Source organism: Pseudomonas zhanjiangensis, assembly GCF_041027545.1.
Lineage (GTDB): Bacteria > Pseudomonadota > Gammaproteobacteria > Pseudomonadales > Pseudomonadaceae > Aquipseudomonas > Aquipseudomonas zhanjiangensis.
Genome location: NZ_JBFTEG010000006.1, coordinates 109,999 through 224,023 on the forward strand (window position 1 = coordinate 109,999; position 114,025 = coordinate 224,023).

Here is a 114,025-nt window from a genome sequence, read left to right on the forward strand (position 1 = left end):
TACCAACAAGAGCAATTCCGGTTTGATCGAGCGGGTCTGTGGATCCACGTAAGCAGGCTGCACTGACGCCTGGGACTCCGGGTCAGCCACAGCATCATGGAGATTGGTCAGGTTACCGAGGATTTCTTCGGTGCGGCGCACGATAAATACCGGCTGCCCCCGCCATTCGGCAACCATCTGCTGGCCCGGCTCGATCTTGCTGACGTTCACCTTCACAGGTGCACCGGCAGCCTTGGCCTTGGCACTAGGGAACCATGACCCCACGAACGGGACCGCGGCACCCACCGCTCCTGCAGCACCCACCACTGAGGTGGCTGCCACCAAGAAGCGACGCCGGCCTGCATTCACGCCGTCATTGCTCATTCAGTCGTCTCCCATCGGCTTTGTGGCCTGTTTGGTCAGGCCTCTACTAAATAAAATTCGAGTGCGGCAAAAAAATTCGCCAAATGGTAAAGAAAAGCCCCATTTCTGACAAGGCAATTACCCTTGGCAAAGTGCCTGAACACCTTGCAGGACGCGGCTTTCAAGGCTGCGGCATGGTGTCGCAGACGACCCCGACGCCCATAAAAAACGCCCAGCTCCGTAAGGAAACTGGGCGCTTTTGAACGCAGGTAGCGAATTAACGCTTGGAGTACTGCGGACGCTTACGCGCCTTGCGCAGACCAACCTTCTTACGTTCCACTTCACGGGCATCGCGAGTGACGAAGCCGGCCTTGCGCAGTGCCGGGCGCAGGGTTTCGTCGTACTCCATCAGCGCGCGAGTGATGCCATGCCGGATTGCACCCGCCTGACCACTCACACCGCCACCAGCGACGGTGACATAAATATCGAACTTCTCGACGGTCTCGGTCAGCTCCAGCGGCTGGCGAACTACCATGCGGGCAGTTTCACGACCGAAGAAGGTGTCCAGAGTGCGATTGTTGATGGAGATCTTGCCAGTGCCCGCACGCAGGAAAACGCGAGCGGTTGCAGTCTTGCGACGGCCAGTGCCGTAATTTTGAGTCGCCGACATAATGAACTATTCCGTTAAATCTTCAGTTCTTGGGGCTGCTGAGCAGTGTGCGGGTGAACAGCACCCTTGTACACTTTCAGCTTACGGTACATGTCGCGACCCAGCGGGTTCTTCGGCAGCATGCCTTTTACCGCGGTCTCGATCACACGTTCAGGCGCCTTATCGATCAGCTTGTCGAAGCTGATCGACTTGATGCCGCCCGGAAAACCGGAGTGAGAGTAGTACATCTTGTCAGTGGTCTTGGCGCCGGTTACACGCACCTGCTCGGCATTGATCACGACGATGTAGTCGCCGGTATCAACGTGCGGAGTGTACTCAGGCTTGTGCTTGCCACGCAGACGGCTCGCGATTTCGGTGGCCAGACGACCCAGGGTCTGACCAGCAGCGTCGACGACAAACCAGTCGCGCTTTACTGTTTCCGGTTTAGCAGTAAAAGTTTTCATTCTTTATAGCCTCAGGGGCCGCCCTGATAAATAAGACGGCGGATCTTACTGAATAGTGCGTACTTTGACAAGTCAAAGGCAGCCGAAAACAGACGCTATCGGGGGCTCGGGTCAGCGCGTCCGTAGTACGGCAAGATTCTTCGGCAAGCGGCGCATCACTTCCACTGCAGAAAGAGGGTGGCAATTATGCCGATTGCGAAAATAAATTCAACCTGCTTGTATGGCCGTTTTCGCAACAGGAGCGCGCGCAATGGATTTTCGCCAACTCGGCCGAACCGACCTCAGGGTCAGCACACTCTGCCTCGGCAGCATGACCTGGGGCGAGCAGAATAGCAGCAGCGAAGCCACGGCCCAGATCGAGCGCGCCAAGGCCCATGGCGTGAACTTCATCGATACCGCCGAGATGTACCCGGTGCCGCCGCGAGGCGAGAGCTACGGCCGCACCGAGCAGTTCATCGGCGATTATTTCCGCCGGCACGGCGACCGCGCCGACTGGATCCTGGCCAGCAAGATCGCCGGCCCCGGCAACGGCATCGACTACATCCGTGACGGCCAGCTCAAGTTCAATCGCGCCCACATCGTCGCCGCCCTCGACGCCAGCCTCAAGCGCCTCAACACCGACTGGATCGACCTCTACCAACTGCACTGGCCGGAGCGCCCGACGAATTTCTTCGGCCAGCTCGGCTATCGCCACCGCGACAGTGATTTCACCCCGCTGGAGGAGACCCTCGAGGCGCTCGACGAGCAGATCAAGGCCGGCAAGATCCGCCATGTCGGCCTGTCCAACGAGACGCCTTGGGGCACCATGAAGTTCCTCGAGCTGGCGCAGACGCGCGGCTGGCCCAGGATGGTGTCGATCCAGAACCCCTACAACCTGCTCAACCGCAGCTTCGAGGTCGGCCTGGCGGAAGTCGCCATTCGCGAGCAATGCGGCCTGCTGGCCTACTCCCCACTGGCGTTCGGCATGCTCTCGGGCAAGTACGAGAACGGCGCGCGCCCAGCCAACGCACGGATCAGCCTGTACAGCCGCTTCACCCGCTACACCAACCCGCAAGCCGAAGCGGCCTGCTCCCGCTATGTGGCCCTGGCCCGCGAGCATGGGCTGGATCCGGCACAGATGGCCCTGGCCTTCGTCACCAGCCAGCCATTCGTGACCAGCAACATCATCGGCGCCACCAGCCTGGAGCAACTGGAGAGCAATCTGGCCAGCAGCGAGCTGCACCTCGACGACGCGGTTCTGGCCGCTATCGAGGCCATCCACAAGGCCCAGCCTAACCCCGCCCCCTGAACCAAACAGCCCGGGATTGCCGGGCTGCTTCCATTGTCAAGACGACCGCCAAGCCTACAGCGCGCGGGCGATGATCTCCTTCATGATCTCGTTGGTGCCGGCATAGATCCGCTGCACCCGGGCGTCGGCCCAGGCGCGCGCCACCGGGTACTCCCACATGAAGCCATAGCCGCCATGCAGCTGCACGCACTCGTCGAGCACTTTGCACTGCAGGTCGGTGCCCCAGTACTTGAGCATGGCCGCGGTCGGCACATCCAGCTTGCCCTGCAGGTGCAACTCCAGGCAACGATCGACGAACACCCGGCCCACTTGGATCTCGGTAGCCATCTCGGCCAGTTTGAAGCGGGTATTCTGGAAGTCCGCCACCGCCTGACCGAACGCCTTGCGCTCGCGGGTATAGTCCAGCGTCCACTTGAGTGCGGCCTCGGCCGAGGCAAGCGCGCTGACGCCGACGGTCAGACGCTCCTGCGGCAGTTCCTGCATCAGGTAGGCGAAGCCCATGCCCGCCTGGCCAAGCAGATTCTCCCTGGGCACGCGCACATCCTGGAAGAACAGCTCGGAGGTGTCCTGGGCCTTCATCCCGACCTTCTCCAGGCGCTTGCCCTTGGCGAAACCGGGCGTGTCGGCCTCGACCAGAAACAGGCTGGTGCCCTTGGCGCCAGCCTTGGGGTCGGTCTTGGCCACGACTATCACCAGATCGGCCAGGTAACCGTTGGTGATGAAGGTCTTGGAACCATTGATCAGATACTCATCACCGTCCAGCACCGCCGTGGTTTTCACCCCCTGCAGGTCGGACCCGGCCCCCGGCTCGGTCATGGCAATCGCCGTGACCATCTCGCCGGACACCAGCCTGGGCAGGTACTTGCGTTTCAGCGCCTCGGACCCGTAGTGGAGGATATAGGGCGCAACTATGTCCGAGTGCAGCGAGAAGCCGATGCCGGTCAGGCCCAAACGCGCAATTTCCTCGATCACCACCGCGCTGTAGAGAAAGTCGGCGCCCATGCCGCCGAACTCCTCGGGGATGTGCGAGCAGAGCATCCCCGCCGCCCCCGCCTTGCGCCACAGCTGGCGATCGATGTAACCGTCCTTCTCCCACTGCGCGTGAAACGGTACAGCTTCCTGCTCGAGAAGCTTGCGCACGCTGTCGCGGAACAGTTCGTGATCGGAGCTGAAAAGCGTTCTGGGAATCATGGCGACACCTGGCTATGCGGTCGAATGGAAGTACACGCGACTCTAACCAAGCAAACGCTTGGTTGCACTGGACACAAGCGCCAAAAAATAAGACGATCCAGCCGGCCAATGACCACTTAGCCCTGACAAGAGCCGCCCATGCCCACCCAGACGCCCGAACCGCTCAAGCGTGTCAGCATCCTGGCCACCGACGGGGTATTCGCCTCCACCCTGATGCAGGCCAAGGATTTCTTCCACATGGCCAGCCTGCGCTATGGCAAGCAGCAAGGCCTGGGGCCGATACCGACCTTCGAGATCCACCTGGTCAGCCCCGACGGCCAACCCGTGCGCAGCTTCAGTGATGTGATGATCCCGGTGAACGGCCCCCTGGATGCCGCCGACGTGATCATCCTGCCTACCTTCTGGGATGATTTCGACAGCCTGCGCCGGCGCCACCCGCAGGTTCTCGACTGGCTCCAGCAACGCCACGCCGCCGGCAGCGCCATCTGCGGCGAGGCCAAGGGCGTGTTCTGGATGGCCCAGGCCGGCCTGCTCGACGGTAAGGAGGCCACCACCTACTGGCGCTTCTTCAACGAATTCGCCGAGCGCTTCCCCAAGGTTCAGCTGAACCAGGACAAACACCTGTCGGACGCCGACAATCTGTACTGCGCCGGCGGCGTGACCTCGGCCTGCGACCTGTACATCTACCTGATCGAGCGCTTCTGTGGCGCCAGCGTCGCCCAGGGCGTGGCCCGTGACATCCTCTACGAGGTGCAGCGCAGCTATACCCCGGGGCGCATCGGCTTCGGCGGGCAGAAACTGCACCACGACCTGACCATCCTGCAGATCCAGCAATGGCTGGAGGATCACTTTGCCGACAAGTTCCGCTTCGAAGACGTCGCCCGCGAGCACGGCATGAGCATTCGCAACTTCATGCGCCGCTTCCAGGGCGCCACCGGCGACAAGCCGCTGCACTACCTGCAACGACTGCGCATCGAAACCGCCAAGGGCCTGCTCAGCGCCACGCGCAAGAGCATCAAGACCATCAGCTATGAAGTCGGCTACGACGATGCCAGCTTCTTTGCCCGCCTGTTTCGCCAGCACACCGAATTGTCGCCCAACCAGTACCGCCGCCAGTTCCAGCACAAGGATAGCCAGGCCTGAGTCACACTCCCCCCGGCCGGGGCGCACAAAAAAAGCTGCCCATGGGCAGCTTTGCTATGGCGCGAAGCGCCGCTACGGCTTGTGCGGGCGCGAGAGGAACTCATGGGACTGCATTTCCAGCAGTCGGCTGAGGGTGCGCTGGAACTCGAAGGTCAAGCGACCGCCGGTGTAGAGGTCCTTGAGCTCCACCTCGGCGGAGATGATCAGCTTGACGTTGCGATCGTAGAACTCGTCCACCAGATTGATGAAGCGCCGCGCCATGTCGTCCTTGGCCACACCCATCTGCTCGACGTTGGCCACCAGCACCGCATGGAAGATCTTGCCCAGCTCGATGTAGTCATTCTGGCTACGCGGTCCGTCGCAGAGTTCGCGAAACTCGAACCAGGCCACGTCGTCGCCTACCTTGCGCGCGGTGATCGCGCGGTTCTCGATCATCAGCGCCTCGTGTTCCTGCACCGTGCAGTGCTCGGGCAGCAGGCTCTTGAAGCTCTTGTCCAGACTCTCCTCGGCCGCCGCATCCAGTGGCCAGTGGAACAGCTCGGCCTGCTCCAGGGCGCGCAGGCGGTAGTCGACGCCGCTGTCGACGTTGACGATCTCGGTGTGCTCCTTCAGCAGGGCGATGGCCGGCAGGAAGCGCGCGCGCTGCAGGCCGTCCTTGTACAGGCCGTCCGGCACTATGTTGGAGGTCGCGACCAGGCTCACGCCGTTCTTGAACAGCTCCTCGAGCAGGGTGGCGAGGATCATCGCGTCGGTGATGTCGGAAACGAAGAACTCGTCGAAGCAGATCACCCGTGCCTCGTCGGCAAAGCGCCGGGCGATGATCACCAGCGGGTTCTTCTCGCCCTTGAGGGTGCGCATCTCCTCGTGCACGCGCTTCATGAAACGATGGAAGTGCGTGCGCATCTTGCGCTCGAACGGCAGCGCGTCGAAGAAGGTGTCGACCAGGTAGGTCTTGCCGCGGCCCACCCCGCCCCAGAAATACAGGCCCTTGATCGGCCCCTGCGGCTTCCTGGCGAACAGTTTGCCGAACAACCCCGGCTTGCCCGCCTCGCCGGCCAGCAGATCCTCGTACAGGCGCTGCAGATGGCGCACCGCCGTTTCCTGGGCCGCATCATGGAAAAACTCGGGGCGTTTGAGATCGGCCTGATAGCGCTCTAGCGGTGTCATATTCGTTAGCCGGGCAAGTAAAAACGGGGCCGACACTTTAGCGACGCCCTGCCCGCTTGGCAATCGATTGCGCGCGCCCGCCGGCTCGGCGCAACCGGCACCGGCGCGCCTCGACGGCGCACCGGTATACCGGCGCGGCAGGCCTAGCCGGCCAGCTCTGCGATGGCGTCGCGCAGGCGCAGCATGGCGGCATCCAGCAGTTCCGGGTCGGCATAGGCCGGGCTGTCGGCCAGGCACTCGCCATCCAGCCAGAGGGTGAATTGATCGCCCTCGTCCTCGCGCAACTCCAGGGCGTCGGGGCCTTGGGCGATCAGGCGCTGGCTGATGGCGCCGACCGCCTTGGGATCACTGAACGGCCGCGACAGCAGCAGCTCCTCGCCATCGGCGGCGAGGAAGCGGAAGCGGAAGCTGCCATCCGGCTCGCGGAAGCTGACGAAACGGGCAGTCTTGGCCGCCTTCTTCTTGCTTTCGCCGGCCACCTTGACCTGTTCGCGGAAGGAGCGCAGACCCACCGCCTCGCGCAACTCGCCGAGGAACGGGGTGGCGATCTTGCGCGCCTTGGCCGCGCCGGCGAGGAGGATGTCCTCGAGATCGGCGGGCCTGGCGATCAGGGCCTGGTAGCGTTCACGGGCCTCGCCCAGCTCGTTGTCGAGCAGTTCGAACAGGCGCTGCTTGGCCTCGCCCCAGGCCAGGCCGGCCAGCAGCTCGGCGCGGAACTCGGCCTGCTGAGCCGGGGTGGCGAAGGCCTGATAGAGGGTGAACAGGTGCGAGTTGTCCGGGTCCTTCGGCTCACCCGGCAGCCGCGAGTCGGTGACGATGCGGGCAATGGCATCCTTGAGCTGCTTGGGGCTGCCGAACAACGCTATGGTGTTGTCGTAGCTCTTGGACATCTTGCGCCCGTCGAGGCCCGGCAGGGTCGCCACGTCCTCCTCGATGACCGCCTCGGGCAGGGTGAACAGCTCCTTGCCCTGGCCGAACAGGTGATTGAAGCGCTGAGCGATGTCGCGGGCCATCTCCACGTGCTGAATCTGATCGCGACCGACCGGCACCCTGTGCGCATTGAACATCAGGATGTCCGCCGCCATCAGCACCGGGTAGCTGAACAGGCCCATGGTCACACCGGCATCCGGGTCTTCGCCGGCCTCGACATTTTTGTCCACCGAGGCCTTGTAGGCGTGGGCGCGGTTGAGCAGGCCCTTGCCGGCGACGCAACTGAGCAGCCAGCACAGCTCGGGGATCTCCGGAATATCGGACTGGCGGTAATAGGTCGCCCTGCCCACATCCAGGCCGCAGGCCAGCCAGGTGGCGGCGATCTCCAGACGCGAGCGCTGGATGCGCAGCGGGTCGTCACACTTGATCAACGCATGGTAGTCGGCGAGGAAGTAGAAGGAGTCGACGTTGGCGTCACGGCTGGCGACGATGGCCGGGCGAATCGCCCCCGCGTAGTTGCCCAGATGGGGCGTGCCGGTGGTGGTGATGCCGGTGAGGATACGAGTGGTCATGGCTTTCGCTTATCAGACTGCAATCGGAAATCAGAGACGCGGCAGCACCAGATCCTTCAGATCGGTCAGCTTGCCGTGAAAAAAGTGCCCGCATTCTGCCACTTTCAGCAGCTCATGGGGACGCCCCAACGCCGCCGACCAGGCATAAACAGCCTGCGGATCGATCACCTCGTCGCTTTCCGGCTGGATCAGGGTCAGCGGACAACGCTGCGCCGCGGGTATCTCCTCGGTCAGCCGGGTAACCGCCGGCGCCACCATGATCAAGCGGGCCAGCTCGACGCCCTGCTGCTCCAGGCGCGCCCCCAGACCGGCGGCCACGAAGCCGCCGAAGGAGAACCCCAGCAGGGTCAGGGGCAACCGCGGGTAGCGCTCAAGCAACCAGTGCGCGACGGCCTCGGCGTCGTCGATCTCGCCGCTGTGCATGTCGTGCTCACCCTCGCTGCCACCTACGCCCCGGTAATTGAAGCGCAGGGTGGCCAGACCGGCGTCGCGTGCGCTGCGCTGCAGGGTCGAGACCACCTTGTTGAGCATGGTCCCGCCTTGCACCGGGTTGGGATGGCAAATCAGCGCCACGCCACGTGCCTCGGGCTGATCCAGAATCAGGGCTTGCAGTTGGCCACAGGGACCGGGAATGACTACGGGGGTTTCGCGGGTGAGCAACGGTGAACTCCGTGACCCCGGGCAGGGTCGACTCGTCTAGCTGACAGCCTGCGCTACACATGCATTGCATTGCGGTATACAGCGCAGGTTCCAGCCGTTAACGTAATGCAAAGCCGTTTAGAGAGGAAGGACTCGTGGAACAGACGCTCACAGCCTGGTTGCTACCAGCAGTCACCCTGGTAGCCGGTATTGCCATCGGCTTCCTGATCGCACGCCTGGCGCCGAATGCAGCCCCCAGCCGCACGCAACGCCAACTGGACGAAATGCAGGAGCGCTTCGATGCCTACCAGAGCGAGGTAGTGACCCACTTCAACACCACCGCCAGCCTGGTGAAGAAACTCACCCAGAGCTACCAGGACGTGCAGGAGCACCTCTCCGAGGGCGCCAACCGCCTGGCACTCGATGAGCTGACACGCCAGCGCCTGCTCGCCGCCCTGCAGGCCGACGAGGGCAAGGGCAGCGAGAAACGCGAGCGCCTGACTCCGCCCAAGAACAACGAGATGCCCAAGGACTATGCGCCGAAAAGCGCCGATGTACCGGGCATGCTCGACGAAAGCTATGGTTTGAAGCACAAGTAGCCAATCGAGCGCCTGCTCCGGCGCATCCACAGGCAGAAAAAAACCCGCTCATGAGCGGGTTTTTTTGTTGGCAGCCGAGCTTAGATCGCGCCGCGACTGCGCAGCAATGCCAGCACCTGCTTGACGCCCTCTTCCACCGAGACGCTCTGGGTATCGATCACCAGATCGGCATCCAGCGGCACGTCATAGGCGAAGGATTCGCCCGGGATGTTGTCGCCAGCGGCGGCATACAGGCCCTGCGGATCACGCTCACGGCAGACCTGCGGCGAAGCCTGGACGTAGACGGTGATCAGGCGTTCGCCGCCGATCAGCGCCTTGGCCTGCTCGCGCCCCTCGGCATCCGGGGCGACGAAGGCGGCCAGGGTCAGCATCCCCGCCTCGTTGAACTGCCGCGCCACATGAGCGGCACGCCGCCAGTTCTCGGTACGACCGCTGCGGTCCTGCGGCAAGCCCTTGTTCAGGTCATGACGCAGGTTCTGGCCATCGAGCACATAGACCGCTCGCCCGGCATCGAACAGCTTGCGTTCCACCGCATAGGCCAGGGTGCTCTTGCCGGCACCGGACAGGCCGCTGAACAGCACGGTGGCCGGTTGCTGGCCGAAGCGGCTGGCGCGCTCCTCGGTGGAGACGTGGGCCAGCCTGCCATGGTGGCCATCGGCATTCTGCGCACCGATCGGCTCGGCGATGATCATGCCGGCGCCGACCGTGCCATTGGTCAGGCGGTCTATGACGATGAAAGCCCCGGTGGTGCGATTGTAGTCATAGCCATCGAGGGCGATGGGCGCATCCAGGGCGATCTTGACCTTGCCGATCTCGTTGAGGTGCAGGCTGCTGGCCGCGCCCTGCTCCAGCGTGTTCACATCCACCCGGTGAGCGATGCTGGCGATCGAGCCCGGCACATAGCTGGTGGCGCGCTTGATGTCGTATTTCTTGCCGGGCAGCATCGGCTCTTCGGCCATCCACACCAGCATGGCGTCGAAGCTGTCGCGGATCTGCGGGCGATTGTCGGCATGCACCAGCATGTCGCCGCGGGACACGTCGATCTCGTCTTCCAGGGTCAGGGTGATGGCCTGACCGGGACCGGCATGCTCCAGCTCGCCCTCGTAGGTGACGATGGACTTGACCTTGCTGCCCTTGCCGGAGGGCAACACCACGACCTCGTCACCCTTGCGCACGATGCCGCTGGCCAGGGTACCGGCGAAGCCGCGGAAGTTGAGGTTGGGCCGGTTGACGTACTGCACCGGGAAACGCATGTCGTCGAAATTGCGATCGCCGGCCACCTCGACGGTCTCGAGGATCTCCATCAGCGACTGGCCCTCGTACCAGGGCGAGCGCTCGGACTTGTTGACCACGTTGTCGCCCTTGAGCGCCGACATCGGCACGAAGTGCAGGGTGGTCGGCTTGAGGTCGATACGCTCGGCGAACTTCAGGTAGTCGGCCTTGATCTGCTCGAACACGCCCTGATCGAAGTCCTTGAGGTCCATCTTGTTGACCGCGACCACGATGTGCTTGATGCCCAGCAGCGAGGTGATGAAGCTGTGCCGCTTGGTCTGGGTCTGCACGCCGTAGCGGGCGTCGACCAGGATGATCGCCAGGTCGCAGGTCGAGGCGCCGGTGGCCATGTTGCGGGTGTACTGCTCGTGGCCCGGGGTGTCGGCGATGATGAACTTGCGCTTGGCCGTGCTGAAGTAGCGGTAGGCCACGTCGATGGTGATGCCCTGCTCGCGCTCGGCCTGCAGACCGTCGACCAGCAGCGCCAGGTCGACGTCCTCGCCGGTGGTGCCGACCTTCTTCGAGTCGCGGGTGATGGCTTCCAGGTGATCCTCGTAGATCATCTTGGAGTCGTGCAGCAGGCGCCCGATCAGGGTGCTCTTACCGTCGTCGACATTGCCGCAGGTGAGGAAGCGCAACAATTCCTTGCGTTCGTGCTGGGCCAGGTAGGCGAGGATGTCCTCGCTGATCAAATCAGACTGATGACTCATGGTTCGGAATCCTTAGAAGTAGCCCTGGCGTTTTTTCTCTTCCATCGACCCGGCGGCGTCGTGGTCGATGACCCGGCCCTGGCGCTCGGAAGTGCGGGTCAGGAGCATCTCCTGGATGATTTCCGGCAGGGTCGTCGCGGTGGACTCCACCGCCCCGGTCAGCGGATAGCAGCCGAGGGTACGGAAGCGCACCATCTTCTTGGTGATCCGCGCCTTTTCCTCATCGGAGAGGTGCTCGAGAATGCGCTCGTCGTCGATCATGATCAGGGTGCCGTTCTTCTCGATCACTTCGCGCTCGGCGGCGAAGTACAGCGGCACGATCGGGATCTGCTCCAAATAGATGTACTGCCAGATGTCCAGCTCGGTCCAGTTGGACAGCGGAAACACGCGGATCGACTCGCCCTTCTTGACCTTGCCGTTATAGACGTTCCACAGCTCCGGACGCTGATTCTTCGGGTCCCAGCGATGCTTGCTGTCGCGGAAGGAGTAGACTCGCTCCTTGGCCCGGGACTTCTCCTCGTCGCGCCGGGCACCGCCGAACGCCGCGTCGAAGCCGTGCTTGTCCAGGGCCTGCTTGAGGCCCTCGGTCTTCATCACATCGGTGTGCTTGGCACTGCCGTAGGTGAACGGGTTCATGTCCTGGGCCACGCCATCGGGATTGATGTGGGTGATCAGGTCCAGGCCCATCTCCGCCACCATCTTCTCGCGGAAGCTGTACATCTCCTGAAACTTCCAGCGGGTGTCGACGTGCATCACCGGGAACGGCAGTTTGCCGGGGAAGAACGCCTTGCGTGCCAGGTGCAGCATCACGGCGGAGTCTTTGCCGATGGAATAGAGCATCACCGGGTTGTCGAATTCGGCGGCCACCTCACGAATGATGTGGATACTCTCCGCCTCCAGCTGTTTCAGGTGCGTCAGTTTATCGAGCATGGCTACTCACGGAATGCAATGTATTGGGGCCGACGGGCCGTGGACGAGGGCGCACTCTAGCACAGCACCCTCTTCTAATCAGGAGCCCAGTTAGACCAAAAAGATCTAGGTTTATGTCCGATGTTTTGTGGCCTTCTATCCCTGGCGGCCACACTGCGGGCCGTCGCAAGCGACGTCAAAAACTTCTCCCGGAAGTTTTTTTGCCCGGACCGGCCGGCTAAATCGGATTCGGGCAATCGATGAACAGGTGCTCGATGGCGAAGCGCCGGGCCAGGTAGTCACCCAGCGCCTGCACGCCATAACGCTCGGTGGCGTGGTGACCGGCGGCGATGAAGCTAATGCCGTTTTCCCGGGCGCTGTGGAAGGTCTGCTCGGAAGCCTCGCCGCTCAGGTAGAGGTCGACCCCGGCGGCGATCGCCTGATCGATATAGCCCTGGCCGCCGCCGGTGCACCAGCCGACCCGCCGGATCAGGCCCTCGCCCTCCACCAGCAGCGGCTCGCGCCCCAGCGCCTGCGCCACGCGCTCGGCGAACTCGCGCGGGCTCAGCGCGGTGTCCAGCGAGCCGACCAGCCCGACGGTGCGCGGGTTACCTGGCTCCAGTGGCCCCTCGACGGTAATACCCAGCTGACGCGCCAGCTGCACGTTGTTGCCGACCTCGGGGTGCAGATCGAGTGGCAGGTGATAGGCCAGCAGGCTGATATCGTGGGCCAACAGGGTCTTCAACCGACGCTGTTTCATGCCGGTGATGCAGGGGTTCTCGCCCTTCCAGAAATAGCCGTGATGCACCAGTAGCACATCGGCCTCGGCCGCCACGGCCGCATCCACCAGCGCCTGACTGGCCGTCACGCCGCTGACGATACGGCGCACCTGCGGCTGCCCTTCGACCTGTAGGCCATTGGGGCAGTAGTCGCTGATGGTCGCGGCATTCAGGTAACGCTGCGCTTCATCCACCAGCGTCGTCAGGGCAATGGCCATGCAGATTCCTCACCAGTTGTTGCAGGCCGCTGCACTATCGACAGGCGGCCCATTATAATGGCGCCACCTTAAGGGGCTCCCCAGCCCCCTGCAACCCTCAGGATTTGTCGATGTTCAAGGCCGCGCGATTTGTTGGCTGGCCCCTACTGGCCGGCGTACTGCTGGCACTGCTTCTCATCCAGCAGTACCCGCAATGGGTCGGCCTGCCGAACCAAGATGTCCAACTGCGCCAGGCGCCCAGCTACGCGAGCCTGCAGAACGGCCCGGTATCCTATTCCGAGGCGGTGGATACCGCCTCGCCGGCGGTGGCCAATCTCTACACCACCAAATTCGTCGACAAACCGGCCCACCCGCTGTTCGAGGACCCGCAGTTTCGCAAGTTCTTCGGCGACAACCTGCCCAAGCAGCGGCGCATGGAATCGAGCCTCGGCTCGGCGGTGCTGATGAGCCCGCAGGGCTATCTGCTGACCAACAATCACGTCACCGCGGGTGCCGACCAGATAGTCGTGGCTCTCAAGGATGGCCGCGAGACCCTGGCGCGGGTCATCGGCAGCGACCCGGAAACCGATCTGGCCGTGCTGAAGATCGACCTCGAGAACCTGCCATCGATCACCCTCGGCCGCTCCGACGACATCAAGATCGGTGACGTCGCCCTGGCCATCGGCAACCCCTTCGGCGTCGGCCAGACCGTGACCATGGGCATCATCAGCGCCACCGGGCGCAACCAGCTGGGCCTGAACACCTACGAGGACTTCATTCAGACCGATGCGGCGATCAACCCCGGCAACTCCGGCGGCGCACTGATCGACGCCCACGGCAACCTGGTCGGCATCAACACCGCGATCTTCTCCAAGTCCGGCGGTTCCCAGGGCATCGGCTTCGCCATCCCGGTCAAACTGGCCCTGGAGGTGATGCAGGCGATCATCGAGCATGGCCAGGTCATCCGCGGCTGGCTGGGCATCGAGGTACAACCGCTGACCCCGGAGCTGGCCGAATCCTTCGGCCTGGAGGGCCGCCCCGGCATCGTGGTCGCCGGCATCTACCGTGGCGGACCGGCGCAGAAAGCCGGCCTGCAACCGGGCGACCTGATCCTCAGCATCGACGGCAAGCCCGCCGGGGATGGCCGCCGCTCGATGAACCAGGTGGCCCGCACCAAGCCCGGCGAAAGCATCCGCATCGAGGTTCTGCGTGCCGGCGAGCCGCTGCAATTGACCGCCCAGATTGGCGTACGGCCGCCGGTCAGCGGCGGCTGAGCCGAGCCGCGCCAGCCTTTCAGTGGTCGCAAAAAAGCCGGCGGCGCTGTCGCGACGCCGGCGTGTCGAGCTCGGCTTCAGACCAGGCTGGACAGCCCGTCCAGTAGCGCCTGATTCTGTTCCGGCGTACCAATGCTGATGCGCAGGAACTGGGCGATGCGCGCCTGTTTGAAGTGCCGCACTATCACCCCCTGCTCGCGCAGGCGCTGGGCCAGTTCGGCCGCATCACGCTGCGGGTGGCGGGCGAAGACGAAGTTGGCGGCCGACGACAGCACCTCGAAGCCCAGCTGCTGCAAGCCTGCCACCACCGACTCGCGACTGGCGATCACCGCCTTGCGGGTCTGCTCGAAATGCTCGCGGTCCTCGAACGCCGCCGCCCCGCCGGCAATCGCCAGGCGATCCAGCGGATAGGAATTGAAGCTGTTCTTGATCCGCTCCAGCGCCTCGATCAGGTCCGGGTGGCCGACCGCAAGACCGACCCGCAGGCCGGCCAGCGAGCGTGACTTGGACAGGGTCTGGGTCACCAGCAAGTTCGGGTAGCGGTCCACCAGGGTGATGGCCGTCTCGCCGCCGAAATCGATATAGGCCTCATCCACCAGCACCACCGAATCCGTATTGGCCTGCAGCAGACGCTCGATGGCCGCCAGCGGCAGCAGGCAGCCGGTGGGCGCATTGGGATTGGGGAAGACGATGCCGCCATTGGGCCGGGCATAGTCCTCGATGCGAATCTGGAACTGCGAGTCCAGCTCGATCGCCTCGTGCGGGATGCCGTACAGGCCGCAGTAGACCGGATAGAAGCTGTAGCTGATATCCGGAAACAGCAGTGGCTGGCCGTGCTGGAACAGGCCGTGGAAGGCATGCGCCAACACCTCGTCCGAGCCGTTGCCGAGGAACACCTGATTGGCCTGCACCCCGTAGTAGTCCGCCACCGCCTGCTTGAGGCGCTCGCCGTTCGGGTCGGGGTACAGCCGCAGGCTATCGTTCAGCTCCGCCTGCATGGCGGCGATCGCCTTGGGCGATGGGCCATAGGGGTTCTCGTTGGTGTTGAGCTTGGCCAGCTTGGCCAGCTTGGGCTGCTCGCCCGGCACGTAGGGCACCAGGTCGTTGACGAAGGGGCTCCAGAACTTGCTCATCTGCCCTTCTCTCCTCGAATACGTTCGGTTTGGCGTAGGGAGGAACCCGCGCAGCGTTTTCCTCCGATCGGGTTGGCCAGGGGTGGACGCGCAGAGCGTCGTCCAGCCTGCGGCCTTCAGCTCTTGATCCGGTACTCGGCGCTGCGCGCATGAGCCGTGAGCGACTCGCCCCGGGCCAGGACCGAGGCGGCCTTGCCCAGCTCGGAGGCACCGTCGGCCGAGCAATAGATGATCGAAGAGCGCTTCTGGAAATCGTATACCCCCAGCGGCGAGGAGAAGCGCGCCGTGCCCGAAGTCGGCAGCACGTGGTTGGGCCCGGCGCAATAGTCGCCCAGGGCCTCGGCGGTGTAGCGGCCCATGAAGATCGCACCTGCATGACGGATCTGCGCCAGGTATTGCTCGGGATCGGCCACCGACAGCTCCAAGTGCTCCGGCGCGATACGGTTGGCCACCTCGATGGCCTGGGCCATGTCGGCGACCTGAATCAGCGCGCCGCGGCCTTCGACCGAGGTGCGAATGATGTCGGCGCGCTCCATGCTCGGCAGCAGGCGGGCGATGCTCTCGGCGACCCGGTCGAGGAAGGCCGCATCCGGGCTGACCAGAATCGACTGGGCGTCCTCGTCGTGCTCGGCCTGGGAGAACAGGTCCATGGCGATCCAGTCCGGATCGGTCTGGCCGTCGCAGACCACCAGGATCTCCGAGGGGCCGGCGATCATGTCGATGCCGACCTTGCCGAACACGTGGCGCTTGGCGGTGGCCACGTAGATATTGCCTGGGCCGACGATCTTGTCCACCGGCGGCACGCTCTCGGTGCCATAGGCCAGCGCGGCCACGGCCTGGGCGCCACCGATGGTGAAGACCCGGTCGACCCCGGCGATGCAGGCCGCGGCCAGGACGATCTCGTTGATCTCGCCGCGCGGCGTCGGCACCACCATCACCACCTCGGGCACGCCGGCGACCTTGGCCGGGATGGCGTTCATCAGCACCGAGGACGGGTAGGAGGCCTTGCCGCCCGGCACATAGAGGCCGGCACGATCCAGCGGGGTGACCTGCTGGCCGAGCACGGTGCCGTCGGCCTCGGTATAGCGCCAGGAGTCCTGCTTCTGCCGCTCGTGGTAACTGCGCACGCGCTCGGCGGCCAGCTCCAGGGCTTCGCGCTGGGCCGTGGTGATGCGGGTAAGGGCCAGCTCGAGGCGCTCGCGCGGCAGGATCAGCTCGGCCATGCTGGCGACTTCCAGGCCGTCGAAGCGCTGGGTGTAGTCGACCAGCGCGGCATCGCCACGACTGCGCACGGCGTCGATGATCTCCAGCACGCGCTGGTTGACGCCATCGTCCGACACGCTCTCCCAGCTCAGCAGATGATCCAGATGACGGGCGAAATCCTGGTCAGCGGCATTGAGTCGGCGGATGGCGATAGGAGCAGTCATGGCTAAGCCTCGTGTAATGGCAAATTTCAGGCGCCGCTAGAGTAGCAAGCCCACCGTGTGGGCACCTGAGAAATTTGGCTATGACACGGATAGGGCCGGATAACGCTCCTGCATTTCCGGCATTTCCGCCATCCCTGGCGGTCAGAGTGCGACGCGATGTCGCACCATGGAATCAGCTGGGGTGTCGAGACTCGACCGCTTCCCGCAGGGTATCGATCAGCGCCTGGATGCGGCCGTGCTGCATCTTCATCGAGGCCTTGTTGACGATCAGCCGCGAGCTGATGGTGGCGATCAGTTCCTGGGCTTCCAGGCCATTGGCACGCAGGGTGTTGCCGGTGTCGACCACATCGATGATCTTGTCGGCCAGGCCCACCAGCGGCGCCAGCTCCATCGAGCCATACAGCTTGATCACTTCGACCTGACGGCCCTGCTCGGCGTAGTAGCGCTTGGCGACGTTGACGAACTTGGTGGCCACCCGCAGACGCCCTTTCGGCTCGGGCGCGCCCACCGCCCCGGCGGTCATCAGCTTGCACTTGGCGATGCGCAGATCCAGCGGCTCGTACAGGCCCTGGCCACCGTACTCCATCAGCACATCCTTGCCGGCCACGCCGAGATCGGCCGCGCCATGCTCGACATAGGTCGGCACGTCGGTGGCCCGAACGATCAGCAGGCGCACATCCTCCTGGGTGGTCGGGATGATCAGCTTGCGGCTTTTATCCGGATTCTCGGTCGGCACGATGCCGGCCTCGGCGAGGAGCGGCAGGGTGTCATCGAGGATGCGACCCTTGGACAGCGCGATGGTCAGCATGAAACTGGTTTCCTTTGGAACTGGACCAGGCCAGCCCGGACGGGCTGGCTATGGATGATCAGCGTACTCGACTCAGCCCGGCACGCGACGGATCTTGGCGCCAAGGAGCTGCAGTTTCTCCTCGATGCACTCGTAGCCGCGGTCGATATGGTAGATGCGATCGATCAGGGTATCGCCCTCGGCCACCAGCGCGGCGATGACCAGGCTGGCGGACGCCCGCAGGTCGGTGGCCATGACCGGCGCGCCCTTGAGCTTTTCGCTGCCGGTGACGATGGCGGTATTGCCCTCGACCTGGATATGCGCGCCCATCCGGCTCATCTCGTAGACGTGCATGAAGCGATTCTCGAAGACCGTCTCGATGACCGTCCCGGTGCCCTCGGCGATCGCATTGAGGGCGATGAACTGCGCCTGCATGTCGGTCGGAAAGGCCGGATAAGGCGCGGTACGCAGGTTGACGGCTTTGGGCCGCTTGCCCTTCATGTCCAGCTCGATCCAGTCGCTGCCGCTGGTGACTTCCGCTCCGGCCTCCTGCAGCTTGGCCAGCACCGCTTCCAGGGTCGTCGGATCGGTGTCCTTCAACTTGACCCGACCACCGGTGGCGGCAGCCGCCACCAGGTAGGTGCCGGTCTCGATACGGTCGGGCATCACGCTGAAGCGTGCGCCGCCGAGGCGCTCGACGCCATCGATGGTGATGGTGTCGGTGCCGGCGCCCTGGATCTTCGCGCCCATGGCGATCAGGCAATTGGCCAGATCGACCACTTCCGGCTCACGGGCCGCGTTTTCCAGCACGCTACGGCCCCTGGCCAGGGTCGCGGCCATCATGATGTTCTCGGTGCCGGTGACGCTGACCGTGTCGAAGAAGAAGTGCGCACCGCGCAGGCCGCCTTCGGGCGCCTTGGCCTTGATGTAGCCGCCTTCGACATCGATGATCGCGCCCATGGCCTCCAGGCCGCGGATGTGCAGGTCGACCGGGCGCGAGCCGATGGCGCAGCCGCCAGGCAGGGCCACTTCGGCCTCACCGAAACGCGCCACCAGCGGCCCCAACACCAGGATCGAGGCGCGCATGGTCTTTACCAGCTCGTAGGGCGCGACCAGGGTCTTGATCGCCCGCGCGTCGACTTCCACGCCGAGCTTCTCGTCGATCACCGGCTCGATGCCCATGCGCCCGAACAGCTCGATCATGGTCGTGATGTCGTGCAGGTGCGGCAGGTTGCAGATGGTGATAGGCGCATCGCCCAGCAGGGTCGCGGCGAGGATCGGCAGGGCCGAGTTCTTCGCGCCGGAGATGCGAATTTCGCCGTCGAGGCGCACGCCGCCGGTAATAATCAGTTTGTCCATGACTCTCTCGATTTAGGAGCGCGCGGCCCAATCGGCACGGCTGAAGAATTTCATGCTCACCGCGTGGATGCTGCCATCGGCGATCCAGGGGTTCAGGTGAGCGTAGACCTGCTGCTGACGCTTGACGGGGCTCAACCCGGCCAGTTCGTCGCTGATCAGGTTCAGCTGGAAGTTGCAGCCTTCGCCTTCAACTTCCACCTGGGTGTTCGGCAGTTTAGCCTCCAGGAGGCTCTTCACTTCTACGGCCTGCATGCGCAACCTCGGTCGGTGCATAGATATAGGGACAGCCGAGCCGAGGCTCGCGGGCCGAGCATCATACAAAAAAGCCCCCGGCCTGCGAACCCCGCACGCCCGCCGCAGCGACCGGCGTGTCGTTCAATCTTCCAGCGGCAGGATGTCCTGCAACTCGCATACCCGGGCAATCTCCTGCATGTCCTGAGGCACGCTGCGCACGCTGAGCGTCTTGCCGGCCGCGGCGGCATCGCGCAGGAATGCCAGCAGCAGTGACAACCCCACACTGCTGGACTTCTCGACATTGGCGCAGTCGATCACGCACGCCTCGGCCTGGACCGAGGCAATCAATCGGCCACCCCGCTCACGCAGGGCCGGCGCCGTGCGATAGTCGAGCACGCCGGTCAGTGCCAGCACGCCCGGCGCCTGCTCGGCAATGCTGGCCTGGCTCACGACTGCCCCTTGGCCTGACGGGCCTTGGCTACCGTCTCGGCCCAGCTGTCGATGACCTTGTCCAGGTCGTTGCCATGGTCCTGCATGGACTGGGCGAACTGATCGCGGAACAGCTTGCCGACGTTGATACCGTTGATGATCAGGTTGCGCATCTTCCAGCCGTCGCCGTCGCTGACCATGGTGTAGGACAACGGATAGATCGTACCCTTGCCGTCCTCGATCTCCATGTTGACCGCGGTACGCCGAGGGTCCTGCTTGCCACTGGCGGGCAGGACGCGAATGCTCTGATTGTTGTACTCGAGCAGGGCATTGCCATAGAACTGCATCAGGCTGCGCTTGAAGTTCTCTTGGAACCGCTGCATCTGCGCCGGCGTGGCCTGACGCGAATAACGCACCGTCATCACCCCGCGGGAGATACCATCGACATCCACCACCGGCCCGAGGATGTCATTCAAGGCATCGTAGAAGGCCGCCGGATCATTGCGATACTGCTCCTTGTTCGCCTTCAGATCGGCAAGCAGGGTATCGGTCGTGCGCTCCACCACCTGATGAGCCGTGAGCGAAGCCGCCGCCAGCAGCGGCAGCGCGAACAGAAACAGCAGAAGACTGTTTCGCAGCGTCTTGATCATCGTAGAAACTCCCGGTTAATTGGCTGGGTCTTTATTGACCGAGTTGAGCAAAAACTTACCGATCAGGTCCTCCAGCACCAGCGAAGACTGGGTGTCGTAGATGGTGCTACCTTCGGCGAGCACCTCCTCTTCGCCGCCTACGCTGATGCCGATGTACTTCTCGCCAAGCAGACCGGCAGTCAGGATCGACGCCGTCGAGTCCAGCGGCACGTTGTCGACATCGCTGTCCAGCGCCATGGTGACCCGGCCGGTATAGCTGTCGCGATCGAGGTCGATTGCCGTGACCTTGCCGATGGTCACCCCGGCCATGGTGACCTTGGCCCGTACGGTTAGACCGGCGATATTGTTAAAGTGCGCATAAACCTGGTAAGTCCCCTCGCCACTGCCCAGGGTCAGACCGCTGACGCGCAATGCCAGCAGCAGCAGGGCCAACAACCCGGCCAGAAGGAACAGGCCAACACCTATTTCCAGTGTGCGGTTCTGCATCAGAAGTCTCCAAACATCAAAGCAGTCAAAATAAAGTCCAGCCCAAGCACGGCCAGCGAGGCATACACCACAGTCTTCGTCGTCGCCCGGCTGATGCCTTCCGACGTCGGCTCGCAGTCATAACCCTGGAACAGCGCAATCCAGGTGACGACAAAGCCGAACACGACACTCTTGATCACGCCATTGAGCACGTCTTCGCGAAATTCGACACTGTTCTGCATGTTGGCCCAGAACGAGCCCTCATAGACGCCCAGCCAGTCGACGGCGACCATGGAGCCGCCCCAGATCCCGACCACGCTGAAGATCATCGCCAGCAGCGGCATCGAGATGAACCCGGCCCAGAACCGCGGCGCCACTATGTACTTGAGCGGGTCCACGCCGATCATTTCCAGACTGGAGAGCTGCTCGGTGGATTTCATGTTGCCGATTTCCGCGGTCAGCGCCGAGCCGGCGCGCCCGGCGAACAGCAGGGCGGTGACCACCGGCCCCAGCTCACGCAACAGGGTCAGGGCCACCATCTGCCCGACCGCCTGCTCGGAACCGTAATCGGAAAGGATGTTGAACCCCTGCAGCGACAGCACCATGCCGATGAAGATACCGGAGACCACGATGATCGCCAGCGACATGACCCCCACGGCATACAACTGTTTGATCAGCAGCTGCAACGGCCTGCCGGCCCCGCCGCCGCCGACCACCGCATGCAGCAGGAAAACCCCCGAGCGCCCGAGGGTGGCGAGCACATCGATACCGGCACGACCCAACAGGCGAATCCGTTCGAGCGTCGATGTCTTGCGCATCAGCGCGCCCCCAATAGATCGTCGCGATAGTCCGACGCGTTGAAGTGAAAGGGTACCGGACCGTCCGGATTACCCTGCATGAACTGACGCACCCGTGGATCCTCCGACGCCTTCAGTTCGTCCGGCGTGCCTTGGCCCAGTATCTGGGTGTCGCCGACGATATAGATGTAGTCGGCGATGCTGGCGGTTTCCGCCAGGTCGTGGGAGACCACGATGCTGGTGATCCCCAGGGCGTCGTTGAGCAAACGAATCAGGCGCACCAGCACGCCCATGGCGATCGGATCCTGACCGACGAAGGGTTCGTCGTACATCAGGATCTGCGGATCCAGGGCAATTGCCCGGGCCAGCGCGACGCGGCGCTTCATGCCGCCGGACAGCTCATCCGGCATCAGCTCGAAGGCACCGCGCAGGCCAACCGCCTGCAACTTCATCAGGACGATGTCGCGGATCATCTCTTCCGGCAGCTGCGTATGCACGCGCAGCGGAAAGGCCACGTTCTCGAACACGTCCAGATCGGTGAACAGCGCGCCGCTCTGAAACAGCACGCCCATTTGCTTGCGCATATCGAACAACTCGCTGCGCGAGAGCCTGGGCAGATTCTGCCCATTGACCCACACCTCGCCCTGGCTCGGCCGCAACTGGGCGGCGATCAGGCGCAACAGGGTGGTCTTGCCGCAGCCGGAAGGCCCCATGATGCCGGTGACCTTGCCGCGCGCAATGCTGATATCGACGTTCTTGAAGATGAAGCGGTCGCCGCGCTGAAAACTCAGGCCTTTCAGCTCGACCGCATTCTGGTTCTCGGCGCTCATCTGGAATCCCTGCGTTAAGCTTCCCTGAAAGACGTCCGGCCTCAGGGCGAGGACACTACAATAGCCGGACCGGCCCAAAAAACGCCGCGCACTATAGCATTGCAAGATTCGCCTTCCCAAGACCGAAAACCGGCTTATTGCGCCCTACCCAGCCGCCAAAAATGCCAGCCGCAGGATTGCCAGGTGAGCAAGCGGCGCATTCCCGCTATAATCGCCGCCTTTTACTTGGTATGCCCTTTCCGACGCCATGAGCCAGCCCAGCGAATTGATCAAGTCAGCCCAGCGCACCCTGCGCCTCGAACTCGACGCGGTGGCCGAACTGCTGCCACGCATCGACGCGAACTTCGTCCGCGCCTGCGAACTCATCCTTGCCAGCAAGGGCCGCGTCGTCGTGGTCGGCATGGGCAAGTCCGGGCATATCGGCAACAAGATCGCCGCCACCCTGGCCAGCACCGGCACCACCGCCTTCTTCGTCCACCCGGCCGAGGCCAGCCACGGCGACATGGGCATGATCACCCGCGACGACGTGGTACTGGCGCTGTCCAACTCCGGTTCGACCGCGGAAATCGTCACCCTTCTGCCGCTGATCAAGCGCCTCGGCATCACCCTGATCAGCATGACCGGCAACCCCGAATCACCGCTGGCCCGCGCCGCCGAGGTCAACCTGGATGCCAGCGTGTCCCAGGAAGCCTGCCCGCTGAATCTGGCACCGACCTCCTCGACCACCGCCTCCCTGGTCCTTGGCGACGCACTGGCCATCGCCCTGCTCGAAGCCCGCGGCTTTACCGCCGAGGATTTCGCCTTCTCCCACCCTGGCGGCGCCCTCGGCCGACGCCTGCTGCTCAAGGTCGAGCACGTCATGCACACCGGAGCGCGCCTACCCAAGGTCGTCCGCGACACCTCGCTGCGCGAGGCCCTGCTGGAGATGACCCAGAAAGGCCTGGGCATGACCGTGGTGACCGAGACCGACGGCCGTCTTGCCGGCGTGTTTACCGACGGCGACCTGCGCCGCACCCTGGATCGCGGCCTGGACGTGCGTGAGGCGCGCATCGACGAGGTGATGACGATCCACGGCAAGACCGCGCGCGCGGAGATGCTCGCCGCCGAGGCACTGAAGATCATGGAAGACCACAAGATCAGCGGCCTGGTGGTGGTCGATGACGACGATCGGCCGATCGGCGCCCTGAACATGCATGACCTGCTACGCGCCGGAGTGATGTGATGACCCTCGATCTGCAGCAACGCTCCCAGGCGATCAAACTGGCGATCTTCGATGTCGACGGCGTACTGACCGACGGCAAGTTGTATTTCCTGGTCGACGGCAGCGAATTCAAGACCTTCAACACCCTCGACGGCCACGGCATCAAGATGCTCATCGCCTCCGGGGTAAGCACCGCCATCATCAGCGGGCGCACCACCCCGGTGGTCGAGCGCCGCGCCCGCAACCTCGGCATCCAGCACCTCTACCAGGGCCGCGAGGACAAGCTCGTGGTCCTCGACGAGCTGCTCGGCGAGCTCGGCCTGAGCTATGAGCAAGTCGCCTACCTCGGCGACGACCTGCCCGACCTGCCGGTGATTCGCCGCGTCGGCCTGGGCATGGCGGTGGCCAGCGCCGACAGCTTCGTTCGCCAGCACGCCCACGGCGTGACCCAGGCGCGTGGCGGCGAAGGCGCGGCCCGGGAGTTCTGCGAGCTGATCATGCGCGCCCAGGGCACCCTGGAATCCGCCCAAGCCGCCTACCTGTAGAGCCCCCTATGCTGCGCAGACTGCTCAACCCCGCCCTGTTCACCCTGGCCGCCCTGCTCCTGGCCGCGATCGGCTACTGGAACATCAGCCCCGAGAGCTTTTCCGAGCGCCCCACGCAGACCGACGCGCAGAACGCGATCGACTTCTACGTGGTGGATGCCAGAACGGTGCAGTACCAGGCCGACGGCAAGCTGCACTATGAACTCAAGACCGCCAAGGTCGAACATATCAAAGCCAGCGACATGACCCTGCTGACCCTGCCAGATCTGCGCCTGTATCGCGGCAGCGAACACCCCTGGCACGTCACCAGCGCCCGCGGCGAAGTCGCGCCGGCCGGCCAGGAGGTCGAACTGATCGATCAGGTTCGCGTAGAGCGCACCGACGCCAAGGGCCGCCCGACCATCCTGACCACCAGCCGCCTGACCGTATTCCCGGACAAGGAATATGCGCAGACCCAGCAAGCCGTTAGAATCGACGCGGCCAACGGAGTGACCACGGCACAAGGAATGAAAGCGTACTTGAATGACGGCAGGATGCTCCTGCTGTCCAACGTAAGAGGCCAGCATGAGGTTCGTTAAAACCTTCCCCCTTCTGCTCAGCTTGAGCGCCGCGCTAGGAAGCGCCTGCGCTTGGGCCCTGCCGTCCGACCGCGAGCAACCGATTCGCGTACAGGCCGACAGCGCGGAACTCGACGATCGCCAGGGCGTGGCGGTCTATCGCGGCGATGTGATCATCACCCAGGGCAGCCTGAAGATCACCGGCGACACCGTGACCATCACCCAGAATGCCCAGGGCGATATCGAGGTCTTCACCTCGATCGGCAAGCCGGCCTATTACGAACAGAAGCCAGCCGCGGACAAGCAGGTGGTCAAGGCCTACGGCCTGACCATCCAGTACTTCGCCGCCAACGAGCGCATCGTACTGATCGACCAGGCCAAGGTCATCCAGGAAGGCAACACCTTCGAAGGCGAGAAGATCGTCTATGACACCCAGCGCCAGATCGTCAATGCCGGCCGCGCCACGGGCAGCAACGTGACCACCCCGCGTCCGCGCATCGACATGGTGATCCAGCCGAAGAACAAACCAGCCGAACAGCAGGCACAGTAACGCATGGCCACTTTGAAAGCGCAGCACCTGGCCAAGAGCTACAAGGGCCGCCAGGTCGTCCGCGATGTCAGCCTGAGCATCGACAGCGGCCAGATCGTCGGCCTGCTCGGCCCCAACGGTGCGGGCAAGACCACCTGCTTCTACATGATCGTGGGCCTGGTCCAGGCCGACCAGGGTCGCGTGCTGATCGACGAGCATGACGTCAGCCACCAGCCCATGCACGGCCGCGCCCGCGCCGGGATCGGCTACCTGCCGCAGGAGGCCTCGATCTTCCGCAAGCTCAGCGTGGCCGACAACATCATGGCCATCCTCGAGACGCGCAAGGACCTGGGCCGCGCCGAGCGCCGCAAGGAACTCGAAAGCCTGCTGCAGGAATTCCACATCAGCCATATCCGCGACAACCTCGGCATGAGCCTGTCCGGGGGCGAACGGCGCCGCGTGGAAATCGCCCGCGCCCTGGCGACCGCACCGAAATTCATTCTGCTCGACGAACCCTTCGCCGGCGTCGACCCGATCTCGGTCGGCGACATCAAGCAGATCATCCACCACCTCAAAGCCAAGGGCATTGGCGTGCTGATCACCGATCACAACGTCCGCGAGACCCTGGACATCTGTGAAACGGCCTATATCGTCAATGATGGGCAACTGATCGCCGAAGGCGATGCCGCTGCCATCCTGGCCAACCAGCTGGTCAAAGAAGTGTATCTGGGGCACGAATTCCGCCTGTAAATGGCGATTTTGTCGGCCGAGCAGCAGCTGCTGCTAGGCAAACCCCTCCAGCTCAGGCATATAATTTGCTTCCTAGTGGCGCCTCGGCGCCCTGTAGTGGATTGCGCTCAGGCGCCGGTATTGAAGGTCTGCAATGAAACCATCGCTAGTCCTGAAGATGGGCCAGCAGCTGACGATGACTCCGCAGCTGCAACAGGCCATTCGTCTGCTCCAACTGTCCACCCTGGATCTGCAACAGGAAATCCAGGAGGCGTTGGAGTCCAACCCGATGCTCGAACGCCAGGAAGACGGCGAGGACTTCGACAGCTCGGACCCGCTGGCCGACGGCGCCGACAGCCCGACAACCACGCCTCAGCAAGAGGAGCCTTACCAGGACACCAGCTACCAGGAAACCACCCAGACCGTGGACAACCTGGAAGATGGCGAGTGGAACGAGCGCATTCCCAACGAGCTGCCGGTCGATACCGCCTGGGAAGACGTCTACCAGACCAGCGCCAGCAGCCTGCCGAGCAACGACGATGACGAGTGGGACTTCACCACCCGTACATCCAATGGCGAGAGCCTGCAGAGCCACCTGCTCTGGCAGCTCAACCTGGTCCCGATGTCCGACAAGGACCGACTGATCGGCGTCACCCTGATCGACTGCATCAACCAGCAGGGCTACCTGGAAGAGACGCTTGAGGAGGTGGTCGAGGCCTTCGACCCGGAACTGGACATCGAGCTGGACGAAGTGGAAGCCGTGCTGCACCGCATCCAGCAGTTCGAGCCAGCCGGTATTGCCGCCCGCGACCTGCGCGAATGCCTGCTCCTGCAACTGCGCCAGCTGCCGGCCAGCACCGCCTGGCTGAGCGAGGCCCAGCGCCTGGCCGGCGACTACCTCGACCTGCTCGGCAACCGCGACTACAACCAGCTGATGCGGCGCCTGAAGATCAAGGAAGACGAGCTGCGCCAGGTCATCGAGCTGATCCAGAGCCTCAACCCGCGTCCCGGCTCGCAGATCGAGTCGGGCGAGCCCGAATACGTGGTGCCCGACGTCATCGTGCGCAAGCACAACGACCGCTGGCTGGTCGAACTCAATCAGGACGCCATGCCGCGCCTGCGGGTCAACCCGCAATACGCCGGTTTCGTCCGCCGCGCCGACGCCAGCGCCGACAACACCTTCATGCGCAACCAGTTGCAGGAGGCGCGCTGGTTCATCAAGAGTCTGCAGAGCCGCAACGAAACCCTGATGAAGGTAGCCACCCAGATCGTCGAGCACCAGCGCGGCTTCCTCGACTACGGCGACGAGGCAATGAAGCCCCTGGTTCTGCATGACATCGCCGAAGCGGTCGGCATGCACGAGTCGACCATCTCGCGCGTCACCACGCAGAAGTTCATGCACACCCCGCGTGGCATTTACGAGTTGAAATACTTCTTCTCCAGCCACGTCAGTACCTCCGAGGGCGGCGAGTGCTCGTCGACGGCGATCCGCGCGATCATCAAGAAACTGGTCGCCGCGGAAAATGCAAAAAAGCCGTTGAGCGATAGCAAGATCGCTGGTTTACTGGAGGCACAAGGCATTCAAGTGGCCCGCCGCACAGTCGCAAAGTACCGCGAATCCCTAGGCATAGCGCCTTCCAGCGAGCGCAAGCGATTGATCTGAGGCGACACCGAACGGAAGATCGCTCGATACAGCACACAACCAACCCAGCCTCGCCCGTCCCGACCCTAGCGGCACCGTCGGATGTACAGAAGCGACAATGCCGGGTTCGCTGCCTCAGCCTCTTCCCAGCCGACGCGTTCCGGTGGCAGGTCTCAAGGCCTGTCTCTTTTACACGGCAACAAGGAGAATGCGGTATGCAAGTCAACATCAGTGGACATCAGCTGGATGTGACCGACGCCCTGCGTGACTACATCGACGAGAAACTCGGTCGATTGGAACGCCACTTCGACAAGATCACCAACGTACAAGTCATCATGGAGGTCGAGAAGCTCAAGCAGAAGATCGAAGCGACCCTGCACATCGCCGGCGGCGAAGTCGTCGCCAACGCCGAGCATGACGACATGTATGCCGCCATCGACCTACTGACCGACAAACTCGACCGTCAACTCATCAAGCACAAGGAAAAGCAGCTCGAGCGCCAGCAGGGCGCAATGGCCCGCTGAGATCGCCCCCCCTCCTATGATCCGACTTGAAAACATCCTGACCCCCGGCCGTTCCCTGGTGAACGTGCCGGGAGGCAGTAAGAAGCGTGTGCTCGAACAGATCGCCAACCTGGTGGCACGCGATCTGCCCGAGCTGGATAGCCAGGACATTTTCGAAAGCCTGATCGCCCGAGAGAAACTCGGTTCGACCGGTTTCGGCAATGGCATCGCCATTCCCCATTGCCGCTTGCCCGGTTGCAACGCACCGATCAGCGCCCTGCTGCGTCTGGACGCGGCAGTGGATTTCGACGCCATCGACGGCGCCCCGGTAGACCTGCTGTTCGTCCTGCTGGTGCCGGAGGCGGCCACCGACGAACACCTCGAACTGCTGCGCCAGATCGCCAGCATGCTCGACCGCAGCGAAGTGCGTGAACGCCTGCGCCAAGCCCAGAGCAGCGATGCCCTGTACCAGGTGGTAGTGGACGTACAGAGCGGTCACTGAGCATGCGCCTGATCATCGTCAGCGGTCGCTCGGGCTCCGGCAAAAGCACCGCCCTCGATGTTCTTGAGGATAACGGTTTCTACTGCATCGATAACCTGCCCGCCGGCCTGCTCCCGGAGCTCGCCGAGCGCGCCCTGCTGCACACCGAATTGCTGCATCCGCAGGTGGCCGTATCCATCGATGCGCGCAACCTGCCCAGCCAGCTCAAGCGTTTCCCCGAGTTGCTCGACGAAGTGCGGGCGCGGCATATCCAGTGCGACGTGATCTACCTGGATGCCGACGAGGAAACCCTGCTCAAGCGCTTTTCCGAAACCCGCCGACGCCACCCCCTGACCAACGAGCAGCGCTCGCTGGCCGAGGCCATCGCCGAGGAAAGCCAGCTGCTGGCGCCGATTACCGACCTGGCCGACCTGAAGATAGACACCACCCACCTCAATCTCTATCAGCTGCGCGATAGCCTCAAGCTGCGCCTGCTCAACCAGCCGGAGCCGGGCACGGCCTTTTTGGTCGAGTCGTTCGGCTTCAAGCGCGGCATGCCGGTGGACGCCGACCTGGTGTTCGACGTGCGCTGCCTACCCAACCCCTACTGGAAGCCGGACCTGCGCGACTACTCGGGACTGGACCAGCCGGTGATCGACTACCTCGCGGCCCAGGCCGACGTCGAAGAGATGTTCCAGGACATCCTCGCCTACCTGAAGAAATGGCTGCCGCGCTTCGCCGCCAGCAACCGCGCCTATGTCACAGTGGCGGTCGGTTGCACTGGCGGTCACCATCGCTCGGTATACTTGACCAATCGCCTCGGCGAGACCCTGAAACCGCTGCTGAAGAATGTCCAGGTTCGCCACCGCGATCTTGCCTAAGGAATTGCCGCGATGCCCACCTGCCAAGTCACCATCATCAACAAGCTGGGCCTGCATGCACGCGCCGCAGCCAAGTTTGTCGGGGTCGCCGGGCGCTTCCCCTGCCAGGTCAAGATCGGCCGCGCCCCCGAAAGCCTGGTGGACGGCAAGAGCATCATGGCGGTCATGATGCTGGCCGCCGGCAAGGGCACCCCCATCCACCTGCACACCGAAGGTGAGCAGGATCACGATGCGCTCGATGCGCTGGTCGAGCTGATCAACAACAGGTTCGACGAAGGCGAATAAGCACCGCCAGAAAAAGGGGCTGTCCGATCACGGACAGCCCCTTGGTATTGCGGCGGCGGATCAGCTACCGGCTACCGTCATCCGCTCGATCAGTACCGAGCCGGTGCGAATGTTGCTGCGCAGCTCCAGATCACGCCCTACCGCGACTATCTGCTTGAACATGTCGCGCAGGTTGCCGGCGATGGTCACCTCCTGCACCGGGAACTGGATCTCGCCGTTTTCCACCCAGTAGCCGCCGGCACCGCGTGAATAGTCGCCGGTGACCATGTTCAGCCCCTGCCCCATCAACTCGGTGACCAGCAGGCCACGGCCCATGCGCTTGATCAACGCCTGTTGATCCTCTTCGCCATGGCTGACGAACAGGTTGTGCACGCCACCGGCGTTGGCCGTGCTGGGCATGCCCAGCTTGCGCCCGGAGTAGGTGCCAAGCACGTAGGACACCAGCTCGCCGCCCTCGACGAAGGGCTTGGCGTAGGTGGCCAGGCCATCGCCGTCGAACGCCGCGCTGCCCAGGGCCCGCGGGATATGCGGGCGCTCGTCGAGGGTCAGCCACTCGGGAAACAGGCTCTGGCCCAGGGAGCCCTCGAGGAAGGACGACTTGCGGTACAGATTGCCGCCCGAGATCGCCGCGAGAAAGTGGCCGAACAGGCCGCTCGCCACCTCGGCGGCGAAGAGCACCGGCACCTCGCAGGTGGGGACCGGCCGGGCGCCCAGGCGACTGACCGAGCGCTGCGCGGCGCGCTGGCCGATGCTCGCGGCGTCCGCCAGCAGTTCACCCTGGCGATTGACGTCGTACCAGTAGTCACGCTGCATCTGGCCGTCGGCCTCGGCGATCATCACGCAGCTCAGGCTGTGGCGGGTGCTGGCATAACCGCCGACGAAGCCGTGGCTGTTGCCATACACACGACAGCCCTGGTGGGTATTGAGGGTGGTGCCATCGGCATTGCTGATCCGCGGGTCCTCGGCGAAGGCCGCGGCCTCGCAGCGCAGGGCCTGCTCGATGGCCTGCTCCGGACTGATCGCCCAGGCATGATAGAGGTCCAGGTCCGGCAGCTCGCGGGCCATCAGGGCGGCATCCGCCAGGCCCGCACAGGGGTCCTCGGAGGCGTGTCGGGCAATCGCCAGCGCCGCCGCCACGGTTTCCCGGATGGCCGCATCGCCGCTGGCCGAGGTGCTCGCCGAGCCCTTGCGCTGGCCCAGGTACAGGGTGATGCCGAAGCCCTGGTCGCGATTGAACTCGACCGTTTCCACCTCGCGCTGGCGCACCGTGGTGGACAACCCCTGCTCGACCGAAACGGCGACCTCGCAGGCCGTCGCCCCTTGCCTCCTCGCCTCGGCGACAATCTGTTCGACCTGGGCCTGCAACTGCGGCAAGGCCTCGGGGCCGACGCTATCTACTGCTCTCATAAACACTCCTGAACGATGAGCGACAAGCCCTGGCGCATTGGGCCGAACGCTTGCAGCTGGACACTTGCTGCTATCATGGCGACGTTTTCCATTGGACCGCCCCCATGTCTGAATACCTCGACGACTTCTCCGGTGAGAAGAGCAAAACCCAGGTCAAGCGCGAACTGCATGCGCTGCAGGACCTGGGGCAACGCCTGACCACCCTGAAACCCGACCTGCTGAACAAGCTACCGCTGACCGATGCCTTGCGCCGGGCCCTGGCGGAGGCGCCGAAACACACGGCCAATGCCGCCAAGAAGCGCCATGTGCAGTTCATCGGCAAGCTCATGCGCGACCAGGACATCGAAGCCATAGTGGCGCTGCTCGACCAGCTCGACGCCTCCAGCCGCCAGTACAACGAGCGCTTCCACAATCTGGAGCGCTGGCGCGACCGCCTGCTCGGCGGCAATGACGAGGTGCTCGAAGCCTTCGTCGGCGAGTACCCCGACGCCGACCGCCAGCACCTGCGCCAGTTGATCCGCCAGGCCCAGCACGAGGCGGCGCAGAACAAGCCGCCAGCCGCCTCGCGAAAGATCTTCAAGTACATCCGCGAACTGGACGAAAGCCAACGCGGCCTGCGCTGATCAGCGCAGCCGCGGGCGGGTGGGTCCCGCGACCACGCCTCTTTATGCCCCAGTCCCCCCCACGGTGATCGCGTCGATCTTCAGGGTCGGCTGACCGACGCCGACCGGCACCGACTGGCCGTCCTTGCCGCAGGTGCCGACGCCGCTGTCCAGGGCCAGGTCGTTGCCGACCATCGACACCCGGCTCATGGCCTCCGGGCCGTTGCCGATCAGGGTCGCGCCCTTGACCGGGGCGGTGATCCTGCCGTTCTCGATCAGGTAGGCCTCGCTGGTGGAAAAGACGAACTTGCCGCTGGTGATGTCGACCTGACCGCCACCGAGGTTGGCGCAGTAGATACCGCGCTTTACCGAGCGGATGATCTCCTCCGGATCGCTCTCGCCGGCCAGCATGTAGGTGTTGGTCATGCGCGGCATCGGCAGGTGCGCGTAGGATTCGCGGCGACCGTTGCCGGTGCCGGCGACGCCCATCAGGCGCGCATTCAGCTTGTCCTGCATGTAACCCCTGAGTACGCCATTCTCGATCAGGGTGGTGCACTGGGTCGGCGTGCCTTCATCGTCGACGCTGAGTGAGCCGCGTCGTTCGGCCAGGGTGCCGTCATCGACAATGGTGCAGAGGCTGGAGGCGACCTTCTCGCCGACCCGGCCACTGTAGGCCGAGCTGCCCTTGCGGTTGAAATCGCCCTCCAGGCCATGGCCGACCGCCTCGTGCAACAGCACGCCGGACCAGCCGGCGCCCATCACCACCGGCATGGTGCCGGCCGGCGCCGCAATCGCCTCGAGGTTGACCAGCGCCTGGCGCAGCGCCTCGCGGGCATAGCCCAGGGCGCGGCTTTCGCCGTGGCTGTCCTTCTGCAGAAAATAGCGGTAATCGGTACGCCCGCCGCCGCCGTGGCCACCGCGCTCGCGACGGCCGTCCTGCTCGACGATGACGCTGACGTTGAAACGCACCAGTGGACGCACGTCGCTGCTGAGTCCGCCATCGATGCTGGCTACCAGCACCCGGTCCCAGACGCCGGCCAGGCTGACGGTGACCTGCTTGATCCGCGTATCCAGGGCACGGGTGGCCTGATCGATCTCTTTGAGCAGCTCGACCTTCTGCGCCCGGTCGAGCACGTCCAGCGGATTGTCCGCCGCATACAGGGCCGTCACCGGTGCGCTGCTGAACGCCTGCACGCGACCGTGCTGGCCGGCGCGGGCGATCGAGCGGGCCGCGCCGGCCGCCTGGCTCAGGGCATCGCGGGTGATCGCATTGCTGTAGGCGAAGCCGGTCTTCTCCCCGGACTGGGCGCGCACGCCCACACCCTGATCGAGGTTGAAACTGCCCTCCTTGACGATCCCGTCCTCCAGCACCCAGGTTTCCGAAACCTGGCTCTGGAAATACAGATCGGCGGCATCGATGCCCGGACCGGCCAACTCGCCCAGCACCTCGGGCAGGTGCTCGATGAGCAGGCCGCCCGGGGCCAACAGATGCTCACTGACGGACAACAACATCTCGCTCATAACTACTCCACGCTCGGCAGCCGCGGTTCGGCCGCTGCAAAAAATCGTTTGTGCCGCGCCACCGGCATGCGCTGGCGAATCGCCGCCTGCTCGCTCGCATCGCGCTCGGCCAGCAATAGCGCCGGTCCCTGGGGGCGCTCGGCCAACAGCCGGCCCCAGGGGTCGACGATGGCGGAATGGCCGAAGGTCTGGCGCCCGCCGGGATGCTCGCCACCCTGCCCGGCCGCCAGCAGGTAGCACTGGGTCTCGATGGCGCGGGCACGCACCAGCACTTGCCAGTGCGCGGCGCCGGTCACCGCGGTGAAGGCCGCCGGCGAGCTGATCAGTTCGGCACCGGCCTCGCGCAGAGCGCCGTACAGCTCAGGAAAACGCAGGTCGTAACAGACCGTCAAACCCAACCGCCCAACGGGGGTGTCGGCCACCACCACCTGACCGCCGTGGGCGTAGTCGTCCGACTCGCGATAGCGACCGCGGCTGTCGGCGACATCCACATCGAACAGGTGCAGCTTGTCGTAGCGCGCGACCCGCTCGCCATGCTCATCGATCAGCAGCGAGCAGGCACGGGCCTTGGCCTCCGGCTGCGCATCGGGGGGCAGGGGGATGGTCCCGGCCACTATCCATAATCTGAGGTCACGGGCGGCCTGTTTCAACCAGGGCAGGATCGGCCCCTCGCCACGCGCCTCGCTGCGGCCGAGCGCGGCCAGGTCGCGGTGACCCATGGCAGCGAAGTTCTCCGGCAACACCGCCAGCCGTGCACCGCCTGCCGCGGCCTGCTCCAACAGCAGCCGGGCCTGGGCCAGGTTGGCCTGGACGTCGGCCTGGCTGACCAACTGAATCACCGCGAGAGTCATGGACTGCCCACCTCGAACGTTGCAAGAGCCCCCAGCTTACAAGCCTCGGCGGCGGACTGCATCGTCCAGCCGCCCTTATCGCGGCGCTTCAAAGGGCTTGTCGAAGCTGATCTGCGGATTCTGCAGCGGTCCCTCGACGTCGTATTGCACGCTGGCAAAACGCGCCACCCGATCGCCCAGCAGCTTGTCGACGACGAACAGCGCCCCGCCAATCGCCGGCGCCCCGACGATCAGGGCCGCCAGCGGCAGGTTGTTGGTCACCGGCAGGGTCACCAGCAGCTTGGCGTCGATGCGCTCGTCGACCATGTTCAGGGTGCCGTTGAGCTCCAGGTTGCTCGAGGGGCCGACCAGGGTAATAGGTTCGCGGGTGACGAATACCCCGTCGCTGGCAACCAGCAGGCCCTTGACCCGGTCATAGCTCAGGCCCTTGCCCAGCAGGTCGGAGAAGTCCAGGCGCAGGCGCCGACCAATCGAGTTGAAGTTGAGCAGGCCGAACACCCGCAATGCCGAGGCCGAGGCTTGCACCTCGGCAAACTGGCCCTTGCGCAGGGAACTGTCCATGCTCCCGGAAAACCGCTTGAGGCTGACCCAGGCCGGCGAGCCCGGCCAACGCCCGTCGACGTCCACCCGGAAGGTCTCGCTGCTGGCAGTCGGGGCGAAGCCCCAGGCCAGCAGTACATCGGCCAGGTCGCCGCCCTGCAGGCGCCCCTTGTACCAGCTGCCGGCCTGCCCCTGGGTCATCTGCCAGCCCCCGCTGCCGGTGACCTGCAGGCCCTTCAGGTTGAGGTCCAGCGCGCTGAAGGCGAGGCCGTCGTGCTGCGGCCGCGCCTTGAACGACCAGGGGCCAAGCGGCTGGTCGCCCTGGCGCACCTCGGCGATGCGTACATCCAGGGCGGGTATCTGCCTGGGGTCGACGGCCTGCAGCGGATCCGGCTTGTCTTCCACCGGTTCGGCCCTGGGTTCGCTCGCCGGCAGGTGTAGATAGTCCAGGGCAACCGCAATAGGCGCCGATGACGCATCGGGCAACTCGATTCGTCCCTTGAGCATCTGACTGTCGAGGCCAAGACCCCAGCCTTGCGCAACGCGCTCGAGGCGCACCGCCAGGTCATCCAGATCAAAGCCGAATCCATGGAAACGATCGATGTGCAGCTGCGCGTCCTTGAACAGCTGCTGCGCATCGGTGCGTGGCAGCTCTGCGTACGGCTGCAACGCGGCCTGCCAGGCCGACCAGTCCAGTTCCGCGACCCGCCCGCGCAGGCGCAGGCCCTTGGTCGTGGGCAATGCCGCCGGGCCATCGTCCAGGCGCAGCTCGCCGCGGCCCTCGCCAAACTGCCCGACGGACGCGGCAAAAGCCAGACTGGCCAGGTCACCGTAATCCAGCCAGTAACGGCGCTCGACACCACCCAGGCTCATGCGCCAATCGGTGTAGCGCTCTTCGTCGGCGCTCTTGCCGAAGGGCGCCGGCAGCTCGACGGCCAGGCCGAGAAGACTGGAGTCGACGCGCAGCTGGCTGTCGACTCCGTCCAGGCTCAGGCGCAGGCGATACGGCAGGTTGCCGCTGAGCGGCAGCGGCCGAGCCACGCCCAGCCAGGCGGCCAGGTTGGCCAACGGTACCTCGCCACGCGCCTCGATCCGGGTAAGCACCCGGCCGCGCTCACCTTCGGCCAGTGCCTTGCCACGCACGGCATGGCCGAGGGCCCGGGCCCGGATATCCGGGGCGCTCAGACCTTTGCCGGTGTCGTAGCGAAACGCCCCCTGCAACTGAGTCAACTCCAATTGCGGGTTGCTCAGACTCAGGCGCGCGCCCTCGGTGGCGAAATCCACCACCACCTGCGGCGCCAGGCCCTTGTGCAAAGGCAGTTCGAGCTGCAACCGGCCGGCCAGCGGCCCCTCCCCGCGCCAGCCGGCAAAGGTCTCGGCGGTGCCCATGGGCGCCTCCTGGAGAATCGTCAAGGCATCCGCCAGGCTGCTGTCCAGCTCGGCATCGAGCAGCAGACGCGGGACCTGGCCGGTCGGCACATGGGCGATATCGGCGCGGGCGTTGCGTACTCGGGTATCCAGCAGCCGCCCCTCGGCCAGGCGCACCCGCACGCCGCTGTCCTCGATCAGGACCTCACCGCGCGCCTCGCGCAGCGCCGGCCAGCCAGGCTGGAACGCCAGCTCGGCATCGTCGACGGCGAAGAACAGGCTGAGGCTGCGCGCCGCATCCGCCGCGCCCTTGTTCAGCGATCCCTGGTACTGGAAGTAGCCCTCCTCCACCGCGCCACCACGAATGGCACTCTGCAGCCAGCTCGCCAGTTCCTTGCTCAGCCCCGGCGCGCGGGTCGGCAGGTATTTCTCGGTATAGCGCGCATCGCCGTGGCGCAGACCGACACGCAGATCCATGTAGTCTTCCGCCTCGGGGTCGCGGCGCAGCCGGATAAGAAAGTCGCCGGCGATCTCGCCTTCCTCGCCGACCACCTGCAGGTAGGGGCTGCGCAGGGTGAAGGCCTGCTCGTCCCACTGCCAGGTCAGCCGGGCATTAGCCTTGCGATAGAGCCAGGGCTTGGGGAACAGGGTATCCAGGTGCAGGGAAAAATCTTCCGTGGCCAGACGCAGCTCACCCTGCCCCAGGTCGCCGGCAATGCTGCCGCTGATGTTCTCCACCGCCGGCGAAGCCTCGTGCGCGGCAAAGCCGACGCCATCCAGATTGGCGGCGAACTGCAGGCGCCTGTCGCCCTCGGTGTGGGGGCGGTAATCGAGCTGCAGGTTGTGCAAGGCACCATGCACCTGCAACTGGCTGATTACCCGCGTGGCCGCATCCGGGACCGGCGCGAGCGCCGCGACCAGCGTCGACAGCGGCGCCAGATCGAACTGATCGATCCCGAGCAACCAGCGCTCCTCGGCCTCGCTGCTGTCACGTTGCTGGCGCAGCGCCACCCGCACCTCGCCCCAACGCGTCTGCCCCAGGCTCAGCGCCAGGTCATCGAGCAGCAGCTCGAAGCCCTGCTCGCTGCGCTGATAGTAGGCGCTCAACGTCAGGTTCTCCACCTGTACCGCCTCGCGCCCGGCGTAGCCGGCGCTCACCTGCGGGGCATGCAGGCGCGTCACCGCGCGCTGCACGGCGCCATCCGCCCAGGTCAACCAGACCTCGCCGCCGCCCTGCAGCCGCTGCAGGCGCCAGTCGCGCATCAGGCTCGGCGGCAGCCAGCGCGCCCAGTCGCTCTGCGGCAGGCTCAGATACAACTGGGCCTGGGCCTCGCGCCAGCGCACGGGGTCCAGCCGGGCGCGCAGCTGCAACGCCAGCGGCTGACCATCGGGCAGCAGCAGGCGCCCGTCCAGGCGCTGACTGAGCACGCCGTTGCGCAGGTTGAGGTTGACGTAGGTAAGGGTCTGCACCGGCCGGTCGCGGGGCTCCAGGGTCACCTGGCTATTGCGCAGCGACAGATTGCCGATCGCCAGCAGGCGCGCCAACAGATGCCCGACATCGACCGCTGCCGACGTGCTGCGCGGCGTCAGGCCCTCGACCGACCAGCCGCCCTGGGGATCTTGCACCAAACTGAACTGCAGCCCTTCCAGCTCCAGTGAGGCCAGGCGCAGCTGCCGGGCCGACAGGCTGGCGAGCAGGTCCGGCACCACCCGCACCCGATCCAGGCGCAAGGCGCTAGCCCCCTCGCCCAGCTGCACGTCATGGGCGATCAACAGCGGCGCAAACCCCTGCCAGCTGCCCTCCAGGCGGCCCATCCGGAACGGCAGGCCCAGGGCTGCACTGGCCTTGTCCTCGGCGTCCAGGCGGTACTCGGCGACCAGCGGCAACAGGCTGCGACCCAGGCTGACATAGAACGCCGTGAGCACCAGTCCGAGGGCGCCACAGAGCAACGCCCAACGCAACAGCGTGGCGAAACCACGAACGAGTCCGGCCATTCAGCTCATGCCCTGCTGTCGATACCCTGCGCCGTCACAGCAAGACCACATCGTACTGCTCCTGGGAATACATGGTTTCGACCTGGAACTTGATGGTACGACCGATAAAGGCCTCCAGGTCGGCGACATTGCCGGACTCCTCGTCGAGCAGGCGGTCGACCACCTTCTGGTTGGCCAGCACCCGGTAGCCCTCGGCCTGATAGGCCCGGGCCTCGCGCAGGATCTCGCGGAAGATCTCGTAGCAGATGGTTTCCGCGGTCTTCAGCTTGCCGCGCCCCTGGCAGCACACGCAGGGCTCGCAGAGCACCTGTTCGAGGCTCTCGCGGGTGCGCTTGCGGGTCATCTGCACTAGGCCCAACTCGGTGATGCCGATGATGTTGGTCTTGGCGTGGTCGCGCTCGAGCTGCTTCTCCAGGGTGCGCAGCACCTGACGCTGGTGCTCCTCGTCTTCCATGTCGATGAAATCGATGATGATGATCCCGCCCAGGTTGCGCAGGCGCAATTGGCGGGCGATCGCCGTGGCCGCCTCCAGGTTGGTCTTGAAGATGGTTTCCTCGAGGGTGCGGTGGCCGACGAAGGCGCCGGTGTTGACGTCGATGGTGCTCATCGCCTCGGCCGGGTCGATGATCAGGTAGCCGCCGGACTTCAGCGGCACCTTGCGCTCCAAGGCACGCTGGATCTCGTCCTCGACGCCGTACAGGTCGAAGATCGGTCGCTCGCCCGGGTAGTGCTCCAGGCGATCGGCGATCTCCGGCATCAGTTCGTCGACGAACTGGCCGATCTTCTGGAAGGTCTCGCGCGAGTCGATGCGGATCTTCTCGGTGCGCAAGCTGACCAGGTCGCGCAAGGTGCGCAGGGCCAGATTGAGGTCCTCGTAGATCACCAGCGGGGCCTTGGCGCTCTGGATCTGCACGCCGATCTGGTCCCACAGGCGGCGCAGGTAGCGGATATCCACCAGGATCTCGTCGGCGCCCACGCCATCGGCCGCGGTGCGCAGGATGAAGCCGCCGGCCTCCTCGATGCCCTCGGCCGCGACGCAGTCGGCGACCACCTGCTTGAGGCGGTCACGCTCGTCCTCGTTCTCGATCTTCAGCGAGATGCCGACATGGCTGGTGCGCGGCATGTACACCAGGTAGCGCGAGGGGATCGACAACTGAGTGGTCAGCCGCGCGCCCTTGCTGCCGATCGGGTCCTTGGTCACCTGCACCACCAGGCTCTGGCCCTCATGCACCAGGGCACTGATGCTTTCGACCGCGGCGCCCTCGCGGCTGGAGATTTCCGAGGCATGGATGAAGGCCGCGCGCTCCAGGCCGATATCGACAAAGGCCGCCTGCATGCCCGGCAAGACGCGGACCACCTTGCCCTTGTAGATATTGCCGACGATGCCGCGCTTCTGCGTGCGCTCGACATGCACTTCCTGCAGCACGCCGTTTTCCACCACCGCCACGCGCGACTCCATCGGCGTGATATTGATCAGAATCTCTTCACTCATATGTCCATCTCTTCGGCGACGAGGCGGCCAGCAGGGGCATAGGCCGCCTCGGCGAGGCGCCCGTCACCCGTGACCGGCCGCCTGCTAGCTGTGGACTGGCAACGACTGCCAGCACGGAATAGCAAATTCGGCGAGCAACTCGGCGGTCTCGCACAGGGGCAGGCCCACCACCGCCGAATAGCTGCCCTGCAAGTGGCTGACGAACACTGCCGCCAAGCCTTGAATACCATAGCTGCCGGCCTTGTCGCGGGGCTCGCCGGTGGCCCAGTAGGCCTCGAGCTCGGCACGCGCCAAGGCACGGAAACGCACCCGGCTGACCACCAGGCGCGCGGCGACTCGCTCGCTCGAGGCCAGGGCCACCGCCGTCAGCACCTGGTGCTCGCGGTCGGACAGGGCGCCCAGGGTCGCCAGGGCCTCTTCGCGGTCGGCCGGCTTGCCGAGAATCCGTCCGTCGAGTACCACCGCGGTATCGGCGCCGAGCACCACCGCCCCTTCAGTCTGGCCCAGAAGGCCAAGGCCTGCCTGCGCCTTGGCGCGCGCCAGACGCTCTACATAGAGGTCCGGCGCCTCGCCGGGCAATGGGCTTTCATCGAGGGGGACGGGGTGCGGAGTGAAGGGCACGCCGATCTGAGTCAACAATTCGCGTCGACGCGGCGAGCCGGAAGCCAGGTAAAGCGTGGCCATGCAGACCTCTCCCTGTCGGGTAAGCGCAAGGCCGTTCGGACCCTGCTTAATTGACACTCAGACGCTGATGCAGGCCGCGCAGAATCGAGCAGACCCAGGGCCACAGCAGCGCACTGACCAGGGCAGGCAAGACGAACGCCAGGGTCGGCGGGCGGCTGCCGGTCAAGGCATTGAGCCACAGCTGCACCAGCTGGGCCAAGCCGAACACCACCAGCAGCACCATGCTCTGCTGCCACATGGGGAACATGCGCAGGCGCTGGTGCAGGCTCAGCACCAGAAAGGTGACCAGGGTCAGGATCAGGGCATTCTGCCCCAACAGGGTGCCATTCAGCACATCGGCCAGCAGACCGATGCACCAGGCCGTGGTCATGCCCACCCGGTGCGGCAGGGCGAGCACCCAGTAGGTCAGGAACAACGCCAGCCACAACGGGCGGCCGACCTCCATGAACTCGGGCATGCTGGCGACGCTGAGCAGCAGAGCCAGGGCGAAGCTGAGCCAGATCACCCAGGTATTACGGGCACGTACAGCCATCATTGGCGGGACTCCTGCTCGACGGCCGGCTCGCCGACCGATCCGTCCTGCGCCTGCTGCGCCTGGCGATCCGCCGCCTCCTGGGCCTCGGCCGAGTCGCTGGCGCGCTGCTCGGGCGTACGCGTATCGGTGAACACCAGCAGCATGTAGCGGCTACGGTTGAGGTTGGCGGTCGGCATGGCACGGACGATGGCAAAGGGCTGGCCGGAGTCGTGAATCACCTCGGTCACCGTGGCCACCGGGTAGCCCGAGGGGAAGCGCTGACCGAGCCCGGAGCTGACCAGCAGATCGCCTTCCTTGATGTCCGCGGTGTCGGCCACATGGCGCAGTTCCAGGCGATCCTGATTGCCGCTGCCGGTGGCGATGGCACGCAAACCGTTGCGATTGACCTGCACCGGAATGCTGTGGGTGATATCGGTCAGCAGCAGCACCCGCGAGGTATAGGGCATGACCTCGACCACCTGCCCCATCAGCCCACGCGCATCGAGTACCGGCTGACCCAGCAGCACGCCGTCCTTCGCGCCCTTGTCGATCAGGATGCGCTGGGTGAAGGGGTTGGGGTCGATGCCGATCAGCTCGGTGGCCAGCACCTCGTCGTCGACCAGGGCCGAGGAGTTGAGCAGTTCGCGCAGACGCACGTTCTGTTCGGTCAGCGCCGCGAGCTTCTGCAGACGGCGCTGCATCATCAGCCGCTCGGCCTTGAGCTGCTCGTTCTCGGCGGCCAGTTCGGAGCGCGAGCTGAGCTCCTCGGTCGCAGCCTCCCACAGGGTCACCGGCAGGCGGCCGAGCCAGTACACGGGCCCGACCACCACGCCCAGCTGGCTGCGCACCGCTTGCAGCGTATCGAGACGCGCATCCACCACCATCAGGACGGCCGACAGCACGGCGAACACCAGCAGGCGCACACCCAGCGAAGGACCTTTGGCGAATAGCGGTTTGATCGGCAGCTCCTCGTGGCGTCAGGCAACAACAAAAAGCTGCAAGCGAACAGGATCCGACTTGCAGCTTGGGACTTGGAGCAGATGGCTTACTCCGTGGACAGCAGGTCCATGGTGTGGCGATCCATCATGTCCAGGGCTTTGCCGCCACCGCGCGCGACACAGGTCAGCGGGTCCTCGGCGACAATCACCGGCAGACCGGTCTCCTGGGCCAGCAGTTTGTCCAGGTCGCGCAGCAGTGCGCCACCGCCGGTCAGCACCAGGCCGCGCTCGGCGATGTCCGAGGCCAGTTCCGGCGGCGACTGCTCCAGGGCGCTCTTGACCGCCTGGACGATGGTCGCCAGGGATTCCTGCAGCGCCTCGAGCACTTCATTGGAGTTCAGGGTAAAGCTGCGCGGCACCCCTTCGGCCAGGTTACGGCCGCGCACGTCGACTTCGCGCAGCTCGCCGCCGGCGTAGGCGGTGCCGATTTCCTGCTTGATCCGCTCGGCGGTGGACTCGCCGATCAGCGAACCGTAGTTGCGCCGCACGTAGGTGATGATGGCCTCGTCGAAACGGTCGCCACCGACTCGCACGGACTCGGCATAGACCACGCCGTTGAGGGAGATCAGTGCAATTTCCGTGGTGCCGCCGCCGATATCGACGACCATCGAGCCACGCGCCTCTTCCACCGGCAGGCCGGCGCCGATGGCCGCGGCCATCGGCTCTTCGATCAGGAACACTTCGCGAGCGCCGGCGCCCAGGGCCGACTCACGGATGGCGCGGCGCTCGACCTGGGTCGACTTGCAGGGTACGCAGATCAGCACGCGCGGCGAAGGCTGCAGGAAGGCGTTCTCGTGGACCTTGTTGATGAAGTACTGGAGCATCTTCTCGCAGACGCTGAAATCGGCGATCACGCCGTCCTTCATCGGCCGGATGGCGGAAATATTGCCCGGCGTTCTGCCGAGCATGCGCTTGGCGTCGGTCCCCACCGCCACGACGCTTTTCTGGTTGCCATGAGTGCGGATAGCGACCACGGACGGTTCGTTCAGCACGATGCCGCGTTCGCGGACATAAATAAGGGTATTGGCAGTGCCCAGGTCGATCGACAGATCGCTGGAGAACATGCCACGCAGTTTCTTGAACATGGGAGAGGGACCCTAGGCAACGCGTGGGTAAAAAAGTGCGGCAAACTCTAACAACGGGAGGGATTTTGAGCAAGGCGCCAATATGTTAGATTGCCTGTTTTTCCGGGCTTTAGAGCCCATCATCGCGGCCTTTGACCGCCAGCTCACGGCATCCGTTCCCTGCATCGCCTGGCCTGCATGTGGACCCGTGCACATTTCCGCTGGTCGCCCGTTTCATCGGGGGCGGCGCGGCCTTTGCTATGGAGAACCCAATGGCGCTTGAACGCTCCGACGTGGAAAAGATCGCTCACCTGGCCCGCCTGGGCCTGGACGAAGGCGATATTCCGGGCACCACCGAGACCCTCAACAGCATCCTCGGCCTCATCGACCAGATGCAGGCGGTCGACACCAGCGGCATCGAGCCACTGGCCCACCCGCTGGAAGCGACCCAGCGCCTGCGCGCCGATCGGGTCACCGAAGTCAATCAGCGCGAGGCCTACCAGGCCATCGCCCCGGCCGTGGAAAACGGCCTGTACCTGGTTCCGAAAGTCATCGAGTAAGGGAAAAGCCCAGCCATGCATCAATTGACCCTGGCCGAGATCGCCCGCGGACTCGCCGACAAGCAATTTTCCGCCGAAGAACTGACCCGCAGCCTGCTGGCGCGCATTCAGCAACTCGACCCGCAACTCAACAGCTTCATCAGCGTCACCGAGGAGCTGGCCCTGCAGCAGGCCAAGGCCGCCGATGCCCGGCGCGCCGCCGGCGAGAACGGCGCCCTGCTCGGCGCCCCCATCGGCCACAAGGACCTGTTCTGCACCCAGGGCGTGCTGACCAGCTGCGGCTCGAAGATCCTGCACAACTTCAAGGCGCCCTACGACGCCACCGTGGTGGAGAAGCTGGCTGCCGCTGGCGCCGTGACCCTGGGCAAGCTGAACATGGACGAATTCGCCATGGGCTCGGCCAACGAGTCCAGCCATTACGGCGCGGTGAAGAACCCGTGGAACCTCGAGCGCGTGCCTGGCGGCTCCTCCGGCGGCTCGGCCGCCGCGGTGGCCGCGCGCCTGCTGCCGGCCGCCACCGGCACCGATACTGGCGGCTCGATTCGCCAGCCGGCGGCACTGACCAACCTCACCGGGATCAAGCCGACCTACGGTCGCGTCTCCCGCTGGGGCATGGTGGCCTACGCCTCCAGCCTGGATCAGGGCGGCCCACTGGCGCGAACCGCCGAGGACTGCGCGCTGATGCTGGCGGGCATGGCCGGCTTCGACCCCAAGGACAGCACCAGCGTCGATCAGCCGGTCGACGATTACCTGGCGGCGCTCAACCAGCCCTTGACCGGCCTGCGCATCGGCCTGCCCAGGGAGTACTTCGGCGCCGGCCTCGACAGCCGCATCGCCGATGCCGTGCTGGCGACCGTCGAGGAGCTGAAGAAGCTCGGCGCCACGGTCAAGGACATCTCCCTGCCGAACATGCAGCACGCCATCCCGGCCTACTACGTGATCGCGCCGGCCGAGGCCAGCTCCAATCTCTCGCGTTTCGACGGCGTGCGTTTCGGCTACCGCTGCGAGAACCCCACGAGCCTCGAGGACCTGTACAAGCGCTCCCGTGGCGAGGGCTTCGGCGCGGAAGTGAGGCGCCGCATCATGGTTGGCACCTACGCGCTGTCGGCCGGCTACTACGACGCCTACTACCTGAAGGCGCAGAAGATTCGCCGGCTGATCAAGAACGACTTCGTCGCAGCCTTCGAGGAGGTCGATGTGATCCTCGGCCCAACCACGCCGAACCCGGCCTGGAAGCTGGGCGAGAAGAACAACGACCCGGTCGCCGCCTATCTGGAAGACATCTACACCATCACCGCCAACCTGGCCGGCGTTCCCGGCCTGTCGATGCCGGCCGGCTTCGTCGACGGCCTGCCGGTCGGCGTGCAGCTGCTCGCCCCGTACTTCCAGGAAGGTCGCCTGCTCAACGTGGCGCACCACTATCAACAAGTCACTGATTGGCACACCCGCGCGCCAGCCGGATTTTGAGGACGACTGACATGCAATGGGAAACCGTGATCGGGCTGGAAATCCACGCACAGCTCAGCACCCAATCGAAGATCTTCTCCGCCAGCGCCACCACCTTCGGCGCCGAGCCCAACACCCAGGCCAGCCTGGTCGACCTCGGCATGCCCGGCACCCTGCCGGTGCTCAACGCAGAAGCCGTGCGCATGGCCTGCAAGTTCGGCCTGGCGATCGACGCACATATCGCGCCGAAGAACATCTTCGCCCGCAAGAACTACTTCTACCCGGACCTGCCTAAGGGCTACCAGACCAGCCAGATGGATGACCCCATCGTCGGCAAGGGCCATCTGGACATCACCCTCGAGGACGGCACCACCAAGCGCATCGGCATCACCCGTGCGCACCTGGAAGAGGACGCCGGCAAGAGCCTGCACGAAGACTTCCACGGCATGAGCGGCATCGACCTCAACCGCGCCGGCACCCCGCTGCTGGAGATCGTCTCCGAGCCGGATATCCGCTCGGCCAAGGAGGCGGTGGCCTATGTCAAGGCCATCCACGCCCTGGTCCGTTATCTCGGCATCTGCGACGGCAACATGGCCGAAGGCTCGCTGCGCTGCGATTGCAACGTCTCGGTGCGGCCCAAGGGCCAGGCCGAGTTCGGCACCCGCGCCGAGATCAAGAACGTCAACTCGTTCCGCTTCATCGAGAAGGCGATCAACCACGAGGTGCAACGCCAGATCGAACTGATCGAGGACGGCGGCACTGTGGTCCAGGAGACCCGCCTGTACGACCCGAACAAGGACCAGACCCGCTCCATGCGCAGCAAGGAGGAAGCCAACGACTACCGCTACTTCCCCTGCCCCGACCTGCTGCCGGTGGTGATCGAGCAGAGCTTTCTCGACGAGATTCGTGCCGGTCTGCCGGAGTTGCCGGTGCAGAAGCGCGAGCGCTTCGAGCGCGAGTTCGGCCTGTCCGCCTACGACGCCAGCGTGCTGGCCGCCAGCCGCGAGCTGGCCGACTACTTCGAGGCGGTGAACGCCGTGTGCGGCGACGCCAAGCTGGCCGCCAACTGGGTGATGGGCGAGCTGTCCAGCCTGCTCAACAAGGACAACCTGGACATCGAGCAGTCGCCGGTATCGGCCGAGCAGCTGGGCGGCTTGATCCTGCGCATCAAGGACAACACCATCAGCGGCAAGATCGCCAAGATGGTATTCGAGGCCCTGGCGGCCGGCGAAGGCGCCAGCGCCGACCAGATCATCGAGAACAAGGGTCTCAAGCAGGTCACCGATAGCGGCGCCATCGAAGCCATGCTCGACGAGGTGCTGGCGGCCAACGCCGAGCAGGTCGAACAGTACCGCGCCAGCGACGAAGCCAAGCGCGGCAAGATGTTCGGCTTCTTCGTCGGCCAGGCGATGAAGGCCTCCAAGGGCAAGGCCAACCCCGGCCAGGTGAACCAACTGCTGAAGAAGAAGCTCGAAGGTTGAGCCATGACGACGCCGGGCTTGCCCGGCGTCTTGTTATTCACAGGCTGGATGCAACAGCGCCATCCAGCCTACCGGAGCCGCCATGCGTCCATTACCGCTGCCACTGATCGGACTGGCCCTGCTGCTGACCGGCTGCTCCAGCCAGGGCATCGACCCGCACGGCTACCACGCCGATGGCATGGCGTCCTGGTATGGCGCCCGCCACCACGGCAAGCCGACCGCCAGTGGCGAACGCTTCGACCAGAACGCCCTGACCGCCGCCCACCGCAGCTTGCCCTTCGGCAGCCGGGTACGGGTGACCAACCTGGCCAACGACAAGCAGGTGGTGGTGCGCATCAACGACCGTGGCCCCTTCAGCAAGGGCCGGATCATCGACCTGTCGCGCCGCGCCGCCGAGCAGCTGGACATGCTGCGCAGCGGCGTGGCGCCGGTGCGCCTGCAGCAGCTGACCGATTGAGGCCGACGCCTTACATGCGGTAACCAATCGCCTGCCTCTACCCCTGGCGCCTCGACTGCGCATGGCTACACTAGCCGCATTTTTTCGGAGCCCTCTGACAATGACCCTGACGACCTTCATCTACCTGATCGCCGGCCTGATCCTGCTGGTAGCCGGCGCCGAGGTGCTGGTGCGCGGCGCCGCCAAGCTGGCGGCGCAGTTCGGCATCCCGCCGCTGGTGATCGGCCTGACCGTGGTGGCCTTCGGCACCAGCGCGCCGGAAACCGCGGTCAGCGTGCAGTCGGCCTGGAACGGCAGTGGCGATCTGGCCATCGGCAACGTGCTGGGCAGCAATATCGCCAACGTCCTGCTGATCCTCGGCATGACCGCCCTGGTCGCCCCGCTGATCGTCTCCCGCCAGCTGATCCGCCTGGACGTACCGCTGATGATCGGCGCCAGCCTGCTGACCTTCGGCCTGGCCTGGGACGGCGAGCTGAGCCGCCTGGATGGCGCCCTGCTGTTCTCCGGGGTGCTGGCCTACACCACCTTCCTGATCATCAGCAGCCGACGCGACCCGGGCGCGGCCGATGACGAATTCGCCAAGGAATTCGGCCTGCAGGAGGCGCCGAAGCCTTATGCCTGGCTGGTCAACCTGGGCCTGCTGGTGGCCGGCCTGGTGCTGCTGGTCGGCGGCTCCAACCTGCTGGTCGAGGGCGCAGTCAGCCTGGCCCGCGCCCTGGGCCTGTCGGAGCTGATCATCGGCCTGACCGTCGTCGCCATCGGCACCTCCCTGCCGGAACTGGCGACCTCGCTGATCGCCGCCTTCAAGGGCGAGCGCGACATTGCCGTGGGCAATATCGTCGGCAGCAACCTGTTCAACCTGCTCTGCGTACTGGGCCTGGCCTCGCTGGTCTCGCCGGCGGCGATCTCGGTGTCGCCCAACGCCCTGGCCTTCGATTTTCCGGTGATGATCGCGGTAGCCGTCGCCTGCCTGCCGATCTTCTTCTCCGGCTACCGGATCAACCGCTGGGAAGGCCTGCTGTTTCTGGCCTACTACGGCGCCTATACCCTCTACCTGCTGCTGTTCGCCACCGGCCGGCCGTTCGCCCAGACCTTCGGCGACGCCATGCTCGGCTATGTGCTGCCGCTGACCGCCGTGACCCTGGTGGTGATCGCCGGCCGCGCCTGGCACAAGCAGCGCCTGGCCTGACCTGAACCGGAGGCAACGATGAACGACAACTACGACAAGGGCCTGCAGGCGCGCCGCGAGGTCATGGGCGACGCCTTCGTCGACCGCGCCCTGGGTAACGCCACGGCGTTCACCCAGCCGTTGCAGGACTTCGTCAACGAACATGCCTGGGGCGGCGTCTGGACCCGCGACGGCCTGGACCGCAAGACCCGCAGCCTGATCACCCTGGCCGCGCTGACCGCGCTGAAGTGCCCACAGGAACTCAAGGGCCACGTGCGCGGCGCCCTGAACAACGGCTGCACGGTGGAGGAAATCCGCGAGGCGCTGCTGCACTGCGCGGTCTACGCCGGGGTGCCGGCCGCGATCGACGCCTTCCGCGCCGCCCAGGAAGTGATCGAGGCGCACCAGCGGCCCTGACCTGCCAGGTGCACTGCCCGGCGGGTCCGGCCTAGATCCAGCCCGCCCACTGCAGCAGCAGCAAGCCGAGGTTGATGCTCAGCACCGCCGCCAGGGTGGTAATCACGATGATCACCGCCGCCAGCTGGTGGTTACCGTTCACCGCCCGCGCCATGACGAAACTGGCGGCGGCGGTTGGGCTGGCGAAATACAGGAAGAGAATGCCCAGGTCGGCGCCACGAAAGCCCCACAGCCAGGCGCCCAAGGTCGCCAGCAGCGGCAGCCAGACCAGCTTCATCAGGCTCGAACTGAGGGCGACGCCACTGCTCTCGCGCAGCGAGGCCAGCGTCAGGGTGCCGCCGATGCAGATCAACGCCAGCGGCAGCGACATCTGCGCGAAGTAGCCGGCCGACACCAGCAGCCAGTCCGGCAGTGGCACCCGCCAATAGGCGATGGGGATGGCCGCCAGCACGCCGATGATCAAGGGATTGCGCAGGATACTCAGGGCGATCGCCTTGGGCCCGGCGCGGCCATCCGGGCTGTAGAGGGCCAGGATCACGGCCGACAGGCTGTTGTAGCAGAGGATCACCAGGCCGCCGAGTACCGCCCCCAGCGACAGGCCATAGTCGCCGTAGAGGCTGGTGGCCAGGGCCAGGCCAACAATGCCGTTGTTGCCGCGAAAGGCCCCCTGGGTGTAGACACCACGATCGGCCCGGGGGCAGCGCAGCATCGCCCAGCCCCAGGCGATCAGGAAACACACCAGGGTCGCCAGGGCGAAGTAGCCGAGCAGTGCCGGCTGCAGCGCGGTACTGAGGTCCGCCTTGACGATGCCGAGAAACAGCAGGGTCGGCAGGGTGCCGCGGAACACCAGCGCCGAGGCGCTGTTGATGAAGGCCGTATCGATCCAGGCCAGGCGCCTGAGCACCACGCCAAGAAACAGCATGGCGAACACCGGGGTGGTGACGGCGAGGGTTTGCTGGAAGACGGCGAGCACGGCGGCCCCTGACGAGTTGTTAGGGAGCTAATGATGCACCAGAACAAGTGTGCCAGCCTAGTTGCTCTGCACCTCTCTGCCGCCGGTGACAGGCGCCAGCGCCCGGGCCGGCAGCCTCGCGCAGAACGGACTCAGCGCCTGACCGGACGCTTCTGCAGCTTGCGCTGCAGGGTCCGCCGGTGCATGCCCAGGGCGCGGGCGGTGGCGGAGATATTGCCCTCGTGCTCGGCCAGCACCCGCTGGATGTGCTCCCACTGCAGGCGGTCGACCGACATCGGGTTGTCCGGCACCAGGCTGTCGAGGTCGGCATGCTGGGTCAGCAGCGCCGCCAGCACGTCGTCGGCGTCGGCCGGTTTGCACAGGTAGTTGCAGGCCCCGCGCTTGATCGCCTCCACCGCGGTGGCGATGCTCGAATAGCCGGTGAGGATCACCACGCGCATCTCCGCATCCAGCTCCAGCAACTTGGGCAGCAGCACCAGGCCGGAGTCACCCTCCATCTTCAGGTCCAGTACCGCGTAATCGGGCAGGTCCTGCTCGGCCAGCGCCAGGCCTTCCTCGGCCGAACCGGCGGTGGAAACGCGCAGGCCGCGGCGGCTCATGGCCCGCGCCATGACCCGGGTGAAGGTCGGGTCGTCGTCGACCAGCAGCAGGTGCGGTTGTTCTTCGCCTTCGAACAGCGGCTCGTCACTCATGTTTCACTCCTTGCAGGCCGGACTCAAGACCGGCCGTAGGCTCGCGGCAACTTCAACTCGGTGAGCGTGCCGCCCTCTTCGTGGTTATACAACTTTACCGTGCCGCCGGCACGGGTGACGCTGGCCTGACTGAGAAACAGGCCCAGACCGAAGCCCTTGCCCTTGGTGGTGAAGAACGGCCGGCCGAGTTGCTCGGCGATGGCCAGCGGCACCCCGGCACCGAAGTCGCGGATGCTCAGGCGCAACCACTGATGGTCCCAGTCCAGGCGGATATCCAGATTGTCCGGACAGGCGTCGGCAGCGTTGTTCAGCAGGTTGAGCAGGGCCTGGGTCAGGTCAGTCGGCGGCATCAGCCGCGGCGCCGCACCCCGGCCCAGGCACTGGAAACGGTAGCTAGCCTCGGGGCGCATCAGGTGCCAGCGATTGAGGGCGGCTTCCAGCCATTCGACCGCCGACTGCTCGACCACCGCCTGGCGCCGGTCCGCCTCGGCGGCGCGCACCAGTTGCTGCAGGGTGTCCTTGCACAGGCTGACCTGCTCCTGCAGCACCGCCAAATCTTCCTGCAGCATGGGTTCCTGGTGTTCGCGGCGCAGCTCCTTGATCAGCACGCTCATGGTCGCCAGCGGTGTGCCCAGTTCATGGGCGGCGCCGGCGGCCTGGGTGGCCACGGCGAGCAGCTGCTGATCGCGTAGACCCTCCTCGCGGCGTTCGGCGCGCAGCTCTTCCTGATGGCGCAGTTCCTCGGCCATCTTGGCGACGAAGAAGGTGATCAGGCCGGCGGCCAGCGCGAAGCTCAGCCACATGCCGTAGATCAGCAGGCTTTCACGGGATTCGGCGGGCAGTTGCAGCGGGTGCGACCACACCAGCAACAGGGTGTAACCAGCCAGCGCCAGCCCCGACAGGGTCATGGTGTACAGCCAGGGCAAGGTCGCCGCGGCGATGGTCAGTGGCACCAGGTAATAGGAGACAAAGGGGTTGGTCGAGCCGCCGGAGTAGTACAGCAACACGCTGTGGATGATCAGGTCGCAACCCAGTTGCACCGTGTACTCGATCTCGGTGACCGGCCAGGGCCCGCGCAGGCGCAGGGCGGTGAGCAGGCACAGCAGCAGCGACACGCCCAGGGTGATGCTGAGCGCCTCCCAAGGCAGCGGCAGCAGCCCCGAGTTGTAGGCCAGGCCCACCGAGCCGGCCTGGGCAGCCAGGACCAGAATACGGATGAGGGTCAGGCGCCAGAGATTTTGTCGACTGGCCGACAATAATTGCACGGGTGCGAGCATGGACTCTCCAGAAAGGCTCGTTGGCCGAGCCCGGCGAGTATAACCAAGGCTCGCGCCGGCCAACTGCGGCAACTGGCCGCAGCTGGCAGACAAAAAACCGGCCTGCCCAAGCACGGCCGGCCCGTGCAACTTGTATGTAACCCGAATGGTCGAACGGCTTCGTCTACCCTCTGCAAACGCCGCACAAGCCGTGCCCATGCAATTATCAAGGAGCAATCATGCAGCCACTATCCCGTCTCGCCAGCGTTCTCCCCCTGGCCGCCGCCAGCCTGGTCAGCCTGTCGCTGCAGGCCGAGGAGATCCGCTACAACCAGATCGCCCTGCGCGCCGAGGTCAGCGAGGAGATCAGCCACGACCTGATGCACGTGACCCTCTACAGCGAGGCCCAGGAGCGCAACCCGGCCAAGCTCGCCGCAGACATCACCCGCACCCTGAACGCCGCCATCAAGCAAGCCCGCGGCGTCGCCGGCGTGACTGTCGCCCTCGGCAGCCGCCACAGCTACCCGGTGTATGACGACAAACGCCAGAACATTACGGCCTGGCGCGAGCGCGCCGAGTTGCGCCTGGAAAGCGCCGATTTCGCCGCCTTGTCCAAGCTCACCGGCGAGATGCTCAAGGACCTGAAAATGGCCGGCATGGACTTCAGTATCGCCGTAGCGACCCGCAAGGCCCATGAGGACGCCCTGCTCAAGGACGCGGTGGCGGCGTTCAAGGCCCGCGCCACGCTGGCCACCGAGGCCCTCGGCGGCAGCGGCTACAAGCTGGTCAACCTGAACCTGAGCAGCGCCGGCTTCCAGCCGCCGATGCCCATGCGCATGAACGCCATGAAAGGCTCGATGATGATGGATGCGGCGGTCACGCCGGAGGTCGAGGCCGGCACCAGCCAGGTGACGATCAGCGCCGATGGCGTCATCGAGGTGCAGATGCCCTGACTCACGGCAACAAGACTGATCGGCCGTTATCGACAGATAGCGGCTAGTTGCCAGGCTTTACCCGCAGATTTACCGAAATGCGACAAGAACTTATAGCTGACCTACAGTTCAGGCTTTGGGCAGAAGATGTCGCTTGCCTACGGCATACGCCGTGCATAGTTTCTGCCAAGGCCCCCACAAGGGGCCCCTCACGATGACAATCAAAATAAGACAATGAGGTCACTATGCGTAAAAACGCCGTCATCCAGGCCATGGTCGTTGCGGGCCTGATCGCCAGCACCCCGCTCGCCCATGCCGCCAGCAACCTGGTGTTCTGCTCCGAGGGCAGCCCGGCCGGTTTCGATCCCGGCCTGTACACCACCGGCACCGACTTCGACGCCGCTGCCGAGACCATCTTCAACCGCCTGACCCAGTTCGAGCGCGGCGGCACCGCGGTCGTTCCCGGCCTGGCCGAGAAGTGGGAAGTGTCCGAGGACGGTCTGGTCTACACCTTCCACCTGCGTCCCGGGGTGAAATTCCACTCGACCTCCTACTTCACGCCGAGCCGCGCCTTCAATGCCGACGACGTGCTGTTCACCTTCAACCGCATGCTTGACCCGGAGCACCCGTTCCGCAAGGCCTACCCGACCGAGTTCCCCTACTTCACCGACATGGGTATGGACGCCAACATCGCCAAGCTGGAAAAGCTCGACGACAACAGCGTGCGCTTCACCCTCAATGAAGTGGACGCCGCCTTCATCCAGAACCTGGCGATGAGCTTCGCCTCGATCCATTCGGCCGAGTATGCCGATCAGCTGCTCAAGGCCGGCAAGGCCGCCGATATCAACCAGAAGCCGATCGGCACCGGCCCCTTCGTGTTCAAGCGCTACCAGAAGGACGCGCAGATCCGCTTCACCGGCAACAAGGACTACTGGAAGCCGGATGACGTGAAGATCGACAACCTGATCTTCGCCATCAACACCGACGCCTCGGTGCGCATGCAGAAGCTCAAGGCCGGCGAATGCCATATCACCCTCAACCCGCGGCCGGCCGACCTCGACTCGCTGGCCAAGGACCCGAACATCGTCATGCCGTCGCAGCCGGGCTTCAACGACGGCTACATCGCCTACAACGTGCTCCACGCCCCGCTGGACAAGCTCGAGGTGCGCCAGGCCCTGGACATGGCGGTGAACAAGCAGGCGATCATCGACGCCGTGTACCAGAGCGCCGGCCAGCTGGCGGTCAACGGCATGCCGCCGACCCAGTGGTCCTACAACGACGCCATCAAGGATGCCGGCTACAACCCGGAGAAGGCCAAGGAGCTGCTCAAGGCCGCCGGCGTGGCCGAAGGCACCGAGATCACCCTGTGGGCCATGCCGGTGCAGCGTCCCTACAACCCCAACGCCAAGCTGATGGCCGAGATGCTCCAGGCCGACTGGGGCAAGGTCGGCATCAAGGCCAAGATCGTCACCTACGAGTGGGGCGAGTACCTCAAGCGCTCCAAGGCCGGCGAGCACGACACCATGCTGATCGGCTGGAGCGGCGACAACGGTGACCCGGACAACTGGCTGGGCACCCTGTACGGCTGCGACGCGGTGGACGGCAACAACTTCTCCAAGTGGTGCGACGCCTCCTACGACAAGCTGATCAAGGCGGCCAAGCGCACCACCGATGTGGCCGAGCGCACCGAGCTGTACAAGCAGGCCCAGGTGATCCTCAAGCAGGAAGTGCCGATCACCCCGATCGCCCACTCCACCGTCTATCAACCGATGCGCAAGGAAGTTAAGGACTTCAGGATCAGTCCGTTCGCGCTCAACTCCTTCTATGGCGTGAGCGTCGGCAAGTAATTCCCAGCCTGCAACCCACCCGGGCCGGTTATCCACCGGCCCGGGTTTCGTGCCAGCGCCGGCCTACCCGGCCGACGCTGAACCGCACCGTCGCCTTTGGGGAATACCCGTATGCCGAACATTGCACCTGCCCTGAGCCGCCTGCTTCTGAGCGGCGCACTGCTGGCCAGCGGCCTGGCCGGCGCCGCCGAGCGCAGCCTGGTGGTCTGCAGCGAAGCCAGCCCGGAAGGCTTCGATATCGTCCAGTACACCGCCGCGACCACCGCCGACGCCAGTGCGGAAACCGTCTTCGAACGCCTGGTCCGCTTCGCCCCCGGCACCACCGAGATCATTCCGGCCCTGGCCGAACGCTGGGACATCTCCGCCGACGGCCTGAGCTACAGCTTTCAGCTGCGCCAGGGCGTACAGTTCCACCGTACCGCCTGGTTCACCCCGAGCCGCGAGTTCAACGCCGACGACGTGCTCTGGAGCTTTCAGCGCCAGCTCGACCCGGCCCACCCCTGGCACCCGCTGTCGGTGCGCGGCTTTCCCTACGCCGAGGCCATGGCCATGGCGGCATTGATCGACCGCATCGAGCGACTCGACGACCGCAGTGTGCGCTTCGTCCTCAAGCATCCCGAGGCGCCCTTCCTGGCCGACCTGGCCATGGGCTTCGCCTCGATCTATTCGGCCGAATACGCCGAGCAGTTGCTCGCCCAAGACATGGCCGAGCAGCTCAACCGCCTGCCGATCGGCACCGGCCCCTTCGTCTTCCAGCGCTACGCCAAGGATGCCCAGGTGCGTTTTCATGGCAACCCGGCCTACTGGGACGGCGCCCCGGCCATCGACAAGCTGATCCTGGCCATCACCCCCGACCCAAACGTGCGCCAGCAGAAGCTCAAGGCCGGCGACTGCCAGATCGCCCTGCATCCACGGCCGGTGGACATCCCGGCGCTCAAGGCCGCCCCGGACCTGCAGGTGCTGGAACTGGATTCACTGCTGACCGCCTATATCGCCATCAACACCCGCCATCCACCGCTGGACGACGTACGCGTGCGCCAGGCCCTCAACCTGGCGTTCGACAAGGCCGCCTACCTGCGCGCCCAGTATGGCGAGGGCAACGCCAGCCCGGCGCTGGCGCCCTACCCGCCGACCCTCTGGGGCCATGACCCGCAGCTGCAGGACTGGCCCCACGACCCCGAGCGCGCGCGCCAGCTGCTGCACGAGGCCGGCCACGCCGAGGGTTTCTCCCTGTCGATCTGGACCCGCCCCGGCGGCGGACCGACCAACCCCAACCCGGGCATAGGCGCGCAGATGCTCCAGGCCGACCTCGCCGCCATCGGCATTCGCGCCGAGATCCGCGTGTTCGAATGGGGCGAGCTGATCAAGCGGGCCAAGAACGGTGAGCATGACCTGGTGTTCATGGGCTGGGCCGGCGACAACGGTGACCCGGACAACTTCCTCACCCCCAACCTGTCCTGCGCCGCCGCCGAGTCGGGGGAGAACCAGGCCGGCTGGTGCGACCCCGAGTTCGATGCCCTGATCGGCCAGGCCCGCCGGGAGCAGGACCAGTCCCGCCGCGCCGCCCTGTATCGCCGGGCCCTGGCGATCTTCCATGAGCAGGCGCCCTGGATTGCCCTGGCCCACCCCAAGCAGTTCAGTGCCCTGCGCCAGGACGTGCAAGGCTTCGTCCTCAGCCCCATGGGCTCGAACAATTTCGCCCGGGTGAGCCGGCCATGAACCCCGCCCCCATACAACAACAGCGCCGGGCCAGGCAGCCCGACGCACCGATCCAACCGCTGGAGTACTGACATCCCATGTTGTCCTTTATCGCTAGACGCCTGGGGCTGCTGATCCCCACCTTCTTCGGCGTCACCCTGCTGACCTTCGCGCTGATCCGCATGATCCCCGGCGACCCGGTGGAAGTCATGATGGGCGAGCGCCGGGTCGACCCGGAAATGCACGCCCAGGCCATGGAGCGCCTGGGCCTGAACAAGCCGCTGTACGCCCAGTACCTCGACTACATCGGCAACCTGGCCCAGGGCGATCTGGGCGAGTCGCTGCGCACCCGCACCAGCGTCTGGAGCGAGTTCCTCACCCTGTTCCCCGCCACCCTCGAGCTGTCCCTGGCCGCCCTGCTGTTCGCCGGCAGCCTGGGCCTGGTCGCCGGGGTGATCGCGGCGCTCAAGCGCGGCTCGCTGTTCGACCACGGGGTGATGGGCATCTCCCTGGCTGGCTACTCCATGCCGATCTTCTGGTGGGGCCTGCTGCTGATCATGTTCTTCTCGGTGTGGCTGGGCTGGACCCCGGTGTCCGGGCGCATCGACCTGCTCTACGACATCCCCCCGGTGACCGGTTTCATGCTGATCGACACCCTCTTGAGCGACGAGGAAGGCGCCTTCATCGACGCCCTGCAGCACCTGATCCTGCCGGCCATCGTGCTCGGCACCATTCCCCTGGCGGTGATCGCGCGGATGACCCGCTCGGCCATGCTCGAGGTGCTGCGCGAGGACTACGTGCGCACGGCGCGAGCCAAGGGCCTGTCGCCGGCCCGGGTGGTGTTCGTCCACGGCCTGCGCAACGCGCTGATCCCGGTGCTGACGGTGTTCGGCCTGCAGGTCGGCACCCTGCTGGCCGGCGCCGTGCTGACCGAGACCATCTTCTCCTGGCCGGGCATCGGCAAGTGGCTGATCGAGTCGATCGGCGCGCGCGATTACCCGGTGGTGCAGAACGGCATCCTGCTGATCGCCTGCCTGGTGATCCTGGTCAACTTCGTGGTGGACATCCTCTACGGCCTGGCCAACCCACGCATCCGCCATCAGCGCTAAGGAGGCCTGAACATGACCGCTTCGACCGATACCCAGGCCCTCGACCCTGCCCTGCTCTACCCCTCGCCGCTCAAGGAGTTCTGGCAGGCCTTCGCCCACAACAAGGGCGCCGTGGCCGGCCTGGGCTTCATGCTGCTGATCGTCTTCTGCGCGCTGTTCGCCCCCTGGGTGGCGCCGTTTGATCCCAGCGAGCAGTTCCGCGACTTCCTCCTGACCCCACCGATGTGGCTCGAAGGCGGCCAGGCGCAGTTCCTCCTCGGCACCGATGAGCTGGGCCGCGACCTGCTCTCGCGGCTGATGCACGGCGCCCGCCTGTCGCTGCTGATCGGCCTGTCCTCGGTGCTGATGTCGCTGATCCCGGGCATCCTGCTGGGCCTGGTCGCCGGCTTCTTCCCGCGCCTGCTCGGCCCCTCGATCATGCGTCTGATGGACGTGATGCTGGCCCTGCCCTCGCTGCTGCTGGCGGTGGCCATCGTCGCCATCCTCGGCCCGGGGCTGATCAACACGGTGATCGCCATCGCCGTGGTGTCGCTGCCGTCCTATGTACGCCTGACCCGCGCCGCGGTGATGGGCGAGGTGGGCCGCGACTATGTCACCGCCGCGCGCCTGGCCGGCGCCGGCCTGCCGCGCCTGATGTTCGTCACCGTGCTGCCCAACTGCATGGCGCCGCTGATCGTCCAGGCCACCCTGAGCTTCTCCTCGGCGATCCTCGACGCCGCGGCGCTGGGCTTCCTCGGCCTCGGCGTGCAGCCGCCGACACCCGAGTGGGGCACCATGCTGGCCTCCGCGCGCGACTACATCGAGCGTGCCTGGTGGGTGGTGTCGCTGCCCGGCCTGACCATCCTGCTCAGCGTGCTGGCGATCAACCTGATGGGCGACGGGCTGCGCGACGCGCTCGACCCGAAACTCAAGAATGCCGTCTGAGGAGCCATCCATGAGTCTTCTGCACATCAACAACCTCAGCGTGCGCTTCGGCGACGCCAACGCCGTACCGGTGGTCGATGGCCTGTCCCTGGCCGTGGACAAGGGCGAGGTGCTGGCCATCGTCGGCGAGTCCGGCTCCGGCAAGTCGGTGACCATGATGGCGCTGATGGGCCTGATCGAGGCTCCCGGCATCGTCACCGCCGACAGCCTGCAATTCGACGGCAGCGACATGCTGCGCCTGAAGGGCAAACAGCGCCGGCACATCGTCGGCAAGGACCTGTCGATGGTCTTCCAGGACCCGATGACCGCGCTCAACCCCAGCTTCACCGTCGGTTTCCAGATCGAGGAGGTGCTGCGCCAGCACCTCGGCCTGAAGGGCCAGGCGGCCCGCCAGCGCGCCCTCGAGCTGCTGGAAAAAGTCGAGATCCCCGCCGCCGCCAGCCGCCTCAAGGCCTACCCGCACCAGCTCTCCGGTGGCATGAGCCAGCGCGTGGCGATCGCCATGGCGATCGCCGCCGAACCCAAGCTGCTGATCGCCGACGAGCCGACCACCGCCCTGGACGTGACCATCCAGGCGCAGATCATGGAGCTGCTGCTCAACCTGCAGCGTGAGCAGGACATGGCCCTGGTGCTGATCACCCACGACCTCGCGGTGGTCGCCGAGACCGCCCAGCGCGTGTGCGTGATGTACGCCGGGCAGGCGGTGGAGGTCGGCACGGTGCCCGCGCTGTTCGACGCCCCCACCCACCCCTACACCGAAGCCCTGCTCAAGGCGATTCCCGAGCACAGCCTGGGCGCCAAGCGCCTGGCCACCCTGCCCGGCATCGTCCCCGGCCGCTACGACCGCCCGCACGGCTGCCTGCTGGCACCACGCTGCCCTTACGTGCAGGCGCGCTGTCGCGAGCAGCGGCCGGCCCTGGAAGCCCACGAACGCGGCGCGGTGCGCTGCTTCTTCCCCCTCAACCTGAATGCCGAGGTGGCCCGATGAGCGCGCCTGCGTCCACCGCCAATGTCCTCACCGCCCGCGACCTGACCCGTCACTACAGCATCGCGCGCGGCCTGTTCCAACCAATGGCCAGCGTCCAGGCGCTCAACGGCGTGTCCTTCGACCTGCAGGCCGGCAAGACCCTGGCGGTGGTCGGCGAATCCGGCTGCGGCAAGTCGACCCTGGCCCGCGCCCTGACCCTGATCGAGGAGCCCAGCTCCGGCTCGTTGCAGATCGCCGGCCAGGAAGTCGCCGGCGCCAGCAAGGCCCAGCGCCAGCAGCTGCGCCGCGACGTGCAGATGGTGTTCCAGAATCCCTATGCCTCGCTCAACCCGCGGCAGAAGATCGGCGACCAGCTCGGCGAGCCGCTGCTGATCAACACCCAGCTGTCGCGGGCCGAACGCCGCGAGCGGGTGCAGGCGATGATGCAGCAGGTCGGCCTGCGCCCGGAGCACTACCAGCGCTACCCGCACATGTTCTCCGGCGGCCAGCGCCAGCGCATCGCCCTGGCCCGGGCGATGATGCTGCAGCCCAAGGTGCTGGTGGCGGACGAGCCGACCTCGGCCCTCGACGTGTCGATCCAGGCCCAGGTGCTCAACCTGTTCATGGACCTGCAGGAAGAGTTCAATACCGGCTACGTGTTCATCTCGCACAACCTCTCGGTGGTGCGCCATGTCGCCGACGAAGTACTGGTGATGTACCTCGGCCGCCCGGTGGAGATGGGGCCCAAGGAGCGCATCTACGCCCGCCCCCTGCACCCCTACACCCAGGCCCTGCTCTCGGCCACCCCGGCGATTCACCCGGACCCGCTCAAGCCGAAGATCAAGATCGCCGGCGAACTGCCCAACCCGCTCGACCCGCCGTCGGGCTGCGCCTTCCACAAGCGCTGCCCGCATGCGACCGAGCGCTGCCGCAGCGAACTACCGCTGCTGCGCCTGCTCGACGCGCGCCAGGTGGCCTGCCACCACGCCGAGACGATCAACGCCTGAGGCCAGGACCTGCGCGCCCTTGCGGGGCGCGCAGGCCGTATCCGCGCTTATAACCATCTAACAATTAGATATATAAAAACAGACACCAAAAGCGCCTTCCACGCTGGATCGAGCCAACCAGAATATAAAAAAGCCTCGCCCTAGAGGCTTCCGATCGAACTATCAATGTGATCGATAAGGGACATCGGCGCAATCGAGTTTTATATCGAAATTTCGCGATTAACATGGGCCCCGTAGTCAACTTCCAGCCCCTACGAGGAGCCTCCCCATGAAAAAGCAAATTCTCACCGCCCTGTTCGTTTCCACCCTCGGCCTTAGCGGCCTGAGCCTGGCCGAAGGTGGCGCCGAGCGCACTAGCGGCTTCCGCGTCGCCGAAGACGGTGCAGAGCGCACCAGCAGCTTCCGCGTCGCCGAAGACGGTGCCGAGCGCACCAGCGGCTTCCGTGTCGCCGAAGGCGGTGCCGAGCGCACCAGCGCCTTCCGGGTTGCCGAAAACGGTGCTGAGCGCACCAGCGCCTTCCGTGTCGCCGAAGGCGGTGCCGAGCGCACCAGCGGCTTCCGGGTTGCCGAAGGCGGTGCCGAGCGCACCAGCGCCTTCCGTGTCGCCGAGAGCGGCGCCGCACGCACCAAGGCCTTCCGCAGCGCCTGAGGCGCCCCGCCATGAATGGAGCTAGCAGGTGATGATGTATGCCCAGCTCGATCCGCCGAAGGCGCCTTCAATGGCGCCTTCGGCTTTTCAGGGCGCCCGCCTGCCGAAGAAGCGGTAGAAGCGGCGCAGCTCGGCCTGGGCATCGGCCAGGCTGACCGGGCTGAAGCGCAGGCCGTGGTGGGGGGGGCACTGGGCCAGGCGACTCTGGTCGAGCGGATGCAGCCAGCCGAGAATGGGGTAGCCGCCCATGGTCTGGTGATCGGCCTGGAGAATGATCGGCTGGCCGTCCGGCGGCACCTGGATCGCCCCCCGGCTCACGCCCTGGGACCACTGCCGCGTGTTCACCGCCAGGGCCTCGCCCTGCAGGCGCGCGCCCATGCGGTCGGACTGCGGGCTGAGCTGCCAGGTCTGCGCGAAGAACGCGCGCAACTGATCCGCATCGAAGCTGGCGCTGTCGCCGCCGGCGATCACCCGTAGCCGGGGTATGGCCCGGTAGTCCGGTCGGTAGACCCAGGGCACACTGAGTATGCCCGTGCGCTGGCCCGGCCGACAGGGCAGCAGATCGCCGGCCCGCAGCGCCTCACCGGTGCCATGCAGCCCGCCTAAGCCCTCGCGCGCCTGGGTGCTGACACTGCCGAGCACCGGCGCCACCTGAAAACCACCGGCCACCGCCAGGTAGGCGCGCTGGCCGCTGCGAGCATAGTCCAGCTTCAGGCGCTGGCCGGCGCGGATCGGAAAACGCGACCAGGGCAGCAACGCCTGGCCATCCAGGCTCGCCGCCAGCTCGGCGCCGGTCAGGGCCAGCCAGGTATCCAGCTCGGCCTCCAGTTCCAGGTAGCCGAGGGCGACTTCCAGCAACGGCGTGCCCCAGGGGTTGTCCAGCAGGCGGTTGGCCCAGGCCGCCGCCTGCAGATCCAGGGCCCCCGCCGGAGACACCCCGAGGTGCTGCCAGCCATGCCGGCCAGCATCCTGCAGCAGGCTCAGCGGTCCCGGTTTGAGTATCCGCAGGCCGCTCACCGGGGGCCGCCCTCGGCGCGAAAGCGCTGTTCGTCGATCACCACGAAGCGTACCCGGTCGCCGATGGCCAGCGGGCACGGCGGCTCCTGGCCGGCATCGAACAGGCGCCAAGGGCACAGGCCCAGCAGGTGCCAGCCGCCGGGCGAGGCTTGCGGGTAGATGGCGGTCTGCCGCTCGGCGATGGCCAGGCTGCCGGCCGGCACCGCGGTGCGCGGGGTGGCCCGGCGCGGCAGGACCAGGCGCTCGTCCAGCTCGCCCAGGTAGGCGAAACCGGGCGCGAAGCCGATGGCGCCGACCCGGTACTCGGCGCCGCTGTGCAGGGCGATGACTTCCTCGCGGCTCAATCGGCACGCCTGCGCCACCTCCTCGAGGTCGGCGCCGGCATACCAGACCGGGATCTCGTGCAGGCGCCCGGCCCGCTCGGGCAGCGGCGCCTGCAGCCAGCGCTCGAGCAGCGGGGTCAGGCGTTCCGACAGTTGCCGGTGATCGGTACGGGTCAGGTCGTAATGCAGCAACAGGCTGGTCCAGCCGGGAACCAGGTCGACCAGCAGGCTGCCCAGCTCCACGCGCAGCTGCTCGGCCACCTGGGCGATGCGCAGCGGCAGCTGCGCATCGGGCTGCTCGGCCAGCTCCAGCAGCAGGCCCTCGGCGCCGACCGGCTCGAGGCGGATCACGTGGCGTCCAGGGCCGCCCGCAAGCGCCGCAACACGGCCAGGGACTCGGCGTTGTCGCCGTGCACGCAGAGGCTGTCGGCGGTCAGGCGCAGGGGCTTGCCGTCGATATCGGCAAACGCCTCGCCCCGGGCGATCGCCAGGCCCTGCTCGAGAATCCGCTGCGGGTCCTGGTGCACCGCGCCCTGCAGGCGGCGCGGCGCCAATTGGCCGTCGGCCAGGTAGGCGCGGTCGGCGAAGGCCTCGAACATCAGCGGCACATCGACCTGGTCGGCCAGCTCCAGTTCGCGGCGGTTATCGGCCAGGGCCAGCACCATCAGCGGCAGCCCCTGGCGATAGGTGACGCAGGCCTCGAGCATGGCGACGAACAGCGCATCGTCGCGCAGCAGGTCGTGATAGAGCGCGCCGTGCGGCTTGACGTAGGCCACCCGGGTGCCGGCCGCGCGACAGAAGGCGTCCAGCGCGCCGAGCTGATAGAGCACCAGCGCGGTGACCTCTGCCGGCGTGCAGGCCATGTGCCGACGGCCGAAGCCGGGCAGGTCGGGATAGGACGGATGGGCGCCGATCGTCACGCCGTACTGCATCGCCAGGGCCACGGTGCGCTGCATGGTCAGCGGGTCGGCGGCGTGGAAACCACAGGCCAGGTTGGCCTGGTCGATCAGGGGCATGGCCAGCAGGTCGTCGCCCATGGTCCAGGCGCCGAAACTCTCGCCCATGTCGCAGTTCAGCAGGATTCGTCTGTTCATAGCCCAAGCTTAGAGCCAGCGCGCCGCGGCGGGAAGCCCGCGGCGCCGCCCGAGCTAGTAGACGTCGCGCCGGTAGCGGCCCTGGTCGACCAGCTCGGCCACGGCCGCCTCACCCAACAGTTCGCGCAGCACGCGGTCGACGCCGCTGGCCATGCCGGCCAGGCTGCCGCAGACGTAGAGCGCGGCGCCCTGCTCCAGCCAGCGGCGCAGCTCGTCGGCGTTCGCGCGCAGGCGATCCTGCACGTAAAGCTTCTCGGCCTGGTCGCGGGAGAAGGCCAGGTCCAGGCGTTGCAGTTCGCCACCCGCCAGCCAGCCCTGCAGCTCGTCCCGGCAATAGAAGTCGTGGGCCGCGCTGCGCTCGCCGAACAGCAGCCAGTTGCGCCTGTGGCCGGCGCCGATGCGCGCCTTGAGCAGGCTGCGCAGGCCGGCCAGGCCAGTGCCGTTGCCGATCAGGATCAGCGGGCGGTCGTCCTCGGGGACATGAAAGGCGCCGTTGCGCCGCACCCGCGCCCGCAGCGACTGTCCCGGCTGCAGCGTCTCGGTCAGCCGGCCCGAGCCCAGGCCCAGGCCGCCGTCGGCGCGGCGCTGCTGGCGCACGATCAGCTCCAGGCCGCCGTCGCCGGGCAGCGAGGCGATCGAGTAGTCGCGGCTGGCGCCTTTGCCCACCGGCACCTCGAGGATGTCGCCGGCCTGCCAATCGACCGGCGTCGCGGGCTGTAGGCGGATCAGGAAGGTCGGCGCCCCGGCGCTGCCCGGGTTGACGCACTCGCGCCGCTGCAACTGCCACTGCGCGTAGGGCTCCGCCGCCGCTTCCGGCGCGGCCGTGCCGGTCAGCGCGGCGAGCTGGCGCCGCCAGTCGGCCAGGGCGGCATCATCGCCGTCGTCGACCTGGACCGGGGCAAACAGGCTGTGCGCCCCCTGCCCGTGCAGCCAGTGGTGCAGGCGCAAGGCAAAACCGCAGAACTGCTGGTACTGGCGATCGCCCAGGGCCAGCACGGCGTAGCGCAGGCTCGACAGCCCCAGGGCCTGGCCGAGCAGCGCCCGTTCGAAGCCACGGGCGCTGTCCGGCGCCTGACCATCGCCGAAGGTGCTGACCACGAACAGGGCCTGCTGCACCTGGCGCAGGCGCTGTTCGTCGAGCCGCGCCAGCGGCTGCACCTCGACCGCCAGGCCGGCCGCCTGCAGTTGTCCGGCGGTCTGCCAGGCCAGGCGCTCGGCGAAACCGCTCTGGCTGGCGAAGCCGATCAGCCAGGCGTCGGCGCCGCCCGTAGTCGGCGCCAGGGCGCCACGGACCGCGCGCAGCGCCCGCCGGTTGCGCCGCCGTTCGAGATAGAGCAGCCAGCCGGTGATGGCGAACAGCGGCATGGCCAGGCTGGCCAGCATCATCAGCAGACGCCCGGGCAGGCCGAAGTAGCTGCCGACGTGCAGGGCATAGACGCTGCTCAGCAGCTGCGCGCCGAAGGGCTGCTCGGCATAACGCTGCTGGCGCTCGACCGCGCCACTGAGCGGGTCGAGCTGCAGCTGGTTGAACGCGCGCGTATGCGGGGCATCGTCCAGCAGGTAGAACAGCGTCGCCGGCTGCCCGGCGGCCGCCGGCAGGCGCAGGTTCCAGCTCGCCAGCCGCGCCCCGGTCGCGTCCTGGATGGCGCGCCACAGCCGCTCATGGTCGACGCTCGGCGGCGGTCCCAAGGGGGCCTCGTCGCGCCCGCCACGGCGCTCGCCCGGCTTGCCGCGCTGCTGCCCGGCAGGCGCCTCGCCGAACAGCTGGGTCAGGCCGTCGCGGTACCAGTCATAGGACCAGTAGAGGCCGGTCAGGGCGGCGCACAGGTAGAACGCCAGGCACCAGGTGCCGGCCACCGCATGCAGGTCCCAGTTGAAGGCGCGGCCGCGCTTGGCCCAGTCCAGGCTCAACCAAGCGCGCCAGCTCAGGGCCTGGCGCGGCCAGCGCAGGTACAGGCCGGACAGGCAGAAGAACAGCAGCGCCAGGGTGCAGGCACCGGTGACCTGCTTGCCGGTCTCGCCCATCGCGAGGAAGCGATGCAGCCGCAGCATCAGGTCGAAGAAGCTCTGGCCGCGGGGCTCGGCGAGCAGCTCGGCGCGGTACGGATCGAAATAGCGCATGGGGCCGCGGCGCTCGCCCGGCGCCGGAGCGAAATTGACCCGCGCGGCGCGGCCCGTGCCCGGTTCCAGCCACAGGCCGACCACCCGCTGGCCGCTGGCGACTTCCAGGCGCGGCACCAGCTCGGCCGGCGGCAGCACCCCGCGCGCGCTCGCCTCGACCCGCAGCACCTCGGGATTGAGCGCGCGCAGCAGCTCGTCCTGGAACGAGTAGGCGGCGCCGGTCAGACCCATCAGGGCCAGGACCAGGCCGGCGCTGATGCCGAACAACCAGTGCAATTGAAACAAGACTTTTTTGAACATCGACGAGGCTCGACACGAACATGAGGCGGACGCCCAATGCGCCCGATAATTTTGAGAATGAATTCTATTTGATAACCAAAATCAGCCGCAATTAGCTCGTCACGCCAACTCCTTTCGTTTCGCGCTGACCGCGACTTACAAATAAAGTTGCAACATGTTTACATACGCAAATGCAAAGCAATACTATTCGCATTCTTTTCATGGAGAGTCGCGCGGTGACCGTCTTACGCTTAAATCCACTCTATCTATCGCTGCTGGGTGCCTTCGCCGTGCAGGTCGTACATGCCGAATCGAACAGCGCGCTGGAGATTCCAGCCGCCGTGGTGACCGGGCAACAGCAAACGAGCAGCTACAAGCCCAGCCGCAGCAAGAGCGCGCTGAAGATCGATGCGCCGCTGCGTGACATCCCGCAGACGGTCAACGTCATTCCGCAAAGCGTGATCAAGGATCAGGGCGCCCAGTCGATGGAAGACGTGCTGAAGAACGTGCCCGGCGTCGGCCTGTCCAACGGCGACGGTCAGCGCGACCAGGTCACCATTCGCGGCTTCAGCGCCATCGGCGACCAGTACATCGACGGTATTCGCGACGACGCCCTGTACTACCGCGACCTGTCGAATATCGAACGGGTGGAAGTGATCAAGGGCCCTGCCGCCGTACTTTATGGCCGCGGCTCCTCCGGCGGGCTGATCAACAGCGTGAGCAAGCGCCCGACCTTCGCCCCGGTGCAGGAAGTGGGGGTCAGCTTCGACAGCGAAGGCAAGCAGCGCAGCCAGTTCGATGCCGGCTGGGCCGATCAGGAGCACGGCGACAAGGCCTTCCGGGTCACCGGCGCGTTGGAGGACAGCGACGGCTTCCGCGACGACGCCTTCCTCGAGCGCAAGGCCCTGGCGCCTTCGGCCTACTTTAAGCTGTCCGATGACCTGGAGCTCAACCTGGGCGCCAGCTACCTGTACGACAAGCGCCTGATCGACTTCGGCATTCCGGCGCTGAACGGCCGCCCGGTGGATGTCGATCCGGGCAAGCGCTTCGGTTCCGCCGACCCGGATCAGGACTACACCCGCAGCGAGGTGTTCTCCCTCAGCGCCGGCCTCGACTACCAGATCAACGACGACTTCAGCCTGTCCAATACCAGCCGCTACTACCACTACGACCTGGATCGCAACAACACCCTGACGCACACCGACGCCAACCGTTTCGTCACCGCCGCCAATGGCGAACTGCTGGTCAAGCTGCGCCGCGGCAACGTGCAGCGCAAGGAAGATGGCTGGTTCAACCAGACCGAGCTGAAGCAGCAGGCCCAGTTCGCCGGCATGCAGCATAGCCTGCTGTATGGCGTGGAGCTGGGTCGGCAATACAAGCACCAGTCGGTATTCAGCCAGAGCGATGTGGCGCGGGTACCGGTGTTCCGCGACGGTCTGGTCGAGGTGCCGTTCACGGCGGCGCAACAGACCTCCAAGGGACTCAACACCCAAGACACCGCCGGCGTATATGTACAGGACCTGATCGAACTGGCGCCGCAATGGAAGGCCTTGCTTGGGGTGCGCTACGACGTGTTCGACCAAGCCTTCGATGACGACCTGAGCGGCAGCGACATCTCACGTACCGACAGAACCTGGAGCCCGCGTGTCGGCCTGGTCTATCAGCCGGACCAGGTGCAGTCCTACTACATCTCGGTGAGCCGCTCCTATCAGCCGTCAGGTGAGACCTTCCCGCTGAACAATTCGATCAAAGACCTGGAGCCGGAGCAGACCACCAACTACGAGCTCGGCGGCAAATGGGACCTGCTCGATCGGCGCCTGTCACTCACCGCCTCGCTGTTTCGCCTGGAACGCACCAACATGAAGACCAGCGACCCGGTCAACCCCGGCCAGCTGATCCTCGCCGGCGAACAGCGCACAGATGGTTTCGAGACCACCCTGACCGGCCAGTTGAGCGACAAGTGGCAAGTGTATGCCGGCTACGCCTATCTGGACGCGGAGATCACCAAGTCCAACAGCAAGACCAATGGCGTGGCCAACGAAGGCCAGACCCCGACCCTGACCCCACGGCACAGCGCCAACCTGTGGCTGGTACGCTCGCTGGACCAACAGTGGCGAGTCGGCATGGGTGCCAACTATGTCGACGAGCGCTACACCGCGCTGGACAACGTCACCGTCATGCCCGGCTACACCACCTTCGATGCCGCGTTGCTGTACAACCAGCCGCAATGGGATGCGGCCTTGCGCCTGCGCAACGCGTTCGACAAGGAGTACTACGCCTCGGCCCACGGCTCGGTGGATCTGATCACCCCCGGCGCGCCACGCAGCTTGGAGCTGAGCGCCAACTACCGCTTCTAGATAGTCCGCCGTCGAGCGCCCGACCCGACCCGCACAGACCGGATCGGGTCACCTCGGCGCACCAGCCAAGGGTTCAGCGTTGCTCACCTGAGTAATCGCGCCGTCATTTCCCATTCCTGCCGCACCGAAGCGGCGCAGCACCCTGCACATGAAGGTCACGCGCCGCGGTGTTGACTGCGCCAAGGCTCAGGCCTACGGCAAGGGATACAGCCGCTCGTCGAACAGCTCCAGGCGCGGAAACGCCAGGGGTTGATCCCGCTCAATCTCGCTCAAGCGCCGCTGGTAGGCGACCAGAAAGTCCTGACGCGCCTCGTGGCTGATATAGGGCACGTGCCAGGCGACGAAGGGCGGCAGCACGTCCAGGCCGACATAGGCCAGGGTGCCGCGCAGCAACGGTCGCAGCATGTCCTCCAGCGGGCCGTGGATCGCCCCCTCGCCGAACATGTGCTCGCGCCCGCCCAGGGTCAGGCTCACCAGCGCCTTCTTGCCGACCAGGCCGCCCTGGTCGTAGAAGCGCTTGCCGCCGTAGCAGACGCCGGAGACCAGCACCCGGTCGATCCAGCCCTTGAGGATGGCCGGCACCGAGAACCAGTACAGCGGGAAGTTGAGGATCAGCAGGTCGGCCCACAGCAGCTTGTCCAGCTCGCCCTGGATATCGGCGGCCAGGCTGCCGTGCTTCGCCCCCAGGCGCTGCTCCAGGGCGTAGACCAGGTAGTCCGGGTCCTGCCGCTCGGCGAAGTCGGCGGCGCTGGCCACCGGGTTCCAGTGCATCGCGTAGAGGTCGGAGACCTGCACCTGGTGGCCCTGACCCTGCAGAGTCTCGCGCGCCAGGTCACAGAGGGCGCTGGTGAAGGATCGCGGTTCGGGGTGGGCGTGGACGATCAGTACGTTCATTGTGCGTTGCTCACTTAGGTTCAGATCTGGATGGCCTTGGTCTCGACAAACTCGTGCAGCCCCTCTTCGCCCCACTCGCGGCCGTTGCCGGACTGCTTGTAGCCGCCGAAGGGCGCGCGGTAGTTGAAGGCCGCGCCGTTGAGGAAGCACTGGCCGGCACGCAGCCGCCGGGCCAGGGCCAGGGAGCGTTCGCGGCTGGCGGTCCAGACCGCGCTGGACAGGCCGAACGGCGAGTCGTTGGCGAGGGCGACCGCCTGGTCCTCGTCGCGGTAGGGAATCAGGCACAGCACCGGGCCGAAGATTTCCTCCTGGGCGATGCGCATGCGGTTGTCCACATCGGCGAACAGGGTCGGGCGCTGGTAGTAGCCACGCTCGAACTCGGCTGGCGGTTCGGCGCCGCCACAGAGCAGGCGCGCGCCCTCCTCCTGGCCGAGGCGGATATAGTCCTGCACCGTGCGCCGCTGGCCGGCCGAGCACATGGGGCCGAGGAAGCTCGCCGGGTCCTGCGGGTCGCCCAGGCGCAATGCCTCGGTTTCGGCCACCGCCAGCTCCAGCGCCTCGGCGTAGCGGCTGGCCGGCAGCAGCAGGCGGGTCAAGGCGGTGCAGGTCTGCCCGGAGTTGATCATCACGTCCTGCACGCCATGGCGCACGGCGGCGGCCAGGTCGGCATCGGCGCCGATGATGAACGGCGACTTGCCGCCCAGCTCCAGGCACACGCGCTTGACCGTCGGCGCGGCGGCCTGGGCGACCCGCACGCCGGCGCCGGTGGAGCCGGTGAAGGAGACCATGTCCACCTCGGGATGCCTTGCCAGCGCCTCGCCGACCCGGGCGCCGGGCCCGCTGACCAGGTTGAACACGCCGGCCGGCAGGCCGCTGGCCTGGACCATCTCGGCCAGCAGGAAGGCATGCAGTGGAGTTTCCTGGCTCGGCTTGACCACCACCGTGCAGCCGGCCGCCAGGGCCGGGGCGAGCTTGCCGATCAGCTGGTGCAGCGGGTAGTTCCACGGGTTGATGAAGGCGCACACCCCCACCGCCTCGCGCACCACCAGCGAGTTGCCGACCTCGCGCACCTCATCCATCAGCGCGGCCAGCTCGGCGTAGCTGCGCAGGCCCTCGATCGGCCCCTCGACCTGCACCGGGCGGCACCACTGCACCGGCATGCCCAGCTCGGCGGTGATCAGCGCGGCCATCCCCTCGGCACGCGCCTCGAGCTGTTCGGCCAGGGCGCGGATATAACCGGCGCGCACGCTGGCCGGGGTGCGCGACCAGGGCCCGAAGGCGCGCCGCGCCGCCTGCACCGCGCGCTCGACGTCACGCTCGTCGCCCAGGGGCACGCGGCCGATCACCTGCTCCGTGGCCGGGTCGAGCACCTCGGCCAGGCCGCTGCCGGAGGGCGCGCGCCACTGGCCGTCGATGAACAGCTGGCGATGCTCATGCATGGCAGCGCTCCTCCACCAGTTCGCCGGCGCAGCGGGCGATGCGCCGGCAGGCCTCGGCCAGCGGCGCGCTGCCGAGCACCAGGCCGACGCGGATGTGCCCGGCGGCGCTGGGACCGAAGGCCTCGCCGGCCAGCACCGAGACGCCATGACGCTCCAGCAGGCGCTCGGCGAAGGCCTGGGCGGAAAGGCCGGTGGCGCGGATGTCGACCATCACGAACATGCCACCGTCGGGCTTGAGCGCACGCAGGCCGGGGCAGTCTTCGAGAGTCGCGCAGACCAGGTCGCGGCGCTGGCGGTAGGCCTCGCGCATCGCCTCCAGCTCCGGCAGCCGCGCCTCCAGGGCCACGCAGGCGGCGTCCTGGATGAAGTCGGGCAGGCCGTAGAGCATGCACAGGGCGAGGTTCTCCAGGTGCCCGGCCAGCTCGCGCGGGGCCACCACCCAGCCCAGGCGCCAGCCGGTCATGGCGTGGGACTTGGACAGGCTGTTGAGGGTGACGGTGCGCTCGGCCATGCCCGGCAGGCTGGCCGGGCTGATGTGCTCGCCCTCGAACAACAGCTCGCTGTACACCTCGTCGGAGATCAGCCACAGGTCGTGGTCGATGCACAGCGCCGCCAGCGCCTCCCAGGTGGCCCGCGGCAGGCTGGCGCCGGACGGGTTGTGCGGACTGTTCAGGGCCAGGGCGCGGGTGCGCGGGGTGATGGCCGCAGCGACGTCGGCAGCCTGCAGGCGGAAGCCGAACTTTGCACGCAGCGGCACCGGCACCAGCTTGGCCCCGCAGGCGCCGAACACCGCCTCGTAGGTCACGTACATCGGTTCGGGCACGATGATCTCGTCACCGGCGTCGAGCAGGCACTGGGCCACGCTGAACAGGCCGCACTGGGCGCCCGGCAGCACCACCACCTGCTCGGCGTCCACCGCCTGGCCGCTACGCTGATGGTGGCGGGCGGCGATGCGCTGACGCAGCTCGCGCTTGCCGCGCACCTCCGAATAGTGGGTGTGGCCGCTCAGCAGGCTGTCGATGGCGGCCTGGATGATCGGCTGCGGGGTGTCGAAGTCGGGGTCGCCGACCGACAGCAGGAGGATGTCCTCGCCGCGGGCCTGGCGCTCCAGGGCGCGGTAGTGGATGGTCCAGGCGGCGGCGCCGTCGCCGGCAATTCGTTGGGTCAGGGCGGAATAGCGCATACAGGTCTCCTCGCTGCGCCTCACAGGGCGCAGGCGTGCTTGAGTTCGATCAGGGTCACGCCCGGGTGGGCGAAGCCGGCCCGCAGGTCGTGCTCCAGAGCATCCAGGCTCTGCGGCTGGCGCACGGCGCAGCCGAAGGCGCCGGCCAGGGCGGCGAAGTCCGGGTTACGGGGCATCACGCCGACCGGCTCGATGTCCAGGCCGAGCATGTCGTCGCGGATCTGCCCCAGGGCGTCGTTGTTCCACAGCAGCACCACCAGCGGGCTGTCCAGTTCCTCCACCGCGGTGGCCAGCTCCTGGGCGGTGTAGAGGAAGCCGCCGTCGCCGACCAGCACCAGGCCGGGGCGCTGCGGCGCGCCCAGCTTGGCGCCGATGCCCGCCGGCAGGCCGTAGCCGAGGGTGCCGTAGCCGGTGGGGTGCAGCCAGCTGCGCGGCGCCCGGCTGGCGAACAGGTAGTTGCCGCTGTAGGCCAGCTGGGTCATGTCGGTGCTGATGAAGGCGTCGTCCGGCAGCACGGCAGCAATGCGCGCCAGGATTGCCTGGTGGATGCGCTGCAGCGGCGCCTGGCCACCCTCGATGGCCGCCTTGAGGCTGGCCACCGAATCGACGGCCGCCGCATCGACGGCGGCGGCCGCCTCGCGCGCCTGCTCCGGCAGGCGCTGCAGCAGGGCCGCCAGACTCTGGCGCGCATCGCCCTGCAGGGCCACCGCGCAGGGGTAGAAGTCGTTGAACTTTCGCGCATCGATATCCACGCGGATCAGCTCGCCGGAGATCGGCAGGCGCTCGCGCCAGAAGTCGGTGTCGGCCAGCTCGGTGCCGACCGCCAGGACCACATCGGCCTGCCCGATCAGCTGCCAGCCGGGCTCGACGCACAGGGTGGCGCCGGCGTGCAGCGGATGCTGCGGCGCCAGCAGACCCTTGCCGGCGACGCTGGTGAACAGCGGCGCGGCCAGCCGTTCGGCCAGCGCCTGCAGCTGCGGGCCGGCCTCCAGGGCGCCGCCGCCGGCGATGATCATCGGCCGCCTGGCGCCCATGAGCTTGCCCGCCGCCTGCTGCAGCGCCTCGCCACCGGGCAGTCCGCGACCGGGCCGACGGCGCACCTCGGCGCTCCAGTCGCGCGCCACCGGCGCCGCCAGCACGTCCAGCGGCACCGAGATATGCACCGGCCGCGGCCGCTCGCCGTCGAACACGGCGAAGGCGCGGGCGATCAGCTGCGGCAGGTCCTCGGCGCTCAGCGCCAGGGCCGAGAAGGCGGTGATGGGCGCGGTCATCGCGCGCTGGTCCTGGGTCTCGTGCAGGCAGCCCCAGCCCTTGCCCAGGCTGGCCGTGTGGTTGACGCTGGAAATCACCAGCAAGGGGATGGAATCGGCATGGGCCTGGCCGATGGCGGTGGCGGCGTTGGTCACCCCCGGGCCGGTGATGACGAAGCACACCCCGGGCTTGCCGGTGACCCGCGCATAGCCGTCGGCCATGAAGCCGGCGCCCTGCTCGTGGCGGGTCAGCACGTGGCGGATGCCGCTGCCGGGCAAGCCGCGATACAGCTCCAGGGTGTGCACGCCGGGAATGCCGAACACGGTGTCGACGCCGTAGTTGGCCAGCAGGCGCACCAGCGCCTGGCCCCCGGTCAGGGTCTTGTCAGCTTGCATGATTGTCTCCTCGGTCCTGGCCCAGGCGGATCAGCGCATCCACCGCCACGCAGCCCTGGGCATTGACCAGCAATGGGTTGACGTCCAGCTCCAGCAGGCGCTCGGCGTGTTCGCAGGCGTAGTCCGCCACCGCCCGGATGGCCCGCACCAGGGCCTCCAGGTCGACCGCCGGGCGGCCGCGGAAGCCCTGCAGCAGCGGCGCGCTGCGCAGGCTCAGCAGTGCCTCGCGGATCGCCGCATCGGTGGTCGGCAGCAGCAGGCTGCGGCTGTCCTTGAGCAGCTCGACGAGGATGCCGCCGGCGCCGAGCACCAGGGCCAGGGCGAAGCCGTTCTCGCGCTTGATGCCGACGATCAGCTCGGCCAGCGGCGCCGGCGCCATGGCCTCCAGCAGCACCTGGTCGAAACGCACCTGGGGCGCGTACCGGGCCAGGCTGGCGCGCATGTCGTCGAGCGCCGCCTGCAGTGCGGCCTCGTTGCGCAGGTTGAGGGCCACCCCGCCGACCTCGGTCTTGTGCGGCAGCGCGCTGCTGAGCGCCTTGAGCACCAGCGGGTAGCCGATGTCCTGCGCCGCCTGCAACGCCTGCCCCGGCGTGCTCAGGCAGCCCCGGGGCAGCGGCAGGCCGAACCCGCCCAGGGCCTGCTTGGCCTGCCACTCGTCCAGCAGCTGCTCGCCAGCGGCCAGCGGCCGCGGGCACAGCGGCACCAGCGCCGACTCGCCGCGGGCCAGCAGCGCCTCACGGCGCTGGCGGTAGTGGGCGATCCGGCCCCAGGCCGCCAGACCGTCCTCCACGCCCTGCAGCGCGGCCACGCCGCGGGCGTGCAGGTAGTCGCGGGCGCTGGCCGGCAGCAGCTCGGGGAACGCCGAGGTGACCAGGCCGCTCTTGCCATGATGTTGCAGCGCATCGCAGAACAGCTGCAGCAACAGGTCGCACTGCGGCCGCTCGCCGCTGGCCTGGTCGGGGTAGTCGAGCACCAGCAGGGCGGCATCGGCCTGGCTGTTGAGGCTGTTGTCGAGCATCGCCTGCAGCGCCGTGGCGTCGCCCCAGATGGCGGTGGTGAAGTCCAGCGGGTTGGTGATGTTGGCGTAATCGGGCAGCACGCCGGCCAGCGCGGCGCGCTGGCCGTCCTCCAGCCCCAGCAGGGGCAGGTCGTTGCGCTCGGCGTAGTCGGCGATCAGGCCGGCGTCGCCCCCGGAGCAGGCCAGCGCGGTCAGGCTCGGTCCCGCCGGCAGCTTGCCGCAGGCGGCGGCCTTGAGGGTCTCCATGAAGCTCACCGGGCCGCTCACGCGGATCACCCCGAGGCGCTCGAACAGCGCGTCGTAGAGGGCGTCGGAACCGGCCAGGGAGCTGGTGTGGCTGAGCGCCAGTTCGGCGCCGATCTGCGACACCCCGGTCTTCAGGGCGATCAGCGGGATGCCCTTCTCCAGCGCCTTGTGCGCGGCGCGGGCGAAGCCCGGCACGTTCTTCAGGCCCTCCAGGTGCAGGCCGATGGCGGTGACCCGCGGCTCGTCGAGCAGCACGTCCATCAGCTCGGCCACGCCGAGCTGGGCCTGGTTGCCCACCGAGGCCATGTAGGCCACCGGCAGCGAGCGGTCGCTCATCGACAGGTTGTAGGCGAAGTTGCCGCTCTGGGTCAGCACCGCCACGCCCTTGTCCACCTGGCGCCCGCCATGGGCCACTGGCCACAGGGCGGCGCCGTGCAGGTAGTCGAGCAGGCCGTAGCAGTTGGGCCCGAGCAGCGCCATCTCGCCGGCGGCTTGCAGCAGACGGCGCTGCAGGGCTTCACCCTCGGCGCCGGTCTCGGCGAAGCCGGAGGCGTAGCAGATGGCCCCACCGGCGCCCTTGGCAGCCAGCTCGGCGACCGCCTGCAGCGTGAGTTCCTTGTTGGTGGCGATAAAGGTCGCGTCAGGGCCTTCCGGCAGCTCGGCGACGCTGGCGACGCAGGGCACGCCTTCCAGCTCGGCGTGCTGCGGGTTGACCAGCCACAGCGGCCCGGCGAAGCCGCCGGCGGCGCAGCGCTTGAGGGCGCGGGCCATGCTGCGCCCGCCGATGAAGGCCAGGTGCCGCGGCGCCAGCAGGCGCTTGAGGTTGTCGCGTTGGCTCATGGTGATCTCCTCAGCTCAGCAGCGGCCGCAGCAGCTCGCGGGAAATGATGTGGCGCTGGATTTCCGAGGTGCCCTCCCAGATCCGCTCGATCCGCGCGTTGCGCCAGATGCGTTCGACCGGCCCCTCGTCCATCAGGCCCATGCCGCCGAAGATCTGCACGGTCTCGTCGGCCACCTTGCCCAGCACTTCGCTGGCCAGCAGCTTGGCCATGCCGGCGTCGCCGTCGGTCATGCTGCCCTGATCCATCTTCCAGGCGGTGTGCAGGGTCATCAGCTCGGCGGCGCGGATCTGCGTGGCCATGTCGGCCAGCTTGAACGACACGCCCTGGTAGCTGCCGATGGCCTGGCCGAACTGCTTGCGGTCCGCCGACCACTGCAGGGCCAGGTCGAGGGCGCGCTGGGCCTGGCCGACGCAGTTGGCGGCGACCATCACCCGCCCGGCGGTGAGCCAGGCGTTGGCCACTTCCCAGCCCTTGTCCACCTCGCCGAGCACCTTGCTGGCCGGCACCCGGCAGTCGTCGAAGAACAGCTCGTAGGTGTGGTAGCCCTTGTTGCTCACGCACTTGGGCCCGCGCCGCACGGTCATGCCCGGGTTGCCCTTGTCGACCAGGAAGGCGGTCACCGAATTGCGCTTCTTGCCGTTGCGCTCGTAGCTGTCGGTGACGGCGAAGACGATGGCGAAGTCGGCGTGGCCGGCATGGCTGATGAAATGCTTGCTGCCGTTGAGCAGGAAGTCGTCGCCGTCACGCACCGCGCGGGTCTTGATCGAGTTGGCGTCGGAGCCGGCGCCCGGCTCGGTGAGGGCGAAGCAGTCGATCTTCTCGCCCTGGATGCACGGCAAGAGGTACTCGGCGATCTGCTCGCCCTTGCAGGCCATGAGGATCTTCGAGGGACGGGCGACGAACACCTGCAGCGCCCAGGACACCCTGGACAGCTCGCGCTCGACCAGGGCCTGGGACAGGTAGTCGAGGCCGCCGCCGCCCACCTCCTCCGGCATGTTGAAGGCGTACAGGCCAGCAGCCAGCGCCTTGCCGCGAATCTGCGCGGCCAGCTCGGGGGATACCGCGTCGGCGCGGTCGACTTCTTCCTCGTGGGGCAGCAGTTCCTTCTCGACAAAGCTGCGCACGGTGGCGACCAGCATCTCCTGCTCTTGGCTCAGTTGAAAGTTCATGGCGGGCTCCTGGGCTCAGCGGCCGATAAAGTGGGGGGTGCGTTTTTCCATGGCCGCGCGCAGCGCCTCGGCGCCGTCTTCGCTGCGTCCGCAGAGCAGGCCGGCGGCCAGCTCGGCCTCGAGCTGGGCCGCCAGGGTGCGCTGGGCGCCCTCGCGGATCAGGGTCTTGGTCTGGGCGAAGGCGAAGGTCGGCCCGGCCGCCAGGCGTGCGGCCAGCTCGCCGGCAACCGCAAGCAGCTGGTCATCGGCGCACAGCTCGCCGACCAGGCCGGCGGCCAGGGCGCGTTCGGCGCCCCAGGGCTGGTCGAGAAACAGCAGGCGCTTGGCCTGCTCGCTGCCGATCAGCCGCGGCAGGTGCCAGCTGGCGCCGGCATCCGGCGAGTAGGCCATGCTGGTGTAGCCGGCCTTGAAGCGCGCCGAGGCAGCGGCGATACGGAAGTCGCAGCACAGCGCCAGGTCCATGCCGGCGCCCAGCGCCATGCCGTTGATGGCGGCGATGGTCGGCTTGTCCAGGCTGTGCAGACGGCTCATCAGGGCATGGGCGGTCTCGGTCCAGCCGTAGCTCTCCAGCTCGCCGCGCGCTTCGGCCGCGGCCCACTCGGCCAGGTCGGCGCCGGCGCAGAAGCCCTTGCCCTGGCCGCTGAGGATCACCACGCGCACCTGGGCGCTGGCGTTCAGTTCGTTGAGCAGCGCGTGCAGGGCCTTGAGGGTGGGGATATCCAGCGCATTGCGCTGTTCCGGACGGTTCAGGGTGATCGCGGCGATGCCGCCTTCGACTTGCGTCAACAGACTCGCTTGGCTGTTCATGGGGATCCTCGTTGTTGTTGTCATGGCGTGGCCGGAAACCGGTGCCGGGCCTTGCCAATGGCTTTGATGAACAAGTGTTCAGCATCACTGAGCGCAATACTAAACACTCGTTCAGCAGTTCGGCAATCACCTTGGCTGCCCGACAGGCAAACTCATCTCATTGTTTTTATTGATATTTTTCTTTATTTACGGAGGCGCGTTACAACTTTGTACAACTGCTTACAGGGGCAAAGACAAAGGCCCGCGCGTTGCCGGGCGGGCCTTTGGCCAACGTGGGTTCGATCAGCTGGCGCTGAGCGCCGGCTCACCGGCCTGGCGCCGGGCCGGCGCCTCGGTCGACTCGGCGAGCGGCAGGATCTTGATGCAGAAGATGCCGTAGACCAGCGCGATCAGCGGGTTGATCCAGTTGAAGAAGGCGAACGGCGCGTAGGACAGCGTGGCCACCCCCAGGGTCGCGGCCATGTAAACGCCGCAGGCATTCCAGGGGATCAGCGAGGAGGTCACGGTGCCGCCGTCCTCGATGGTCCGCGACAGGTTGACCGCGGCCAGGCCGCGCAGGCGGTACTCCTCCTTCCACATCTGCCCCGGCAGCACCAGCGACAGGTACTGGTCGCCGGTCAGCACGTTGACCCCGATGCTGGTGGCCAGGGTCGCGCCGATCAGCGCGCCGACCGAATGCACGCCACGCACGATCAGGCCGAGCAGGTAGCGGATGAAGCCGATGCGCTCGAGCACCGCGGTCATCATCATCGAGCAGAACACCAGGAACGCCATGAACACCATGCCGGCCATGCCGCCGCGGCTGAGCAGGCTGTCGACCACCTCGTTGCCGCTCTGCGAGACGAAGCCGGTGGCCATCACCGTCCACAGCGCCTTGACCACCATCAGCAGGCCGGTCTGGCCGCTGCCTTCCATGAAGCGCTCGATCACCGGCGCCTGGAACAGCACCGCGAACAGGCAGGCCAGGGCGCTGCAGAGCATGATCGCCGGGAACGCCGGGACCTTGCGCACCGACAGCCCGAGCAGGGCCAGCAGCGGTATCAGGTTGTACCAGGCGATATTGAACGAATTCGCCAGCTCGGCCTTGAGCGCGCCGACATTGGAGATCGCCTCGCCCTGGACCTCGCTGGTCAGCGCCAGGATGCTGAACAACACCAGGGCGATCAGGAAGCTGGGCAGCGACACCCAGGCCATGTGGCGGATATGGGCGAACAGGTCGGAGCCCACCACCGCCGGGGCCAGGTTGGTGGTCTCCGACAGCGGCGACATCTTGTCGCCGAAATAGGCACCGGCCACCACCGCGCCAGCGGTGATTTCCGCCGACAGGCCGAAGCCGTGGGCGGTGCCCATCAGGCCCACGCCGATGGTCGCGGCGGTGGTCCAGGAGGAACCGATGCAGATCGACACGATGGCGCAGATCAGGCACGCCAGCGGGTAGAAGAATGCCGGTGACAGCAGGCTGAGGCCGGCGTACAGCAGGGTCGGCACGGTGCCGGCGAGGATGAAGGCGCCGATCAGCACGCCGATCGACAGGAAGATGAAGATCGGCCCCACCGTCTTGGCATTGGTGGCGGTGATCTCGCTTTCCAGTTCGTCCCAGCCGATGCCGTTCTTCATGCCGATCAGCGCGGCGAAGCAGCCGACCATGATCAGCGCCAGTTGCAGCGGGCCGGACATCGGGTCGTCGAACAGGCTCAGCGAGCCGGCGATCAGCGCCAGCAGGACGGCGCCTACCAGCAGCGCGTCCAGGGCGGAAAGTTTGCGGAGCTTCATTGTTGTTGTCTCCCAAGGACCAAGGTTCGATCGGGTTCAGTGCCCGATCCCGCCTCGATTATTGGCAAGCGATGTAAGCCCCCGTTGAACACCGGGAAACAAGATGTAAGAAGTGGTAACGCCGCTGTTACATCGCCGCGAGCCCGGTCTGAGCCTGCTGCGCCGCCTGCCGGGTGCCCGCCAGCAGCTCGCCGAGCGGCGCCGCGCAGGCCTGACAGGCGGCCGCATCCTGGGCCTCGGCCGCCGCCTCGAGCCGGCGCAGCAGCGCGGCCAGCGGCCGCCCGCCCAGCGTATCGCTGGCGCTGGCCAGGCGGTGTGCCTGCTCGGCGACGGCCATGAGGTCCGGCGCCTGCAGCGCCTCCAGCAGGGCGTCGCCCTGGTGCAGCGCATCCAGCAGCAGCTGCAGCAGCTGCGCGACCTTGGCCGCGCCGAGCTGCTGGCGATGCTCCTGCAGCACCCGCTCGTCGAGCAGCGCCTCGCCCGCCGCGGCAGTCTGCTGGCGGCCGAGGACGGCCAGGGCCCGGCGCAGCAGCGGCAGCTCGATTGGCTTGCCGATCACCCCCTGCATGCCCGCGTCCAGGTAGCCCTGCAGCTCGGCCGGTTGCAGGCTGGCGGTGAAGGCATAGATGGGCGTGGTGCGGTTGCGCCCGCGCGGGTCCTGGCGGATCTGCCGACACAGCTCGACGCCGCCCATGCCCGGCAGGTGCACATCGAGCAGAATCAGCTCGAATCGCCGCTGGCGGCACAGCTGCAACGCCGGCGCGGCGTCCTCCGCCAGGCTCACCCGGTGCCCCTCGCGCTCCAGCAGACCCTGGGCCACCTCGCGGTTCAGCTCGACGTCCTCGACCACCAGCACCTCCAGCGGCGCGAGCACTGGCGCCTGCGACGGCGACGCGGTCACCGCCGCCGGCACCTGTTCGAACGGCAGCCAGAGGTCGAACCAGAAGCGGCTGCCCTGGCCCTCGCGGCTGTGTAGCTGGATCTGGCTGCCCATGGCCTGCACCAGGCGCCTGCAGATCGCCAGGCCCAGGCCCGCGCCGCCATAGCGCCGGGCCACGCGCTCGTCGGCCTGGACGAAGCGCTCGAAGATCCGCGCCTGCAGCGCCTCGGCGATGCCGATGCCGTCGTCCTCGACCTGCAGGCGCAGCTGCTGGCGGCCGTCCTGCTGCGCCAGCAGCTCGACCCGCAGCTGCACCTGACCGCCCTCGGTGAACTTGATGGCGTTGGCCAGCAGGTTGGTCAGCACCTGGCGGAGGAACTGTTCGGGGCCGCGAAAATAGCCGCCCAGCTGCGGGTCGAGGTGGTGCAGCAGGCGGTTGCGATTTGCCTGGGCCCGGGGTTCGAGCAGGGTCAGCACTTCGTCGACCAGCTGGCGCAGGGAGAAGCCCACCGGCTCCAGGCTGGCCTGGCCCTCCTCCAGCTTGGCGAAGTCCAGCAGGTCGTTGAGCAGCGCCAGCAACCCCTCGCCCGCCTTGTGCAGGGCGCGCAGGCGGCGCTGGTCCTGCTCGCCCAGGGTCGCCTCGCGCAACAGCTCGGCCATACCGAGGATGCCGTTGAGCGGCGTGCGCAACTCGTGGCTCATGGTCGCCAGGAAGCGCGACTTGGCCAGGTTGGCCGCCTCGGCCTGTTCCTTGGCCTCGTGCAGGCTGGCGGTACGCCGCTCGACCATCTCCTGCAGCTCGTCCTTCTTGCCCTGCAGGGCCAGGCGATCGGCCTCGCGCCGGCGCAGGTCCTCGACGATGGCCTGGCGCATCTCGTCGAGGGCGTGGGCCACCGCGTCGATCTCGTCCTCTTCGCCGCGGGCGCGCTTGTCCAGCTGCAGCGGGCGCTGCCACTGGCCCTCGGCGAGCTGGCGGGAGAAGGCGGCCATGGCCAGCAGGTGGCGGGTGACCAGGCGGTGGAACAGCCAGGACAGGGTGATCGCCAGGCCGCAGATGAACAGGCCCATCCACAGCAGGTTGGCCAGGCCGCTGGCATACAGGCGCCGCTGTACCGCGGCCAGGTTGACGCCGATCTCCAGCGCGCCGAGCTCGCGCGGCGCCTCGTCGCTCACCTGGTAGCGCAGCGCGAAGCGACTGGTGCGCGCATCACCGGCCGGCAGGCGCTGGCCCTGCAGCAGGTCGAAGTCGGCGCTGTGCAGGCGCGCCCAGGCGATGTCGGGGAAGTCCACCAGACCGCGCAGCTGCACCTCCAGCTGGTCGCGGTTGAGGTCCCACAGGCTGCGCTCGATGCTGGCCAGGTAGCCGCTCTCGATCAGCGCCAGGCGCGCATCGATGTCCTGCATCTCGCGGCGGTACTCGAAGTACAGCTGCACGCCGCTGGCCAGCAGGGTGAAGCACAGGCTGAACAGCAATATGTAGCGCAGCAGGCGCCGCGACAGCCCGCCGGAGGGCGCCACCGCCCAGGATTTCACGGCTGCCCCGCCTGCATGGCGCGGTAGCCCTGCTCGCTCTCGCGCAGCCAGCGCTCAACCGCTCCGTCCGCCAGCAGGCGCTGCAGCTCGCGGTCGATGTCGGCCAGGCGCGCGGCCAGCGGCGAGCGTTGCGACACGGCGAAATACAGGTGGTCGACGGCCAGGGTCAGGGGCAGCACGGCGATCTGCTCGGCGCCCGGCAGGTGCTCGAGGAACAGCTGGCCGGTGCGCCGCTCATGGGCGATGAAGTCGATGCGGCCGCGAATCAGCTTGCCGAAGTTCTGCCGGTTGCTGGCCACCCACTCGACGTTGCCGTGGGCGGCGACGAAGCGGTCGAAGGCCTGGCCATAGCTCTCGCCGAACAGCAGGCCGCCGCGGTAGCCGGCCAGGTCCTCGAGGCGCTCGACCTGCAGCGGCTTGCCCCGGTTGTAGAACAGCACCACCTCTTCGCGCAGCAGCGGCACCTGGCTGAACACCAGGCTGCGCTCGCGCTCCGCCGAGCGGTAGGCGATCACCAGGTCCACCCGGCCCTCGGCGGCATCGGTCAGGCAGCGCTTCCAGTTGCCCAGCACCACCACCTCGAGCGGCAGGCCGAGACCCGCCATCACTTCGCGCACCGCCTGCGGCGCCAACCCGCGCACCGTGCCGGCGCTGTCGCTCCAGGACATCGGCGGGTAGACCGGATAGTCGCAGTAGCGCACCGTCGCGGGGGCCGTCCAGACGGGCGCCGCACCGGCCGCCCCGACCAGGCCCAGGCACAGCAGCAGGCCCAGGCACAGACGGCGGCTCATTGGCGGCTGCTGACCGCGCCGCTGAACAGGTAGCCGGCGCCATGGATGGTGATGATCAGCTGCGGATCGGCCGGGTCATCGTGCAGCTTGCGCCGCAGGCGGCCGACCAGCACGTCGATGGAGCGGTCGTTGGGCAGCCATTCGCGGTTGCGGATCTGGTCCATCAGCTGATCGCGGGTCAGGGTGTGGCCGGCGTTGCGCAGCAGGGCGCTGAGCAGCTGGAACTCGCCCTGGGTCAGCAGGCTTTCCTGGCCATCGGCGGCGACCAGCCGACGGCGGTCGACATCCAGGGTCCAGTCGCCGAAGTAGCGCATCTGCCGGACGTCCGCGCCGGCTCGCGGCGCCTGGGCGTGGCGTACCCGCCGCACCAGGTTCTTCGCCCGCGAGACCAGCTCGCGCGGGTTGAACGGCTTGACCACGTAGTCGTCGGCGCCGCACTCCAGGCCGACGATGCGGTCGATCTCGTCGTCGCGGCCGGTGATCAGGATGATGCCCACCTCCGAGCGCACCCGCAGCTCGCGGGTCAGGGTCAGGCCATCCTTGCCCGGCAGGCGGATGTCGAGCATGACCAGCTCCACCGGCCGCTGCGCCAGCAGGGCCTCGGCCTGCTCGGCCGTTTCGGCGCACTGCACGTCATAGCCGTCGCGCACCAGGTAGGAACTCAGCAGTTCCCGGATCAGCGGATCGTCGTCGACGATCAGCACGCGGGGTGTCGCCGTCATTACCTTGCCCCCGCCGCGTCGGTGCGCGGCCTGTTATTGATCTTGTGGGTTGCAGAGTCAGGTGTGGATTGCCCGGCCAATTTAGCCACTGCTGAACGGATGATCAACAGCCAGCAGCGGATTCAGCAGAAGCGCCGGTAGCCGCCACCCTGAAGACCATCGACCCAGGCCTCGCAGATCTGCACACCCTGCTCCGGGCTGAAGGTGCTGGGGTTGAGCCCGGATTCCAGCCACAGGCCATCGAGCAGCGCACTCAGGCCGATGGCCGCCAGGCCGGCGTCGAAGCCCTCCCAGCCCTGTTCGTCGGCCAGCTGCTGGAGCACCCGCAGAAGAATCGCCCGGTACTCGGCATAGGAATGGTCGTGGGCCCGCTTGATCGCCTCGGCGGTCTTCACCGCCCCCCAGAACGCCAGCCAGGCCTCGAGCAGCTGCGGGTCGAGCAATTCTGCGGAAAACGAGGCGCGAAAGAACGCCGACAGCCGCGCCCGCGGGCTCGGCGCCGCGGCGGCGATCGCCTCGCGCAGCAGGCCCATGACCCGTCCGGTGACCGTCAGGTAGGCTTCGGCCACCAGTTCGTCCTTGCCCGAGTAGTGGTGGCTGATCAGCCCCACCGACACCCCCGCCTCGGCGCAGATCTTGCGGATCGAGGCCCCCTGGAAGCCATGGCGCTTGAGGCAGCTCAAGGTCGCCTGGATCAGGTGCGCCTTGCGCAGCTCCGGTTCCAGTCGGGAAAAACGCGCTTCCTGGGTCATTGCCTGGGGCTCCTGTGGTCCTCGCGGTGGTTCTGAACGAATGTACAGCAAGATCATCTGCGCACCTACCCGAGAGGGGTATGGCTGCCATCGCGAAGCGGCCGGATAGTGGCCCAGACGCTTTCCTGCACGCCAACGACAAGAAAAGGTGGGACTGACATGCATAACACCCTCGCAGCACTCCTCAGCGCCACGCTGGTCGCCGCGCCGGCGCTGAGCTACGGCGACGAGCCGGCCCCCGGCAACACCCTGCGGGTCTACAACTGGTCGGACTATATCGGCGAGAACACCCTGGCCAACTTCGAGAAAGCCACCGGCATCCGGGTCATCTACGACACCTTCGACTCCTACGAGACGGTCCAGGGCAAGCTGCTGCCGGGGCACTCCGGCTACGATCTGGTGGTGCTCAACGCCGCTCTGGTGCCGCCGCTGATCCAGGCCGGGGTATTCCAGCCGCTGGACAAGCAGCAGCTGCCGAGCTGGCGCAACCTCGACCGCCTGGTGCTGGACAACATCCAGGCCTACGACCCCGGCGTGCGCTACTCGGCGCCCTATACCTGGGGCAGCAACGGCGTGACCTACAACGTCGACAAGATCCGCGCGCGGATGCCCGATGCACCCATCGGCTCGCTGGCGATGCTGTTCGACCCACAGATCGTCTCGCGCTTCGCCGACTGCGGGGTGACCCTGCTCGACGCCCCCACCGAGGTGATCCCGCTGGCCCTCACCTACCTGGGCCGCGACCCCAACAGCGCCAGGCCCGAGGACCTGGCCGCGGCCGAGGCGCTGCTGCTGTCGGTGCGCCCCTACATCAAGAAGTTCGACTCGGTCGGCTACCTCAGCGCCCTGCCCAACGGCGACCTGTGCATGGCCATGACCTGGTCCGGCGACTACGCCACCGCCAGCGCCAGGGCCGAGGAAGCCGGGGTCAAGATCGACCTCGACTACTTCATTCCGCGCGAGGGCTCGCTGATCTGGTTCGACAACTTCTACATCCCCAGCGACGCGCCGCACGCCGCCAATGCGCACAAATTCATCGAGTACCTGCTACAGCCCGAGGTGATGGCCGAGGTGACCGACTATGTGCGCTACGCCAACAGCAACCAGGCCGCCACCGCCCTGGTCGACGCCGCTATCCGCGACGACCCGGCGATCTACCCCGATGCGCGGACCCGCGAGCGACTGTTCGCGCAGAAGACCCAGCCGCTCAGGAGCATGCGCCTGATCAGCCGCACCTGGAACCGGGTGAAAACCGGCAAGTAACAGCCCCCAGCACAACTGCGCGGGGCTGCCGCAAGCCCCGCCCCCTCGACAGGACAAAGCCATGACCACCCTCACCCCGGCCTTCTTCGCCCAGTTCGACCAGGACCGCCTGACCGCCGCCGACCAGGCCCACTACATGCACGGCTACCACGTGTTCGACGAGCACCGCGAGCAGGGTGCGCTGAACATCGCCGCCGCCGAAGGCGCCTACATCTACGACACCGCCGGCAACCGCTACCTCGACGCCGTCGGCGGCATGTGGTGCACCAACATCGGCCTGGGCCGCGAGGAGATGGCCCAGGCCATCGCCGACCAGGTGCGCCAGCTGGCCTACTCCAACCCCTTCTCCGACATGGCCAACGTCACCGCCATCGAACTGTGCGAGAAGCTCGCCAGCCTGGCGCCGGGCGACCTCGACCACGTGTTCCTCACCACCGGCGGCTCCACCGCGGTGGACACCGCCTACCGGCTGATCCAGTTCTACCAGAACAGCCGCGGCAAGCCGGCGAAGAAGCACGTCATCGCGCGCCACGGCGCCTACCACGGCTCCACCTACCTGACCATGTCGATCGGCAACAAGGCCGCCGACCGCGCGCCGGAGTTCGACTTCCTGCGCGACAAGATCCACCACGTCTCCTGCCCGCACCCCTACCGGGCGCCGGAGGGCATGAGCGAGGCGGATTTCCTCGACTTCCTGGTCGCCGAGTTCGAGGACAAGATCCTCAGCCTCGGTGCCGAGCGGGTCGCCGCCTTCTTCGCCGAGCCGATCATGGGCTCGGGCGGGGTGATCATCCCGCCCCGCGGCTACCACAAGCGCATGTGGGAGGTCTGCCAGCTGCACGACGTGCTCTACGTGTCCGACGAGGTGGTCACCTCGTTCGGCCGCCTGGGCAAGTTCTTCGCCTCCGAGGAGCTGTTCGGCGTGCAGCCGGACATCATCACCACCGCCAAGGGCCTGACCTCCGGCTACCTGCCGCTGGGCGCCTGCATCTTCTCCGAGCGCATCTGGCAGGTGATCGGCGAGCCGGGCAAGGGCCGCTGCTTCACCCACGGCTTCACCTACAGCGGCCACCCGGTGAGCTGCGCCAGCGCCCTGAAGAACATCGAGATCATCGAGCGGGAGAACCTGCTGGCCCACGTCGAGGACGTCGGCGCCTACCTGGAGCAGCGCCTGCAGACCCTGGCCGGCCTGCCGCTGGTCGGCGACGTGCGCTGCCAGCGGCTGATGGCCTGCGTCGAGTTCGTCGCCGACAAGCGCAGCAAGGCGCTGTTCCCGGAGGCGCTGAACATCGGCGAGAAGATCCACCGGCGCGCCCAGGCCAAGGGCCTGCTGGTGCGTCCGATCGTCCACCTCAACGTGATGTCGCCGGCGCTGACCATCACCCACGCCCAGGTCGACGAGATCGTCGAGACGCTGCGCAGCTGCATCCTCGAGACCGCCGCCGAGCTACAGCGCAGCGGCCAGTACGCCGGCCACTGATGCTCGCCACCGGCTCGCCCGCGGCCCTGCGCCGCGGGCCCTTACCGATCCCCGGCGAGGCCGCTAGACTGGCGGCCATGCACACACCAGCCATTCTCCCCGGTCATTCGCTGGGCGCCCTGCAGGCCTGGCATGCGGGCGCGGCCCGGGCCCTGGCGCACTGCCGCGAGGCCGACTTCGTCGAATGCCTGGCCGAGGCCCTGTACCAGCTGACGCCGATCGAGTCGATGCTGTTCATCCTCGAGCGCCAGGGCCAGCCGCCGCAGCTGCTGCACCAGCGCGGCATCCCCGCACCGTACCGGCAGACCCTGATCGATCGCTATTTCGCCCGCGGCTACATGCTCGACCCGTTCTGCCTGGCGGTGGAAAAGGGCCTGGCCGAGGGCTTCTACCACCTCTCCGAGATCGCCCCGGACGACTTCTTCGCCAGCGAGTACTACAAGACCTACTACCTGAAGAACGGCTCGGTGGAGGACAGCTACTACATCGTCGACCTCGATGCCCAGCGCAAGATTTCCCTGTGCCTGTACCAGGGCTGCAGCGCCGCACGCTTCAGCCCGGAGCAGCTGCAGCTGCTGCGGGCGGTACAGCCGCTGGTGCGCGAGCTGATCCTGCAGTTCGCCAGCGGCGGCGGGCTCGAGCAGCGGCTCGCCCTCGACGGCAGCGACGAACGCGCGGCGCCGACCCTGAGCCCGCAGATCCAGGCGGCGTTCGCCAGCTTCGGCAGCGACCTGCTGACCGAGCGCGAACGCGAGATCGCCCACCTGATCCTGCGCGGCCACTCGGTCAAGTCCACCGCGCGGGAGCTGGCGATCTCCCCGGAAACCGTGCGCATGCACCGCAAGAATCTCTACACCAAGCTGCAGATCGGCTCGCAGGCCGAACTCTTCTCGCTGTTCATCCGCTGGCTCGGCGCTCTCCCGGTGCCGACCGCCCCGACCGGCGACACGCCAGCCCGCACATAAAAAAGCCCCGCCAGATGGCGGGGCTTTTCAGGTGCGACGCAGCGCTTACAGGTAGTAGGCCTGCAGCGGCGGGAAGCCGTTGAACTCCACCGCGCTGTAGCTGGTGGTGTAGGCGCCGGTGGACAGCCAGTAGAGGCGGTCGCCGATGGCCAGGTTGAGCGGCAGGCCGTACTTGTAGTGCTCGTACATGATGTCGGCGCTGTCGCAGGTCGGCCCGGCGATCACCACCTCTTCCATCTCGCCCTTCTTCTCGGTCCAGATCGGGAACTTGATCGCCTCGTCCATGGTTTCGATCAGGCCGCCGAACTTGCCCACGTCGGTGTACACCCAGCGCTCCACGGCGGTGCGCGACTTGCGCGAGACCAGCACCACTTCGCTGACCAGGACACCGGCGTTGGAGATCAGCGAACGGCCCGGCTCGAGGATGATTTCCGGCAGCTCGTCGCCGAAGTCGTCCTTGAGGAAGCGGATGATTTCCTCGGCGTAGGTTTCCAGGCTGTTGGTGCGGGTGATGTAGTTGGCCGGGAAGCCGCCGCCCATGTTGATCATCTTGAGGACGATGCCGTCTTCTTCCTTGAGGCGCTCGAAGATCACCTTGACCTTGGCGATGGCCGCGTCCCACACGCCGATGTCGCGCTGCTGGCTGCCGACGTGGAAGGACACGCCGTAGGGCTCCAGGCCCAGCTGGCGGGCGAGGATCAACAGGTCCATGGCCATGTCGGTCTGGCAGCCGAACTTGCGCGACAGCGGCCAGTCGGCCGAGGTCGAGCCCTCGGTGAGGATGCGCACGTAGACCTTGGAGCCCGGGGCGGCCTTGGCGATGTTGCGCAGGTCGGCCTCGGAGTCGGTGGCGAACATGCGCACGCCCTTCTCGAAGAAGTAGCGGATGTCCTTGGATTTCTTGATGGTATTGCCGTAGCTGATGCGCTCCGGACCGACGCCGCGGCTCATCACCTTGTCCAGCTCGTAGATCGAGGCGATGTCGAAGTTCGAGCCCTTGTCCTTGAGCAGGTCGATGATTTCCACCGCCGGGTTGGCCTTGACCGCGTAGTAGATCTTGGCGAACTCGAAGCCGGCGCGCAGGTCGTCGTAGGCCTGGCTGATGATCTGCGTGTCGATCACCACGAACGGGGTTTCGTGCTTGTCGGCGAAGGCCTTCATCTTCTGGAAGGTTTCGCGCGGATAGTAGTCTTCAACTTCAATCGACATGCGGGGGCTCCAATGGCAAAACAAGCAAAGGTAGTTAGGGGTGCCTTACTAAGTAATAGCAAAGCGCGAACGCCTGATCAGTTTCCCCACTTTGGTTCGCCTACTTCCCAAGGCATGTCGCCGAGTATCGCGCACGATCTCTCGTCGTCAGTACTTGAGCCGGATGGATCGTTGCCAGCATGGACGTTCGGGCGCGAACTTTAGGACCCCATGGGGTTGAGATCAATCATAAATTGTCGCCTTTTTGCCCCGTCTGGCCTCACCCGGGCGAATCGTTGAGGATTCAAAACAACTCGTCATGAAATGCTGCACAAAGCCCACAATCCCGGGGGTTTTACCCGACCATCAGCGAGCGCCGCGCGGCACGGCGTTTACCGGTATAATCGGCGCCTTTTTTGACAGACCGACTATCAGTCGACGGGTTCCCCCAGCATGAGCAAGCAGGCCGCCGAAGTCGCCAAGAGGCGCACATTCGCCATCATCTCCCACCCGGACGCCGGTAAGACCACCATCACCGAGAAGCTGTTGCTGATGGGCAAGGCAATCGCCGTCGCCGGCACGGTGAAGTCGCGCAAATCCGACCGCCATGCCACGTCCGACTGGATGGAGATGGAAAAGCAGCGCGGCATCTCCATCACCACCTCGGTGATGCAGTTCCCCTACCGCGAGCACATGATCAACCTGCTCGATACCCCCGGTCACGAGGACTTCTCCGAAGACACCTACCGCACCCTGACCGCGGTCGACAGCGCGCTGATGGTGCTCGACGGCGGCAAGGGCGTCGAGCCGCGCACCATCGCCCTGATGGACGTGTGCCGGCTGCGCGACACGCCGATCGTCAGCTTCGTCAACAAGCTCGACCGCGACATCCGCGACCCGATCGAGCTGCTCGACGAGATCGAGGCGGTGCTGAAGATCAAGGCCGCGCCCATCACCTGGCCGATCGGCTGCTACCGCGACTTCAAGGGCGTTTACCACCTGGCCGGCGACTACATCATCGTCTATACGCCGGGCCACGGCCACGAGCGCACCGAGACCAAGATCATCGAGAAGCTCGACTCCGACGAGGCCCGCGCCCACCTGGGCGACGAGTACGAGCGCTTCATCGAGCAGCTGGAGCTGGTCCAGGGCGCCTGCCACGAATTCGACCAGGACGAGTTCCTCAACGGCCAGCTGACCCCGGTGTTCTTCGGTACCGCCCTGGGCAACTTCGGCGTCGACCATGTGCTCGATGCGGTGGTCGACTGGGCGCCGATGCCGCTGCCCCGCGCCGCCCATGAGCGGACCGTGGAGCCCCAGGAAGAGAAGTTCTCGGGCTTCGTGTTCAAGATCCAGGCGAACATGGACCCGAAACATCGCGACCGCATCGCCTTCATGCGCATCTGCTCGGGCAAGTACAGCCAGGGCATGAAGATGCGCCATGTGCGCACCGGCAAGGACGTGCGCATCGGCGACGCCCTGACCTTCTTCTCCAGCGAGCGCGAAATGCTCGACGAGGCCTATGCCGGCGACATCATCGGCCTGCACAACCACGGCACCATCCAGATCGGCGATACCTTCAGCGAAGGCGAGAACCTGGGCTTCACCGGCATCCCGCACTTCGCCCCGGAACTGTTCCGCCGCGTGCGCCTGAAGGACCCGCTGAAGTCCAAGCAGCTGCGCCAGGGCCTGCAGCAGCTGGCCGAGGAAGGCGCGACCCAGGTGTTCTTCCCCGAGCGCAGCAACGACATCATCCTCGGCGCGGTCGGCGTGCTGCAGTTCGATGTGGTCGCCAGCCGCCTGAAGGAGGAATACAAGGTCGAATGCGCCTACGAGCCGGTCACCGTCTGGTCGGCGCGCTGGATCGACTGCGCCGACAAGAAGAAGCTCGAGGAGTTTTCCAACAAGGCGGTGGAAAACCTGGCCCTGGATGGCGGCGGCCACCTCACCTACCTGGCGCCGACCCGGGTCAACCTGAGCCTGATGGAAGAGCGCTGGCCGGGCATCAAGTTCCGCGCCACCCGCGAACACCACTAAGCCAGGCCATGCGCCGCGGGGCTCCCCGCCCCCGGCCGGATCAGGCCCGGCTGGACTAGGTTCGGCCAGACTAGGCTCGGCCGGATCAGGCTCGGCCGGACTAGGCCTCGACCGGCTGAGCGAACAGCACCACCACCAGGGCGACCAGCAGGCCGGCGGCAAAAGCGCCGGCGCGCAGCCACTGGCCCTGGCGCCCGGCGCAAAGGGCGGCCTGCAGCGACTGCAGGGCGTAGTAGATGACGAACATCTTCGAGGCGTAGGTGATGATCTCGTAGATGTTCGCCAGCCAGGTGATGGCGATCGCCACCAGGGCGGTGACCAGGTTGCCCAGGCGCACCCGCAGGCGCCCGCCCGATGCACCGGCCAGCAGGCCGCCGGCACCGTTCATGTCGGCCACCGCCGCCGACAGCTGCGAGGCCAGCGCGGTGAGGATCAGCAGCGGCGCCACCGCCGTGCCCAGCGGCCGCAGCAGATCGATGATCTTGGTTTCCCCGCCCTCGGCCGGCAGGCCATTGCTGAACTGACTGGTGACCAGCAGCAGGAAGGCCAGGTAGATAGCGCTGGCGATCCACTGCGCCCAGCGCATGCTGCGCACCCGGGTCGCACCGTCATACTTGCTGCCCAGGTAGCGCGAGGTCTCGAAACCCTGCACCAGGATCACCAGACCCAGGAGGATCTCCAGCGCCCGCCAACCCTGCTCATGGGCCTGCCCGGCCCAGACCAGTTCGCCGGCCGCGAACGCACTCAGGTTCACCTGCGCCAGCACCGCCAGCAGGCCGCCGATCAGCGCCAGCTTCAGCGCCACCACCAGCACCTCGAGGCGCTCCAGCCCGGACAGGCCGCGTAACAGCCCGAGCAAGCCGATCGCGGCGATCACTGCGGTCGACAGCAGGCGAATCCAGAACGGATCGACCACGTCCCCCAGACGCAGGCCGAAGGCGGCAAACAGGTTGAGGTAGTAGGCCACCGAAACGAAGTAGGCCAGCGCCAGGGCCAGCTCGGACAGCCGCTCAAGGCCCAACTGGAGCTTCGGCGGCTGCCTGTCCAGGGCCGGTTCGACCTGGACGATGTTGTAGCGGATGGCCGCACCGAACCAGTAGCCCAGGCCACAGAGCACGAGCATCGCCAGCCAGGCCCAGTTGCCCACGGTATGGGCGAGGATGGGGCCCGCCACCAGGAACCCCGAGCCGATGATCGAGGCCAGTGGGGTCACCGTCGCCCGCCACAGGGGGGCGGCCAGCAGACGAGGCTGGAACAGCAAGACGCCAAGCAGCAGGGCCACGCCGATCAATACGCCATTGTTGAGGCTGAGCATCTTCCCCCCCGCCGCTTGCCTGGGCCCTGGGTCGAATCCTGCCGCCGCGGAGCGCGGCAAGGCAAGCGAAGTTTGCTAGCATGCGTACCAGGACCCGCTCACCACCCTGGCCCGCCGCCCCAGCGCCCGCCTGTGTCCCTGCGTTTCTGGAAATCATGGAAAACCCGTCGCCCGCTGTTGCCCTGACCCCCACCCAACGCCTGCGTGAGCGCCGTCGCCGCTTGCGCAGCCTGCGCCAGCGCGCCGCCTTCTGGCTCGGCGCCCTGCTGGTCGGCCTTACCGCCCTGGCCTTCGCCTGGCTGGCCGACCATGCCTTCGAACAATTCGAGTGGTTGCTGAGGCAGAGTGTCTACTGGCCCTGGCTGGTCACCCCGCTGGGCTTCGCCCTGCTCGCCTGGCTGACCCAGGGCTGGCTGAAGGAAGCCAAGGGCAGCGGCATCCCCCAGGTCATCGCCAGCCTGGAGCGACCCTCGACGCGCCTGCGCAACCAGCTGCTGGCGGTGCCGGTGGCCATCGCCAAGATGCTGCTGACGGTGCTGGCCCTGCTCTGCGGTGCCTCGGTCGGCCGCGAGGGGCCGACGGTGCATGTGGGCGCGGCGCTGATGTACAACTTCGGCCGGCGCCTCGGCCTGCATGGCCGCCACGCCCTGTCCGGGCTGATCATGGCCGGCGGCGCCGCCGGCATCGCCGCCGCCTTCAACACCCCGCTGGCCGGCGTGGTGTTCGCCATCGAGGAACTCAGTCACCGCATGGAGCAGAGCTTCAACGGCCTGATCCTGATGGCCGTGCTGATCGGCGGCATGGTCACCCTCGGCCTGGTCGGCCGCTACAGCTATTTCGGCGACCTCAGCGCCGAACTGCCGCTGAGCAGCGCCTGGCTGGCGGTGCTGGTCTGCGGCCTGCTCGGCGGCGTGCTCGGCGGCCTCTACTGTCGCCTGGTACTGCCGGCCAGGCGCGGCCCGCTGGCGGTGCTCGGCGCCTGGCGCGCGCGCCGCCCGGTGCTGTTCGCCGGCGCCTGCGGCCTGGTGCTGGTGCTGCTCGGGGTGATTTCCGGCCAGCACGTGTTCGGCACCGGCTACGCCGAGACCCGCGCCCTGCTCGAGGGCGAGCCACAGACCGACGCCCTGTTCATCCTGTGGAAATTCCTGGCCAACGTGGTGTCCTACCTGGCCGGGATTCCCGGCGGCCTGTTCTCGCCGTCGCTGGCAGTCGGCGCCGGCATGGCGCCCTGGCTGGTCGACTGGGTACCCGGGATCGACCTGGGCACCGCCGGCCTGCTCGGCATGGCCGCCTACCTGGCCGGGGTCACCCGCACGCCGCTGACCGCCACGGTGATCACCATCGAGCTGTCGCACAGCCAGGACATGGCCCTGCCGATTCTCGCCGCCAGCGTGCTGGCCAGCAGCATTTCCGCACGCATCTCGCCGGTGGCGCTGTACCGAGCCTTCGCCGAACAGTTGCTGGACGCCATCACCCCGGTGCGCGGCGCCAGCAAGTGAGCCGCGGGCGCTTCAGGCCGCGGACTCGGCGACCAGCGGCTGCAGCTCGCGGCGCTTGAGCAGCGCATAGGCCACCCCGGTGAGCAGGCTGCCGGCGACGATCGCCAGCAGGTACAGCGCCGCATGGTTGATCGCGTTGGGGATCAGCAGGACGAACAGGCCGCCATGCGGCGCCATCAGCTTGCAACCGAAGTACATCGACAGGGCGCCGGTCAGGGCGCCGCCGGCGATACTGGCCGGAATCACCCGCAGCGGGTCCTTGGCGGCGAAGGGAATCGCCCCCTCGGAGATGAAGCACAGGCCCAGCACCCCGGCGGCCTGACCGGCCTCGCGCTCGCTCAGGGCGAACTTGTGCCGGGCCAGCAGCGAGGCGATGGCCATGCCAATCGGCGGCACCATGCCGGCAGCCATCACCGCCGCCATGGGCGCATAGCTCTGCGAGGCCAGCAGGCCGACGGAGAAGGCATAGGCCGCCTTGTTGATCGGCCCGCCGAGGTCGACGCACATCATGCCGCCGAGCAGCAGACCAAGCAGGATGGCGTTGGTACTGCCCATGCTGTCGAGAAAGCCGGTCAGGCTGGCGAGCATGCCGGCCACCGGCTGGCCGACCAGGTAGATCATCACCAGACCGGTGAACAGGCTGGCCAGCAGCGGGATGATCAGGATCGGCTTGAGCGCCTCGACGCTGCCCGGCAGCTGCAACCAGCGGTTCAGGGCGCGGGCGGCGTAGCCGGCGAGGAAGCCGGCGATGATCCCGCCGATGAAACCGGCGCCCAGGCTGCCGGCCAGCAGGCCGCCGATCATGCCGGGCGCCAGGCCCGGGCGGTCGGCGATCGAATAGGCGATATAGCCGGCCAGCACCGGCACCATGAGCTTGAACGCGGCGTCGCCGCCGATCTGCATCAGCGCCGCGGCCAGGCTGCCCTCCTGCTTGAACGCCTCGATGCCGAAGACGAACGACAGGGCGATCAGCAGGCCGCCGGCCACCACCATCGGCAGCATGTAGGACACCCCGGTGAGCAGGTGCTTGTAGGGCCCGGCCTGCCCCGCCGGCTTGGCCGCCGGGGCGCTGTCCGCGGTGCTCGCGGCGGCCAGCGGCACCGCCTCGGTCAGGGCCCGCTCGAGGGTCTGGCGCGGCTGCTTGAGGGCCACCCCGGTGCCGCAGCGAAATACCTTCTTGCCGGCGAAGCGGGCGGTATCCACCTCGATATCGGTGGCCAGCAGCACCGCATCGGCGCCGGCGATCGCGTCCTCCGCCAGCAGATTGCGCGCGCCCACCGAGCCGCGGGTCTCCACCTGCAGGTCGTAGCCGAGCTGGGCGGCGGCCTGCTGCAGGGCCTCGGCGGCCATGAAGGTATGCGCCACCCCGGTCGGGCAGGCCGTCACCGCCACCAGCCGCGGCCTGGCCGCAGCGCTGGCGGACTCGACGGCCTGCAAAGGCGTGGCCCGCTCGGCCGCCTCGCACAGAAAGCGTTGCGGGTCGGCCAGCGCCTCGGCCGGCGTCGCCTGCACCAGGCGCTTGCCGACGAAACGCTGCAGCGCCAGCTCGCCGGTCTTGACCACCACCACCAGATCGGCGGCGGCGATGTCCGCCTCCGTCAGCGGCGAGCCGATCGCCCGCGGATCATGCACCTCGACCCGGGTGGACCAGCCCAGGCGCTGGGCGGCGGCCTCGAGCAGGCGCGAGCAGAGCACGCTGGTGACCATGCCGTTGGGGCAGGCGGTGACGATCAGCAGATTCATGGTGAAGACCTCTTTCTTGTTTTAATCCAGGGACGCGATGCTCACGCCGGCTTCCAGACATGCCAGTTGCTCCCGGTCGTGGATACCGAAGCCCAGTTGGGTCACCGCCTGGGCGGCCACCGCGGTGGCCAGGCGCAGGGTGCGCTCGGCCGGCCAGCCGCAGAGCAGGCCGTGCAGGGTCGCGGCCAGCAGCGAATCGCCGGCGCCGACGGTGCTGACCACCTCGACCCGTGGCGGCTTGGCCTGCAGGGCAAAATCCGCACCGAACCAGCAGACCCCGGCGGCGCCGCGCGACAGCAGCACATGCTCGACGCCCTGGCCGCGCAGGCGGCGCGCCGCCGCCAGCAACTCGGCCGAGGCATCCGGCGCCAGTCCGCAGGCCTCGGCCAGCTCCTCCTCGTTGGGTTTGATCAGCCAGGGCGCCTGGGCCAGGCCGGCCCGCAGGGCGGCGCCGCTGCTGTCCAGGGCCAGCGGCACGCCGCCCCCCTGCAGGCGGCGCAGCAAGGCGGCGAACCACGGCGGGCTGACACCCTGGGGCAGGCTGCCGGCCACCACCACGGCGTCGTGGCCGGCTACCATCGCCTCGAGCGCCTCGAGCAACTCGGCCTGCCGTTCGGCGCCGACCTGCAACCCCGGCCCGTTGAGATCGGTGATGCGCCCGTCGCGCTCGGCCAACTTGATGTTGCTGCGGGTCTCGCCAGGCACGCGGACGAAGGCATCGAGCAGGCCGCGGCGGTCGAACAGGGCCTCGAACGGCGCCGCATTGGCCGCACCGAGAAAGCCGGAGACCGTAACCTTGTGGCCGAGGTCGGCGAGCACCTGGGCGACATTGAGGCCCTTGCCGGCAGCATGACTGACCTGTCCCAGGCTGCGGTTGACCGCGCCGGGCTGCAGGCTGTCGAGGCGCACGGTCAGGTCCAGTGCCGGGTTCAGGGTCAGGGTCAGGATGCGCGCCATCACTGCCCCTCCTCGACCAGCGCGCGCACCGCCGCCGCGCTCTCCAGGCCCAGGGCCTGGTCGGCCAGGGTCTGGCTGTGGCGATAATCCAGCTCGCGCACCCGCGCCTTGACCAGGGCGATCGAGCGTGGCGCCACGCTCAGCTCGTCCACCCCCAGGCCGACCAGCAGCGGTACCGCCAACATGTCGCCGGCCAGCTCGCCGCACACCCCGACCCACTTGCCCTGGGCATGGGCCGCCTCGACCGTCATGCCGATCAGGCGCAGCACCGCCGGGTGCAGGCCGTCGGCCTGGGCCGACAGGGTCGGGTGATCGCGGTCGATGGCCAGGCAATACTGGGTGAGGTCATTGGTGCCGATGCTGAAGAAGTCCACCTCGCGCGCCAGCACCGGCGCCAGCAGCGCCGCGGAGGGCACCTCGACCATGATTCCCAGCTGCAGGTCGGCCAGGGGAATTTCCTCGCGCAGGCGCAGGGCAAGGTCACGCGCCGCGCGCCACTCCTCGATGGCGCCGACCATCGGGAACATGATCCGCAGCGGCCGGCCCTCGGCGGCGGCCAGCAGGGCGCGCAGCTGGGTCTCGAGGATGTCCGGGCGCTGCAGGCTGAGACGGATGCCGCGCACGCCGAGGAAGGGGTTGCTCTCCGCCGGCATCGGCCAGTAGGGCAGCGGCTTGTCGCCGCCGACATCCAGGGTGCGCACTACCAGCGGCCGGCCATCGAGCGCATCGAGCACGCGGCGGTATTCGCTTTCCTGGGTGGCCTGGTCCGGCGCCTGCGGATGGTCCATGAACACCAGCTCGGTACGCAGCAGGCCGACCGCCTCGGCACCCAGCTCCACCGCCTCGGCGGTGTCGCCACTGGCGCCGATATTGGCCGCCACCTCCACGCGATGGCCATCGCCGGTCACCGCCGGCTGCAGGCGCTCGGCATGGGCGCGCTCGCGGCGCCGCAAGCCGGCCTCGCGCTCGCGCCTGGCCTGCTGCAGGGTCTGCGCATCCGGCGCCACCCGTACCAGGCCGCGCTCGCCATCGAGCAGCAGCTCGGTGCCCTGGGTCAGCGCCAGCACCGCCTCACCGCCCCCAACCACCGCCGGGATGCCCAGGGTGCGGGCGATGATCGCGCTGTGCGCGGTGGCGCCACCGCGGGCGGTGAGGATGCCGGCCACGCGCTGACGATCGAGGCAGGCGACATCCGAGGGCGCCACCTCGTCCATCACCAGGATATAGGGTTGCTCCGGCTCGACCGGCGCCGCGACCCCGCACAATTCGGCCAGCACCCGCCGGCCGACGTCGCGCAGGTCGGCGGCGCGCTCGGCCAGCAGCGCGTCGTGCAGCGCCTCCTGCTGCTGCGCCGCGGCGTCGATCTCGGCGCTCCAGGCCGCCTCGGCGCTGAGGCCTTCGGCCAGGCGCGCCTCGACCTCCTCGCGCAGTGCCGGATCACCCAGCATGGCCCGGTGGGTAGTGAATATTTCGCGAATATTGGCCTCGGCCGTCGACTCGACCAGCCGTTGAATGTGCCGGTCCACCTGCTCCAGGGCCTGGCGCAGGCGCTGCAACTCGACCACCAGCCCGCCGCCCTGGTGTGAATACTCGAATGTCTGAGCAGTGCGCACCAGCGCAGGCCCCATGGCGATACCCGGCGCGGCGGCAACCGCCTGCAGGCGTGCGCCCGCGGCGGGGGCCGGCGTCTTGCCGCGGCTCGGCGTCGCATCGGCAGGGCTCAGCTCGGATCGCGCGGCACCGGCCACCCAGGGCTCGATGGTTTCGCCGAGGCCATCGAGCACCGCCGCCTCGAGGGCGGCCAGGGCATCTTCGGCGATCACCGGTTCGGCGCTGAACTCCAGGGCCTGGCCGCGCCGGGCGCCGAGGCCGAGCAGCCTGCTCAGGCTCTTGGCCGACACCCCCTGCCCCGCCTCGCCGGCCAGGCGTACCCTGATTTCGCCGGAGAAGGACTGGGCGATCTCGGTCAGCAGCTTGGCCGGTCGCGCATGCAGGCCGTGGGCATTGGCCAGGGTCACGCAGCGGGTCGGCCAGTCGGCCGGCAGCTCGCCGCCCAGGGCCTCGAGCACGCTGCGGCTGCTGGTGGCCTGGCTGAAGGTGGCCCCCTGACCGGCGATCAGCAGGTCGCACAGCCGCTCGAGCAATCGTCGATGGGCCTCGCCGAGGCTGGCCAGGCAGAACAGTCCGGTGAGCGACTGGCCGTGCAGCTGCAGCGGCTGCGCCGGGGTGACGAAGGCCAGCCCCGGGCGCAGCACGGCCTGGTCACTGTGCAGCCACCAGAGGCCGTTGCCCAGCGGTAGCGGCTGGCCCTGGGCCAGGCTGTTGGCGAAGCCGGAGGCCGCGCAGTCGGCCTTCTTCAGCAGGCGCGCGCCCTGCCAGAGCAGCTCGTCGAAGTCCTCGGCGGCCAGGCCCAGGCCGATCAGCTGGCTGTCCAGGGCCAGCTCCTGGGGCGCGCCCTGCAGCAGTTCAACCAGCGCCTCGGGCTCGCGCGCCTCGCGCAGCGCCTGACTGAGATCGCCTTCGCCGAGGGCCCGGGTGAGCAATTGCAGCAGGCGCAGGTGCTCGTCGGAACGGGCGGCGATGGCAATCGCCAGATAGACTCGCTGGCCGTCGCCCCAGTCCACGCCGTCGGGGAACTGGATCAGGCGTACGCCGGTGTGGAACACCTGATCGCGGGTGTCCGGGGTGCCATGGGGAATGGCCACGCCCTGGCCCAGGTAGGTCGAACCCTGCGCCTCGCGCGCCTGCATGCCGGCCAGATAGCCGGGGGCGACCAGGCCGTCGTCGATCAGACGCCCGGCCAGCAGCGCCAGGGCCGCCGCCTTGTCGGGCGCGCTGGCGCCCATCTGGATCTGGCTGGCATTGAACTCGAGCATCGGGGTTCTCCTCTGGCGGCTGAGGTCGGCAATCCACGAAGAATAGCCAATGAAATCTGCTGCTGAAACGTTTCACCTAGGACTGGCACGTTACCCGATAATCGGTGATCCTAGAAGCCCGGTCGTCACCGCCGCGCATACCGCGCTCAGGATCAGCCCCTTGAAACTTACCGACATCGCCCGCCTGGCCAAGGTTTCCGTGACCACCGCCAGCTACGTGATCAACGGTCAGGCCGCCCAGCGGCGGATCAGCCCGGCCACGGTCGAACGCGTGCTGGAGGTGGTCGAGCGCCACGGCTACCGCCCCGACCAGCAAGCCGCCGGCCTGCGCCGCGGGCAGAGCCGCTGCCTGGGCTTCATCCTGCCGGACCTGGAGAACCCCAGTTACGCGCGCCTGGCCAAGCTGCTCGAGCAGCGCGCCCGCGGTGCCGGTTACCAGCTGCTGATCGCCAGCTCCGACGACGACCCGGCTAGCGAGCGGCAGTTGCTCGAGCTGTTTCGCTCGCGCCGCTGCGATGCGCTGATCGTCGCCAGCTGCCTGCCCCAGGACGACCCGGCCTACCGGCGCCTGAGCGATGGCGGGGTACCGGTGATCGCGGTCGATCGGGCGCTGGACCCCGCCCACTTCCGCTCGGTGGTCAGCGACGACCAGGCCGCCGGCACCCTGCTCACCAGCAGCCTGCTGAGCCCACCGCCGCGGCATATCGCCCTGCTCGGCGCGCGCCCGGAACTGGCGATCAGCCAGGCCCGCGAACGCGGCTTTCGCCTGTCCCTGGCAGGCTTCGACGGTCGCGTCAGCGTCAGCCATGGCGAGCAGTTCAGCCGCGCCAGTGGCTACCGGCAGATGCGTGCGCTGCTCGAAGCCGGGGAAGACGCGCCAGATGCCCTGGTGACCACCGCCTACGTGCTCCTCGAAGGGGTGTTCGATGCGCTGCAGGAACAGGCCGAAGCCGGGGCCGACCAACTGCGCCTGGCGACCTTCGGCGATACCCAATTGCTCGACTTCCTGCCGCTGCGGGTCAACGCGATTTCCCAGCAACATGAGCGGATTGCCGAGCGGGTGCTGCACTGGACGCTCAGGGCTATCGAGCAGGACGACTACCGACCCGGCGTGGAGGCCATCCCGCGCCGGCTGAAGAGCCGCCGGGACGGGTGACTGGGCACTGGCGCATCGCCGGCAAATCGCCGATGCTCTGCCCATGCGCCTGATCGACAGCCACACCCATCTGGACTTCCCCGACTTCGATGCCGACCGCGGCGAGCTGCTGGCGCGCTGCCGCGCCCAGGGGGTGGAGCGGCTGGTGGTGCTCGGGGTGTACCAGGGCAACTGGCAGCGCCTGTGGGATCTGGTGCAAGGCGATGCCGGCCTGTACGCCGCCTTCGGCCTGCACCCGGCCTACCTGGATCAGCACCGCCCCGAACACCTGAGGGAGCTACGCGACTGGCTCGAGCGCCTGGCCGGTCATGCGCGGCTGTGCGCAGTGGGCGAGTTCGGCCTGGATTACTTTCTCGAACAGCTCGACCGCGAGCGCCAGCAGACGCTGTTCGAGGCCCAGCTGGACCTGGCCGCCGAATTCGAGCTGCCGGTATTGCTGCACGTGCGGCGAGCCCATGCGCCGACCATCGCCACCCTGAAACGCTTCAGGCTCAAGCGCGCCGGCATCATCCATGCCTTCGCCGGCAGCCATGAGGAGGCCCGCGAATACCTCAAGCTGGGCTTCAGGCTCGGCCTCGGCGGCGCGCCGACCTGGCCCCAGGCCAAGCGCCTGCGCAGGGTGGTCGGCCAGTTGCCGCTGGACGCCGTGGTGCTGGAGACCGACTCGCCGGACATGGCCCCGGCCATGCACCCCAATCAGCGCAACAGCCCGGAATACCTGCCGGAGATCTGCACCGAACTGGCCAGGCTGATGGGCGTCGACGCCGAACAGCTGGCCGACGCCAGCAGCCGCAACGCCCGCCAGCTGTTCGGCTGGAAGTACTGAGTCATCAGGTGCCGCGATCAGTCGACCAGGGTGCAGGCCATCACCAGCGCGTCCTCGCGCCCACCGACCGCCGGGTAGTAGCCGCGCCGACGGCCGATTTCGTTGAAGCCGTAGCGTTCGTACAGGCGATAGGCCGACTGGTTGCTGGCACGCACCTCGAGAAAGCACTCGCCGGCGTTGAGCTGCCGGGCGCGACACATCAGGTGCTCGAGCAGGCGCAGGCCCAGGCCACGGCCCTGGCTCTGCGGCTTGACGGTGATATTGAGCAGGTGCGCCTCGTCGATGATCACGTTGATCACCCCGTGACCGACCTGCTGGCCGCCCTCGAACATCAGCCAGCAGTCGTAGGACTTGAGGCTGTCGAGGAAGATGCCGCGGGTCCAGGGGTGACTGAAGGCGGCATATTCGACTTTCAGCACGGCCTCTATATCCGCCTCGGTCATCGGGCGGAAGCTGATCGCATCACTCATTCAGATTGACTCATCCAGCGTTGACGGACCCGGCGCATCGCCTGCCACAGCTCGGCCTTGCGCGCCGGCTCGTCCATCAGCAACTCCAGGCCCGGCACTGCCCAGGCGGCACCCAGGCCCTCGACCTGCAGCTCGCGATTGTAGGCCTGGGCATCGGCATCGCCGGCGAAGCGCACCGCCGGCAAGCCGACCAGCCACAGGCAGGCGCAGGGCGGCTGTTCCTCCAGGCGCGCGGCGACGAAGCTTTGCACGAACTCCAGCGCGGCCAGCGGGCCCTGGTCCAGGTTGCCGCGCACCAGCAGCGGCCAGCGCACCGGCTCGCCGATCGGATGCGGGTTGCCCGGCAGCCCGGCGGCGCGCAGCAGGTCCTTAAGCAGCAGGTAGGCCGGGTCGCGGCCCTGCAAGGGTTCGCCAGTAGGCAACTCGACCAGCAGCGCGCAGTCGCCGGCGCGCAGCAGCTGCAGGGCGAAGCGTGGCGGTGGCGCGCTCACCGGCCTGGCCGGCCTGGCGCTCTCGACCGATTCTTCGGCCGCCTCGGACTTGGCAGTGCGGGCCGTCGCGGCGGGACGTGGCACCTCGATCTTCGGTCGCTCGGCAATCGGCTCGGGTGCGCTCGGCGCGGACGGCCCCGGCGCAGCCTTTTCGCGCGCCTGAGGCGCGGCAGGCTCGGCGGCGACCGACGGCAACTCGGGCTCGGGCTCAGGCGGCGCCAGCAGCTCCGGACGCGAGGGCGCGGCAAACGGCAGCTCGACCCGCGGCAGCCAACTGGCCACCTGCATGGCACTCAGGTAGGCACGGCGGCGCAGCTCTGCAATCAAACGTCAGCCACCTGCGGATGGGCCTTCTGCGCGTCCTGCATCAGGTTGAGGGCATTGATGTAGGCCTTGGCCGAGGCCACCAGGATGTCGGTATCGGCGCCATTGCCGTTGACGATGCGCCCGCCCTTCTCCAGGCGCACGGTCACCTCGCCCTGGGAGTCGGTGCCCTGGGTGATGGCGTTGACCGAATACAGCAGCAGCTCGGCATCGGAGCCGGCGATCGCCTCGATCGCCTTGAAGGTGGCGTCCACCGGGCCGGAGCCCTGGGCCTCGGCGCCGACCTCGGCACCGTCGACGCTGAGCACCAGCTTGGCCAGCGGCACCTCGCCGGTCTTGCTCGCCACATCCAGGTAGACCAGCTTGAAGTGCTCCGAGGTTTCCTCGGCCAGGGTCTCGGAGACCAGGGCCTGCAGGTCTTCGTCGAAGATCTCGTGCTTCTTGTCGGCCAGTTCCTTGAAACGGGTGAAGGCGGCGTTCAGCTCGGCCTCGCCGGCCAGGGCGATGCCCAGCTCGTCCAGGCGCGAACGGAAGGCGGCGCGCCCGGAGTGCTTGCCCAGCACCATCTTGTTGGTGTGCCAGCCGACCGACTGCGCCGACATGATCTCGTAGGTCTCGCGGTGCTTGAGCACGCCGTCCTGGTGGATGCCCGACTCGTGGGCGAAGGCATTGGCACCGACGATGGCCTTGTTCGGCTGCACCGGGAAGCCGGTGATGCCCGAGACCATGCGCGAGGTGCTGAGGATGTGCGGGGTGTCGATGTTGGTGTGCACGCCGAGCAGGTCCTGACGGGTCTTGATCGCCATCACGATCTCTTCCAGGGCGGCGTTGCCGGCGCGCTCGCCGAGGCCGTTGATGGTGCACTCGACCTGGCGCGCGCCGGCCACCACGGCGGCCAGGGAGTTGGCCACGGCCAGCCCCAGGTCGTTGTGGCAATGCACCGAGAACACCGCCTTGTCGGCATTGGGGATGCGCTCGAGCAGCTGGCGGATGGTCTCGGCGTACTGGTGTGGAATCGCGTAGCCGACGGTGTCCGGGATGTTGATGGTGCGCGCGCCGGCGTCGATGGCCGCCTCGATGATGCGACAGAGGAAATCGATCTCGGAGCGGCCGGCGTCCTCGCAGGAGAACTCGACGTCGCTGCACAGGTTGCGCGCGCGCTTGACCGCATGCACCGCCTGCTCGACCACCTGGTCCGGCTGCATGCGCAGCTTGTACTGCATGTGGATCGGGCTGGTGGCGATGAAGGTGTGGATGCGCCCGGAGTTGGCCCCGGCCAGCGCCTCGGCGGCGCGGTCGATGTCGGCGTCCAGTGCCCTTGAGAGGCTGCACACGGTGCTGTCCTTGATGTTGTCGGCGATCGCCTTGACCGCGGCGAAGTCGCCGGGGCTGGCGATGGCGAAGCCAGCCTCGATCACGTCGACGCGCAGGCGCTCCAGGGCCTTGGCGATGCGCAGCTTCTCTTCACCGGTCATCGAGGCGCCGGGGCTCTGCTCGCCGTCACGCAGGGTGGTGTCGAAAATGATGACGCGGTCGTTGCTGCTCATGCTGGACTCCTCACGGATGCGCGGACGCACGCGCCCGACTCGGGGCGCATGTCGATAAGGGCTGATTGTCGCGTGAAATGCCGCGGGCGGGAAGCGCGGCGCAGGCCGTCATTCCGAGCAGGCCATCTCGCGTAAACGAAAACGCCCGCCAAAATGGCGGGCGTTGGGCTGATCGAGCGAGCTAGAGGCAGGCTAGGCGAAAGTGCGTAAGGACGCGGAGTTTACGACTGTAAATGAGCAGTCCGAGCGCACTTTCAACAACGCCTGGCCGACGCGCAGCCGATCAGAGGGCTTGGTCCCAGGGGCGGTCGCCGTTGGCGTCCTTGATCCGGGTCGGCAGGCCCATCACGTCCAGCAGCTTGAGGAACGGCTCGGCCGGCAGCTGCTCGACGTTGGCCATGTGCTGCACGTCCCAGTCGCCACGGGCGACCAGCAGGGCGGCGGCGACCGGCGGTACGCCAGCGGTGTAGGAAATGCCCTGGCTGTCGGTCTCGGCATAGGCGTCGGCGTGGTCGGCGACGTTGTAGATAAACAGCTCGGCGGGCTTGCCGTCCTTGCTGCCCTTGACCAGGTCACCGATGCAGGTCTTGCCGCTGTAGCCCGGGGCCAGTGAGGCCGGGTCCGGCAGCACGGCCTTGACCACCTTGAGTGGCACCACTTCCAGGCCCTCGGCGGTCTTCACCGGTTGCTCGGAGAGCAGGCCGAGGTTCTTCAGCACGGTGAACACGTTGATGTAGTGTTCGCCGAAGCTCATCCAGAAGCGCACGTTGGGCACGTCCAGGTGCTTGGACAGCGAGTGCACTTCGTCGTGGCCGGTCAGGTAGAGGTTCTGCTCACCGACCACCGGCAGGTCGTCGGTACGCTTGACCTCGAACATGCGGTTGCTGGTCCACTGGCCGTTCTGCCAGCTCCATACCTGTCCGGTGAATTCGCGGAAATTGATTTCCGGGTCGAAATTGGTGGCGAAGTACTTGCCGTGGGAACCGGCGTTGACGTCGAGGATGTCGATCGACTCGATCTTGTCGAAGTACTTTTGCTGCGCCAGGGCAGCATAGGCATTGACCACGCCCGGGTCGAAGCCGACGCCGAGGATGGCGGTCACGCCCTTTTCCTGGCATTCGGCCAGGTGCTTCCACTCGTAGTTGCCGTACCAGGGCGGCGTCTCGCAGATCTTGCCCGGTTCTTCGTGGATAGCGGTGTCCAGGTAGGCCGCGCCGGTGTCCATGCAGGCGCGCAGCACCGACATGTTGAGAAAGGCGGAGCCGACGTTGATGACGATCTGCGATTCGGTTTCGCGGATCAGGGACTTGGTCGCTTCGACGTCCAGGGCGTTCAGCGCGAAGGCCTTGATTTCGGCGGGCTGCTTGAGGCTGCCCTTGGCCTGGACGCTGTCGATGATGGCCTGGCATTTGGAGATGTTGCGCGACGCGATAGCAATACGACCGAGTTCGTCGTTGTGCTGCGCGCACTTATGGGCCACCACCTTGGCGACACCTCCTGCACCAATGATAAGAACGTTCTTCTTCAATTGTTTCACCCCCTTGTACTGCGGCCTCAGGAGAGGCTGGACAGGTAATCGTTAAAGCCAAACTCACGAACCACCTCGACGCTGCCGTCGAGTTGTTTCACCACAATGGCCGGCATCTTCAGGCCGTTGAACCAGTTCTTCTTGACCATGGTGTAGCCTGCCGCGTCGATAAACGACAGCCGATCGCCGATGGCCAGCGGACGATCGAATTGGTACTCACCGAAGATGTCGCCGGCCAGGCAGGATTTGCCGCACACCATATAGGTGTGCTCGCCGTCGCAGGGCGCCATCTTGGCGTTGAGCCGGTAGATCAACAGGTCGAGCATGTGCGCCTCGATCGAGCTGTCGACCACGGCCAGGTTCTTGCCGTTGTACAGGGTGTCGAGCACCGTGACTTCCAGGGAGGCGCTCAGGGTGATCGCGGCCTCTCCCGGCTCCAGGTAGACCTGCACGCCATAGGTCTCGGCAAACGCCTTGAGGCGCGCGCAGAACTTGTCCAGCGGGTAGCCTTCGCCGGTGAAATGAATGCCGCCGCCCAGGCTGACCCACTCGACCTGGTGCAGCAGATGACCGAAGCGCTCCTCGATGGTGGTGAGCATCTGGTCGAACAGCTCGAAGCTGGCGTTCTCGCAGTTGTTGTGGAACATGAAGCCGCTGATCTTCTCGATCACCCCGGCGATCTTCTCCGGGTCCCATTCGCCCAGGCGGCTGAACGGACGCGCCGGATCGGCCAGCAGATAGTCGGAGCTGCTCACCTGCGGATTCACGCGCAGGCCGCGAACCTTGCTCGCGGAGGCGTCGGCGTAACGCTCGAGCTGGCCGATCGAGTTGAAGATGATCTTGTCGCAGTTGGCCAGCATCTCGTCGATTTCATCGTCGGCCCAGGCCACGCTGTAGGCATGGGTCTCGCCGGCGAACTTCTGCCGGCCGAGCTTCAGTTCATAGAGGGACGACGAGGTCGTGCCATCCATGTACTGCTGCATCAGGTCGAACACCGACCAGGTGGCGAAGCACTTGAGCGCAAGCAACGCCTTGGCGCCGGACTGCTCGCGCACGTAGGCGATCTTCTCGAGGTTGCCCAGCAGCTTCTGTTTGTCGATGAGGTAGTACGGCGTCTTGATCATCTGTGTACCCGTGCCCGTTCTGCCGGCAGGAAATCAGCCAAGCTGACCCCTCCCCAAAAAGTGGAGGCGAATTGTGCCGACAACCGGCGCATATCGAAAGAGTATTGCGGAAATTTTAACCAACATTCGACCGTTGGCGGCGCATTGACGCACCATCGGCGCCGATCCGCCCCCCGATCTGACTCGCTCTCAAGCGCAGATGCGACCGCCTGACCCGGTGCCGGCGTCCATGGCTCAAGCATGGCAGGGACAGATGTCCATTTGATGGCCAGGCCCTGCGGCCTGGGTTTCAGGCGCGGCGGAACAGGCCCAGCAATTGCTCGGCAAGCATTGCCTGCAAGGCGTCGATGTCGAGCAGGGCCTGCCGCCCCAAACGCGCGGGGATGATCCGGTGCAGGTGCAGCGAAGGCATGCGCCCCTCGAACGTGCGCAGTTCCTCCTTGATCAGCACTGGCAGGAAGGGCTCGCCCCGACTCTGGCAGCGCCGCAGCAGCAGCTGGAGGCCTTCATGGAAGGGCAGTTCGCGGGACGCCACCAGGCGGTTTTCGCTGGCAACCTTGAGGTAGAGACCGCTATGCCCGAGGGCTTCGCCGGGCAGGATATGCGCACCGGTCGGCTCCACGGCCTGTGCCGGGATGTCGCCGTAAGTACTCTGCCAGGCCTGCTCGTCCGGCAGTATGGTGATATCGCCATGATCGCTGGGTGGAATCACCAGGCTGTAGCGACTGTAGAGCTTGCGCGCAAAGACCGAATAGATGCACAGGCGATTCTCGAAGCGGCGCAGAAATGCCAGCGCCTCGCTGCGGTCGCAGATCGCATCGAGTTCCCAGGCCAGCTCGCGCTGCCCGAGCAACGGACGCCAGTGATCATCGATGTGAGCGGCAAGGGTGGAGGACATGGCTTTGACCCGGCGTGCGTGCAATGCGGTGAAGACCCTCTCGCAGAAAGCATGCCAGCCCGCGTCGAGCACGGGCGCCAGGCTGCGGGCCCGGTCCTTGCTCGCGGCCCCGCCCAAGGGGTCCTAAACTGCCGCATTGGGTCACTTCGGCAGGACCGCAGCCTTCGATCGGTTCGCGTTCAGGCGCAGGCCGGCCGATGCAGTACAATCGGCGTTTTTTCCGATTGAGCGACCGGCCTTGCGATGATCGACCCCAAACGCGTACTGCGCGCCCTCGCCGAACACTGGACCCTGCTCGAGCCGCTCTGCGAGCGCTTCGACGCCGGCACCCTGAGCCTGGTCGAGCTGCGCAACCAGCTGACGGCGCAGCTGCCGGACAGCACGCCGGTGGACATCACCGCCCTGCTCGACCAGTGGATTCGCCTGGATATCCTGGTACCGGTGGCCAAGAGCCCCAACCGCTTCGAGCTGAACGCACAGATCCATGACTTCCTCGCCTACCTGCGGCGCGAGCACCGCCTGGGTCTGTGCCTGGAGATCGAGGCCTACCTGCGCCACCTCGAGCGCCTGGCCGGCTATATCCAGGATGCCTTCGAGGTGCGCGACGCGGCCGACCTGGCGCGTCAGTTGCGCCTGCTCGACATGCGCGTGCGCGATGTGCTGAAGAAGCTCGGCAACGACGAGCAGGCGCTGATCGCCGTGGCCGAGCGGGCCAAGACCAGCGACCGGCAGATCCCGTTGCGCCAGCGCTATGCCGAGGTGCTGGCGACCTGGGACGAATACGTCGAACCGATGATCCAGCTGGTCGCCGCCGATGGCGCCTTCGAGCAGGGCGTGTACCGCGTCGAGCACGTGCTGCTGCGCCTGCTCGGCGAGCAGCAGCGGCTCGGCCAGCTGGTCGACGACGACCTGCTGCTACGCACCCATGCGCGCATCCTGGAGATGCAGACCACCGCCCAGCTGACCCTGCGCAAGGCCCGCGAGCTGTTGCTGCCGCTGCGCGAGGAAGCGCGCCGGCACAACGCGGTGACCCGTGGCGCCGCCCTGGCCCTGTCGGTGATCCGCAAGAAGGGCCTGGACGCCGTGCCGCAGGCGGCGCTGCCGCTATTCACCCGGCCACAGAGCACCTTCCTCGGCAGCGCCGCCCAGGTCGAGGCCTACGTCTACGCCCTGGCCCGGTTCGAAGCCAAGCCGGCGCACTTCCCCAAGGCCAGCGGCAAGCGCAAGGGCGATGCCCCACGCGCGCCGCGCACCGCCCGCGAGATGATCGAGCGCTGCGAGCAGGCCCTGCCGCTGCCCGACCTGATGCTCTGGCTGCTGGAGCAGGAGCCAGAAGGCGCCACCGACGAGCTGCTCTACTGGTTCTCAAGGCTGTCGCGCGAAACGCGCTTCCAGCGTGAGCGCCTGGAGCGCCGCGACTACCTGACCCGCGAACACCAGCTCAACCTGAGCTCCTATGCCCTGATCAAGCCTGCGCCAGGAATGACCTCCGCATGAATATCGATTTGAAAGAAATGACCCAGCTCTCGGCGATCTTCCGCGAGCTGTTCAAGGGCTACCACCTGTCGCGCAGCGAACCGGAATGCTACGCCCAGTTGTCCAGCCAGCAGGACCAGTACCGCGCGCTGTTCAAGGCGCTCGGCTTCGAGCTGGTGTGCGACCCGCGCGGCTTCTACTACTTCGTTCCCGAGCAGATGGGCGCCCAGGTCAACAAGACCGCCCAGCGCCTGGCGTTGTTCACCTTCATCCTGGTCGAACACCTGGCCGATCAGGGCCGCGACCCGCTGGCCGTGCTGGACGGCGGCAGCGTCGGCCGCGATGAATTGCCGGCGCTGCTGGACAAGTACCGCGACCTGTTCCTGCAGGCCGAGGTCACCACCCAGGAAGAGCTGGAAGACAAGATCATCCGCCGCCTGACCCAGCTCGGCTTCGCCGAGGACAGCAACGGCGTGTACCGCTTCCTGCCGCCGATGCACCGTTTCCTCGACGTCTGCCTGTCGGTGCAGCACGACCGCGACCTGGCCGCCAGCCTGCACAGCAGCGAACTGTCGCTGCCGGCACCGCTGCTGATCGACGATGACAGTGGCGAGGCGATCATCGCCATCGACAGCATGGACAACGCCGAAGAATCCGAAGAAGACGCCCTGGCCCGCGCCATGGCCGAAGAACGCGCACTGCAGGAGAGCGAAGCATGAGCCAGGAACGCTACGGCATTCGCCGCTTCGCCCTGCTGAATACCGCCGGCTACAGCCTCGGCCTGTTCCCGCTGGAGAACCCGCTGTCGGTATACGGCGCCAACAACCTGGGCAAATCCGCCTCGATCAACGCACTGCAGTTCCCGATCCTGGCGCGCATGTCGGACATGAGCTTCGGCAAGTACAGCCTGGAGCAGTCGCGCAAGTTCTACTTCGCCACGGACACCAGCTACATCCTGGTGGAAGTCGCCCTGCCCCACGGCCCCCATGTGATCGGCGTAGCCGGGCGCGGCCCGGGCGGCGGCTTCGGCCACCAGTTCTTCGCCTATCAGGGCGAACTGGACCTGGAGCATTACCAGCAGGGCGGCACCTGCCTGCGCCAGCGCGAGCTGTTCAACAACCTCGAGCGCGCCGGCATCAAGGCCTTCGAGCTCAAGCCGGACGAGCTGCGCCGCCTGCTGGTTGGCGGGCACACCAGCATTCCCCTGGACCTGACGCTGATTCCGCTGCGCTCGACCAGCGAGCAGAGCCTGAAGACCTTCCGCGCGCTGTTCATCAACCTGCTGCATATGCGCGAGATTACCGCTGCGAAACTGAAGCAGCTGTTCCTCGACGCCTTCGAGCACAGCCTGCGCTCGGGCAGCGTCGACTACATCGCCGCCACCGAGGAAGCCTTCCGCGACGTGCGGCGCATGGAGCAGGACTACCAGGCGCTGGTTGGCGCCGGCCCTCTGATCGAGGCGCTGGCCGCCGGCGTGGCCCAGCGCGAACAATTGCGCGGCAAATTGCACCGCATCTCGCCGTTGCTCGACTCGCTGCTCGGCACCTGGCAGGACTACGCGGGTGCGCGCCGCGAGGAACTGGTGATCCAGGCCGAACACTACCGCGCCGAGCAGGACGGCCTGCAGCAGGAGCAGCGCGGCGGCACCCAGGAACTGATGCGTCTGGAGCGCGAGATCAGCGAGGTCCAGCGCTGGCTCGGCGAGCTGGCGGTGCTGAAGAACCGCTTCGCCCTGGTCAGCGACGCCCAGGTCCTGGAAGCCCAGTTGCTCGCCGCCAAGGATGCCCACGACGAACTGGCAGGCGCCCTGGCCCAGTCGCGGCAGTTTTCCAGCGAAGACCTGGACGAGCGCCTGCGCGACCTGGAAAAACGCTTGAAGTCGGTCAAGCAGCAGCTCGACCACGCTGACAACAACAGCTACGCCAGGCTGCGCGAGGAGTTCAGCCAGCAGGATGTCGATCGCCTGATGCGCCTGTTCAACGGCCAGCTGTTCAGCCTGCCACTGGGTGAAAAAGGCATCGCCCTGGACGACGGCGAAGCCTGGGTCAAATCCCTGGAGGCGGTGCTGGACGGCTTCAAGGGCGAACGCTTCGAGGCCCCCGGGCTGTCCATCGACCTCTCGCACATCGAGCCGCCGGCGCTGCAGGCGCTGGCCGACCGCGCCGCCCTGCGCGACCAGAAGGATCGCCTCGAGCGCGAATACAAGCAGCTCAAGACACAGCAGGCGGTCGCCGCCGACCGCGCGGCGAGCAAGGCCCAGGCCGAGCAGCTGTACCAGGCGGTACTCGATGCGCAGAAGGCCCTGGAAGACTTCCGCCGCAGCCAGACCCTGGCCGCCGAGGAAGACGCCAAGCTGGAGCAACTGGCGCAGCTGGAGGCCGCCCAGGACGAGCTCAAGCGTACCAGCGACGCCTTTACCGAGCGGGTCCAGCAACTGTCCGCCAAGCTGCAACTGGTCGGTCGCCAGCTCGCCGACCTGGAGGCCAAGGAGCGCACCCTGGAAGACGCCCTGCGCCGCCGCCAGCTGCTGCCGGCCGACCTGCCGTTCGGCACCCCCTTCACCGACCCGGTAGACGATTCGCTGGACAACCTGCTGCCGCTGCTAAACGACTATCAGGACGCCTGGCAGGGCCTGCAGCGGGTCGACGGCCAGATCGAGGCGCTGTACGCTCAGGTGCGCCTCAAGGGCGTGGCCAAGTTCGACAGCGAAGACGATGTCGAGCGTCGCCTGCAACTGCTGATCAACGCCTACGCGCACCGCCAGGACGAGGCTCTGACCCTGGCCAAGGCCCGCCGCGCGGCGGTCACGGATATCGCCCGGACCCTACGCAACATTCGCAGCGACTACGACAACCTGGAACACCAGTTGGCGCTGTTCAACCGCGAGATCAACAAGCGCCAGGTGTCCAACCTGGAGAGTTTCCGCATCGTCCTGGCGCCGAACAAGGAAGCGCTCAAGCACATCGACCAGATCATCCACAGCGCCGGCCAGTACGAGCAAGGCGAGACCCTGTCGGTATTCGACCTGCAGCAGGGCGGCGAGCAGGACGCCAGGAACGAGCAGGCCAAGGAGTACCTGGCCCGCCTGGTGGCGGCCAACCACAACCAGCTGGGCCTGAAGGACTTGTTCGAGCTGGCCTTCGAGATCACCAAGGTCGGCGGCGCGCCGGTGATCCACACCGACATCGACGGTGCGGCTTCCAACGGCACCACCATGACCATCAAGGCGCTGACCAACATGTACCTGCTGCTGCACCTGATGGACCGCGAACAGGCCGGTCGGGTGCGCCTGCCCTACTACCTCGACGAGGCCGCGGACATCGACGAGCGCAATCAGCAGGCGCTGATCGAAACCAGTCTGCAGCTGGGCTTCGTGCCCATCCTCGCCTCGGTCAAGCCGCAGGTCTCCGCCCACGTGGCCATCGACCTGGAGGGCGGCAGCGGCCCGAACGGCATCTATATCGACGAGGCGGACTGGAAGTTTATCCGCCCCCGTGAGCCGGCCAAGACCGAGAATGTGCGACAGGAGGTCAGCGCAGAACCGGCCTGACTCGGCCGCCGGACGCGACAAGGGCCGCAGTTGCGGCCCTTGTCGTTTCAATCGCTTCTATTTCGGCAAGGCGACCTTCGGTGCCCACTGCAACCACTCATCCTGCGGGTCGTCGAACAGGGCGAAGGTCTGCCCGGGCCTGGCCTGCATGCCCATCTGCTCCTGTTCCGGGGTGGCGAAGGCGACCCCGCCGGCGATGATGGTCTCTAGCGACTCGCTGCGCACCTTTACGCCCTTGAACAGCCCGGCCTCGACGCCGATGCCGGTGGTATTCCAGAAACGGCTGCCGGTATGCACCAGCCCGGCGTAACGCGGCTCGATGAGGATATGGATGAGTACCCGGTCGGCCGTGGGCCCCAGTTCGAAGCCGACCACCTTGCCCACCGGCACCTCGCGATAGGTCACCGGCACCCCGGGCTTCAGCGAGCTGCGCCGCGCCGCGCTGAGCACCAGGGCCAGGCCAGGCTCGCGCAGCGCCGGATTCGGCGGCTCGGACAGGGCGATAAACGCGGTCTGTTTGCCGCCCGGCTTGTCCGCCGGCAGCACCTCCAGGTAGTGGCCGCCGACCAGGGTGTCCAGATTGGTGACCTCGGTCAGGCTCAGCTCGGGCTTGACCACCCAGAACTGCGTGCCGGCACGGGCGATCTGCTTCGCGGCCTGAGTGATTCGCGCCTGCAGGATCACGGCCTGCAGGTCATCGCTGAGCTCGATGGAGTCGACCTTGCCGACGTCCAGGCCCTTGTAGCGAATCGCCGTCCCCGGGCTCAGGCCATCGCCACGTTGCAGGCGGATGCTGATCGCCTGACCGCCCTGCAGAGCGCTATCGCGACTGTCATAGAGGGCGAAGCGCGGCACCCGCGTGGCCATCACCGGGGCCTTCAGGTCGGCGGTCTCGAAGGCGATACCGCCGGCCAGCAGGGTCTGCAACGATTCGCTCTTCACCTCGACACCGGACAGGCCGCCCTTCAGGGTGATGCCGCTGGCGTTCCAGAAGCGTGTGCTGCTGTTGACCAGGTGGGCGTACTCCGGCTCGATATGCACGCCGAAAGTCACTCGCTGGCTGTCACGCGACAATTGCACGCTCTGCACCGAGCCCACCTTTACCTGGCGGTAGAGGATCGGGTTGCCGACCTCCAATGAGCCCCGACTGTCGCTCGACAGCACCAGGTGCAAGCCTGGCGCCGCGAGATCCAGCGGCGGTGCCTTGGCCCGCGCCTCAAACTCGCGCCTGGGCGTCGCGCCCTTCTCGCCCGGGCGCACGGCGATGTAGTTGCCCTTGACCAAGGCCTCCAGGCCGGTGATGCCGGCCAGCGAGATCGACGGTTTGACCACCCAGAACTCGGCACCTTCGACCAGATAATCCTCGGTGCGCGGGTCGAGCGTCACTTCGGCGGTGGCCGCCATCAGATCCTCGCTGACCTTCAGGGCCTTGAGACTGCCGACCTGGATGCCATTGAACAGCACCGGGGTACGCCCCGCCTCGAGCCCCTCGAAATCGCTGAACTTGACCAGAATCCTGATCCCCGCCTGGGCGGCGTCGAAATCCTCGTAGAGCCGAAACGGCAGGCTCGGGTCGGTCGGCGGGCTATCCTTGCGATGCTCGGGCGTCGCAAAGGCAATCCCTCCGGCGACTATGCTGGCGAGCGACTCGCTGCGCAGCTTGAAACCGGACAGGCCGGCATTGATCGTGATGCCGCTGGCATTCCAGAAGCGCGTATGTTTACGCACCAGATGGGCATAGAGCGGGTTGATGAAGATCTTGATCTCGACCGTACTCTGGTCCTCGGCCAAAGCGTAGCTCTTAACTCGCCCCACCTGGACCTGCTTGTAGAACACCGGGCTGTCCCTACCCAGCGAGCCCAGGCGATCGGCCTTGAGGGTCAGGTGCAGTCCAGGCTCGGAATCCGACAACGGCGGAGCCTCGGCCAGGGCAGTGAAGCGACGACTCGGCTCGCCTTCGCCCGGACTGAGGGTGATGTAGTTGCCCGAGACCAGGGTCTCGAGACCGGTAATGCCGGCCAGGCTGACACTCGGCTTGACCAGCCAGAAGCGCGTCCCGGCACGCAGGCTCTCCTGCATGTCCTTGCTGATTTCCACGGTCGCCACCACCCCGCGCTGCTCTTCGCTGCTATCCAGCGCCAGTGCCTTGACCTTGCCGATCGACATGCCTTTGTAGATCACCTCGGTCTTGCCGGCCTGGATCCCTTCGCCACTCTTG

The 114,025-nt window shown here is 66.8% G+C and carries 100 protein-coding genes (2 of these 100 running past the window's edge); 40 read left to right on the plus strand and 60 right to left on the minus strand.

The window, feature by feature from the left end; translation table 11 throughout:
* From petA to rplM, 3 genes are all read right to left on the minus strand, one after another.
* Positions 1 to 363, minus strand: partial view of a ubiquinol-cytochrome c reductase iron-sulfur subunit gene (petA, locus tag AB5S05_RS09840; RefSeq protein ID WP_369287331.1) — the 5' portion only. It extends 231 nt beyond the left edge of the window; the window shows 363 of its 594 coding nt (coding positions 1-363); it begins with the start codon at positions 361 to 363; the stop codon falls past the left edge of the window.
* Positions 364 to 619: 256 nt separating this feature from the next.
* On the minus strand, positions 620 to 1,012 hold the full coding sequence (gene rpsI, locus AB5S05_RS09845; protein WP_369287332.1) for a 30S ribosomal protein S9: 393 nt from the start codon (positions 1,010 to 1,012) through the stop codon (positions 620 to 622).
* A gap of 14 nt (positions 1,013 to 1,026) precedes the next feature.
* On the minus strand, positions 1,027 to 1,455 hold the full coding sequence (gene rplM, locus AB5S05_RS09850) for a 50S ribosomal protein L13 (RefSeq protein ID WP_369287333.1): 429 nt from the start codon (positions 1,453 to 1,455) through the stop codon (positions 1,027 to 1,029).
* Between the two features lie 250 nt (positions 1,456 to 1,705).
* On the opposite strand from rplM, the gene AB5S05_RS09855 reads away from it, so the two are divergent.
* Entirely contained in the window at positions 1,706 to 2,743 is a 1,038-nt protein-coding gene (locus AB5S05_RS09855) for an NADP(H)-dependent aldo-keto reductase (protein ID WP_369287334.1), read from the plus strand.
* Positions 2,744 to 2,797: 54 nt separating this feature from the next.
* Here AB5S05_RS09855 and AB5S05_RS09860 read toward each other — a convergent pair whose 3' ends face one another.
* Positions 2,798 to 3,934 carry an acyl-CoA dehydrogenase family protein gene (locus tag AB5S05_RS09860; RefSeq protein ID WP_369287335.1) on the minus strand — a complete coding sequence of 379 codons (1,137 nt, stop codon included), beginning with the start codon at positions 3,932 to 3,934 and terminating at the stop codon, positions 2,798 to 2,800.
* A 237-nt stretch (positions 3,935 to 4,171) separates the two neighbouring features.
* Here AB5S05_RS09860 and AB5S05_RS09865 point away from each other — a divergent pair, with 237 nt between their 5' ends.
* Positions 4,172 to 5,077: a GlxA family transcriptional regulator gene (locus AB5S05_RS09865; protein ID WP_369287433.1), complete on the plus strand. Its 906-nt coding sequence runs from the start codon at positions 4,172 to 4,174 to the stop codon at positions 5,075 to 5,077.
* A gap of 72 nt (positions 5,078 to 5,149) precedes the next feature.
* On the opposite strand, the gene zapE is transcribed toward AB5S05_RS09865, so the two are convergent.
* From zapE to AB5S05_RS09880, 3 genes are all read right to left on the minus strand, one after another.
* Positions 5,150 to 6,244 (minus strand): cell division protein ZapE, encoded by a 1,095-nt coding sequence (gene zapE, locus AB5S05_RS09870; RefSeq protein ID WP_369287336.1) that lies wholly within the window; start codon positions 6,242 to 6,244, stop codon positions 5,150 to 5,152.
* Positions 6,245 to 6,387: 143 nt separating this feature from the next.
* Positions 6,388 to 7,746: a tryptophan--tRNA ligase gene (locus AB5S05_RS09875; RefSeq protein WP_369287337.1), complete on the minus strand. Its 1,359-nt coding sequence runs from the start codon at positions 7,744 to 7,746 to the stop codon at positions 6,388 to 6,390.
* Positions 7,747 to 7,776: 30 nt separating this feature from the next.
* On the minus strand, positions 7,777 to 8,406 hold the full coding sequence (locus tag AB5S05_RS09880; protein WP_369287338.1) for an alpha/beta hydrolase: 630 nt from the start codon (positions 8,404 to 8,406) through the stop codon (positions 7,777 to 7,779).
* 134 nt (positions 8,407 to 8,540) lie between these two features.
* On the opposite strand from AB5S05_RS09880, the gene AB5S05_RS09885 reads away from it, so the two are divergent.
* Positions 8,541 to 8,984 (plus strand): Z-ring associated ZapG family protein, encoded by a 444-nt coding sequence (locus AB5S05_RS09885; RefSeq protein WP_369287339.1) that lies wholly within the window; start codon positions 8,541 to 8,543, stop codon positions 8,982 to 8,984.
* Positions 8,985 to 9,064: 80 nt separating this feature from the next.
* Here AB5S05_RS09885 and cysN read toward each other — a convergent pair whose 3' ends face one another.
* From cysN to AB5S05_RS09900, 3 genes are all read right to left on the minus strand, one after another.
* Positions 9,065 to 10,966 (minus strand): sulfate adenylyltransferase subunit CysN, encoded by a 1,902-nt coding sequence (gene cysN / locus AB5S05_RS09890; protein WP_369287340.1) that lies wholly within the window; start codon positions 10,964 to 10,966, stop codon positions 9,065 to 9,067.
* Positions 10,967 to 10,978: 12 nt separating this feature from the next.
* Positions 10,979 to 11,896: a sulfate adenylyltransferase subunit CysD gene (cysD, locus tag AB5S05_RS09895; RefSeq protein ID WP_369287341.1), complete on the minus strand. Its 918-nt coding sequence runs from the start codon at positions 11,894 to 11,896 to the stop codon at positions 10,979 to 10,981.
* A gap of 217 nt (positions 11,897 to 12,113) precedes the next feature.
* Complete coding sequence (locus tag AB5S05_RS09900) at positions 12,114 to 12,872, minus strand: Nif3-like dinuclear metal center hexameric protein (RefSeq protein ID WP_369287342.1); 759 nt, start codon at positions 12,870 to 12,872, stop codon at positions 12,114 to 12,116.
* Between the two features lie 110 nt (positions 12,873 to 12,982).
* Here AB5S05_RS09900 and algW point away from each other — a divergent pair, with 110 nt between their 5' ends.
* Positions 12,983 to 14,125: a Do family serine endopeptidase AlgW gene (algW, locus tag AB5S05_RS09905; protein ID WP_369287343.1), complete on the plus strand. Its 1,143-nt coding sequence runs from the start codon at positions 12,983 to 12,985 to the stop codon at positions 14,123 to 14,125.
* Between the two features lie 77 nt (positions 14,126 to 14,202).
* Here algW and hisC read toward each other — a convergent pair whose 3' ends face one another.
* The 10 genes from hisC to AB5S05_RS09955 form a co-directional block, all read right to left on the minus strand.
* A complete protein-coding gene (gene hisC, locus AB5S05_RS09910) occupies positions 14,203 to 15,258 on the minus strand; it encodes a histidinol-phosphate transaminase (RefSeq protein WP_369287344.1) in 1,056 nt (351 codons plus the stop codon).
* 116 nt (positions 15,259 to 15,374) lie between these two features.
* Complete coding sequence (gene hisD / locus AB5S05_RS09915; protein ID WP_369287345.1) at positions 15,375 to 16,685, minus strand: histidinol dehydrogenase; 1,311 nt, start codon at positions 16,683 to 16,685, stop codon at positions 15,375 to 15,377.
* 172 nt (positions 16,686 to 16,857) lie between these two features.
* Positions 16,858 to 17,493: an ATP phosphoribosyltransferase gene (gene hisG, locus AB5S05_RS09920; protein ID WP_369287346.1), complete on the minus strand. Its 636-nt coding sequence runs from the start codon at positions 17,491 to 17,493 to the stop codon at positions 16,858 to 16,860.
* A gap of 72 nt (positions 17,494 to 17,565) precedes the next feature.
* Complete coding sequence (gene murA, locus AB5S05_RS09925) at positions 17,566 to 18,831, minus strand: UDP-N-acetylglucosamine 1-carboxyvinyltransferase (protein WP_369287347.1); 1,266 nt, start codon at positions 18,829 to 18,831, stop codon at positions 17,566 to 17,568.
* Positions 18,832 to 18,843: 12 nt separating this feature from the next.
* Entirely contained in the window at positions 18,844 to 19,083 is a 240-nt protein-coding gene (locus AB5S05_RS09930) for a BolA family protein (RefSeq protein WP_369287348.1), read from the minus strand.
* A 123-nt stretch (positions 19,084 to 19,206) separates the two neighbouring features.
* On the minus strand, positions 19,207 to 19,515 hold the full coding sequence (locus tag AB5S05_RS09935) for an STAS domain-containing protein (protein WP_369287349.1): 309 nt from the start codon (positions 19,513 to 19,515) through the stop codon (positions 19,207 to 19,209).
* Complete coding sequence (locus tag AB5S05_RS09940) at positions 19,512 to 20,144, minus strand: MlaC/ttg2D family ABC transporter substrate-binding protein (protein ID WP_369287350.1); 633 nt, start codon at positions 20,142 to 20,144, stop codon at positions 19,512 to 19,514. Before AB5S05_RS09940 ends, AB5S05_RS09935 begins: the two co-directional genes overlap by 4 nt.
* A gap of 15 nt (positions 20,145 to 20,159) precedes the next feature.
* Positions 20,160 to 20,630, minus strand: a complete 471-nt coding sequence (gene mlaD, locus AB5S05_RS09945) for an outer membrane lipid asymmetry maintenance protein MlaD (protein ID WP_369287351.1) — start codon at positions 20,628 to 20,630, stop codon at positions 20,160 to 20,162.
* Positions 20,630 to 21,427: a lipid asymmetry maintenance ABC transporter permease subunit MlaE gene (gene mlaE, locus AB5S05_RS09950; RefSeq protein WP_369287352.1), complete on the minus strand. Its 798-nt coding sequence runs from the start codon at positions 21,425 to 21,427 to the stop codon at positions 20,630 to 20,632. The genes mlaD and mlaE overlap by 1 nt, the downstream gene beginning before the upstream one ends.
* Positions 21,427 to 22,236 carry an ATP-binding cassette domain-containing protein gene (locus AB5S05_RS09955; protein WP_369287353.1) on the minus strand — a complete coding sequence of 270 codons (810 nt, stop codon included), beginning with the start codon at positions 22,234 to 22,236 and terminating at the stop codon, positions 21,427 to 21,429. Before AB5S05_RS09955 ends, mlaE begins: the two co-directional genes overlap by 1 nt.
* 247 nt (positions 22,237 to 22,483) lie before the next feature.
* Between AB5S05_RS09955 and AB5S05_RS09960 the strand changes: the two genes are divergently transcribed.
* The 10 genes from AB5S05_RS09960 to AB5S05_RS10005 all read left to right on the plus strand — a co-directional run bounded on the left by AB5S05_RS09960 (position 22,484) and on the right by AB5S05_RS10005 (position 29,589).
* The gene (locus AB5S05_RS09960) at positions 22,484 to 23,458 is read left to right on the plus strand and encodes a KpsF/GutQ family sugar-phosphate isomerase (RefSeq protein WP_369287354.1); all 975 of its coding nucleotides are present in this window, start codon (positions 22,484 to 22,486) and stop codon (positions 23,456 to 23,458) included.
* Positions 23,458 to 23,982, plus strand: coding sequence for a KdsC family phosphatase (locus AB5S05_RS09965; RefSeq protein WP_369287355.1), 525 nt, complete (start codon positions 23,458 to 23,460; stop codon positions 23,980 to 23,982). The genes AB5S05_RS09960 and AB5S05_RS09965 overlap by 1 nt, the downstream gene beginning before the upstream one ends.
* 8 nt (positions 23,983 to 23,990) lie before the next feature.
* A complete protein-coding gene (gene lptC, locus AB5S05_RS09970) occupies positions 23,991 to 24,560 on the plus strand; it encodes an LPS export ABC transporter periplasmic protein LptC (protein WP_369287356.1) in 570 nt (189 codons plus the stop codon).
* Entirely contained in the window at positions 24,547 to 25,089 is a 543-nt protein-coding gene (gene lptA / locus AB5S05_RS09975; RefSeq protein ID WP_369287357.1) for a lipopolysaccharide transport periplasmic protein LptA, read from the plus strand. Before lptC ends, lptA begins: the two co-directional genes overlap by 14 nt.
* A 3-nt stretch (positions 25,090 to 25,092) precedes the next feature.
* Complete coding sequence (gene lptB, locus AB5S05_RS09980; RefSeq protein ID WP_369287358.1) at positions 25,093 to 25,818, plus strand: LPS export ABC transporter ATP-binding protein; 726 nt, start codon at positions 25,093 to 25,095, stop codon at positions 25,816 to 25,818.
* Between the two features lie 133 nt (positions 25,819 to 25,951).
* Positions 25,952 to 27,460 carry an RNA polymerase factor sigma-54 gene (locus AB5S05_RS09985; RefSeq protein WP_369287359.1) on the plus strand — a complete coding sequence of 503 codons (1,509 nt, stop codon included), beginning with the start codon at positions 25,952 to 25,954 and terminating at the stop codon, positions 27,458 to 27,460.
* A 194-nt stretch (positions 27,461 to 27,654) separates the two neighbouring features.
* Entirely contained in the window at positions 27,655 to 27,963 is a 309-nt protein-coding gene (gene hpf, locus AB5S05_RS09990; protein ID WP_369287360.1) for a ribosome hibernation-promoting factor, HPF/YfiA family, read from the plus strand.
* Between the two features lie 16 nt (positions 27,964 to 27,979).
* Positions 27,980 to 28,444, plus strand: coding sequence for a PTS IIA-like nitrogen regulatory protein PtsN (ptsN, locus tag AB5S05_RS09995; protein ID WP_369287361.1), 465 nt, complete (start codon positions 27,980 to 27,982; stop codon positions 28,442 to 28,444).
* A 2-nt stretch (positions 28,445 to 28,446) separates the two neighbouring features.
* Complete coding sequence (rapZ, locus tag AB5S05_RS10000) at positions 28,447 to 29,304, plus strand: RNase adapter RapZ (protein WP_369287362.1); 858 nt, start codon at positions 28,447 to 28,449, stop codon at positions 29,302 to 29,304.
* 12 nt (positions 29,305 to 29,316) lie between these two features.
* On the plus strand, positions 29,317 to 29,589 hold the full coding sequence (locus tag AB5S05_RS10005; RefSeq protein ID WP_369287363.1) for an HPr family phosphocarrier protein: 273 nt from the start codon (positions 29,317 to 29,319) through the stop codon (positions 29,587 to 29,589).
* Between the two features lie 60 nt (positions 29,590 to 29,649).
* Here the strand turns inward: AB5S05_RS10005 and pmbA are convergent, their stop codons facing one another.
* On the minus strand, positions 29,650 to 30,996 hold the full coding sequence (pmbA, locus tag AB5S05_RS10010; RefSeq protein ID WP_369287364.1) for a metalloprotease PmbA: 1,347 nt from the start codon (positions 30,994 to 30,996) through the stop codon (positions 29,650 to 29,652).
* 104 nt (positions 30,997 to 31,100) lie between these two features.
* On the opposite strand from pmbA, the gene yjgA reads away from it, so the two are divergent.
* Entirely contained in the window at positions 31,101 to 31,619 is a 519-nt protein-coding gene (gene yjgA / locus AB5S05_RS10015) for a ribosome biogenesis factor YjgA (protein WP_369287365.1), read from the plus strand.
* Between the two features lie 42 nt (positions 31,620 to 31,661).
* Here the strand turns inward: yjgA and tldD are convergent, their stop codons facing one another.
* The 8 genes from tldD to mreB all read right to left on the minus strand — a co-directional run bounded on the left by tldD (position 31,662) and on the right by mreB (position 42,646).
* Complete coding sequence (tldD, locus tag AB5S05_RS10020) at positions 31,662 to 33,119, minus strand: metalloprotease TldD (protein ID WP_369287366.1); 1,458 nt, start codon at positions 33,117 to 33,119, stop codon at positions 31,662 to 31,664.
* Positions 33,120 to 33,121: 2 nt separating this feature from the next.
* Positions 33,122 to 33,970 carry a carbon-nitrogen hydrolase family protein gene (locus tag AB5S05_RS10025; RefSeq protein WP_369287367.1) on the minus strand — a complete coding sequence of 283 codons (849 nt, stop codon included), beginning with the start codon at positions 33,968 to 33,970 and terminating at the stop codon, positions 33,122 to 33,124.
* A 75-nt stretch (positions 33,971 to 34,045) separates the two neighbouring features.
* Positions 34,046 to 37,873 carry a YhdP family protein gene (locus AB5S05_RS10030; protein ID WP_369287368.1) on the minus strand — a complete coding sequence of 1,276 codons (3,828 nt, stop codon included), beginning with the start codon at positions 37,871 to 37,873 and terminating at the stop codon, positions 34,046 to 34,048.
* A 34-nt stretch (positions 37,874 to 37,907) separates the two neighbouring features.
* Complete coding sequence (gene rng, locus AB5S05_RS10035) at positions 37,908 to 39,365, minus strand: ribonuclease G (protein ID WP_369287369.1); 1,458 nt, start codon at positions 39,363 to 39,365, stop codon at positions 37,908 to 37,910.
* A gap of 84 nt (positions 39,366 to 39,449) precedes the next feature.
* The gene (locus tag AB5S05_RS10040; protein ID WP_369287370.1) at positions 39,450 to 40,049 is read right to left on the minus strand and encodes a Maf family protein; all 600 of its coding nucleotides are present in this window, start codon (positions 40,047 to 40,049) and stop codon (positions 39,450 to 39,452) included.
* Positions 40,050 to 40,095: 46 nt separating this feature from the next.
* Positions 40,096 to 40,584, minus strand: coding sequence for a rod shape-determining protein MreD (mreD, locus tag AB5S05_RS10045; RefSeq protein WP_369287371.1), 489 nt, complete (start codon positions 40,582 to 40,584; stop codon positions 40,096 to 40,098).
* The gene (gene mreC, locus AB5S05_RS10050; protein WP_369287434.1) at positions 40,581 to 41,522 is read right to left on the minus strand and encodes a rod shape-determining protein MreC; all 942 of its coding nucleotides are present in this window, start codon (positions 41,520 to 41,522) and stop codon (positions 40,581 to 40,583) included. Before mreC ends, mreD begins: the two co-directional genes overlap by 4 nt.
* 86 nt (positions 41,523 to 41,608) lie before the next feature.
* A complete protein-coding gene (gene mreB / locus AB5S05_RS10055) occupies positions 41,609 to 42,646 on the minus strand; it encodes a rod shape-determining protein MreB (RefSeq protein WP_369287372.1) in 1,038 nt (345 codons plus the stop codon).
* Between the two features lie 251 nt (positions 42,647 to 42,897).
* Here mreB and gatC point away from each other — a divergent pair, with 251 nt between their 5' ends.
* From gatC to pcaC, 6 genes are all read left to right on the plus strand, one after another.
* Positions 42,898 to 43,185 (plus strand): Asp-tRNA(Asn)/Glu-tRNA(Gln) amidotransferase subunit GatC, encoded by a 288-nt coding sequence (gene gatC / locus AB5S05_RS10060; protein WP_369287373.1) that lies wholly within the window; start codon positions 42,898 to 42,900, stop codon positions 43,183 to 43,185.
* A 15-nt stretch (positions 43,186 to 43,200) separates the two neighbouring features.
* Positions 43,201 to 44,652, plus strand: coding sequence for an Asp-tRNA(Asn)/Glu-tRNA(Gln) amidotransferase subunit GatA (gene gatA / locus AB5S05_RS10065; RefSeq protein WP_369287374.1), 1,452 nt, complete (start codon positions 43,201 to 43,203; stop codon positions 44,650 to 44,652).
* Positions 44,653 to 44,663: 11 nt separating this feature from the next.
* Positions 44,664 to 46,112: an Asp-tRNA(Asn)/Glu-tRNA(Gln) amidotransferase subunit GatB gene (gene gatB / locus AB5S05_RS10070; RefSeq protein ID WP_369287375.1), complete on the plus strand. Its 1,449-nt coding sequence runs from the start codon at positions 44,664 to 44,666 to the stop codon at positions 46,110 to 46,112.
* 82 nt (positions 46,113 to 46,194) lie between these two features.
* Positions 46,195 to 46,569 carry a septal ring lytic transglycosylase RlpA family protein gene (locus AB5S05_RS10075; RefSeq protein WP_369287376.1) on the plus strand — a complete coding sequence of 125 codons (375 nt, stop codon included), beginning with the start codon at positions 46,195 to 46,197 and terminating at the stop codon, positions 46,567 to 46,569.
* A gap of 100 nt (positions 46,570 to 46,669) precedes the next feature.
* The gene (locus tag AB5S05_RS10080) at positions 46,670 to 47,758 is read left to right on the plus strand and encodes a calcium/sodium antiporter (RefSeq protein WP_369287377.1); all 1,089 of its coding nucleotides are present in this window, start codon (positions 46,670 to 46,672) and stop codon (positions 47,756 to 47,758) included.
* Positions 47,759 to 47,776: 18 nt separating this feature from the next.
* Positions 47,777 to 48,154, plus strand: coding sequence for a 4-carboxymuconolactone decarboxylase (gene pcaC / locus AB5S05_RS10085; protein WP_369287378.1), 378 nt, complete (start codon positions 47,777 to 47,779; stop codon positions 48,152 to 48,154).
* Between the two features lie 31 nt (positions 48,155 to 48,185).
* On the opposite strand, the gene AB5S05_RS10090 is transcribed toward pcaC, so the two are convergent.
* The 3 genes from AB5S05_RS10090 to AB5S05_RS10100 form a co-directional block, all read right to left on the minus strand.
* Positions 48,186 to 49,127 (minus strand): AEC family transporter, encoded by a 942-nt coding sequence (locus tag AB5S05_RS10090; protein WP_369287379.1) that lies wholly within the window; start codon positions 49,125 to 49,127, stop codon positions 48,186 to 48,188.
* A gap of 131 nt (positions 49,128 to 49,258) precedes the next feature.
* Positions 49,259 to 49,819, minus strand: a complete 561-nt coding sequence (locus AB5S05_RS10095) for a response regulator transcription factor (protein ID WP_369287380.1) — start codon at positions 49,817 to 49,819, stop codon at positions 49,259 to 49,261.
* A 23-nt stretch (positions 49,820 to 49,842) separates the two neighbouring features.
* Positions 49,843 to 51,096: an ATP-binding protein gene (locus AB5S05_RS10100; protein ID WP_369287381.1), complete on the minus strand. Its 1,254-nt coding sequence runs from the start codon at positions 51,094 to 51,096 to the stop codon at positions 49,843 to 49,845.
* Between the two features lie 218 nt (positions 51,097 to 51,314).
* Here AB5S05_RS10100 and AB5S05_RS10105 point away from each other — a divergent pair, with 218 nt between their 5' ends.
* The 8 genes from AB5S05_RS10105 (at position 51,315) to AB5S05_RS10140 (ending at position 60,208) form a co-directional block, all read left to right on the plus strand.
* Positions 51,315 to 52,028, plus strand: a complete 714-nt coding sequence (locus AB5S05_RS10105; protein WP_369287382.1) for an SIMPL domain-containing protein — start codon at positions 51,315 to 51,317, stop codon at positions 52,026 to 52,028.
* A 224-nt stretch (positions 52,029 to 52,252) separates the two neighbouring features.
* On the plus strand, positions 52,253 to 53,854 hold the full coding sequence (locus AB5S05_RS10110; RefSeq protein ID WP_369287383.1) for an ABC transporter substrate-binding protein: 1,602 nt from the start codon (positions 52,253 to 52,255) through the stop codon (positions 53,852 to 53,854).
* A 111-nt stretch (positions 53,855 to 53,965) separates the two neighbouring features.
* Positions 53,966 to 55,573 (plus strand): ABC transporter substrate-binding protein, encoded by a 1,608-nt coding sequence (locus AB5S05_RS10115; RefSeq protein WP_369287384.1) that lies wholly within the window; start codon positions 53,966 to 53,968, stop codon positions 55,571 to 55,573.
* A 77-nt stretch (positions 55,574 to 55,650) separates the two neighbouring features.
* On the plus strand, positions 55,651 to 56,661 hold the full coding sequence (locus AB5S05_RS10120) for an ABC transporter permease subunit (protein WP_369287385.1): 1,011 nt from the start codon (positions 55,651 to 55,653) through the stop codon (positions 56,659 to 56,661).
* Between the two features lie 12 nt (positions 56,662 to 56,673).
* A complete protein-coding gene (locus AB5S05_RS10125; protein WP_369287386.1) occupies positions 56,674 to 57,585 on the plus strand; it encodes an ABC transporter permease subunit in 912 nt (303 codons plus the stop codon).
* Positions 57,586 to 57,595: 10 nt separating this feature from the next.
* Positions 57,596 to 58,573: an ABC transporter ATP-binding protein gene (locus AB5S05_RS10130; RefSeq protein ID WP_369287387.1), complete on the plus strand. Its 978-nt coding sequence runs from the start codon at positions 57,596 to 57,598 to the stop codon at positions 58,571 to 58,573.
* Positions 58,570 to 59,559, plus strand: coding sequence for a peptide ABC transporter ATP-binding protein (locus tag AB5S05_RS10135; RefSeq protein WP_369287388.1), 990 nt, complete (start codon positions 58,570 to 58,572; stop codon positions 59,557 to 59,559). The genes AB5S05_RS10130 and AB5S05_RS10135 overlap by 4 nt, the downstream gene beginning before the upstream one ends.
* Before the next feature lie 268 nt (positions 59,560 to 59,827).
* Complete coding sequence (locus AB5S05_RS10140; protein ID WP_369287389.1) at positions 59,828 to 60,208, plus strand: phage infection protein; 381 nt, start codon at positions 59,828 to 59,830, stop codon at positions 60,206 to 60,208.
* 87 nt (positions 60,209 to 60,295) lie between these two features.
* Here the strand turns inward: AB5S05_RS10140 and AB5S05_RS10145 are convergent, their stop codons facing one another.
* The 4 genes from AB5S05_RS10145 to AB5S05_RS10160 are packed head-to-tail and all read right to left on the minus strand — an operon-like array spanning position 60,296 to position 65,063.
* Positions 60,296 to 61,225: a 5-oxoprolinase subunit C family protein gene (locus AB5S05_RS10145; RefSeq protein WP_369287390.1), complete on the minus strand. Its 930-nt coding sequence runs from the start codon at positions 61,223 to 61,225 to the stop codon at positions 60,296 to 60,298.
* The gene (gene pxpB, locus AB5S05_RS10150; protein ID WP_369287391.1) at positions 61,222 to 61,899 is read right to left on the minus strand and encodes a 5-oxoprolinase subunit PxpB; all 678 of its coding nucleotides are present in this window, start codon (positions 61,897 to 61,899) and stop codon (positions 61,222 to 61,224) included. The genes AB5S05_RS10145 and pxpB overlap by 4 nt, the downstream gene beginning before the upstream one ends.
* Positions 61,896 to 62,642 (minus strand): 5-oxoprolinase subunit PxpA, encoded by a 747-nt coding sequence (locus AB5S05_RS10155; RefSeq protein WP_369287392.1) that lies wholly within the window; start codon positions 62,640 to 62,642, stop codon positions 61,896 to 61,898. Before AB5S05_RS10155 ends, pxpB begins: the two co-directional genes overlap by 4 nt.
* 54 nt (positions 62,643 to 62,696) lie before the next feature.
* Positions 62,697 to 65,063: a PepSY domain-containing protein gene (locus AB5S05_RS10160; protein WP_369287393.1), complete on the minus strand. Its 2,367-nt coding sequence runs from the start codon at positions 65,061 to 65,063 to the stop codon at positions 62,697 to 62,699.
* 200 nt (positions 65,064 to 65,263) lie between these two features.
* Between AB5S05_RS10160 and AB5S05_RS10165 the strand changes: the two genes are divergently transcribed.
* Positions 65,264 to 67,399: a TonB-dependent receptor gene (locus AB5S05_RS10165; protein WP_369287435.1), complete on the plus strand. Its 2,136-nt coding sequence runs from the start codon at positions 65,264 to 65,266 to the stop codon at positions 67,397 to 67,399.
* Positions 67,400 to 67,591: 192 nt separating this feature from the next.
* On the opposite strand, the gene AB5S05_RS10170 is transcribed toward AB5S05_RS10165, so the two are convergent.
* The 12 genes from AB5S05_RS10170 to AB5S05_RS10225 form a co-directional block, all read right to left on the minus strand.
* Positions 67,592 to 68,293, minus strand: coding sequence for an NAD(P)H-dependent oxidoreductase (locus tag AB5S05_RS10170; RefSeq protein WP_369287394.1), 702 nt, complete (start codon positions 68,291 to 68,293; stop codon positions 67,592 to 67,594).
* 20 nt (positions 68,294 to 68,313) lie between these two features.
* Positions 68,314 to 69,732 carry an aldehyde dehydrogenase family protein gene (locus tag AB5S05_RS10175; protein WP_369287395.1) on the minus strand — a complete coding sequence of 473 codons (1,419 nt, stop codon included), beginning with the start codon at positions 69,730 to 69,732 and terminating at the stop codon, positions 68,314 to 68,316.
* Positions 69,725 to 70,915 (minus strand): pyridoxal phosphate-dependent aminotransferase, encoded by a 1,191-nt coding sequence (locus AB5S05_RS10180; protein WP_369287396.1) that lies wholly within the window; start codon positions 70,913 to 70,915, stop codon positions 69,725 to 69,727. Before AB5S05_RS10180 ends, AB5S05_RS10175 begins: the two co-directional genes overlap by 8 nt.
* Before the next feature lie 20 nt (positions 70,916 to 70,935).
* A complete protein-coding gene (locus AB5S05_RS10185; RefSeq protein ID WP_369287397.1) occupies positions 70,936 to 72,561 on the minus strand; it encodes a 5-guanidino-2-oxopentanoate decarboxylase in 1,626 nt (541 codons plus the stop codon).
* Complete coding sequence (locus AB5S05_RS10190; protein WP_369287398.1) at positions 72,551 to 74,665, minus strand: acetate--CoA ligase family protein; 2,115 nt, start codon at positions 74,663 to 74,665, stop codon at positions 72,551 to 72,553. Before AB5S05_RS10190 ends, AB5S05_RS10185 begins: the two co-directional genes overlap by 11 nt.
* A gap of 10 nt (positions 74,666 to 74,675) precedes the next feature.
* Positions 74,676 to 75,836 carry an acyl-CoA dehydrogenase family protein gene (locus tag AB5S05_RS10195; protein WP_369287399.1) on the minus strand — a complete coding sequence of 387 codons (1,161 nt, stop codon included), beginning with the start codon at positions 75,834 to 75,836 and terminating at the stop codon, positions 74,676 to 74,678.
* Positions 75,837 to 75,851: 15 nt separating this feature from the next.
* A complete protein-coding gene (locus tag AB5S05_RS10200; protein ID WP_369287400.1) occupies positions 75,852 to 76,643 on the minus strand; it encodes an enoyl-CoA hydratase/isomerase family protein in 792 nt (263 codons plus the stop codon).
* A gap of 282 nt (positions 76,644 to 76,925) precedes the next feature.
* Positions 76,926 to 78,416, minus strand: a complete 1,491-nt coding sequence (nhaC, locus tag AB5S05_RS10205) for a Na+/H+ antiporter NhaC (protein ID WP_369287401.1) — start codon at positions 78,414 to 78,416, stop codon at positions 76,926 to 76,928.
* Between the two features lie 127 nt (positions 78,417 to 78,543).
* Positions 78,544 to 80,829, minus strand: a complete 2,286-nt coding sequence (locus AB5S05_RS10210) for an ATP-binding protein (protein ID WP_369287402.1) — start codon at positions 80,827 to 80,829, stop codon at positions 78,544 to 78,546.
* Complete coding sequence (locus AB5S05_RS10215) at positions 80,826 to 81,620, minus strand: substrate-binding periplasmic protein (protein ID WP_369287403.1); 795 nt, start codon at positions 81,618 to 81,620, stop codon at positions 80,826 to 80,828. The genes AB5S05_RS10210 and AB5S05_RS10215 overlap by 4 nt, the downstream gene beginning before the upstream one ends.
* Entirely contained in the window at positions 81,617 to 82,342 is a 726-nt protein-coding gene (locus AB5S05_RS10220; RefSeq protein ID WP_369287404.1) for a response regulator, read from the minus strand. The genes AB5S05_RS10215 and AB5S05_RS10220 overlap by 4 nt, the downstream gene beginning before the upstream one ends.
* Before the next feature lie 122 nt (positions 82,343 to 82,464).
* On the minus strand, positions 82,465 to 83,094 hold the full coding sequence (locus AB5S05_RS10225; RefSeq protein ID WP_369287405.1) for a TetR family transcriptional regulator C-terminal domain-containing protein: 630 nt from the start codon (positions 83,092 to 83,094) through the stop codon (positions 82,465 to 82,467).
* A gap of 159 nt (positions 83,095 to 83,253) precedes the next feature.
* Between AB5S05_RS10225 and AB5S05_RS10230 the strand changes: the two genes are divergently transcribed.
* The 3 genes from AB5S05_RS10230 (at position 83,254) to AB5S05_RS10240 (ending at position 86,802) form a co-directional block, all read left to right on the plus strand.
* Positions 83,254 to 84,357, plus strand: coding sequence for a polyamine ABC transporter substrate-binding protein (locus AB5S05_RS10230; protein WP_369287406.1), 1,104 nt, complete (start codon positions 83,254 to 83,256; stop codon positions 84,355 to 84,357).
* 61 nt (positions 84,358 to 84,418) lie between these two features.
* Positions 84,419 to 85,837: an aminotransferase gene (locus AB5S05_RS10235; RefSeq protein ID WP_369287407.1), complete on the plus strand. Its 1,419-nt coding sequence runs from the start codon at positions 84,419 to 84,421 to the stop codon at positions 85,835 to 85,837.
* A gap of 77 nt (positions 85,838 to 85,914) precedes the next feature.
* Entirely contained in the window at positions 85,915 to 86,802 is an 888-nt protein-coding gene (locus tag AB5S05_RS10240) for a LuxR C-terminal-related transcriptional regulator (RefSeq protein WP_369287408.1), read from the plus strand.
* 45 nt (positions 86,803 to 86,847) lie between these two features.
* Here AB5S05_RS10240 and AB5S05_RS10245 read toward each other — a convergent pair whose 3' ends face one another.
* Positions 86,848 to 88,011, minus strand: coding sequence for a type III PLP-dependent enzyme (locus tag AB5S05_RS10245; protein WP_369287409.1), 1,164 nt, complete (start codon positions 88,009 to 88,011; stop codon positions 86,848 to 86,850).
* Between the two features lie 432 nt (positions 88,012 to 88,443).
* Here AB5S05_RS10245 and AB5S05_RS10250 point away from each other — a divergent pair, with 432 nt between their 5' ends.
* On the plus strand, positions 88,444 to 90,027 hold the full coding sequence (locus tag AB5S05_RS10250) for a peptide chain release factor 3 (RefSeq protein ID WP_369287410.1): 1,584 nt from the start codon (positions 88,444 to 88,446) through the stop codon (positions 90,025 to 90,027).
* A gap of 100 nt (positions 90,028 to 90,127) precedes the next feature.
* Here AB5S05_RS10250 and AB5S05_RS10255 read toward each other — a convergent pair whose 3' ends face one another.
* Complete coding sequence (locus AB5S05_RS10255; RefSeq protein ID WP_369287411.1) at positions 90,128 to 91,342, minus strand: Aq_097 family APC-type transporter; 1,215 nt, start codon at positions 91,340 to 91,342, stop codon at positions 90,128 to 90,130.
* Positions 91,343 to 91,497: 155 nt separating this feature from the next.
* Between AB5S05_RS10255 and AB5S05_RS10260 the strand changes: the two genes are divergently transcribed.
* Entirely contained in the window at positions 91,498 to 92,841 is a 1,344-nt protein-coding gene (locus AB5S05_RS10260) for a chloride channel protein (RefSeq protein ID WP_369287412.1), read from the plus strand.
* A gap of 12 nt (positions 92,842 to 92,853) precedes the next feature.
* On the opposite strand, the gene AB5S05_RS10265 is transcribed toward AB5S05_RS10260, so the two are convergent.
* Genes AB5S05_RS10265 through ptsP form a run of 3 tightly spaced genes read right to left on the minus strand, consistent with a single transcriptional unit; the run spans position 92,854 to position 98,417 of the window.
* Positions 92,854 to 94,584, minus strand: a complete 1,731-nt coding sequence (locus tag AB5S05_RS10265) for a PTS fructose-like transporter subunit IIB (RefSeq protein WP_369287413.1) — start codon at positions 94,582 to 94,584, stop codon at positions 92,854 to 92,856.
* Positions 94,585 to 94,605: 21 nt separating this feature from the next.
* Complete coding sequence (gene pfkB / locus AB5S05_RS10270; protein WP_369287414.1) at positions 94,606 to 95,541, minus strand: 1-phosphofructokinase; 936 nt, start codon at positions 95,539 to 95,541, stop codon at positions 94,606 to 94,608.
* Positions 95,541 to 98,417 (minus strand): phosphoenolpyruvate--protein phosphotransferase, encoded by a 2,877-nt coding sequence (ptsP, locus tag AB5S05_RS10275; RefSeq protein ID WP_369287415.1) that lies wholly within the window; start codon positions 98,415 to 98,417, stop codon positions 95,541 to 95,543. Before ptsP ends, pfkB begins: the two co-directional genes overlap by 1 nt.
* A gap of 160 nt (positions 98,418 to 98,577) precedes the next feature.
* Here ptsP and cra point away from each other — a divergent pair, with 160 nt between their 5' ends.
* Both cra and AB5S05_RS10285 read left to right on the plus strand, forming a co-directional pair.
* A complete protein-coding gene (gene cra / locus AB5S05_RS10280) occupies positions 98,578 to 99,573 on the plus strand; it encodes a catabolite repressor/activator (protein WP_369287416.1) in 996 nt (331 codons plus the stop codon).
* Between the two features lie 43 nt (positions 99,574 to 99,616).
* Complete coding sequence (locus AB5S05_RS10285) at positions 99,617 to 100,399, plus strand: TatD family hydrolase (RefSeq protein ID WP_369287417.1); 783 nt, start codon at positions 99,617 to 99,619, stop codon at positions 100,397 to 100,399.
* A gap of 17 nt (positions 100,400 to 100,416) precedes the next feature.
* Here the strand turns inward: AB5S05_RS10285 and rimI are convergent, their stop codons facing one another.
* The 6 genes from rimI to AB5S05_RS10315 form a co-directional block, all read right to left on the minus strand.
* Positions 100,417 to 100,869: a ribosomal protein S18-alanine N-acetyltransferase gene (gene rimI / locus AB5S05_RS10290; protein WP_369287418.1), complete on the minus strand. Its 453-nt coding sequence runs from the start codon at positions 100,867 to 100,869 to the stop codon at positions 100,417 to 100,419.
* Positions 100,866 to 101,687, minus strand: coding sequence for an energy transducer TonB (locus AB5S05_RS10295; protein ID WP_369287419.1), 822 nt, complete (start codon positions 101,685 to 101,687; stop codon positions 100,866 to 100,868). The genes rimI and AB5S05_RS10295 overlap by 4 nt, the downstream gene beginning before the upstream one ends.
* The gene (locus AB5S05_RS10300; RefSeq protein ID WP_369287420.1) at positions 101,684 to 103,231 is read right to left on the minus strand and encodes a 2-isopropylmalate synthase; all 1,548 of its coding nucleotides are present in this window, start codon (positions 103,229 to 103,231) and stop codon (positions 101,684 to 101,686) included. The genes AB5S05_RS10295 and AB5S05_RS10300 overlap by 4 nt, the downstream gene beginning before the upstream one ends.
* A 283-nt stretch (positions 103,232 to 103,514) precedes the next feature.
* Positions 103,515 to 104,759, minus strand: a complete 1,245-nt coding sequence (locus tag AB5S05_RS10305; RefSeq protein WP_369287421.1) for a saccharopine dehydrogenase family protein — start codon at positions 104,757 to 104,759, stop codon at positions 103,515 to 103,517.
* Positions 104,760 to 104,785: 26 nt separating this feature from the next.
* A complete protein-coding gene (locus AB5S05_RS10310; RefSeq protein WP_369287422.1) occupies positions 104,786 to 105,883 on the minus strand; it encodes a carboxynorspermidine decarboxylase in 1,098 nt (365 codons plus the stop codon).
* A gap of 289 nt (positions 105,884 to 106,172) precedes the next feature.
* Positions 106,173 to 106,781 carry a hypothetical protein gene (locus tag AB5S05_RS10315; protein WP_369287423.1) on the minus strand — a complete coding sequence of 203 codons (609 nt, stop codon included), beginning with the start codon at positions 106,779 to 106,781 and terminating at the stop codon, positions 106,173 to 106,175.
* Positions 106,782 to 107,024: 243 nt separating this feature from the next.
* Here AB5S05_RS10315 and mksB point away from each other — a divergent pair, with 243 nt between their 5' ends.
* From mksB to mksF, 3 genes are read left to right on the plus strand one after another with little or no spacing between them, the layout of a single operon-like run.
* The gene (gene mksB, locus AB5S05_RS10320; RefSeq protein WP_369287424.1) at positions 107,025 to 108,278 is read left to right on the plus strand and encodes an Mks condensin complex protein MksB; all 1,254 of its coding nucleotides are present in this window, start codon (positions 107,025 to 107,027) and stop codon (positions 108,276 to 108,278) included.
* Positions 108,275 to 108,976 carry an Mks condensin complex protein MksE gene (gene mksE / locus AB5S05_RS10325; RefSeq protein WP_369287425.1) on the plus strand — a complete coding sequence of 234 codons (702 nt, stop codon included), beginning with the start codon at positions 108,275 to 108,277 and terminating at the stop codon, positions 108,974 to 108,976. Before mksB ends, mksE begins: the two co-directional genes overlap by 4 nt.
* Positions 108,973 to 111,807 (plus strand): Mks condensin complex protein MksF, encoded by a 2,835-nt coding sequence (gene mksF, locus AB5S05_RS10330; protein WP_369287426.1) that lies wholly within the window; start codon positions 108,973 to 108,975, stop codon positions 111,805 to 111,807. Before mksE ends, mksF begins: the two co-directional genes overlap by 4 nt.
* 57 nt (positions 111,808 to 111,864) lie before the next feature.
* Here the strand turns inward: mksF and AB5S05_RS10335 are convergent, their stop codons facing one another.
* Positions 111,865 to 114,025 carry the 3' portion of a PqiB family protein gene (locus AB5S05_RS10335; protein ID WP_369287427.1) on the minus strand. Its footprint extends 143 nt past the window's final position, so 2,161 of the gene's 2,304 nt are visible here — the last part of the coding sequence; the start codon falls outside the window, past its right edge — the gene reads right to left on this strand; it ends in the stop codon at positions 111,865 to 111,867.

Coding starts and splice junctions, on each gene's coding strand:
- AB5S05_RS09960 (WP_369287354.1), top strand. CDS start 22,484: ATGAGCCAGCCCAGCGAATTGATCAAGTCAGCCCAGCGCACCCTGCGC.
- AB5S05_RS10120 (WP_369287385.1), top strand. CDS start 55,651: ATGTTGTCCTTTATCGCTAGACGCCTGGGGCTGCTGATCCCCACCTTC.
- algW (WP_369287343.1), top strand. CDS start 12,983: ATGTTCAAGGCCGCGCGATTTGTTGGCTGGCCCCTACTGGCCGGCGTA.
- mlaE (WP_369287352.1), bottom strand. CDS start 21,427: ATGCGCAAGACATCGACGCTCGAACGGATTCGCCTGTTGGGTCGTGCC.
- mksF (WP_369287426.1), top strand. CDS start 108,973: ATGAGCCAGGAACGCTACGGCATTCGCCGCTTCGCCCTGCTGAATACC.
- AB5S05_RS09985 (WP_369287359.1), top strand. CDS start 25,952: ATGAAACCATCGCTAGTCCTGAAGATGGGCCAGCAGCTGACGATGACT.
- yjgA (WP_369287365.1), top strand. CDS start 31,101: ATGTCTGAATACCTCGACGACTTCTCCGGTGAGAAGAGCAAAACCCAG.
- cysN (WP_369287340.1), bottom strand. CDS start 10,966: ATGAGTCATCAGTCTGATTTGATCAGCGAGGACATCCTCGCCTACCTG.
- AB5S05_RS09930 (WP_369287348.1), bottom strand. CDS start 19,083: ATGCAGGCCGTAGAAGTGAAGAGCCTCCTGGAGGCTAAACTGCCGAAC.
- AB5S05_RS10165 (WP_369287435.1), top strand. CDS start 65,264: ATGGAGAGTCGCGCGGTGACCGTCTTACGCTTAAATCCACTCTATCTA.
- hisD (WP_369287345.1), bottom strand. CDS start 16,685: ATGACTGCTCCTATCGCCATCCGCCGACTCAATGCCGCTGACCAGGAT.
- lptB (WP_369287358.1), top strand. CDS start 25,093: ATGGCCACTTTGAAAGCGCAGCACCTGGCCAAGAGCTACAAGGGCCGC.
- AB5S05_RS10110 (WP_369287383.1), top strand. CDS start 52,253: ATGCGTAAAAACGCCGTCATCCAGGCCATGGTCGTTGCGGGCCTGATC.
- AB5S05_RS10155 (WP_369287392.1), bottom strand. CDS start 62,642: ATGAACAGACGAATCCTGCTGAACTGCGACATGGGCGAGAGTTTCGGC.
- AB5S05_RS09900 (WP_369287342.1), bottom strand. CDS start 12,872: ATGGCCATTGCCCTGACGACGCTGGTGGATGAAGCGCAGCGTTACCTG.
- AB5S05_RS10095 (WP_369287380.1), bottom strand. CDS start 49,819: ATGAGTGACGAGCCGCTGTTCGAAGGCGAAGAACAACCGCACCTGCTG.
- ptsN (WP_369287361.1), top strand. CDS start 27,980: ATGATCCGACTTGAAAACATCCTGACCCCCGGCCGTTCCCTGGTGAAC.
- AB5S05_RS09855 (WP_369287334.1), top strand. CDS start 1,706: ATGGATTTTCGCCAACTCGGCCGAACCGACCTCAGGGTCAGCACACTC.
- rng (WP_369287369.1), bottom strand. CDS start 39,365: ATGAGTGAAGAGATTCTGATCAATATCACGCCGATGGAGTCGCGCGTG.
- hpf (WP_369287360.1), top strand. CDS start 27,655: ATGCAAGTCAACATCAGTGGACATCAGCTGGATGTGACCGACGCCCTG.
- lptC (WP_369287356.1), top strand. CDS start 23,991: ATGCTGCGCAGACTGCTCAACCCCGCCCTGTTCACCCTGGCCGCCCTG.
- AB5S05_RS10190 (WP_369287398.1), bottom strand. CDS start 74,665: ATGAGCCAACGCGACAACCTCAAGCGCCTGCTGGCGCCGCGGCACCTG.
- AB5S05_RS10265 (WP_369287413.1), bottom strand. CDS start 94,584: ATGAATCTGCTGATCGTCACCGCCTGCCCCAACGGCATGGTCACCAGC.
- AB5S05_RS10075 (WP_369287376.1), top strand. CDS start 46,195: ATGCGTCCATTACCGCTGCCACTGATCGGACTGGCCCTGCTGCTGACC.
- AB5S05_RS10080 (WP_369287377.1), top strand. CDS start 46,670: ATGACCCTGACGACCTTCATCTACCTGATCGCCGGCCTGATCCTGCTG.
- AB5S05_RS10310 (WP_369287422.1), bottom strand. CDS start 105,883: ATGATCAAGACGCCGTACTACCTCATCGACAAACAGAAGCTGCTGGGC.
- pmbA (WP_369287364.1), bottom strand. CDS start 30,996: ATGAGAGCAGTAGATAGCGTCGGCCCCGAGGCCTTGCCGCAGTTGCAG.
- AB5S05_RS10135 (WP_369287388.1), top strand. CDS start 58,570: ATGAGCGCGCCTGCGTCCACCGCCAATGTCCTCACCGCCCGCGACCTG.
- AB5S05_RS10245 (WP_369287409.1), bottom strand. CDS start 88,011: ATGTCGATTGAAGTTGAAGACTACTATCCGCGCGAAACCTTCCAGAAG.
- AB5S05_RS10100 (WP_369287381.1), bottom strand. CDS start 51,096: ATGCTCGCACCCGTGCAATTATTGTCGGCCAGTCGACAAAATCTCTGG.
- gatC (WP_369287373.1), top strand. CDS start 42,898: ATGGCGCTTGAACGCTCCGACGTGGAAAAGATCGCTCACCTGGCCCGC.
- AB5S05_RS09875 (WP_369287337.1), bottom strand. CDS start 7,746: ATGACCACTCGTATCCTCACCGGCATCACCACCACCGGCACGCCCCAT.
- AB5S05_RS09940 (WP_369287350.1), bottom strand. CDS start 20,144: ATGATCAAGACGCTGCGAAACAGTCTTCTGCTGTTTCTGTTCGCGCTG.
- AB5S05_RS10005 (WP_369287363.1), top strand. CDS start 29,317: ATGCCCACCTGCCAAGTCACCATCATCAACAAGCTGGGCCTGCATGCA.
- AB5S05_RS10025 (WP_369287367.1), bottom strand. CDS start 33,970: ATGACTCTCGCGGTGATTCAGTTGGTCAGCCAGGCCGACGTCCAGGCC.
- hisC (WP_369287344.1), bottom strand. CDS start 15,258: ATGAGCAAGTTCTGGAGCCCCTTCGTCAACGACCTGGTGCCCTACGTG.
- AB5S05_RS10040 (WP_369287370.1), bottom strand. CDS start 40,049: ATGGCCACGCTTTACCTGGCTTCCGGCTCGCCGCGTCGACGCGAATTG.
- AB5S05_RS10160 (WP_369287393.1), bottom strand. CDS start 65,063: ATGTTCAAAAAAGTCTTGTTTCAATTGCACTGGTTGTTCGGCATCAGC.
- AB5S05_RS10195 (WP_369287399.1), bottom strand. CDS start 75,836: ATGAACTTTCAACTGAGCCAAGAGCAGGAGATGCTGGTCGCCACCGTG.
- AB5S05_RS10230 (WP_369287406.1), top strand. CDS start 83,254: ATGCATAACACCCTCGCAGCACTCCTCAGCGCCACGCTGGTCGCCGCG.
- AB5S05_RS10240 (WP_369287408.1), top strand. CDS start 85,915: ATGCACACACCAGCCATTCTCCCCGGTCATTCGCTGGGCGCCCTGCAG.
- AB5S05_RS09860 (WP_369287335.1), bottom strand. CDS start 3,934: ATGATTCCCAGAACGCTTTTCAGCTCCGATCACGAACTGTTCCGCGAC.
- murA (WP_369287347.1), bottom strand. CDS start 18,831: ATGGACAAACTGATTATTACCGGCGGCGTGCGCCTCGACGGCGAAATT.
- mlaD (WP_369287351.1), bottom strand. CDS start 20,630: ATGCAGAACCGCACACTGGAAATAGGTGTTGGCCTGTTCCTTCTGGCC.
- AB5S05_RS10185 (WP_369287397.1), bottom strand. CDS start 72,561: ATGCAAGCTGACAAGACCCTGACCGGGGGCCAGGCGCTGGTGCGCCTG.
- rimI (WP_369287418.1), bottom strand. CDS start 100,869: ATGAGTGATGCGATCAGCTTCCGCCCGATGACCGAGGCGGATATAGAG.
- AB5S05_RS09965 (WP_369287355.1), top strand. CDS start 23,458: ATGACCCTCGATCTGCAGCAACGCTCCCAGGCGATCAAACTGGCGATC.
- AB5S05_RS10175 (WP_369287395.1), bottom strand. CDS start 69,732: ATGCATGAGCATCGCCAGCTGTTCATCGACGGCCAGTGGCGCGCGCCC.
- gatB (WP_369287375.1), top strand. CDS start 44,664: ATGCAATGGGAAACCGTGATCGGGCTGGAAATCCACGCACAGCTCAGC.
- AB5S05_RS10300 (WP_369287420.1), bottom strand. CDS start 103,231: ATGAGCAGCAACGACCGCGTCATCATTTTCGACACCACCCTGCGTGAC.
- gatA (WP_369287374.1), top strand. CDS start 43,201: ATGCATCAATTGACCCTGGCCGAGATCGCCCGCGGACTCGCCGACAAG.
- hisG (WP_369287346.1), bottom strand. CDS start 17,493: ATGCTGACCATCGCGCTGTCCAAGGGTCGCATCCTCGATGACACCCTG.
- AB5S05_RS10315 (WP_369287423.1), bottom strand. CDS start 106,781: ATGTCCTCCACCCTTGCCGCTCACATCGATGATCACTGGCGTCCGTTG.
- AB5S05_RS10285 (WP_369287417.1), top strand. CDS start 99,617: ATGCGCCTGATCGACAGCCACACCCATCTGGACTTCCCCGACTTCGAT.
- AB5S05_RS10030 (WP_369287368.1), bottom strand. CDS start 37,873: ATGGCCGGACTCGTTCGTGGTTTCGCCACGCTGTTGCGTTGGGCGTTG.
- pfkB (WP_369287414.1), bottom strand. CDS start 95,541: ATGGCGCGCATCCTGACCCTGACCCTGAACCCGGCACTGGACCTGACC.
- AB5S05_RS10140 (WP_369287389.1), top strand. CDS start 59,828: ATGAAAAAGCAAATTCTCACCGCCCTGTTCGTTTCCACCCTCGGCCTT.
- AB5S05_RS10115 (WP_369287384.1), top strand. CDS start 53,966: ATGCCGAACATTGCACCTGCCCTGAGCCGCCTGCTTCTGAGCGGCGCA.
- AB5S05_RS10170 (WP_369287394.1), bottom strand. CDS start 68,293: ATGAACGTACTGATCGTCCACGCCCACCCCGAACCGCGATCCTTCACC.
- ptsP (WP_369287415.1), bottom strand. CDS start 98,417: ATGCTCGAGTTCAATGCCAGCCAGATCCAGATGGGCGCCAGCGCGCCC.
- rapZ (WP_369287362.1), top strand. CDS start 28,447: ATGCGCCTGATCATCGTCAGCGGTCGCTCGGGCTCCGGCAAAAGCACC.
- AB5S05_RS10225 (WP_369287405.1), bottom strand. CDS start 83,094: ATGACCCAGGAAGCGCGTTTTTCCCGACTGGAACCGGAGCTGCGCAAG.
- AB5S05_RS09955 (WP_369287353.1), bottom strand. CDS start 22,236: ATGAGCGCCGAGAACCAGAATGCGGTCGAGCTGAAAGGCCTGAGTTTT.
- zapE (WP_369287336.1), bottom strand. CDS start 6,244: ATGACACCGCTAGAGCGCTATCAGGCCGATCTCAAACGCCCCGAGTTT.
- mksB (WP_369287424.1), top strand. CDS start 107,025: ATGATCGACCCCAAACGCGTACTGCGCGCCCTCGCCGAACACTGGACC.
- AB5S05_RS10220 (WP_369287404.1), bottom strand. CDS start 82,342: ATGACGGCGACACCCCGCGTGCTGATCGTCGACGACGATCCGCTGATC.
- nhaC (WP_369287401.1), bottom strand. CDS start 78,416: ATGAAGCTCCGCAAACTTTCCGCCCTGGACGCGCTGCTGGTAGGCGCC.
- mreB (WP_369287372.1), bottom strand. CDS start 42,646: ATGTTCAAGAAACTGCGTGGCATGTTCTCCAGCGATCTGTCGATCGAC.
- AB5S05_RS10200 (WP_369287400.1), bottom strand. CDS start 76,643: ATGAACAGCCAAGCGAGTCTGTTGACGCAAGTCGAAGGCGGCATCGCC.
- AB5S05_RS10180 (WP_369287396.1), bottom strand. CDS start 70,915: ATGCGCTATTCCGCCCTGACCCAACGAATTGCCGGCGACGGCGCCGCC.
- tldD (WP_369287366.1), bottom strand. CDS start 33,119: ATGAGCGAGATGTTGTTGTCCGTCAGTGAGCATCTGTTGGCCCCGGGC.
- AB5S05_RS10105 (WP_369287382.1), top strand. CDS start 51,315: ATGCAGCCACTATCCCGTCTCGCCAGCGTTCTCCCCCTGGCCGCCGCC.
- rpsI (WP_369287332.1), bottom strand. CDS start 1,012: ATGTCGGCGACTCAAAATTACGGCACTGGCCGTCGCAAGACTGCAACC.
- mreD (WP_369287371.1), bottom strand. CDS start 40,584: ATGATGGCTGTACGTGCCCGTAATACCTGGGTGATCTGGCTCAGCTTC.
- AB5S05_RS10255 (WP_369287411.1), bottom strand. CDS start 91,342: ATGCTCAGCCTCAACAATGGCGTATTGATCGGCGTGGCCCTGCTGCTT.
- cysD (WP_369287341.1), bottom strand. CDS start 11,896: ATGCTCGATAAACTGACGCACCTGAAACAGCTGGAGGCGGAGAGTATC.
- AB5S05_RS09865 (WP_369287433.1), top strand. CDS start 4,172: ATGGCCAGCCTGCGCTATGGCAAGCAGCAAGGCCTGGGGCCGATACCG.
- AB5S05_RS10235 (WP_369287407.1), top strand. CDS start 84,419: ATGACCACCCTCACCCCGGCCTTCTTCGCCCAGTTCGACCAGGACCGC.
- AB5S05_RS10250 (WP_369287410.1), top strand. CDS start 88,444: ATGAGCAAGCAGGCCGCCGAAGTCGCCAAGAGGCGCACATTCGCCATC.
- lptA (WP_369287357.1), top strand. CDS start 24,547: ATGAGGTTCGTTAAAACCTTCCCCCTTCTGCTCAGCTTGAGCGCCGCG.
- AB5S05_RS10125 (WP_369287386.1), top strand. CDS start 56,674: ATGACCGCTTCGACCGATACCCAGGCCCTCGACCCTGCCCTGCTCTAC.
- mksE (WP_369287425.1), top strand. CDS start 108,275: ATGAATATCGATTTGAAAGAAATGACCCAGCTCTCGGCGATCTTCCGC.
- AB5S05_RS10130 (WP_369287387.1), top strand. CDS start 57,596: ATGAGTCTTCTGCACATCAACAACCTCAGCGTGCGCTTCGGCGACGCC.
- AB5S05_RS10260 (WP_369287412.1), top strand. CDS start 91,498: ATGGAAAACCCGTCGCCCGCTGTTGCCCTGACCCCCACCCAACGCCTG.
- rplM (WP_369287333.1), bottom strand. CDS start 1,455: ATGAAAACTTTTACTGCTAAACCGGAAACAGTAAAGCGCGACTGGTTT.
- pcaC (WP_369287378.1), top strand. CDS start 47,777: ATGAACGACAACTACGACAAGGGCCTGCAGGCGCGCCGCGAGGTCATG.
- AB5S05_RS10215 (WP_369287403.1), bottom strand. CDS start 81,620: ATGAGCCGCCGTCTGTGCCTGGGCCTGCTGCTGTGCCTGGGCCTGGTC.